The sequence below is a fragment of the Fulvivirga marina genome, from assembly GCF_016775155.1.
Taxonomy (GTDB): domain Bacteria; phylum Bacteroidota; class Bacteroidia; order Cytophagales; family Cyclobacteriaceae; genus Fulvivirga; species Fulvivirga marina.
Genome location: NZ_JAEUGD010000067.1, coordinates 1 through 115,343, shown reverse-complemented (window position 1 = coordinate 115,343; position 115,343 = coordinate 1). Strand labels below are relative to the sequence as shown.

Sequence of the window (115,343 nt, the reverse complement as noted above, 5' to 3'; positions counted from 1 at the left end):
ATATTATCTACCAGACCTTTGGGATCTTTGGAGTCTTTGATATTTACGACGCCGGCAGGCTGATCATCTCCTGACCGGAAGGACCCATAGCCCTTTAGTTTAACACCGTGTTCGTCTTCAATTTGCACCCCTGCAGGGTAGCCACCCTCGCCAAGACCTCTCAGGTATAAGTGAAAATCACTTCCTTTTTTTGGAGGATCGTTAGGGAATAGTCCAAAGTGGAGGCCTTCTCCCGGTTGAATAAACTCTACTTTATCCGGCACACCGTCAAACAGGCAGAGCAGTGTGTTGGATGAAAGGGTATCCATACGGAGAATAGGTAGGGTTTTACCTTCTTGCGTGGGGTTGATCTCAATCCCGGGAAAGTCCGCTACAACCTGCGAGCGGAAAATAAAACCTGTGATGGGGCCACCTGTTTCACCGGAGTTGGCAGGGGGTACATCCCGCAAGCTTGATCTTAATTTTAATTGTGCCTCATCAACCTGATCGTATATCTGTTTAAAGAAGGAAAGGTTGAAAACGGCTTCGGCGGAAGACAGTACTCCTACGCTCATAGCCCCATCTACCAATCGATCCAGCCAGTTTCTATCCAGGTAAAAGAAACGGATGGACTCGGTGGGTAACAGCCTGATGTCAGGGACCATATACTCCACGGGTACGCCATAAAGGAGGGTGAGTTGAGCCAGCCAGTTCTTTAAGTTGTCGGGGAGTTCAGGAGGAGGATATTCCCCGGACTGCGCTTGGGCTAATTGTGTTACTATATCCGAATGCAGGTCTTCACGGTTTGTTAATGATGCCATGGTTCTATTGCTTAATTTTTTGGTGTAATGTCAGTAATGGATCTTCATCATTTTCTTCGATGGTTTTCTTTTCCTCATCGGTAAATATTCCGGGGAATCGATCAATCAGCATTTTTTGTTTTCGGGTTTTTAGTTTGTCCCAGTCTACTTTTTTAAATGCGTCTGTAAAGAAAGACCGTGTGGCAGAATGCAGGTTCAATGGGCTGGGGCCAATATCTGCGACCTGAATAGAAGCCGCCGCGGCCAGAGTTTTTTTCTGTTTGGCCTGGTTGACAATGGATTTCAGGTAGTCAGCCCGCCAGTTGAAGATCCCTTGGGCGAAGGAGGCATCTGAGAGTGCTAGCAGTCGCCCTATTTGCCAGGCGGCACTGTAGGCATGGTTGAAAATACCTGTTTCGGGATCATAATGCATGGCATGATCTGAGTAAATATAGGGACCGTAGTTGCCGTTGCTTTGAGGTTGTGATGATTCACGCTTTGTTGGTGAAGGTACCAATGGCCCCCGATACCATGAGGTGGCATTTTCTCCAACTCGCATTTGGTTTTGAAGAGCCACATAGCCAATTTTCAAAGCTTCTTTGGCTGTTGCATTCTGTTCAGTGGCCTGGTTTATTGACATTTGAATCAACGATGACCCTCCATTGCCTGGTAGGCATAGGGCTTCCATCATATTGAGGAATTCCTTATCAAAAACAGTTGCGGTAAATTCCCAGCTTCCCAGATGTACCAATCGAATCTTTGTATAGTTTCCTGTGATGGTAGCACCATTGAGGTGATCCTGATGACCTTCGAAGGATACCAGCAAAGCCATGTTTTTTTGTCCTGCCCCAGGTACCCGGTTTCCAATACATAAAGAGAAGCAGCCATCCGCGTCCATGTTCAGGATCACTTTTCCATCTGTGTTTACTGCACGAGCATGAGACAGGTACCTCAACTCTTCCAGTTTTGGGGCAATGGCCTGAAAGTATTTTAAGTCTATATCTACGACCGTGACTTTATCGTCTTCGTTACCTGTAAAACCTGCACCCAGGTTGGGAGGGAGTATACCCTCACCAGGGTTGACCAACTCACTGGTGGATACTGTCTGGGGTGTACTGATTTTACGGGTGCTGCTTGTTTCCTTATACTCCGCTTCATATAAAGTGAGCAGTCCCATCCAGGGCGTATCTTCATTTTCAGTCGTTTGGTCAGGGTCAATGGCACGTGACCAGGGTAAACTAAAATCGCTAAAGACAATGTTGGGAAGAAAGTTTGCATAGTTGCCTTCCTGATTGGCAGGAGGGAACAACGAGTGAATGCTACTTGGCTTCAAAACAAACCTGGGGCCATCTATGGTCAGTTTTTTTATAGCCTCATACTTTGGGTCGTCACCTGAGTCTACTACATTTTCAATGGTTTGTTTTGCCTTAAGCGTATAATCATCCGTTTTTAAAGGTGGTTGTATGGAGTCAAAGAATTGAATATCTCCAGCACCTACTGTTCCCGGATTTGTAATGATACTATTGCTCATCAGTTTGTTGTTTTTGAATTAACTTAACACTGGTCTTTTGGTGAGATGAATCGCTAAAATCAATTCCCCCCTGTACAAGTGAGAGTTGATTTGACAATTTATTTTTTTCTGTTTTGTTATTACCCAAGGCATACATGCCAAGGATTTCTACCTCCTTATCGATCAAAGAAACTATAACCCCGTAGTAAGCTTCAGCTTTGGTAGGGGCATTAAATAGTAAAAGCGTATTTTCTTTGTAAGTCTGGGCCGAAGAGACTTTAATTTTCCCGGCTTTAGTGGGTACTTCATCGGCTGCAATGGAAACTTTGATTGATTCGATGTTTACTTTTCCTTTTAGCATCACGCCAAATACTTGGCTTTGCCTTGGGAAAACCGATTGTATCCATCCTTTTTGGATTACATTCGAAGCACCTTTTATATGGTTGTTGTCAATCAGGTCAGAGGCTTTTACATGACCAATTTTACCAGTACGGGCTTTTATTTGTCTGCTATTCTGAGCACGAACGAGGCATCCGTCTGCAAGGAACCATCCACCGTTAACCTTGGAAAGGTTGGTGTTTATTTGCCAGCCCAGCGCTTCTTCAGGATTGGTTTCAAAACCCTGGATTACGACCTGACCTGTTTCGGGAGGAAGATCAAAAGTTTCGGACCCGCTGAAATGGTTAAAGCTTAGCAGACTGCCATATTCATCAAAACTGGCGATTAGACTAGGCAGGTTTCCCTGAAGCTCCAGGTCAAGCGCTAGTTTAGGATCAGTTTTCCATACCAATGTAGTGCCGTCATATAATGTCTTGCTTTTAGTACTAACAAAGTCGACAAGTGAAGCCAGGTAACTCTTGTTTGTAATTTTGTTGACTGTTTTCCATTGTCCTTTTGCTTTTCGGGCCAATTTGGGCAAGTGAGTTGTTTCCGGGGCATCCTTACTGGTGGTCTTGTAAGACTGTAATTGTGCCACCAGTTGTGGTTCGTGAATAAGAGTCGGTTTCGCGGCCAAAGACTGTGGAGAACTTTGTAGCTTCATAGTCTGGCCTGGCTCTACTATACCATTATTCTGATAGATCCCTATTCTGGCAAGTACAGGGAAGTCTTGTAGGATAAGGTTGACCGATGATGCCATTACCGTAAGGTTAGGACTTAGCGGAGCATTGATGGCTGAAGCCTGAAGCGCGCTATAAATATCATTTCTGATAGCAATAACCGTCTCATCCATGATTGACTGTTTGATCATGGTAAAGGCTTTTTGCTGGTCGGTAGCCGGATAAAGTTCCGAAGCCGGATATTTGGGCGTATAATCAAACGAAAGTCGTTTGGTATCACCTATAACATAAGCCAGGTTCTCTATCGGAAATTCGGGAACAACTCCTGAGTACACATACTGACTGGCATCGAGTACTAACCCGAACAGCACATTAGAAATGAGCATGGTATCAGGGTCGGGGGCAACTTCCCTGTCCAGTTCTGATCGTGACCATAAGGCGGATGGAGCACCGTTATTGTTAGCCGAAAGGCTTATGTTACGTTCTTTGAGGTTTATTTCTGTTCCGGAAGTATCAGTAAGTTTAATGGTCATAGGGGATTTCAGCTTATCTTCTTTCCCCATTGGCCTTACGCCAATCTGGTCACTACCCTGTAAGGAAGTGTCCGAGCTGGATACTGTAACCATGCTACTCGGGATGGCTGATTCTACAGTGAGCATCCAGGGCACTGGATTTAATACCCATTCATCCTTATTTGTACCCTCATCCCCATCGTTACTGTCTTGTTCCAATCCTTTTTGTGCCGTCCATTTTACCACCTGCTGATTCTTCTGCTGTCCGTTTCCATCTGCGAGCATGATTATGTTGGTGCTTGCTTTGGCGGTGCCTCCTGAGGAGGTACTTGCGGGTAGGAAGGAAGCTTCAAACCCTGACCAATCCAGACTTGCTGTGCTGGGGTGGTTTTCCTGATTGCCAATAGGAATGGAGAAACTGATCACGAACCAGTCTACTTCCACTCTGCCGAATACCGGAGGACCCTGCAGCTCGAGTGTACATCCGAGTTTAGCTACGAGCCTGATAGAAACCCCGGCAATGGTGGCCTGGAAGCCTGCGTATACGGTTACTCCGATGCCTACATTGAAATAGAACGGTTCCCATTCGATCAGGAAGTTTGCATAAGCATCCAGACCTGCAATGAGCGGGCCTGCATCGAAAGCTATTTTCAAATAGCCTCCTGACATGATTGCGGTAGGGCAGATAGCAAAATATGCACCGCCGGTTATAGACACTTTTCCTACTGAGAAATTTAATTTCCAGCTGATGCCCAGGCGGGGAACGTCTGGGTAGTAACCGGGCTTCTGGAATGCAGGGTGATAACCTCCCAAGGTGACTACAAAATCTCCGGCGGGTATCATTCCGCCATCCTTAAGAGGGATGTCTTTAAACCATAAATAGAAGGCAAATCCTCCGGTTAATTTAACGTCCTTGGCCAGAACAAATGAATTTGGCGTCAATTGAGCTTCTGCTGAAACGTACCCTGCTGCCGGACTGACAGTGACTTTAATGGCTAGCTCCATGTAGGCCAGGGCCAGATCAGGACCGACCTTGGGAGGAAGCGTTGCCGTGGAGACTCCCAATAGGTTGAATTCGAAATCTTTACCAAAGCTGAGGAAAAGCAGGGCTGTGGTCTCCAATAGCTGGAACGAGGAGAATTTAAGGCCTGCGGCAAACCAGTATTGCCCTACTTTTGGACGAATGACATCATTCAGCTTGATCAGAGCACCCATTGGATCTTCTCCTTCGGTAAAGGAACCGTCTGCTACCCCTTTGACCAGTGGGAAGCTGGCTACATTTTCGATGCCTGGAATATCCAGGCTCCGGTTGTAGGCAAACCCGGCGGCAATGCCTTCGATGAAAAATGCAGGAATACCTCCCAGTGGCGCATTAAGCACTCCGAAAATAAACATGGAGGTTGCAGTACTTTTATCTTTTAGCGTTATCTGGGCGTAAGACCCTAAGGCTCCAAGTGAGAATTTTTTGGCCGAGAGGATGGCAACACCAGTATACTCTACAATATCATTGGTTTCACTTTTCAGGAAGCCGGCGTTGATAGTGATACCACCGGTGTAATCTATAGCAAAACCATCCAGATCGATGGTGTATTTACTCCAATCGGTAGGTGCGGTAACCGGCATGCCTACGCGCAAGCCCTGCAGTGCCGCCTTGAAGCCAGCCAGTTCGAAACTTCCTGAACTTATGAAGTCAAGTAATGGCGGTGTTTTGTCACCTTCCCATCCAAGGCCAATGTTTTCAATGTACAAGGGGCCAAAGCTTCTTTGTACAGGAATGATCACCTCATGGCCGTTTCCGGTATTGCTGCGGAGATTTACCCAGAGTTTGTCAACGTAGCCAACATCTACAGAGAATCGAGGGTCCGTTGTTTTATTGTCATCATTCGATTCTCCTGATCCTAGGACATTTTTGGCTATCGGGTTGTTACCGCCTCCTTCAGAGATAGTTTTGGGGGATAAGGATAGTCCCATGTCATCCAGTGTAAGACCTGCTCCAAAACTAATTTGTATAGGGTCATTGCCTTTAAACTGAAGGTCAAATAAAGCACGGGGATCTACCGCTCCAAGTTTAAACCGGCTCAAATCCACAATGGGTTGTCCGTTTTTGCCTATTATATCAAACCCGACATTGTTTAGTACCAGGTTGAAATGGGTAAAGTCTACAGTGTATGTATCACTTTCTGTTTTTGCAATCGGAACATAGAACCCGATTCCCGGGCCTCCAAATTTTGCGGTTCCGTCCGAACTATTGGTGATCCAATCGGTGTTTTTTGCTCCCAGTTGAAAAACCAGGTTTGGAATAGCCGAAATCGATAGGTTGGGAGCCTGTACCAGTAAACCATAGAAGCCTTCTACATTGGTTTTGGGACCTATAATAATTTTGCCTTCTTTACTAAAGGTGAGTAAAGTCCATTGATTTTCGAGTAGGGTAAACAGGAAGTTTCCTAAAAACTCTTTGGGTGTTAGCTTCGCCAGCTCATCAAATGAGTTGAGGACATAAACATCCTGATTCTTGTTATATTCGACTACCTGAGTAGCTTCAAGCAGTACTGCCGGGCTAATGGTAGAGGATTTGATCAGTGGAGCCTGTAACCATGCTTTTACCTGGTCCTGATTAAGCACCAGCAGGGAAACATAGCGAGGCAATACATCCTTGATAACATTGAGTGTCCATGTGGAAACTTTGTCACCCACATCACCGCCTCCAAAAAAGCTTGGAAGTAATTCCACATTCAGATAAGACGGAGTGCCCAGTTGGTTAGGGTCTGCCAATGGGTCGAAGCTGAGATTGAACTGGCCATTGTTAAAGCTGATGCTCAGGCCGGGACCATTGAGGTTTTCAATAGGCACTACCATGTCGAGCCCGAAGGAGATATCGAAATTGCTGTTATCCAAATTGTAGGCTACACCTGTCGGGGCAATCTCCATTTTAAGCAGCTTCATGTCCGGCAGCTCTACGCCGGCCCATAAACCAATCGAATTGGTAGAATCTAATCCAGCAAGCAGTTTGAATGGCAAATTGTCGCTTGGAATGTACTGGATCTGTCCTCCGATGACAGACAGAGAATCTTCGGGTAACGCCAGTTTCAAGAGGTCTACAATAGCCGTGGCCGTGTCGTTGGCATTTGCTGTCGAGAAACGTTGTTTCACCCAGGTAAAAGCGACACTTTCTAATTGCTGAAGGAGCTCGTCTCCACTTTTTCCCTCGCTGAGTGCCTGAGAAAAGGCATTGATAATGTTGGTGACGAGGTCTTTTACATCTGTTTTGGTGGCAAATCCATCCATGGCTGCCAGGAACTTGCCAACATCGGTTGTGTCTGCCGGGTACTTGGTCAGCAGGTAGTTCATTAATTTCGGAACCACATCGTTGATCACTACCGCAGATCCGGTAGCCAGGGCTTGCCCGGCCAGCGTACCCCACCCCTGGAAGGGCAGCAGTTGTACTCCCAGACCTGTTGGTTGAGCAGGTGTACCTTGCGAAATGCTGAGCTGGAACTGTTTGTCATAAGCCACATGAACGAAAAATCCATCCTGAAGTGATGATATGGTAGCCTCAACATCCATTCCACCTGAAAAAGCGGGTTGATAGTCCTGATTGAGGCTTACCCCAAATTTCAGGTTTTTAATGGCTGCCTCATTGCTGACAATAGAGATGGTGTCTACGCCAAAGTCGAAGGTAGCCAGGTTGTTTTCTCCGTTCATGCCTACTTTGAACCCATAAGGCAGGCCGGTTAATTCCATTCCCTTGCCAGGGATAGGTGAGACTTGTATATTGTTGTACTTAACCTCAGGAAGATTACCCAGCAGGGCGATCAGCTTAGCTACACTGAACTTTCCGTCGGTAGTACCCAGTACTTCTTCTGAAAGTATCCAGCCCAATGGGTCTGACAAAATACCCATTAGGGATGGCATACGCCAGATACCATCTTCATCTTTACCTATGCCCAGGCCTTCGAAGATCTTCTGTACGAATTCATATTTTCCAAGAAGCTCTTCTTCGAATATGGCATTGAGCAGGATGTTTAAGGTATATGCGGGGGCCAGTTCCGACACCTGATCTACGAAGGCAGAGGCTTCGAAAGGATAAATGTCTAGCGGGCTGGCAGCAGGTTTTAGTCCATCTCCCCAAATAAGCTGTACGGCAAAGTCGGGAGTTTGTAAAGTGCCATCCGTCATTCGCAGTCCGAGTGATGATGCCAGTGTCAAGCCTACTTTCGGTATATAAATATCTCCAGTGAATGTAAGGGTTTCATCACTGATGTTCAGCTGAACATTGCCATACAGGTTTACAAATCCTCCCAGATTGATCACATTTTTTGGTAAGATACCTAAGGAAATTACTCCATTGGCTGTGGTGCTGAAAGTGAGTGGGCCATAATCCTCTGGAGGTAAATTGGAAGCTATTTGAGCCGCCAGAGTTTTTACGGCCTCTTTGTCAGTAAAGAAAGCCTCAAATCTGGACGTAAGTCCTTGTACCGGATTGGTGAATACTTCAAGCACGGCCCCGGGCAATAACGGATACCCCTGACTTGCAGGTCCGCAGATATTGATTGCGGAGAGGAATTGCAGAGCAGGTTCGGGCAGGCCTGGAATAGTAATGCCGGTAACTTGCTGCAAGAAGTTAAATAGTTCACTTCTGTGGTAGGGGTCCAAAAGCAGGGATTCGAACTGGTTTTCCAAGTAAGTGTCCGGGTTAGCCAGCATCGCATTCCAGCCATTGGTATTGATGCCATACGGTGCCTGGTCATTGGCCCGGGCCATGGTGAGCCCAATTAATTGTAGCAGGCTATATGTAGTTTGGAATCCACTATTGCTGGTTACCGCTTCCACGTCTGTGGCTACCTGTAGCGCACCATTGAGTAACGCTAAAAATGCAGACTGAAGGTTAGATGCAAAGCTATCACTCAGGAATTGCTCCAGTGTTACCAGGTCAGACTGAAAGTCCGTACTAAGTTGAGCATTGACCAAAGTTATTACTGGCTGAACCTTGACCTGACCGTTGTATAATGACAGGGTTAGTCCCAGCATAATTTTATCTATGCTACCGATACTTCCAAGATCAACGAGTTTGGCATTAGGCTTGAAAAGTGTGCCGATGAAACTCAATGAAGGAACATCATCGATAAATTCTATTTTTTGATCCTGAGTAGAATACTCGACCAGGTTTAGCCTCTGCTCCAGGTTAAATGCTATTTGTGCGGTGCCAGTGCTGGGGTAATTGAATACGTCCTGGCGGCCAAAACCCAGTCCGAGGTTTTGTTTATCTGTGTTGTACCATACCGGTAAGTTAAAACCAAACGGAATGGGGGTGATCCAGGGATCAGAGAATGTGCCGCTACCCGTAATGGCCGGCGCGTCTTCAGTCCCTGACATGGTATAGGCCAGCAAACCAAGTACGCTTTTACCCTTTACATCAGTATTAAATAGTTGGTTTATCTGTTTGTTAAAATCCGCCCAGGGATCATCGAAACTTGTGAATGGGTAAAGCTCAAACCCTGACCAGGAAAGGCCGCTTTTCGGGAATGCCGGAGCGGTGGACAGGTCTTTGACCAGTCCCATGGCACCCGCCACAAAGAGACCCGCTTTAGACTGAGTACGGACAAGCATGGTACCTAATGCTGATACCAGGAAGGGACCGAAAGTTGAAGCACTTTGTTTTACCAGATCCTGAAGTGTAGATTGATCGTCAAAATTCAGGTCAGTACCCAAGGCTGTGGGTGTACCATCTACCACCAGAGTAGGCCCCTTGACCAGCATAGACCACGACCAGCCATCGGTCTGGTCCCAGGTAGCAGATAGTTGAGAGGTGTCAACCTTTACCTGCATACCGCCTATGGCCGGTGTTTCAAAACCGTTTGGCAGGGTGAGGCGTGCCGCTACTCCGGAGAGCCAATTGGCTGTGGTGTTACTCAGGTTTCCATCTTTGGGCAGCTGAATGGTGGCAGCATCCAGGGAAAGAGAGGCTACGATGTCCGTGCCTTTTATCGTAAGTTCAGGAGCAAGTTCAAGCCCCAGATTCAGATTGATGTAATCTGTAGTATTCTCCTGATAACAGACGAGATAGGCCGGTAAAGTCTGATCTTTTATAGATATTCCTGCTTTCCAGGGGTCTTGCTGAGTTCCTGATCCTGAGATGCTAATGGGTAACGATTCCGTGGAGGCTTGCAACAGTTGAGCAAATGATTCTACTACGTAATAGAAAGCCTCTTTTCCTGAGATCTGTTGTTGGTAGGAGAGTATGTTGGTATAGTAACTGGCCCAGGAACCAATCGGGTTGGTGATCGAGGTAACCATTCCCGTGGGAGAGAACGGCGGTACCAGATCGCCAGGCCAGTTTGTTCCTGCTGATGAAGGAGCCTGTAGCCCGATAATCGCCCCAATACTCTCCGAAAGGTTTTTGTTGTCGGTGCCGAAGTCCAGGAGGCTTTGCAAGCCTTCGCTTAGGGCAGCAGCACCTGCATTGGCCAATTGCCCTGGTGAGAGCAGGTTCAATGTGTCGTAGTGCGTACTTCCTATGGTCACTGCATTAAGACCAAACCAGGGCATCATGCTCGCATCTGTTCCCAGTGACATACCTCCTTCGAGGGAGCCAATGGAATACTCCTTACTATCAAGATTAAATTCAGCCAGAGGTTGAGACGCTGTCTTGTTTTGAAGACTGAATTTTGAGGCAAAGTTGATGGTAGGAGAGAGGCCAATGGAGTCTCCGGTGATCTGAAACCTTGCCAGTTCGCTTTCGGCCTGCATAGTGAAAACGATCCCGGAGGTGCCAAATTCAATAGGTGATCCTGAAAATGCCATACCCGGATATAGCACCCGGGTGCTTTTCCCAACCACCTCGGTTCCCATGGAGAGGCTTAAGGTGCCAATGTTGCTAACATCCAAAAGAGAAATCAGGAATGGGGAAGTACGTGAGCCACTTCCCGAGATACTCACTTCTTTTTTAAGGAAGCCTGAAAGGCATGAAAGCCAGGTCTTCAGGGTGTTGTTGTCAGCGGCAATAGCATTGAACCAGTTAAGGAAAATCGTTTCCGCGTTATTGTCTTTGGCTGCATTGAATAACTCATACCACTCCAATATGGGCAGTTTGGCATTCGGCGTACCAGCTGCCTTGGGTACCTGTGAGCTTAAGCCAAAAAGAGGAGGGAAGTACTGAATGTTATCGCTAAGTTCAGGGAATACTTTGCTTAGTCCACCCACAAAAAGGCTGGAGGCGGTATTCATGATCTTTTCTACCGTTATAGCCTTCAGGTCGGATAGCGACCGATTGGAAGGCTTGTCTTCACCAGCTAACTGTAAGCCAATGATTTCTATGCCTAACTCGAATGGAGGTTTTCTTGCTATTTCTTTTGCGAGGTCAATATTGGCATTGACTTTAACACCATTAAACTGAATACCATTGATATCAACTATAGGAGAGGATGGGTCAGGGCCATTTACTGCTGCACCGAAAACGATCGGAAAACCTTCTGTTACAAAGGTCATTTTAATAGGGTTATTAGTGTCTTCGGCATCAATAGCTACGAAAGGTACCAAACCCCAGACGGCTGATTGTAAGCTTGGTGGGGTACCAAATTCCCAGGCGTGATAAACACCGACACCCATCACCGTACTGCTTCCTGTCTGATAAGTTACAGCGTATACACCTGTATTGACATCTTTGCCGTCTTTTTGGTATTTGATAGGGAACCAATTACCTAAAAGAGCAGGGTTCTGGACGGGTATACCAAAGGCATTTCCTCCGATTTTCCCAAGTAGTTCTTCAAACAGGGTGTTAAACTCAGCCGGATTCTTAACGATCCCTGCTTTTGTATTAACATATGGGTTGGTGAACCATTCTGGGATCAACGAGTAAGAATCATCTTCATTTTTTTTAAGAAGTCCCACTAATACTCCTAAACTACCAAGTATTGGGTCTAGCCCGGAAAAGTTTGAGTCGGTAGATTGGAGTACAGTTACATCTTCTTCAAGGGTAGGGATGGTTAGAGTTTCCACGTGGCGTTGGTTTAGTTGGTAGAAGTGGCGTGTTGAGATGATGAGATGACCCTGCTGGGGTCAAGTAAACTTAGATATGCACTAAGGGCATGACTGGTGTCATCGGGAACGTCTAATGAGCCAAGTAAAGCGACAATATTATTTACGGGATTCCAGAAAGGTAGCGTCTTTAATGCAGTGGCAATTTGGTCATCTGGGCGAAGGATCTGATAGCTGATGTTGCCAAGGCTTTCGTTGAACCGATTAGCCATGTTGATACCGGCAAAATAGCTGGCACCAAACGTATAAATGGCATCAAAGGGGATGGCTGGTTTAGTATTGAAGGTGAAGTCAGCCGCCATTATGTTGGCAAGTGCACCACCAAAGCCATGACCAATCACATATAGCTTTTTGTCTCCTATAAGTTCCTGTACCACCTGTTTTATTTGTTCGCCGATTGCCTGACTATTGGCATAATAAACTTCATTAGCTCCGGAAGTAATGATTTCATTATAAGGTGTTCGGGATGTGGCGCTGTTGGTATCCATCATTAGAAATTCTTCATAAGTGATGCTGCCCCTAAATGCTACTGTCAAACTATTAGATGTACTGAAGATAGCCGCTATTACCTTGCTATCTCCATAATCAATGATTTTCTTCATTTCCTGTGGCGTCGGGTTGCCTGGTTCTTGCGCCTGTATATAGGTTAAAGCTAGAAATTTGCCCAGGTTAAAAGCCAGGGATTGACTAAAGCCTTGAGGTGGGTTTGGTATGATAGTAGGGGATGGAGGGTAAGTGGGGGATTTCCCGCTTATTGCTTTCAGGTAAAAACTGGAGTCTCGCACCTCCCAAGGTGTGTAATATGGTTTAGGGATCGATGCAGGCAAGAAGGTTTCATTGCCAAGTGGTGCAAACCCTGCACCTGTAGAGGGTTGATCAGGAAATTGATCGACATGCAATGCTTGAGAACCGGCTCTCAGGTTATAAGCATTCTGAACTTTACCGTTGTAGTATTGCTGGAAAGCAGTGCTTGCGAAGTTTCCAGTGCTGAAGACATATGACGGTGGCTGAGTTAACTGTGGAGGGTCTTGTTGGTCGGGACCTTTATTCCCGGGCCTGAGATCCAGTGCTGCAATCTGTGCCAAAGGTCCTCCCAAGCCGATACCTGTAATGTAAAGCGGTTTACCTTGTACGCCCGGGTTATTTAAAAAGGAAAGGGCTTCCCATAGGGGAGACCTCAATAAAGGGTAAGCAGCAACATAAATGCTTAGGATAGTGGCGTCAGTAGGAGCTTTTCCTGCTACATCTTCCGGTAGCGATTGTTTGTTGTCCGGTAAAAAACCAGAGGTGTAGTTTCCTATGAAATCGGACCAGGGTACTCCTATAGACAGACAGGCAATTACCTCATCCCCTACGTTTCCATAGGCTAGTACAAATTGGATGTTGCCTGTGGGAAGCGCGAAAACAGACTTTGTAGTAAGTAACTTCCATGTAGAGGGTAAAGTAGGATCATCTAAATCTGTACTGGCTGAGGAAGCTGCCAACTGCACCAATACTGCCTGGAGTGTTTTCTCATTGATACTACTGGATTGCTCTAATTGATTGGTTAGTTCGGTTTTCATAGGGATGAGAGTTGATTGTATTTTTGTTTAATTCCTTACGGCTTTAATTACAGGAGGTGCGCCCGGATCACCATTGTCTCCTGGTTCACCATCTTTACCATCTTCAAACCCTGTACCCCTTTGGCCACGACTGCCGCCTTTGGCTCCATTTGTATGACCAAACATTGGGCTCACTGTACCTGTGCCGCCGTAGGTGAAGTAGACCTGAGATCCATCGCCACCGTTTCCTCCTTTACCGCCGTCTCCGCCATCTCCGCCATTTCCTTGAGATCCGGATTGGGCATTAGTGCATGGACCGGGGTTGTCACCTGGAGGTCCTCCGGGGCCACCATTTCCACCATTTCCGCCATCTCCTCCCTTTTGGCCTTCCTGAGCTCCGGCATATATGACGATGTTTCCTTCGGCATTGTTAATCGTACAATAAAGTATAGGGCCATGGGCTCCGTGTAAACCATCATGTCCATTACCCCCATTTCCGCCACCAGCACCCTGCGATCCATTTGTTGGATTGGATTTGCAATGACTTGAACACTTTACTCCATTTTTGCCTTTTTCGCCTGGGGTAGTGGGCGTATTTCCAGGATCACCATTTTCAGCCTGCGCAGGATCGATTGCTGGTAATTCACACCTTATAGTATAAGTACCAGGGGTTACCTGACCTTGCTGTATCAGGGTTTGGCAGTTGAGGTAGGCTGTTCCATCGCTTTCGATCTGTCCGCCTGCTTCGACAGTTAAGGTTCCAAAATTATTAACTGTTCCATCAGTCAGGGTCAGTACCTTTCCACTTTCAACCGTATAATTGTCGGCCGTAAATGCCGCCAGGGTTAATGGAAATGCTGTTTTATTGATAAATTCCTTGTCATCGCTTCCTACTTTGTCTGAATCACCAATTACATAGGAAAGTGTCATCCTTTTAAGTTGCTGTCGTTGGCTTTTGGACAAGTCACTTTTTGATTTTACTGCCGTTAAGTTAAGTGGCGGTAAATAGTCTACCTGGCCGTTGCTTCCTGCGGATGGAGCTTTGATCAGAGCTTTGAGTTCATCGATATTGTTCACTGTTATCAACTTCGGGGGTACCGAAGATTTTGCTGGGTCTTTGGAAAGGATTAATCTTCCATTCTTAACTTCTGAAGGGAAGGAAGACGGCACCTCAGATTCAAAGCCAAGCCTCTTATTGAAGGTGTTAAAATTTTGTTGTTGTTCTACTGATAGCGACATGGTTTTAAAAGATTATGAGATAGTTGAAGTATTTTAATTGTTTATTATCAATAATTTATTATTAAATAATTAATTATAAGGTGTTTATAATTACATTTAATTATAATTTATTGTATGATATTAATGTAATAATAATTCTAAAGCAAATGTTTGGTGATATAATTTTTTACAATTGATTGTTGGACATATTTCTTATCAATTCACTGCTGATATTGTTTAATGGTGGTTTATAACAATCAATTGAGTTTTATCAAGGTAGGTTATACATAATGGTTAATCAATACCCAGCCTTCGTTATTTTTAACATATGAAAAGCATTTTGGTTAACGTTTTCTATCTGTTTTAGTCGGCATTTAGCTATAATTTGAATAGAATAAAAACTTATTCATTTGTAAGTACCTGATTGTCAGTTAATAAATTGTTTTGTGGATATTGAAAAGATTTGTTAAAGGAAATATTCATCAAACCGTAGGTAATCTGCTCCATTTTTGAACTGTTCACAAAAGCTCATGAGTGTTTTGAAGTAAGAGAAGCATTTGATAAGAGCCAGGCAATGATGTTAGATTTTTTCTTAAGTATTAAACTTTAACCAACTATTAAACTTTAATATATACTAGCCCCAACTTTCTAGGAAGAGTATCTGCGCTCACAGACTGATCACCTTATCCAGGGATAAGTGAAAATACCCAAGATTGGGTATTGACTTCCATAACCCCTACAACTATTTTTAAGTGTGATTTGTAATTAATCAGGTTCGTGGTATGGATGTCAAAAATAAATGGTCACTAATTTTAACCTCATTATTCCTGTTATAATATCCAAAATTAGATGGCAAAAAAGCTAAAAACAATTCTTAAAAATACAGCGATAAAAGTAGCTAAAGAAGCGGAACATAGAAGTATCAATACCAATTTGCATGAAAAAGATACAGTTCAATACAGCCAGTTTCCCTGGTGGGTTGCCCCTAACAATTCTTTTTTTCAAAAGTTAATTGGGGTATCCTTTAATTGGCTCGGCTTGTTGATGCCAGTTCTGAATATCTATTTTTTTAATAATCTTTTTAACCTTCTGTTTAGAACTGTAAAAATAAATACTCTTCAGAATAGTAAGAGAGAAGTTAGAACACGACCAGATAGAAGGTATAAAACTGGAAGAAGAATTGTAGGTGAAAGAACTGTTACTTATTACTTTAAAAATCCGGTAACGCCTTATATACCTTTAGATGGAAAAGAGATTATACATAATAGAATATGGGCTGCTGTTTTATTGATCTTACTAGGGGGTGCAATATATCAAAGCTTTAATGATCCTGCTATGATCGATCTGATAAGTTCCGTTATTATTGGAGCGTTTATTGGGTTACTTTGGTCAATGATAAGAAGTCATTTAATTAATAAAAAAGTATGTCGAATCAGGAGTTGAACATTTATTGAGGGCTTCACTTCTCAGGAGAGTATTGTGGAGGGTTCTGCGTCTTTTAATAAAAAATTAAAACAAAATATATCTACGCAAGAAGACTGCGTACTTAGGCTCTAAACTTGTATCAGGTTTTAAAAAGTCTAACTCATGGATAAGCTGAAAGAACTATACCAAAGTTTGCAATTAAGAAAGCGACCAGAAGATATTGCAGAAGCTGTAATTGAAATTTTAAAGGACGACCTAAGCACATTGGAGAGAAGCATACTCGACAAAGCTGCTAGGGGGTCTTTGAAAAGACAGGTCTTTGGCTATAGCTCCATGGCTCAGGAATTTGCAAGGGCAGTAGGAGCTGAGAGACAGATAAAGAAAGCCGTAGAGATTTTCAAACTGGAAAATATAGCAGGTGTTAACTACGATTATATTCCCGACATAAAAGGTTTTATTGGTAAGGTATCACCACTAATTCAGAAAGAGGTAGGCGACAATAACTTTCTTTCCGGTCGCTTAGATAGAGCTCAAAGAAAAGCTGCAGGCTTGGACCTGTCGAAAAGAGCCTATAATAAAAGATGGAGACTTCTTAAAAGGCTTGAAAACAAGCTGCTGAAATATGAACGAGAGGTAAAGAAGGTCGAGTTCCAGAAGATCGCCAAGCATGGTATTGTACATCACCTGGAGTACGAGAGCTTTATAAAGGATAAAAATACAGCCTGCTTTATTGCTTACTTTAATGCACGATGCAATCTCAGAAGTGTGTTTACGAACCAGAGCCAGGCCAGAGCATATGACGAAGTCAGCGACATGTTATATAAAAGGTGTAAAGGAGAGTACGTCGTTGGAAAGAGCCTCTTTGGTAGAGAAAAAGTTGGAACTAGAGAAAGCAATACAGAATGGTTGGCTATGGCTCATATATATACAGGTCAGGAGGTATTGTCTCATTTGACAGACGAGCAGAAGGGGAGGCTGTTGGGTAAATGGACTAATATTCTGCAGGAGATAGCCACATTGCTGGACGAAGTATGGACAAGGAGTTCTATTAATCTTCAAACTATGATCGTGCGGAGAGGAAATGACTCTACTACCTGGAACAATACCGCAGGGGCATGGAATAAAGCCAGAGATCAGTGGATGAATGTCATCTATTCGATGGGGATGGAGTTTGTCCTGGATGAGGTCTGTTTTGGAAAAGTAATGAGACTCATGGCCGCAGATGTGGCGGCCTGGCATCGAGCTTCAGGAGGAAAGCTGGATCCAAATACAGAAGTTTGGAATAAACTGCCACTGCCATGGGAAGTATTTAAGGGAATCAGGGGTTGTAATAAAGACCTTGTTGTTAAATACTGTCATGAGGCAGGAATTGATGCCGTGAAATCGGGATGGATTGCTCCAAGGCAGCATGGTGTAGAGGAGTTCAGGCCTACACCGGAACTGGTTCATGGAGTTGAGGTGGCAAGTCCCTTTCTGGCTAGCGTATTGAAAAGGCATAGATACTTTTCCGGTAAAAATGCAAAACCATTTGATCCGGTTAATAATTGAATGGGTTAATTCAGCGGTAGAATACCCGGCTCTTCACCCGGGCAGACGTAGGTTCGAGCCCTACACCCGTTTTGGCATCTGATATAGCTCAGTGGTAGAGCGCCCGGCTCTGGGACCGGGTGGACGCAGGTTCGAGCCCTGCTATCAGATCAAATAAGATTCGCGAGTCTCCGGTTTAGAGTTTTCGCAGTACTAAAAACAAGTATGTCTTTCCAGCAGAGCCTCTTGCAGGTTCATACAAAGAACGGTCAGGAGAATCTATGTTTTATAACTGAACTTTCAATATTGCTCCTTCGAAGGTTCAGTTAGTAGTTCGGGAAAATCGATGGTTCAACAATAAATGTTAACAATGCCTTAATGGTGATTTAATCAAAAGTTCATAATGAACCTTCGATGACTTTTGAGGTTCAAATTTGTTGAATATTATCTCGATTGATGATATCGTTACCGCAACGGTTTGAAATACTCTTTTCAAAGTGTCAAAGTGAACGTTTGAACTTAAGTCACCCCCACTTTATACTGACTACTTAAAGGCTGGGGTGTAGTTGCATGTTTAACCATATTTTTTTGAGGTTTATGAGTGATCCTTCTGCTTCACTTTGGAAGTTGCTTTGGGATCTGTGATGGCGTTTGGGGCCTCAGGAAATAGTATTTTTCATATTTTGAAAGATTATTTTGAATTAATCTAAACAAAAATAAAAATTTTTTTAAAGTGAAAAACCGTCTAAATATGCGTTATTTCTAGTCTTCTTCATAGGTGCTTATCTTTCGGAATCTCAGACGAATAACCTCCAAAACAGCTATTTTAGGCCAAGCTATATGCGTCTCAAGCAAGCAAAATAGACTCAAAAAACTTAGATAATATTTCCTCTAGGAATTTGGAAAAAAAGGAAATTAGCTACATCTTGGATGCTCATTGCTTAAAAATGATTTGTGGAAACTGACCCAATTCCATCAAATTCATTATCAATAATTTCTGATTTTAGTCAAATGCATGCTTGCTAATTGACCAAGCGAAGCTGTATCAACTAGTCAACTAAATGTTATGCCCCAAACCCCTAAGCAACCATTTCGGATGGATGACAATGGTGATCCAACTGGACTTGACAGGAAAGTGAATTGGTACATTTTTTACACGGCTCCCAGAGCTGAAAAAGTAGTTCAGAAAGAATTACTTATTAAGGGTTATGATGTGTTTTTACCCATAACCAAAACACTCAGGGTCTGGAATAACCGTCAGAAAAAAATTATCGATCAAGTGCTTTTCCCTAGCTATATTTTTGTAAATACGCTTGAAAGCAACCTTTACAAAATATGCCAGACACGTAAGATTACAACCTATATACATTGTGGGGGTAAACCTTCTATAGTAAGTAATAAGTGTATTGAAGGAATTAAGCGGATGGTTAATCTTAATCAGGAGCTAATCGTGGAGCCTAATTTTAATAGGGGAGAAGTTGTAGAAATTGTAAGCGGACCTCTTGCAGGTTATGAGGGGATCTTGGTGGAGCAGCAGTCAAAAACCAAATTTGGTATGCACTTGCAGGCTATTAATCAAACCGTATTTATTGATATCTGCAAAAACAGGATCAAGAAAAAGCATAAACATGTAAATGCTTATTGAATGAAGGCCTTTAGCGCCTGCAATATAAATCTTAATATCTACTTCCGGATAAGATCGCTCGTTCGGTGTAGTGCAAATTAATCTCATTTTAATGATAATAGAGCTCAGCTAGGAAAATGACAGACAAGGAAATATTATTAGAGTCAACAGATAGTTATCTTAAAAACCTTATATCAGAGGTTGCTCAAATATCAATTGGAGATCACGATACATCCACTCCATTTCAGGAGCTGGGAATTGATTCGTTTCGTGTACTGCAAGTCATCAAAAAACTGGAGGAGGAGTTTGGTACTTTACCCAAAACCTTGCTTTTTGAAAATTTCAATATAGATGATTTAAGCAATTACTTTGTTGATAAACATGCGGAAACGCTTACTAAAAAATTTGCCAATGGTACACCTGTATCTACCCCTGTTGAGGTAGAGCAAAAACCTGCAGCAAAGGATGAAGTGACACCTGAGAGGCTTACTGATGATCGGATAAAAGAATCAAATAAAAATCCTATTACTGTACTTGAGAAAGAAGCCTATAAATATCCGGAACTAGGCAAACTGGTGAAGGACCTTTTTGATGAATACAAAAACGAGGGCTCATCATCCAGGGGCACAAGAAACATTGCTCCCAACCTTTTCATAGGTAGTGACCAACGAGGCTATTTCAACTATAGCCGGAGCAAAAACATTATACTGGTCTATACTTATACCGGGCCGGAAGACTACTTCTCTACACTTGCGGAGGAAATGTATCAGTATTGCAGTGAGCATAATTTTGAGCTTAACCTCTTTACCTCTAAAGAAATTGACGCTATAGGAGGTACTCCATTTTCCTCAACTCCTTTTGGGGTTATATCCAGGGTAAATTTCGAAAAATTCACCCTTAAAGGTAGTAAGATGCGTCGTTTGCGTTATCAGGTGTCTAAGTTCGAAGGTGAAGGTAAATGCAGAACTGAAGAATATAAAAATGGTACCAATAAACAAACAGATCAGAGTATAGCGGATATTATTGATCAGTGGTGTGCCCCAAGGACCATGGTCAATCCTCTGATCCACATGGTTAAGGATGAGATCCTGAATGGAAATTTAAACTCAGAACATCGCCTTTTCCTTACTTATCTTGATGATGTATTACAAAACGTCATTCTTATTTCCAAGTTGTCATCCAATGAAAATGGTTACCTGATGGACCTTGAGTTCTACCCTCAGGAAATGCCTTTAGGAGGTTTGGAATATGCTATTGTTAATATAGTAGAAATACTAGCTGCTGAGGGATGTAGTATGTTAAGCCTTGGAGGCACCTATGGTTGTAAGCTCGAGGCCTCCTCTAACCCTGACCCGGCGCTCGAAAAAACACTTGACTACCTTCGCGAGCAAAACATCTTTAACGATGAAGGGAACCTGCAATTTAAGAATAAATTTAGACCAGAGCATAACACTGTTTTCCTTTGTAGAGCCTTGGGAAGTAGCGCAGATAATGTGACTGATATCATCATGATGATTGCGGATCCTATGAAGATGCAAACATCAGATGAAGAAAATCATACCTATGGCCCATCACAGAGACCTGCGGCTATACAGGAGGTAAAAACAGAACCTACACCAAAAGTTGCCGAACCGTCAGCCACTACAAAAGCAACACAATCTGAAGCAAAGCCAGGAATGATGATCGCAGGAGTGGAGCGTTCCGCTAAACTTGCTGATTATGGGTTTAACCCTTTGAATATTCCTGACAAACAGGTTGAATTCGATCTTAAGACCGATTCATGGGCGCAACTGGAGCTTCCTGCTATCCAAAATCAGCTAAGCTATCTTTACACACAACTTCAGCAGCCCATAAGTATTGAAGAGACTCTGAAGAGTGTATTCCCTTTTTCTCATTTTGCATTGACCACGGCAGGCCGTACGGCAGAACATGCCTTCTGTAAGGCTTGGGAGAAAAAAGGTGTAGTACTACAAAATATACTTTTCCCAACTACTATCTTTCATCAGATTGAAAATGGCTTTACACCTAAAGAGCTACCACACTCGGAAGTTTTTAATCTTAATTCAGAAGCACTTTATAAAGGGAATCTCAACTGGGATGCGCTTAAAAAACAGGTGGAGGAAGACCCGAAGTCAATAGCTTTCGTACTCATTGAGACTGATGACAATGCAGCGGGCGGAGCACCAGTGTCCATTGATCATATAAAGCAAGTCAAGGCATTATTGTCAGAGCATGCTATTCCGCTTGTATTTGATAGTACCAGAATCGTGGAGAATGCACTGTTCATTATAGAGCATGAAAAAGAATATGCAGGTAAAAATGTATGGGATGTAGTTCGTGAAATGGCCTCGTATGCCGATGCCATGATTACTAGTTTAGCAAAGGATTTCTGTGTGAACAAAGGAGGTCTGATTGCCACTAATGATACTGATCTCTTTAACAGGGTTCAGGCGCTCATACAGGATGAAGGCATTGGGCTTGATGTCATTGATAAAAAAGTTGTGGCACTTTCTTTCCGCAATAAAAATAAGATTGAAACCCGCGTTCAAAACAGGGTTCAGATGGTGAGGTCAATTTGGGGTGCCTTAAAGCAAAATGGCATTCCGGTAGTACAGCCGGCAGTAGGCCACTGCATATTGATTGACATTAAACAAATCCCTCAATTCAAATCATTTGAGCATCCTGTATCATCATTTATTTCATGGTTATACCTTAATACAGGTATTCGTGGAGGTGCCCATAACGTAGGCATGCAGAAAGGTACCACAATCAATAATCTTGTACGTCTGGCTATTCCTGTTGGTTTAAAGCAGAAAGAAGCAGATGAAATAAAAGACAGATTGATACAGGCATTTAGTAATATGGTTAACATTCCTGAAGTGCTACCAATAGGAGATCAGGCTGATAACTTTGGAAACATCCATGTCAATTTTAAACTCAAACTATATCACAATACCTCAGGTGAGGTAATCACAAAAACATCTGAAACAGCTTCAGTTTCTCCAGCTCAGGCAAATACTGAAAAACAAGTTGAAGCTACGGGTCAGCATACCAAGGTTATGGAAACAGGATCGAATCAAGACTCACAAGGCAACAGGCCTCGCACAACAGGGGACATTGCCATTGTAGGAATTGCCGGCCGCTACCCTAAGGCCAAAAACATGGACGAATTCTGGGAAAATCTGATTCAGGGAAAAGACTGTATCGAAGATATTCCGGATGCTCGTTTCGAACAGCGTCTGCGCAATAAATTCTCAGAGAAGTATCGTGGTGGCTTTATTGATGGCATAGATAAATTTGATTCACTGTTCTTCAACATTTCGCCACGCGAAGCTGAATACCTTGATCCTCAGGAAAGACTCTTCCTTGAAGTGGCTTGGGAAGCGCTTGAAGATGCGGGGTACTACCCTGAAACATTAACAGAAGACAATGCTCCCAGAAACATTGGTGTTTACGTAGGAGCAGTATGGACCCTCTATCAGGTATTAGGTACGGAAGAGAAACTTAAGGGTAACTTTGCAAGCCCCAGCTCACATTTATGGGGTATTGCTAATAGGGTATCATATGCTTTTAACCTTTCAGGCCCCAGTTTACCTATAGATACGGCCTGTTCATCAAGCCTAAGTGCATTATACCTCGCTTGTGAGGCAATCTATAAAGGAGAATGTTCCAGCGCTATCGTAGGTGGTGTTAACCTTGATGTACACCAAAGTAAAATAGATATCAACAAAAGTGGTGGGGCTCTCTCGGCCGATGGTGTATGTCGTACATTTGGAAAAGGCGCTAATGGCTATGTGGCCGGAGAAGGTGTGGGAGCTGTTCTTATTAAGCCATTGGATCAGGCAGAAAAAGACGGAGACCATATTTATGGAGTCATCAAAGGTATTGCCATCAATCATGGCGGAAAGACCAGTGGCTTTATGGTGCCTAGCCCTAAATCTCAGGCACAGGTAGTTAGTACGGCCCTTGAAAATGGAAAAGTTGATGCCCGGACCATTGGTTATATAGAAGCTCACGGAACGGGAACTGAACTAGGTGACCCGATCGAAATATCAGGTCTTACCACTGCTTTTCAAGATTATAATGTCGACAAACAGGGCTGTTCTATTGGTTCGGTAAAAACCAATATAGGACACCTTGAGGCAGCAGCAGGTATTGTGGGACTCCATAAGGTGCTCTTACAGATGAAGCACCGAAAACTGGTTCCATCGCTACATTCAGTAGAGTTAAATCCTTTTATCGATTTTGATAACTCACCGTTTTATGTAGAGCAAGGTGTGGAAGAATGGAAGCCTAAGGTAATTGATGGTATTGAATACCCACTTCGAGCAGGTATCAGTTCCTTTGGTGCAGGTGGGGCCAATGCACATGTTATTATAGAAGAGTATAAAGCCCCTGTTTCACAACCCAAAGATTCTCCTGCCAGACCGAAAGATCAGATTATACCGCTTTCCGCAAGAAATGAAGGTCAGCTTAAGCAGGTGGCACTTCGCCTGCGTGAATTCCTGGAGAAGGACATCGCTAGTGAAGCACCACTTAACCTTGGAGATATTGCTCATACACTTCGTGTAGGTAGAAAATCCTTCGACCATCGTCTGGTTATTATAGCTAAAACTAAGGAAGAGCTGATCCAAAAACTCACCCTGTTCATTGATGGCAGGAAGGATGATAGCATGATAACTGGTGAGGCGAAAAATAGCGAAGGGATCACACGTTTATTGAGCAGAAAAGAGAAAGAAGAGTTTATTAAAATGCTTTCACAGAGTGGCGACATGCGCAAACTGGCGCAACTCTGGAATGACGGCCTGCTGGCAGACTGGCAAGGGATACAAGCTCTGGAATCAGGAATAAAGGTTTCATTACCAACCTATCCGTTTGCAGATAAGCGTCATTGGATCTCAGACACCTCAGAGTCACCAAACCTTGCCCTACAGTCAACAGCAGCACTTCATCCGTTGATCGATTCCAACGTATCAACTTTTGAAAGACAGATCTTTAAGAAAACTTTCCACGACGAAGATTTCTTTATCTACGATCACCTCGTATCAGAGATTCCAACTTTGCCAGGTGTTGCATATCTTGATTTTGCCAGAAAGGCAGGAGAGCTTGCAGCAGGCAGGAAAGTACAAAAAATTAAAAACATCCTCTGGCTGAGCCCGCTTACCGTGGTCAACTCAGTCCCTAAAGATGTATTTATTGAGCTTAAACCAAGTGGCGAATCCATTCAGTTTGAAGTATTCAGTGAAGAAGCTAACGGGAAGCAGGTCTACTCACAGGGGAAACTTATATATGCTACAAACAAGGAGATAGAGGCCGAGCCGGAATACATTGAGGGATTTGATGAAATCAAGGCTAGGTTCGAAAAAGTTACTGACGGAAAAGAGGCCTATCCACTATTTAAGTCACTGGGACTTGATCTGGGGCCTAGCTTTCAGGTACTTCAGGATATTTTCAAAGATAATGACGAAATACTTGGCGAACTGCAAATACCCGAATCCCGAAACAGTGACTTTAATGATTACCTGCTGCACCCATCATTAGTTGATGGTTCATTCCAGGCAGGTATGGCAGCACAGCTGGGAGCACAAACCGGAGAGATGTTCGTGCCATACTCTATAAATGAAGTAGAAGTATTACAACCGCTCAAGCCTAAATGTTACAGCTATGTAAGAAAAGTTAACGAGCCCAACTCTAAAGTATCCAAAGTCAATGTGTTCATTGTGGATGAAGATGGAATGATTCTTACCAGGATCAAAGAATCTATAGGGGTGCCGTTGGTTAGTGTTCATGAGAAGCCTGATCAAAAAGGTGACGACGAAGAATATGCAAAACTCTACTATGGACACGAGTGGGAGGAAACCCCACTCGAGCTGGAGGAAGTACAGGCCGATAAACTCGGAGCAGTATTACTTTTTGGAGCTGATGACAAGCTTCGCAAGGCGTATAAAAAACGCTTTAAAGACACAGGAGAAATTATACTGGTACAGCCCGGAGATGCATATGCAGACTCTGGAGACCAGGTCTATACAGTCAACCCGCAAAATCCAGATGATTTCAGGCAGCTTTTTGAATCGCTCAATAAAGAATCTATTGGAAAAATATGCTTTGCATGGCCGGTTGATACATCCGTTAAGGAAACCGAATACAGCATAGACTTTTTGGGTAGCGCGTTGGATAAGGGTGTTTATGCATTCCTTACACTTTGCCAAACCCTGATAGCGCAAAAAATGGATAAGGTCCAGTTGCAATATGTGTACCTTGGTCACCCGGATACCACACAGCCACATCATGAGGCTATCAACGGGTTTGCTAAAACCTTGCAACTTGAGCAGTCTAAAATGCAGTGTAAGATCCTGGAGATCCAACAATCCAAAGTATCCTATGACAAGATACTGGATGTGATTTTAGCTGAGTTCGATCCTTCTGCCAAGAAAGCTATGACCGTTCGCTACGAAGAGGGCAAACGCTATGTGAGAAAAGTAAAAGAATTTGCTTTGCATGAAGCTGAAAGTTCAGCGCCTGCTCATGGTCTGGGATTAAAGGAAAAAGGAGTATATATCATTACCGGTGGAGCCGGCGGCTTAGGTCTTATTTTTGCCCGCTATCTGGCTGATGAATGTAAAGCCCGCTTGGTGCTTACCGGTCGATCCAAGTTGTCTGATGAGCGTAAGGCTGAACTGGATGAGCTTACCAAGGCTGGTGCAGAAGTAGTTTATATGTCTGCTGATGTTTCCAGTTATAAAGATGTTGAACGTCTTATTAAAGAAACCAAGGCTAAATTCGGAGCCGTTAATGGTATCATACATAGTGCAGGTGTGCTTAGAGACTCATACGTGAGGAACAAGACACGTGAAGAAATGGAGGCTGTTTTTGCTCCAAAAGTGTTTGGTACACGTCACTTGGATGAAGCTACTAAAGGCGAAGACATTGACTTCTTCGTTACGTTTTCATCTTTGGCTGCAGTGGGTGGTAATGCCGGTCAGTGCGACTACTCATTTGCTAACCACTTTATGGATTCCTTTGCTGCAAAACGAGAGTTTCTCTTTGAGCAGGGAGAACGTTCAGGGGTGACCTTCAGTTTGAACTGGTCTTTATGGGCCGACGGAGGAATGCAGCTAGATGAACAAACAGAAATATTCTTTAAGAAGAACCTGGGAATCAAACCACTAAGTATTGAGACTGGTTTGGAAGCCTTTGAAAAAGGGCTTCATGCTGGCAAGAACCAGTTTGTGGTGCTGGAAGGTGTACAGGAGAAGATAGAGAGAACCTGGGGTATCAAAGAAGTGGAAGAGCCGGAGCCGGTACAGGCCGATGATACTGCAGATACTGCTGGAGAAGCTTCCGGGGATCAACAGTCAGACAAAGAAGTGTTCAACTTGGTTCAGGATGCCCTGTCAGAACTTGTTATGGAGCTTTTGAAAGTGGATGCTGAAGATATTGAACTTGATAAAATATTACTGGACCTTGGATTTGATTCAATAGGCCTTACCACTTATGCCAACAGGATTAACGAAAAATATAAGCTGGATGTAACACCAGTACTCTTTTTCGAATACCCTTCAATTAAAGAAATTGCCGGATTTATTTCCAGAGAGCACAAAGCTGAAGTGTTGAGTGTTCACAATGTTGCAGGAGCTTCTGCCTCTTCAAATGCCGGGGCAGCGGCACCTCAAACCACACCTGCGAACAATCAGTCTTCAGATGATGACAGAGTTTCATTTAGCATTAACAAAGGGTTTGATGCCCGTGCTTTTGATGATCAAGGTGTAGCCCAACCTGCAGGTAAGGGATTGTCTACTGAGAGCAGGTTTATAGATCAGCCGATCGCCATCGTAGGTATGAGTGGCGTTATGCCTGAATCCAAGGATCTTGAAGAGTTCTGGGATAACCTCGAGAACGAAAGGAACCTGATCACCGTAATTCCACGAGATCGTTGGAATTGGGAGGATTATGACGGAGACCCTTTTAAAGAGAAAAACAAGACCAACTCCAAGTGGGGAGGTTTCATGAAAGACGTGGATAAGTTTGACCCGCTATTCTTCGGAATTTCTCCGAGAGAGGCTGAAATGATGGATCCACAGCAAAGGATATTCCTGGAAACCGTATGGAAAGCCATAGAAGATTCAGGCCACAAAGTTTCTGATCTCTCAGGTACTAAAACAGGATTATTTGTTGGAGTAGCCACTCGCGATTATGCCGATTCATTGGTCGATAAACATATTCCTCTTGATGGATACACTGCTTCAGGAAACTCACATTCTGTATTGGTTAACAGGGTTTCGTTCTTGCTCAACCTCAGAGGACCAAGTGCACCGCTGGATACTGCATGTTCCAGTTCCCTGATAGCTGTACATCGAGCAATAGAATCGATCCATACCGGTAGTAGCGATATGGCCATTGTGGGTGGAGTACAGTTGATGCTTACACCTGCGGCTTACATATCCTTTGGTATGGCAGGTATGCTAAGTGGCGACGGTAAATGTAAGTCGTTTGATAAGAGTGCCAACGGGTATGTAAGAGGAGAGGGGTCAGGAGCTATCTTCCTGAAGCCACTAGACAAAGCAGAAGCTGATAATGACCATATCTACGCCGTGATTAAGGCGACTACAGAAAACCATGGAGGTCGCGTAACTATGCTTACAGCACCTAACCCTGTAGCTCAAACAGACTTGTTGGTGGAGGCCTATACAAAAGGACAGGTTGATCCTTCAACGATAGGATTTATCGAATGTCACGGTACAGGTACTAGTCTTGGAGACCCTATAGAGATTCAGGCCTTGAATAAAACATTCTCCGAACTCTACAAAAGGAGCAATAAAGTTCCCGGAGATAAACCACATTGTGGACTCACTACGGTGAAAACCAATATTGGTCACCTGGAGACAGCAGCAGGGGTTGCCGGTATGCTTAAGGTATTGCTATCCCTAAAGCATAAAAAGATACCTGCATCCTTACACTTTAAAGAGCTTAACCCATATATTAACCTGAAGGATAGCCCGCTTTACATTGTAGACAAAACCAAAGATTGGGAGCCGTTTATTGATGATCAGGGTAACGCTATTCCGAGAAGGGCCGGGGTCAGCTCCTTTGGTTTCGGTGGTGCTAATGCGCACGTAGTTCTGGAAGAATATATCCCTAAGGAAGAGCAACCTCGCGCAACATATGAAGGACCTTATGTAGTTGTTCTTTCAGCGAAAAATGAAGATCGGCTTAAAGCATATGCTGAATTGCTATTAGAACATGTTGAAAAGTACGATGATAACCTGACAGACCTGGCATTTACCCTTCAGGTGGGTAGAGATGAGATGGTAGAGCGTTTAGGCCTGGTGGTGAACTCTCGTGATGAGTTGAAAGAAAAACTGAGTAGCTACCTCAATGAGGAGGAAAAGATAGAAGATGTTTACTTCGGGCGTATTACTCAAAGAAGCGGCTCTGAGTTTGTTGAAGCAGATGCAAACCATGACTCGGCAGAGGCACTTGTAAGTCAATGCTTCACAGATAAAGATTATTCAAAACTGGCTGAAGCATGGGTAAAGGGTATTGAAGTCGACTGGTATCAACTGTATAAGGATGGAAAGCCAAGACGTATGAGCTTGCCTACTTATCCTTTTGCTCGTGAGAGATACTGGTTTAACATAGAGAATAGCGAAAAGCCTACGTTGGGAGAATTTGAGAAGCTTCACCCGATGTTGCACTATAACTCATCAGTTTTGAGTCAGCAGAGTTACACGTCAAACTTCAGTGATAAAGAGTTTTTCGTTTCTGATTATAAACTTCAGGATCAAAATGTAATGCCACTTACTGCCTATCTGGAAATGGCACGTGTTGCGGTAGAAAAGGCATTGCCAGATACAGACAATACAGGTCTGGAACTGTACAGTACTTCATGGGGGCAACTGCTCGAAATTCCTGAGAGTAAGAAAGTCAATATTGCTCTTTTCGAAAATGATAATGAGGAAATTGACTATGAGATTTACAGCATGGAAGGAGAAGAAGAGATTATCCACTGTCGTGGACGAGTTGCTTATAGCAATGGGCCGGCTCCAGTTCAACTTGACATTGAGCATCTTAAAACTCACTTTGATGCGGAACCAAAAGATCATGAAATGCTCTACCAAAGCTTAGAGCAAATGGGCATGAACTATGGCCCTACGCTTAAAAGTATCAGTGAGCTTTATCAGGGAGATGGTCAGATACTCGCTCGCTTGATTCTACCTGAGGCTGTTGAAAGCAACCATGAAGATTTTGGGCTTCACCCAAGTATGATGGAGAGTGCTCTGCAATTAGCCACCAGTTTATTGACTGGTATTAGCCCGCAGTCTGACCAGCCTGTTTTGCCATTTGAGGTCGGGGCACTGAGGTTAATTGACCCTTGCCAGAAAGAAATGTACGCATGGGTGAGATACTCCAAAGGAAGTAAACCAGGAGACAGGATACTGAAAGTTGATATTGACCTGACCGATGAAACGGGCAAGGTATGTATAAAAATAAAGTCCCTGGCATTTGATAATGCCCTAAACCGTGCTGTAATAGACACATCAAAAGATTTTGAAATGCTGCTTAACGTAATGCATGATCAGGATCCCAACGGAAAAGAATATGCTGAATCAGAAGACTCCGAGATCAGTTTCGATAAATTATTAAAAGATCTATACTAAAGCCATGACAGCAATTGATGACATACTAGAAAAAATTGTTTCAAAGAAGATTGAGAAGAAGGAAGCTTTAAAACTCTTTGAAGAATTACCTGAAAATGAGAAGAATTACATGGTTTCCAAACTGAAAATGCACTTGTCAAATGGCGCAGAAAAAGTTGGAAACGGTTCCTCAGATAAAAAGGGTAATACATTCAAGGCAATGACCGAGTTGCAGCTGGAGGAAAGCCACAAGGAATTCATTAATAAACTAGCTCAGGAACTTGCCAAAATTGCCCCGAAATCCAAAGAGAGTGCTTCAAAACATCAGTCTCATCTTGTAGACCAGAGAAAGACTGGTGGATTGAAAAAAGCTTTAAAGCCACTACAATTTCACCTTACTTATGATAAAGGTGATGGTGCATACCTTTATGATATTGATGGAAATAAATACGTTGACATAGCCAGCGACAATGGGGTTAATCTTTTTGGACACCAGCCTGCATTCATTAAAGAAGCCATAGTGAGCCGTCTGGAAAGAGGGTATCCGTTGGTAGGTTATACAGAGGAGTTACCTCAGGTGACCAAGCTCTTTAGTGAGCTCACTGGTCACGAGCGTGTGCTGCTTACCCAGTCAGGCACTGAAGCTGTTATGTGGGCTGTAAGAATTGCCCGTGCAGCTACTCAAAAGAAGAAAATAGTAATTTTTGAGGGAGCCTTTCATGGCTTATCAGATGCTGTACTTGCAGCCAAAGACCAGTTTGGCAACAGCATCGCTATGGGACTTGGTATGCTGCAGGAGTTTGCTGATGAACTCATTGTACTTGATTATGGAAACATGGACCATCTCAATGTTATTGAAGAGAGGGCAGACGAAATTGCTGGTGTTTTGGTAGAGCCGGTCCAATCAAGAAACCCGGCTAACCAACCTATAGAATTTTTGAAAGAGGTACGCAAACTGACCCTGGAAAATAATATCCTTCTGATCATGGATGAAATGATCACCGGCTTCAGGGCTTGCTGTAATGGTGTGCAAGGCCTATGGAAAATCAAGGGAGACCTCGCCACCTATGGTAAAATACCAGCAGGAGGAATGCCATCAGGTATGATCGCAGGACCAGGAAAATATATGAATTTTGTAGATGGAGGTGTATTTGGCTATGACGATAACTCCATGCCGAGTGTTAAAAAAGCATTGATGGCTGGTACACATACCAGAAACCCAATCAAGCTGGCTGCTACACTTGCCATACTTACAGAGATCAAAAACAGATGCTCCGCGGAAGGGAATGAAACATGTGAGCCGGATGCATGCTTTTTACAAGCTCTGAATGAAAAAACCAGGCTCATGTGCGAGGAACTCAACTCGTTCTTCAAAGTAAAAAGAGTACCTATAGTTATTGAGTATTTCAGTTCATTATTCAGGTTCAAGTTCCTTGATGATCCTAATGGTGTAGTGAAAGAACTACTAATGGTTTTAATGAGGATGAATGGTGTAGAGACCAGCCCTTCAGGTAACTGCTTTTTGACTACGGCACATAGTGATAAAGACATCAAGACCATAGTGAAGGCAGTGAAGAAAAGTGTGGAGACTTTACTGAAAGAAAGCTTCTTCTACGAGTCGGACGAAGAAGAGGCTGAAGAAGAAGTACAAGCTGAAATACCAGCTCGTGCAGAAATCAAAAATAAACCTGTACAAGAACCTAAGAAAGATGATCAAATGGAAAAACTAAGAAATTTGATTGTCTCTGATTTGAAAAACTTCCAGGAGAAAGGAATCACGATATGACGGTAGCAACAACACAAAGTGTCTTACAAGAGATAACAAACATTTTCGAAACTACACTGAGGCTTCCTGCAGGGAAACTTGATGTTAACGCTAATTTCGAAGATTTCGGTATTGACTCCATTATTTCGATGGAGCTGATCAACAAGATATCCAAGAAATACAACATTACTTTAGCTCCTTCGAAATTCGTAAATGTGAGCAATATTCAAGAGCTGGCAGATTTGCTTGAAGAAGAAATATATGGAGAGGATGCTGATAGTGCAGCCAGCGTCAATGAGGCGAACGAACCTGCAGCACCTGTTGAGCCAGAGCCAGAACCAGAACCACAGGTTGTAAAGCATGTGGATAGTAGTTCTACATCAGGGCGACAAATTACTTCAAGCCGCACTTCCAGAGGTGGAAGAAGGCTGGTGAGAGAGTCTTACCAGGAGCTGTTAAGTTACATCCGTCAGAAGTATAACATAGATCTCTCATACCGCTCTTTCGGGTCAGTAGATGAAATTGTTGATACTTTATTGACACACCATACTGATGACCTGATCTTCTATTATGACACCATTCACCCGCATAACGGAAATGGAACCAATGGAGCAGAAAAACACGCATCAGTAACAAAGAGTACGGCCGGGCCTCAGCGTCAAACGGGTGATGTAGCCATTGTGGGTATCAGTTGTAATTTTCCTGATGCACCGGATACTGAGACATTTTGGGATAACCTGATTAATAAGAAGAACAGCATCAGAGAAATTTCAAAGTCAAGGTGGAACTGGGAAGAGTACTACGAAGAAGCAGCTGCACCTGGCAAGACGGTTTCTAAATGGGCGGCCATGATCAACGATATAGATCGATTTGACCCTGACTTTTTTAAAGTTGATCCTGAAGAGGCTTTATTGATAGACCCTCAGGAAAGGCTGTTGCTGCAGGAGGTTTACAAAGCATTTCAGGATGCAGGCATTGCACCTCAAAACCTTGCCGGGTCAGATACCGGTGTATACGTAGCCTATGAATACTCAGAGTATGAGAATTACCTGAGAAAGAATATTGATAAAATACCTGTTGGCAAATATGGGCCTGTCTTTACTTCATCAAGCCCAACATATTATCTGGCTAATAGACTTTCATTTTTGTTTGATTTTTATGGCCCTAGCGAGTCTGTCAATGTTAACTGCGCAGGCTCGGCTGTAGCCATCAATCGGGCATATTACTCACTGGCCAATCAGGAAAGTAACGTAGCCGTAGTAGGAGGTGTTTCCTTAAACCTGTTTGCCGATGATTACATCTCATTATCTCAGTATGGTATGTTGTCACCCACCGGTACATGCGGGGTTTTCGATGACAACGCCGATGGTTACACCAGAGGAGAAGGTGTCGCAGCTGTAGTATTGAAAAGATTGGAAGATGCCGAAAGAGACAATGATAGAATTTATGGCGTTATCAAAGCTAGTCATCAAAGCAACAGAGGAAACGCCCGTTTCTTATCGGAGGTTAAACATGAGGCTATTACCAGTGCCATTACCAACTGTTATAAAAAAGCTTTGATAAATCCTCAGTCCATTAACTACATTGAAGTAGATGGTTATGCTACAAAATGGGGTGATTCATTTGAGTACGAAGGCGTTAAAAATGTATTCAAAGGTATTAAAGCAAAAGAGAAAAATTGTGCATTGGGAAGTGTGAAAGGAAATATAGGAAACCTGGAAGCCGTTAGTGGACTGGCTAGCTTTATTAAACTGGCACTTTCGCTGCACCATAGAAAGTTTCCAATGACTATCTCAGGAGAGAAAATCAATACCTTTATGGATATTGATAGCCCGTCTCACCCGTTATATATTGCTAACAAAGAGTTGGCTTTTGATGAACTACGCAGAGAAAATGGTGCCCCGATCAGGGCAGGGCTTAACTCTTTTGCCGATAGCGGTGTTAATCTGCATATCGTTTTGGAAGAGTACCGTAATCAGAATGATGCTTCAAATGATGAAACTGTAGCATCTCCACAGTTATTTGTGCTTTCTGCAAAGGATGGCCAACGCTTGGATGATTATATAGATGCATATATTGAGTACCTGTCAGCTAGTGGTGCTGAAGTGCCATTTGCCAACATGATCTATACCTTACAGGTTGGACGCGATGCCATGGATGAGAGGCTCGCTATTGTAGCTTCATCACAGTCAGAGTTGCTCGAAAAGCTGAAAATGGTTAAAGATTCCGGAAAAGAAACATCACTTGAAAAGAAAGGTGTCTTCTCTGGAAATATCAATCTAACCAAAGAAAACCGTATCGTAAATATCTTGACAAAAGATATGATCAATACGATGGTTGGCCAAAGCCTTCAGGCAGCACAATGGCAGCAACTAGCCCAGCTATGGATCAGTGGACTTCCCGTCGACTGGAAGGTAATCTGGGAAAACAGAAAAGCACAACCCGTGTCATTGCCTTCTTACCCTTTTGCCAAAGACAAGTACTGGATCGAAATTGATGGTGGCGCAGCAAAACCTGTGATGGCTAAGCAGCCAGTAGCAGAAACCAAAAAAGAGACAGCCAAAGCCAATGGCACACCCGTAATAGAGGCGGAGTGGTTTTTCTATACTACTGATGAAGATACAAAGGAAAACACTTCTATGAAGCCTGCTGAAAAAGTAGAGCTGTTTCTGAAACATGAAATAGCCCTGCAGCTGCAAAAACCAATGACTGAAATTGCTGATGATATCAACTTCCTGGATCTGGGTATGAACTCCATCGGGCTGATCACTATGATAGCACAAATCAACGACCTGTTGGAGATTAATATTTCACCTGCCATTTTATTCAATTATTCAGAGGTGAAAACACTCTCAGAATATTTGGGTGAGAACTATTCCGATAAGATTAAAAAGGTAAGTGTAACCAAAGATAAGGCACAGGCAGGCCAGTCTAATGGTAGAGCAAAGAAGGGGAACACCGAAGAAGGTGAAGAGGCACTAAGCAAAAGAATACTGGTCCCTATGCAGGCGAAAGGTAAGAAAAGGGCTGTTTTTGCCGTACCGGGTGCAGATGGCAATGTGATAACACTTCAACACCTCATCTCAGCTTTGGGTACAAGTCAGCCATTCTATGGATTGGAGACTGTAGGTATTATAGGTAAAGTAGCTTCACTGGATAGCGTTGAAGCCATAGCAAAAGCTAATATCGAAGCCATTAAGGAGGTTCAGCCTAAAGGACCTTACCGTTTGTTGGGCTTCTCCAATGGAGGTACAATAGCCTATGAAATGGCTAGGATATTACTTGAACAGAAAGAAAAAGTAGAGTCATTGATCCTTGTTGACTGTATGTCGCCTTTATTGCCCAGTGGCCATATGATCGATGATCTGGTAGAAGGTATTAAATCCATATTTATAAACTCCTCAGGTCATAATGTTCATCTTGATGCAGAGCAATTGAAGCAGGTTCCCGAAGATCAGATTGTTGACTATATCTACGACAATATCAAAGACCTCGGGTTTAATTTCCCTAAAGAACAATTGGCGGCAAGTATTTATACAACCATCGCCAATGATAAATTCTGTAGAGACTACAAACCTGCAAAATTATCCGGAGAAGTAGATGTTCTGCTCTTCAAGGCCAGCGAGGGATATATTGATGCCTATAAAAGTGCATCGGAAGATTACGGCTGGAACGAGCTATTGAGCAAGCCAGTCAATATCTTCCCGATTGAGGCAAACCATTTTTCAGTGATAGATAAAGACAACAGCAAGAAAATTGCTGAAAAAGTCAACACTTTCTTCGATAAAAGCAGACCGAAGAAAGCCTCTACAAAGAAAAAACGTGCTTCAAAAGCGTAAGCAGATAATAACTATATTTAATAGCAGGTGACAGGTATTTTAACTTGTTGCCTGTATGCATTTAAAATCCATTGGATCATAGTAAAAAAAAGAATCCGTAATAAGTGTAATTATGAGTAAGAACCCCAAACCGCATTTCTTGGAAAATGTTACCGACATGGTTCGGAAAAGAAGACTGATTGTCTGGTTAGTTTTTGTAGCTATTACAGTATTTACATTCTTGGGAATACCCAAAACCAAGTTTGACATGACAATTGAGGGGTGGTTCAAGGAAGAAGACCCGGTTTTAGTTGCCATGGATGAGTTTAAAGCTCAGTTTGGGAGTAATGAAGGTGTTTACATTGTTTACAAGCCGCAGGATGGAGACGTATTTTCACCTAAATCGCTGGAAACAATAAAGGGAATTTATAAAGACATCATTGCTGAAAAATATGCAAGTGATTCCACTCAGTTGAAGCATATCGTAAAGGTCAATACTATCCTTAATGCTCAGTTATTAATGGCTGATGGGGATGTGTTGGTTTCAAGGCAACTGATAGGAGATAACATTCCCGAGACTCAGGCAGAGATAGAGGAGCTGCGCAAGCTAGCCCAGACTCAGAGATCATTCCCACTGCTTTTCTTCTCAAAAGACATGAAATATGGTGGAATGCTCATCGAAACAGACTTTGGTACCGAACTTCTGGAGGATGAGGAGTCATCTGGTGACTCGGAAGGAGAGTCATTTGAAGAACCTGAAGAGCTGGCAATGGATGAGCTGGAAACACTAGATGAGTTGGAAGCACTGGACGAACTAGTTGTTGAAGACTTTAGTGATGCTGAAGTAAAGAAATCAGAAGAGAGGGTACGTTTTAAACATGCAGATTTGAGTGAGCTTGTTCCTTTAATGGAGGAGATCAACGCCATTTTATACAAACCCGAATATAAAGAACACTTTGACTATTATGCCGTAGGAAATGCACCTTTGGCTTACGAGCAGCAGACCATTGCGAGCAGCGAAGCAGGTCCCATATATTTGGGGCTATTACTGATCATTTCGATATTACTTTGGTTCTTTGTTCGGTCATTCAGTGCCGTGGTCTGGTCACTTTTAATAGTGATTATGAGTGCCGTTTGGACCATAGGTCTGGCAGGTTGGATGGAAGTAGAGGTTACCGTATTCTTAATGCTGACCGTCATGCTGATCCTGACTATTGGAGTATGTGATGCATCACATATATTTTCAGGATTCTTGTTTTTCCGCAACCAGGGCTACGATCGTCGCACATCAGTGTTGAAGGTATTTCAGTCAACCAATAAAGCCATCATGCTTACAGCACTAACCAGTATCATTGGTATGCTGGCATGTCTTATCATACCTATTCCTCGTATTCAGGTTTTTGGTATCATGTCTGCTGCGGGTGTTGCTTTTGCATGTATCCTGACTATTTTCCTATTGCCATTAATGCTTGATGCATGGGCGCCAGGCAAAGATGATCGCTCAAAGAAAAAGAAGCTCAATTTTTCATCTGGTAAGTACGTGCCTAATTTCTCAGTATTCCTTCAAAAGAGATTAAACAATGTATTGCTCATCGTTGAAAAAAATCCTGTAGGTATCATCTTTTTCTTTTTGATGGTATTGGGAATTACAATCTATGGAGCAACTATGCTGAAAGTAGATACCAACATTGCTAACCAGTTTGTAGAAGGCAACCCTTACAGAGAGTCAGCGAGAATTATTGACGAAAAAATGATGGGAAGCCTTAACATGGAGATCTATCTGGATCTCGATAAGGCCAATGCATTCGAGAACCCAATGGTATTGAAGAAAATAGATGAATTACAGCGTACTCTTGAGAAAAACTATGGGGAAGTAGTGGTTAGTACTTCATCATTAGTGGAAGTGGTGAAAAAAGCCAATCAAACATTGAACGAAGGAAGAAAGGAAATGTATGTTATCCCTGATGACCCGAATGTGCTGGCCCAAACCCTCTTCATGTTTAACATGGCCAATCCTGAAGATCGTAGAAAACAGGTTTCTGATAACTACAGCAAATCACACATCTCTGTGCAGCTGTACAATGTAGGCTCTCATAAATACATGAAAGTTTACGAACGCATGCATAAAGATATTGATGCAACCATATCAGAACTTAAACAACAATACCCGGATACAAGAGTCTCTATCACCGGGGCACTTCCTATGAATATGAAGTTTGTTCAGATCATTGCAGGTAATGGATTGCAGAATATTGTAGTAGTACTGATCACGATTACCGTGGTGTTGATTTTCGTTTTCGGATCACCACAGGGAGGGTTAATAGCCATTATCCCCAACCTTATTCCTTCATTGTTAACGCTGGGACTTTTGGGGCTAACAGGTAACTCTGTAGATATTGATATTCTGTTGCTGCTTCCTGTGGTCGTGGGTATTTCAGTAGATGACACCGTACATTTTATCAGTCGTTATAAAGATAAACTCAAGCTTGAAGGCGGTGATATTAAAGCGGCATTACATCATACCATTAAAGAAGTAGGACAGGCTGCCACCTTTACTAGTTTAGTACTTGGGTTAGGCTTTGGAGTATTGTCCTTCTCAGAAATGGAAGGAACAGCCAACGTTGGAAAATTCGGCTCCATCGCTATATTTTCCGCTTTAATGTGTGACCTGTTTTTATTACCTGCCCTGATCATGGTGTTCAAACCTAAATTTCAGAAAAAAGGAGAGATGAAAATCGAAAAGAAAATGGTGGTCCAAGATTAAACTTCGCCACTTTCTGGCATAGTTTTTTCTGGTCATTAAAAAGGAAGCTAAACATTAGGAGCCAATAGATACAGAAGGTATTCAGAATTAGAGTTGAAACACGAGGTGAACTTCTGAACTGAATTTGTAACTGTACAAATATTGATTTAATAGTAGGATAATGAAAAACAATTTCGAGCAGTTATCTAACCGTATAACTACCAGAGCAGCAGGCATTTTGTATCTGGTGATTGTTGTGTGCTCCATGTTTAGCATCCTTTATGTACCCTCAACACTTTTTGTAGAAGACAGCGCATCCACCACAGTTAGTAATATTATGGATAACAGCATGATGTTCCGCTTTGGCTTGCTTTGTGATATCATTGTGTTTTTGAGTGAGATTGTGTTGTCTATACTTCTATATCAATTGCTCAAGCATGTAAGTAACAGGCTTTCCATGATAGCTGCAGTGTATCGCTTGGCCATGACATTTATCATGGGGATCAATGTGTTGAATTACTTCGTGATCCTGATCCTGTTAAGTGGAGCATCTTATCTGGCAGCGTTTGATACGGAGCAGTTGGAAGCGCTTGTGATGTTGTTCATTCAAGTGCATAAATATGGAGAATACATATGGAGCATATTCTTTGGTCTTCATCTATTGGTATTGGGTTATTTGGTATTTAAATCGCGGTTTTTTCCGCAAATTCCTGGAGTGTTGATGATGGTTGGCTGTTTCGGCCATTTGCTGGAGAGTTTGAAAAACTTCCTGCTACCGGATAATACAACGCTTTCTATGGTTACATCAATCTTCCTGTTATTTTCATTTATTGGGGAGATGTCTTTTGGCCTTTGGTTATTGTTCAAAGGAGTGAAATATCAGAGACCAGTTATGATGGAGCCAGTTTGATAATTGTTAAAGAGTACCTTATTAAGGTCAGGCAAAAATTGTCTGACCACAAGAATAGTATTAAACATTCTTTCAATCTAAAAGAGCAAATAATGAAAAAGAATCAGATTGTAGTATTGGTTGTTCTGGCTGTTTTGATATCGTCATTTTCAATCAGGTCGCTGTCAACGCAGTCGGCTAAAGATATTATGAAGAAGGTGCAAAAGGTTGCCAAGGGATCTTTTACCTCATCAGTCCAAAAAATAAAGCTTTCTACCTGCAAATACACCATATCCAATAGAAGGATAGTTTGCACTGATGAGCCGAGAAATAAAGTATTGGAAAGCATTGCCAAAAACTATGGTGATGAGAACGAGGACAGTCGCTCAGTATCTATCATCTTAGAGCCCAAAAAAGAGCAAGGTGTGGGTATGCTGACTTATGAATATGGAGAGCAAGGTAAGGATAATGATAGCTGGATATACTTGCCAGCTCTAAGTAAAGTTAAGCGTCTGGCAACAAGCAGCGATAGCAATGATGATAGCGGAAGCTTCTTCGGTTCGGAGTTCTCTCTGGAAGATATGGAAGACCTGAAGATTAATGAATATAACTTTGAGATCAAGGGTGAAGAGACCTATAAAGGTAGAGAAGTATGGGTTATAGAGTATACACCTACTGAAGAAAGATCGAAAAAATCGAAATACAGTAAAACTACTTCCTGGATAGATAAAGAGAGGTTTATCAGCTTAAAGAAAAACCTATATGTACAGGGAGAACTCCACAAGCAGCTGACTGTGTCAAATGTTGAGAAAGTTGATGGAGTATGGGTAGCAAGAAAATTAACCATGAATAATGTTGCAACAAGAAGGATCAGTATGATGAGCATGGTATCTGTAGCATTTGATCAAGAAGTTGCTGACGAATTTTTAACTACCAGGACTTTGGAAGATTTTGCTTTCAGGGAGCAGAACCTGTCCAAGTTTCGCGATAACCTGAAATAGGATCGTTGTGAGGGATGAGTTAAATAGTGTCCGGTAGCCGTGGCACCACAACCAGTGGTGCCACGGTTAAGCTCAAACTCACATTCAGCAGATCTCAATACTAACCACATATAAATGAAATATTCCAACAAAGAAAATTACTTTGATGCTATCATCGTGGGTTCAGGAACCTGCGGCGCTACCATTGCAAAGGAATTGAGCAAGAAGCATAAGAATGTGCTAATTCTGGAGCGTGGAGGTAACGAACCATTGAAAGAATCCCTAATGGGGTATGCAAAGATTTCTAATGAAGTGCGTGTTACCGACAAATTAAAGGATATGCGTGCTTTTACAACAGGAGGAACCACTGCCATGTATCTAGCCGTAGCGGATCTGCCACCCATTAAAACATTTAAAAATCTGGGCATAGACCTCACCGAAGATCTAGAGCAAGCTCGTAAAGAGATTCCGATAGGTGAAATATCAGATGATTTGATAGGTGATCAGGCTAAGAAACTGGGAGAGAGTGCCAAAGATCTGGGGTATGACTGGAAGAAGAAATTGATGTTAGTAGATCAGTCAAAGTTCAACAGTAAAAATTTTTATGAGGTTAAGTGGAAGGCCAGAACCTTTATAGAAAGTGCATTGAGAGATGGAGCTACACTTATCAATCAAGCCATCGTTTCAAAGGTACTACATGATAATAAGAAGGCCATTGGTGTTGAGTATACCGTCGGGAAAAAGAAGGAAGTACTCAAGGCTTATGGCGAAAAAATAATACTCGCCGCTGGTTCTTTAGCTACACCTATTATTCTTAAAGACAGTGGTATTAAGAACGTAGTAAGTCATGGTTTCTATATCAATCCAAGCATTGGCTTGATAGGCTCTATCCCGGGGCTGGCTTCAGCAGAGAACTTTTGCGGATGTATGGGAGCAAAACTGGACGATGAAATAGAATTGATGGATGCCAATTTCCACAGATTCTTGTTTAATGTGGGTATGCTTGTTTCAGCCAAACCTTTGAGAATAGCCTCATACCCTAAACACGTGGGAATAACCGTTAAGGTTAAAGAGCCGGTTGGTGGAGAACTGACAAAAGAAGGAAAGTATAGCAAGAAGCTGACTGAGGAAGACCATAGGAAACTACTGAAAGGAATAGATGCTGCTAATGAGGTTTTGAAAAATGCCGGAGCCAGAAAGATCTTTAAGACGGGCCTCATATCGGGAGGAGCATTGGGTACTATCAAGATCAAGGAGCATATAGATGAAAAACTACAGACCGAATATGAAGGCCTGTACGTTTGCGATGGCTCCATATTACCAGAGTCTGACAGAGTAACACCAACTCTTACGCTTGTGTGCCTGGCCAAATATTTGGCAAGACACCTGGCAGCCTCGCTTTAATGAACATTAATTTTAACCAAACCAGATAAAACCAATTTGAAATCAACTGTTTGATTTTGCCACAACAAAAATTTATTAAAAAAAATGGAACATTCAGGAAAAAATAAAACCAACGGTTTTTTGTTAATGCTGACACTGCTAAGTGTTATTGCGGTAGTTGCAGCGCCTTTTGTATGGGACAGGTTCATGGAAGGACAAACCGGAATGATTGCGCTGATTGTAGTTGAAGTATTGCTCGTTATCTTCATCATTGCATCAAGTCATTCCCTTTGGAAAAACTCAGGTTCAGGGGAGTGGAAATTGAAGTCAGATAAAAAAGGAATGAGGGTCTATACATTGAAAAACCCTGGAGAAACATGGCTGAAGATTAAAATCATAGGCCGACTTAAGGCCAGATTAGCCAGTATCCTTACACTCATGAGAAACCCCGATGCGGCTGACGATGTTGGGATGTTTGATTCATATTACATAGACGGATGGGATCCGGACAAAGACGGTGTAGATCCTAAGTTGGTATATTACACTTTTAAGCAAAAACTCTTTCCTCCGTTCAAACATAGAGAGTTTGTTGTAAAGTCAGAGTTCTCTCAAGACCCTGTTACTAAAGAAATGAAATTTAATTTCGTAGCAGCACCTGATAAACTTCCTTTCAATAAGCGCTACCACAGAGTAACAGAGATGCACAACAGATGGAAATATACACCTTTAGAAAATGGTGAGGTTGAATACGAGTTTATCTACGATGCAGTAGATCCCGGAGGTAATTTCCCATATGCTTTGGCCAACTGGCTGATCCCTGCCATGTTACCTTTTGCATTTGCCAAAATGCCAAAAATACTAGACAAGGAGAAATATAGAAATGCGAAGATGGACTACGTCCAGGAAGTAGGGGAGCCAGCAGAAGCAATGGCATAATACTTATATAAAATACTGATTCTCAATTTACCAGGTGAGGTACATCCTTTCTGGTGAATTGAGTTTTAACAAAAAATTGAATATTCTTTTTAATTCTTTCCGGATAATTAGATGCTAAAATTATTGAAGTTTTGCTGCCATGGATACGTGGCTATGCCTGTTATTGAGGCTTGCCATAAACATGGACTGTTTACATTACTTGATGGAAATAAATTTCACACACGCAAAGGGCTGATAAAAGAACTTAAGGCTAATGAAAGTTACTTTTCCGTGGCACTTCAGGCACTGGAGTCGCTAGGCTGGCTTGAAAAAAATGATAAGGATGCCTATCGTCTTACGGGCCGAGTGGATAAGGGTCTCCTTGACCTTAACCTGACCTCGCTATATGCTATAGAGCCGGAGAGTCTTACACAAAAGGTGACCTATGCCAAACGACTTGGCAAGCAAATTGAAAAGGTACTTTTGACCAGCCCGGATAGTAACAACCTGGGAAGTGACCTGGTTAAGGGCGCAATTATAGCCCCACTTATCACAAGCCTCAAGTCTCTTAATACCTTAGTTTTAGAAACAGATAAAGACAACTTTAAAGAGGTACTTGGTCAGTTGAACAAAGACTTGGCAGAGCCCGTTGAGCAGCTATTTGTTCGTTACAAATGGTTAACTAATGATGGTCTGCTGACAGAAGAAGGTAGGCATATATTGCAGGCCGATGTTTGGGCTGATGTAATAGCTTACAGACCGATGCTACAAGGCATAGATCAGCTGCTCTTTGGAGACCCTAAACGTGTTTTTGGAAAGGGAAAGAATAAGGAAGCTACTCATGTGGATAAAGCATTCGAAGCCAAAGCAGAAAAAGCACTACATGACCGCTACTATAAGGATATTCAACAAGAGATCATCGATATCTTTAACCAGGTTCCTGTCGAAGAGCAGCCACAGGTAATTGTAGATGCCGCTTGCAGTGATGGTACCTTACTCAAGGATATTTATGCCACTGTGAGTGAGCATACACGGCGAGGACAACATCTGGAACAGTACCCTTTACAGCTGGTTGGTGTTGGCACAGATGCACAGGCATTGAAAAAAGCTTCTGAAGCCTTAAAATCAGCAGGAATACCTCATCAGACAATGGCAGGAGATATCAATAATCCGGATGATATCAGGAAGAAATTGAAAGATCTAGGGGTAAAAACGGAAAAGGATGTCCTTCATATACATTCCTTTTCGGATCATACCCTGGCTATTGATGCGAAACAACCCATTAATGATTCACTCTCTCCGCTTGTGGCCGGCCAGTTGGAGCATTATGTTGACCAGAACGGACAAATACTGGATGCCTTAACTGTTTTAAGCCATTGGCAAAGACATTTACGGGCCTGGGCAGAAAGTATAGAACAGTCTCGATTGCTGCTACTTGAAGCTCACACACTGCCGGCCCATAAGGCTTTTGAATACCTTGATCGCTCTGAAAATTTTTATTTCGATACCATTCACGGTCTGGCGCATCACTATTTAATTGGAGCAGAAGCCTTTTTAATCCTGGCGGCAAACACAGGTTTATTCAACAAATACCAGGTAAAGCATTACCCCGAACTATCAAGCTTCAGCCGGGTAAGCTTACACCAACTGACCAAACGGGACTATATCATTCGCTTCGCTATTGAAGACGATATTGAAAGCCTGTTGCAACTTGAAGACCTGTGTTGGAAGGAATCATTAAGAACACCGAAAGAGCAAATCCTTGCGCGGATAAAGCAATACCCACAAGGGCAATTTGTGCTCGAAAAAGAAGGCAAGGTGCAGGGGGTGATTTACAGCCAGCGCATTATCAATGATGCAGAGATTGAAAAACATGATTCAGGGAACGTTCATGAATTACATAACCCTGAAGGTTCAATAATACAGTTGATCGCGGTAAATATCCATCCAGATACTCAAAACCTGAGTTATGGAGATCAACTTTTGGAATTTATGCTTCAGCGGTGTAGCCTTATTCCGGGCATTACAAGGGTGGTTGCGGTAAGCCTTTGTAAAAACTACAACACCAATGAGGCGGTACCGATGGAAAGATATATTCAGCTAAAAGGTAGCAAGCAAGATCCTATCCTTGCATTTCATGATGCACATGGGGCACGGATAGTAAAGCCTGTTGCCAACTATCGCCCGCTGGATACTGCCAACCTCGGGTATGGTGTATTGATAGAGTATGATATACTTAGCAGACTTGCACAAAATAATAGGAACAGGACCATAGCTAACGAGCAGCCGGTTAAGTCTCAAGCTAAAGCTACCCTGAACACTGCCGAAATCAGACAGTTTCTACAAGATGCCGTGGCAGGCTTGCTAGATACAGATGGCACAACAGATTTTGATCGTCCTGTTATGGAGACAGGATTGAGTTCAGTAGATCTTATGGCTTTGCAAAAGCAGATCGAAGAGAAATTTAGCCAGGCCCTACAAACTGGATTTTTCTTTGAATACAACAACCTGAATAAAGTTGTTGACTACCTTTCAACTCTGGAGGTTAACGCCACTATACCAGAGGGTACAACTAAGCAGAATAATGGATCAGCGGTTGACAAACAGCAGATCAGTAAGTATTTGCTAAATAAAGTAAATGCACTGCTGGATATTCAAATAACTACGGCAGACTTCGACCGCCCGATCATGGAGATAGGATTGAACTCTGCCGACCTGTTGCTGCTTCAAAAGCAGATCGAAGAAAAATTCAACATGGAGCTTCAGGCCGGATTCTTCTTTGAGCATAATAGCCTTAATAAAGTAATTAATTACCTGGCATCTCATACAGAAGCCGTTACTGGCCCACTTCATATAGAAGTAAGCGGACAGGAAAAACAACAAAACATAACTAGTGGTAAAGAAGCATTGGATACCGACATAGCTATAGTAGGTATCTCTTGTAAACTTCCCGGAGGAATAGAATCAGCAGACGATCTATGGGAGGCTCTTTCTTCAGCCAAAAGCATGATCAGTCCGTTCCCTAAAGAAAGGGGAGAATGGCCTGCCGGGGCAGAAAGATCAGGAATAGATCATGGAGGGTTTCTTCATCAGGGAGATACTTTTGATGCGTCATTCTTCCGCATGTCGCCTAAAGAAGCAACCGCTACAGATCCACAACAGCGTATTCTCTTAGAACTTGCCTGGTCATGTTTGGAAGATGCTTCCATTGTACCAGCCACATTAAAAGGTTCCGATACTGGTGTATTCATCGGTGCCAGCAATTGTGATTATTATCGCCTCATGCAATCTGCCAACCTGGAAACCCAGGCGCACCATGCCATAGGTAGTTCACTGGCCGTATTGGCCAACCGTATTTCTTATTTCTATGATTTTAATGGTCCCAGTCTAATCATCGACACAGCATGTTCTGCCTCTTTGGTAGCATTGCATACAGCCATTAAATCTTTACGATCGGGCGAGTGCTCTTCAGCGCTGGTAGGAGGGGTTAATTTTATTTGTTACCCTGACTTGTCTATAGCTTATCAAAGTGCGGGCATGCTTTCTCCTGATTCACGTTGTAAAGTATTTGATGCGAGTGCCAATGGCTATGTTCGTTCAGAGGGCGCCGTGATGCTAATGCTTAAGCCTTTACACAAAGCCATAGAAGACAAAGATCAGATACGAGCTATTATCAAAGGTAGTGCAATCAACCATGGCGGACTAGGAGGTGGACTGACCGTACCTAACCCGCAAAAGCAAAGCGAGCTGTATACTGCAGCCTGGAAAAACGCAGGCATATCGCCACAAGAACTCAGCTATATTGAAGCTCATGGTACAGGTACCTCATTGGGAGACCCGATTGAAATTCAAGGAATTAAAACAGCTTATACCAAACTGGTGTCAGCAGAAGAGGCCAGGGATTGTGGTATCGGTTCGGTTAAAAGTAACTTGGGCCACCTCGAATCAGCAGCAGGGATTACTGGTTTGTTGAAAGTGATCCTGGCGATGCAGCACCGTCAGTTACCTCCATCCATTAACTATAAAGACCTTAACCCTAAAATACAGCTTGAGGGAACCTCTTTCCGAATTCAAAACAGACTTCAGGACTGGGAAGTAGAGACGCCACGTCTGGCAGGAGTGAGTAGTTTCGGATCGGGAGGAGCCAATGCACACGTAGTAGTGCAGGAGTATGAAACTGAAGCTAAAGAAAGTATTGCTGTAGATCACAACTTGTTCGTATTGTCGGCAGCCAATAATGACAGACTCAGAGAGTATGCAGAAAAAGTTGTTAGATGGTCAGAAAAAGTAGCCGGTACCACGCATTTTACAGATGCCATATATAACTGGCAGGTGGGTCGTATGCCAATGAAGCATCGACTGGCCATCAAAGTAACTGGCTGGGAAGACCTGCGTAAAAAACTTCAGCAATGGCTGTCAGGTGAGCATGAAATTGAAGGAATTTGGACAGGCCAGGTAGGTCAACCATCAGAGGGTGAGCAGCCACTGGAAGCATTGAAGCTTTCTGAAAGGGACTTGGAAAAAATCGCAGAAAAGTGGATTGCAGGAGCAGATATTGAGTGGAATAAACTTTATACCAAAGATATTTTCGGTGATAATTTACCTAAACGTATTACCCTGCCAACCTATCCGTTTGCCAAAAACCGCTACTGGATTGAACAGACTGAGAAAGTACAGCAACTGCCTGTAACTACAGCGGCAGAAGTGCTTCACCCTTTGCTTCACCGCAATACGTCCGATCTTGGTCAGCAGAGCTATAGCTCTACATTTACCGGAGAAGAACTCTTTCTTTCAAAGGGTAGCACAGGTAACGTGCTTCCTGCAGCAGCCTACCTGGAAATGGCCAGAGTTGCCATAGAGCAGGCTTTACCCACACAGGTTGGAACACACGGGCTTGAACTTCATAACATAGTTTGGTCAGGCCCGACAGACATCAAACCAGGTAATAAAGTAAGCGTAGCTCTTTTTGCTCAAAGTAATGAAGAAATTGATTTTGAAATATATAGCCAGGACAATGGAGAAGTAAAAGTCCATTGCCAGGGGCAGGCAGCCATTAAAGCACAATTGTCCCCGACTGTTATAGATGTCGAACAGCTGAGAAAACAGCTGGTGGATGGTCCTTTAGAACAAACCGTTCTGTACTCCGCCTTTAGTAGCATGGGGCTGTCCTATGGACCATCATATCAAGCCATAACTTCTATTTACCAGGATAGTCAGCAACTGTTAGCACACCTGCGTTTACCGAAAGCCCTGGAGTCAAGCCATGAAGCATTTGCTTTGCATCCGAGTGTAGCAGATGGTGCATTCCAGGCAGGTATGGCATTACTAGTCAGTACAGAAGAAACTGATCAACCATTGTTGGCTTATGGTATCGATTCATTGAATATCATAAAAGAGGGTACCAGGGAGATGTATGCTTGGGTGCGTTATTCGGTAAATAGTAAAGACAAAGTTGATATTGACCTATGCGATTCACGAGGTAATGTATGTGTACAACTGCGGGGAGTAAGCTATCAGACAGAGGCCTTATCTTTTGAAATTCAGCCTGTTGAAGTACAGGAGGAATATGAACCTCAAGAAGAGCCAAAGTCAATGGCTGTAGCGCCAAAACAAATACATATAGCACCGCCTATAGGTAAAAATGCAGCATCTGATATGTTTGAAGTACAGAAGTTTGCAACCGTTTCCCTAAAGAAACCTACCAATGTATCCTTAGTAGCGCCAGAAAAAGCAAAATTAGAAAGTACAGATCGCGAATCAACACAAAAAGTATCCATTAGCCTATCCAGTACCTCAACGGGTATGGCCAAGGCAGCTTCATCAACCAGCGAAGCTTCTTATATAAGTCTGTTTGATAACGGTAATGGAATCTACGCGATAAAGATAGATGCTAAAAGCAACAACCTTTCCAAGGAAGTAGCAGCACAACTAGTGCATACTCTCGAATATTTAAAACAATCCGAATCAGTAAAAGCACTGACGCTGAGCGGAAGTAATTCGGTATTCCTTCAGGGAGGCAGAGAAGAATTTAACATAGCCATAGAAGAAAACCTGTATCAAACCCTGGCATCATTTCCCCACCCTGTGATAGCAGTCATGCAGGGTGATGCCACGGGGGCAGGTTTTATGGTAGGAGCGTTGTGCGACTTCATGGTATGTAGCGAAGCAAGCACATATGCCTACACTGTTGAAGGTTTACTACCTACAGTAAGCGAAGAGAAGGTATTAATAGAACGCTTTGGAGAAGCTTTTGCAAAAGATCTGTTATACCAATCAGCAGCGAGAAGTGGCAGGGAGTTGAAGGCCAATGGCTGGAGTTTCCCTATTGTACCATCAGATGAAGTGGAGGTCTATGCTAAACAATTAGCAGAAGACCTTGCCAGTAAATCAGCATTATCACTGAGCTTGCTCAAGCAGCATTTAGGCCGCCATATATTGGCAGAGACCGAAATGTTAAAGGCAGTAAAAAGCTTAAAAACAGAAAGCAAAGTCGCAGCTAGTCATCAAATCACCAGCAGTTCCAAACTACTGAAAGTAGAGGCAGAAGCGGAGCAGGTGTTGACTTTGAAAATCGCAAAAAGCAAGAAGAAAGATAAGTTAAAAGATATATCCTCAGGCCTGACTGAAATCTTCAGTCAGATTGAAAAAGGTAAACACTATAAGGCGGTCATATTGACCAGTGATAATCCTGAATTTGTATCAGGTAAGTCAGACGAAGTTCTCTCTCTTTTGGAGACGCTGAATGCATCACCGGTTCCAGTCATTGCAGCAACGGAAGGAGCGACTGATGCCGGTTGGTTAATCAGCCAGTCATGTGATGCCTGCATCTACCGGGAAACAGGCACCTACTCGGCAGCCAGCCTTCTACAAGATACAAAACTGGCAAGGGTAGCCACCATGATTTTAGGCGACCGATTGAGTCACCATGTTTGCAAAGAGATATTGCTGACCGAAAAAGTCTATACCGGAGCCGACCTACAGCAAACCGGAGCTACTTCAGTATCAAGTGATGTACTGTCAGCAGCACAGCAACAGGCGCAGCAATGGACGAAACTGCCATGGGTGGCAGTAACCTCCTGGAAAAAGGATAGGGCAGCGATAGTAAGTGCGGAGCAGATGCAATTGCCGGAATGGGTAGAGACAGAAGAGAAAACTTCAGGTACCTTACCTAAAGCACCAACGGCCATCAACCTGAAATCACCAGTAGTCAAAGCTACGGTTCATCCCGAAGGCATTGTGGAAGTGAGGATGGAAGACCGTGAGGCGAAGAACATGTTCTCTCCTGCATTTATGGAAGGTGTAGTAGAGGTATTTGAGCACATTGCTCAAACGCCAACCTATAAAGCAGTTATTCTCACTGGCTACGATAACTATTTCATCTCCGGAGGTACCAAGGAAATGCTATTGGATATCCAGGAAGGAAAAATCAAGTTTACAGATACCAAGATCTACCACCTGGCCATGGAGTGCAAAGTTCCGGTTATCGCAGCCATGCAGGGACATGGAATCGGAGCAGGATGGTCAATGGGTATGTTTGCTGACTTTACCCTGTTCAGTGACGAAAGCCACTACGTGAGTCCGTATATGACCTATGGTTTTACACCTGGGGCAGGTTCTACCATGATATTTCCAGATAGAACAGGATATGACCTGGCACGTGAAACCTTGCTCACAGCAGTGGAATACTCCGGTAGAGACTTGAAAAATAAAGGATTGTTACTTCCTGTGATACCAAGAAAGGAAGTAATAAAAACAGCGTTTGATCTGGCCAGACAAATCGTTAGGCACTCCCGTTCCAGTCTGGTTGCCCTTAAGCACCAGTTGACAGCACACCTTCAGGCTCGCCTGGAAGAAAACTATTTGCAGGAACTGGACATGCATGAGAAGACATTTGTTGGACGTACTGATACATTGCAGCAGATCCAAAGCAACTTCCATCAGGAAGGAGAAGATCAACCTACACAAACTACTTCTGCTCCTGTACAAAATACAACAGCCAATGCGGATGTACAGCATGAGATCTTAGCCACACTCAAAATGATGTTGGCTCAAGAGTTACACATGGAAGAAAGTGATATAGATGAAGACAGTCAGTTTGTAGACTTAGGTCTGGATTCTATCATTGGTGTAACGTGGATACGCAAGATCAATGAAAAGTATAAGATCTCGATCAACGCTACCAAAGTTTACAGCTATCCGAATCTGAAACAGTTCAGTGGCTATGTCAAAGATGAGGCAGAAAAAGCGGGTACTATCTCAAAGGCTCCTGTCTCAGTACAAAGTACACCGGTGGCAACACCTGTATCCGCACCAAAAGATGCACAACCAGCTATCTTAGCCAGTCTTAAGTCCATGTTAGCTCAGGAGTTGCACATGGAAGAAAGTGATATCGATGAAGACAGCCAGTTTGTAGACTTAGGTCTGGATTCCATCATTGGTGTGACATGGATACGCAAGATCAATGAAAAATATAAGATCTCGATCAACGCTACCAAAGTTTACAGCTATCCAAACCTAAAACAGTTTAGCAGCTATGTAAAAGACGAAGCTGAGAAGAGCGGAACATTACCTGTTGAAGTTGAGCCTGTACTGGAAAAACAACCAGTAGCTGGATTACAAAGTAAAGTTGCTTTGACACCTACATTGAGAAAACTTACCTCACGACGCAGCCTGTCAGTTACCTCCACTACAGCTCCTGTCAAAGAGCAGCAGTCTCAGGCTATCGCAATAATAGGTATGGCGGGACAATTCCCGGAAGCCAAAAACGTAGAAGAGTTCTGGCAAAATATAGCTGAAGGCAAAAATTGCATTAGAGAAATACCCAAAAAGCGTTGGGATATCGATCAATACTATCAGGAAGGTGAAGTAACGTCAGGAAAAACCTATAGCAGGTGGATGGGAGTGTTAGAAGAATACGATCTTTTTGATCCATTGTTTTTTAACATCTCACCTTCAGAAGCGGAAAGCATGGATCCACAGCAAAGGTTGTTTTTACAGGCTTGCTGGCATGCGATAGAAAATGCAGGCTACAGTGCCAAATCGTTGGGTAACAGCAAATGTGGTGTTTATGTAGGTTGCGGACAGGGAGATTATCACCTGTTATCAAGAGACTTGCAGATAAGTGCTTATGGTTTCACCGGAGGAGATAACTCCATTTTGGCAGCACGCATATCTTACTTCCTGAATTTGCAAGGACCTTGCTTAACTATTGATACAGCATGTTCGTCATCACTGGTAGCTATTGCCAATGCTTGTGACTCGTTAGTACTCGGAAAAAGTGATACGGTACTTGCCGGAGGGGTCTATATCGGAGCCGGACCGGATATGCACTTGAAAACATCGCAAATGGGTATGCTTTCACCAGATGGTAAATGTTATTCCTTTGATCAGCGCGCCAACGGATTTGTGCCTGGTGAAGGTGTTGGTGTAGTTATGCTGAAAAGACTTGAGGATGCAGAAAGAGACAACGACAATATTCTTGGTGTTATTCAGGGATGGGGTGTAAATCAGGATGGAAAAACCAATGGCATTACGGCCCCGAATACAGAAGCACAATCCAGATTGCAGCAGGAAGTTTACGATAAATATAAGATCGATCCGGCCTCTATCCAGTTGGTGGAAGCACATGGAACAGGTACGAAACTAGGCGATCCGATTGAGGTTGAAGCTCTCGTAGAGTCCTTTAAAAAATATACTCAGGAAAAAGAATACTGTGCCCTGGGCTCAGTGAAAAGCAATATTGGCCATTGCCTGATGGCGGCAGGAGTTGCAGGTATGATCAAGTTGATCATGTCAATGAAGCACAAGCAGCTGCCACCAACAATTAACTTTGAGAAGTTAAACGAACACATCAGCCTGGACAATAGCCCGTTCTACGTTAATACCCAGCTCAAAGACTGGGAAGTAGAGGATTCAGAACTGCGAAAGGCAGCAATCAGCTCCTTTGGTTTCAGCGGAACCAATGCCCACATCGTTGTGGAAGAATACCCGTCACCAGTAGGAGCGGGAGCTTCAGCGGCAGGCTTTCAAAACGTAGACTGCATCATTCCGATGTCAGCTCGAACCGAGGAGCAGCTAAAACAAAAAGCGAGTGACCTGTTAGATTATGTCCGCATGGAAGGGCAGTCGCTCAGCTTGGCTGATATAGCCTATACCCTGCAAATAGGCCGGGTAGATATGGATCAACGCTTGGGACTTGTGGCAAGCAGTATAGATCAGCTGGCAGAAAAACTAAAGGCCTTTGTTGAAGGGAAGAGCGTTAACAACGTGTTCGCAGGCAAAGCTAAGCGCAATGAAGACACCATTTCTCTGTTTGCTGAAGACATGGACCTGCAAGACACCATAGATAAATGGGTACAGCAGAGAAAGCTTTCAAATCTCATCAACCTATGGGTGAAAGGATATGAGCTGGATTGGAACAAATTATATGACAACGTCAAACCCAACCGTATCAACTTACCAGTATATCCTTTTGCAAAAGAGCGTTACTGGATTGATGCGGATGAAGCCGTACAGCTAACATCGCCGGCAGCATCAGCGATACATCCTTTGCTGCATAGAAACACTTCAGTCCTTAGCCAGCAACGTTTTGGTTCGAGCTTTAGTGGAAATGAATCCTATTTGGAGCTCGAAAATGGCGTGAAAGTATTACCAGGCCTGGCAGCGCTTGAAATGGCACGCGCTGCTGTAGAGCACTCGTTGTTATCACAGCCAGAAGTTATAGAGTTACGCAACATAGTTTGGGCAGCACCGATGGTAGCTGCCGCACAAACAGAGTTTAACATTTACCTGTATGAAAAAGGCAATAGTCAGATTGATTATGAGATTAGTAGCCAGTCAGGTGATGAAGAAATAATATATAGCCAGGGAGAAGCCCGTCTGAGCCATACGGAAACGGCTGGCCCAGTGGTGAATATAGAGCAGCTCAAAGGGAACATGAAACCGGGTGGGATTAACATCACGGATCAGGAACTTACAAACTTCTATCAAGGAGAAACTCAATTTCTCGCCCAATTGAGTTTACCAAATCACACGGCGAATGATCAAAGTGGATTTGGGCTCTACCCTGCTATGATGAAGCATACGCTGAAAGCAGTAGATGTTTTCAGAAATGATTACCAGTCATCAGCACCTATTGATTTAAGATCAATACGCATAATTTCACCTTGTACTGATGATATGTACGTATGGGGGCGTTTCTCCCAACGCTATCAGCCAGGTGATGAAATCGTCAGTGTAGATATAGATCTGTGCGATAACCTGGGTAATGTATGTGTTGAAATGAGAGGATTATCGTTAAGTATCAATGATCAGGGAAGTATGCAGGAGTGGGCAGCAGCTAATGAAAATGTGGCTGAATTGTTACAAGACGATGAAGCAACACAGACGCTGTTTTTCAGTGAAGATTGGGAGGCTAGACCTTATACAGGTTCCACGTCAGTACCAGCTGGTCAGCAAACCATCATTTTCACCACCAAGGAGTTCCGTGAAAAGCTAATCGCCGAAACAGCTAACCCATTATCTAAAGCGACTATCGTTGAACAGGCTGACAGTCCGGCAAGCCAGGATGAGATCAGCAAGATTCTAGATCATATTACGGAGGCAGGTAAGCCGGTCCGCATTATTTACATGTGGGCAAAAGATCAGGGAGAGACAGGTATTCACATGTTATTCGATCTGTTCAAGGCCATTAAGTCATCAGCATCCATAGTAACACACGTGGCGTTGGTTGGTCAATACGATCCTACAAATGTTAATACCTGCTGGGATTATTCATGGATCGGGTTCGAAAGATCAATGAAACTGATCCTGCCCAATATTCAATTATCATTGCTTTATACTGATACTGCTTCATGCACACCTCAGCAACTATTGGATGCGGCGGGGCACAATGGGGTATTGTGGTATAAGCAAAACCAAAGATTTTTATTGTCGCTCCAAACGTGTAAGCCCGGTAAAACAACCGAAGAATCTGTATTGAAACAAAGCGGAAATTATTTGATTACAGGTGGTTGTGGTAATCTGGGCTTGCAGTTTGCACGTTACCTGGCGGAAAATTACCATGCCAATCTGGTATTGGTAGGCAGACGTCAGATGACCTCAGACATTAAATCGCAATTAAGCATATTGAAAGAGGCCGGAGCTGGAGAGGTAAGCTATCACTCAGTTGATGTAAGCAACAGAGAGGCTATCCAGGCATTGCAGGCAGAGTTACCTTTTGATATCTCAGGTATAATCCATGCCGCAGGAGTCGAGTCTTCAGAGCCTTTTTACAATAGATCAACATCAGATATTAACGCAGTACTTCATCCTAAATCCATCGGCTCCTTGCTGTTGGATGAGGCTTTTGATCAGCCTTCACTGGATTTCATTTGTTACTTCTCTTCCGTATCAGCTTTCTTGGGAGACTTTGGTTCGTGCGACTATGCCGTAGCCAGCCGCTTCCAGATGGCCTATAGCCATTATCGAGAGCAAAAAGGACAGCACAATGGTAAAACATTAGTTATTAACTGGCCATTGTGGCAGGAAGGAGGCATGGGTACCAGTGATTCGGCTCAAACTTCGTTTTACTTGAAAAGCAGTGGCCAGGAGCCACTACAAACATCGCAGGGAGTGGACATCTGGCACGACCTCTTGAGATCCGAAAGGCTACAAACACTGGTTATGTTGGGCAAACCTTCACGTGTGGAGCAAGTATTGAGCAGGTTGTACACTTCAGGCCAGTCTGAGGTTGGAGAAAATGCACAAAACATGGCAAATGTCATGGCAGGAAAAGGATGGAAACCACAGTATCAGGGACTTTCGCTGAAAGAGTGCATTACCTCTGATTTGAAGCAAGTGGTTTCAGCACTGACTAAGATCAATCAAAATCAGCTCAACATCACTGAAAACCTGACCGATTATGGTTTTGACTCCATCAGTCTGAGTGAATTTGCCAAAAGGCTGACCACCCACTTTGGAGTAGAAGTAACACCGGCCGTATTTTTCAGTGCCACCACTATTGATAAACTGAGTGCGTATTTCCTTGATGAACATGCTGAGCATGTGGAGGGTTTTTACAGACAGGATAGTGCGGTGATCAGCAGCGATAATGCGAAAGTTGTTGCAACCAGGTTGAAGAGCCTGAAACCAGCAATTCGCCGTCGTGTAGCTTCAGGATTTGGTCCGCAAGTGACAGGCACATTGAATCAAGAGCCGATAGCCATTGTAGGGATGTCAGGGCGTTTCCCTCAGGCCCGTACCGTAGACCAACTATGGACCATACTGGCAGAGGGTAAAGATGCCATCACGGAAATACCTGCCTCAAGGTGGGATTGGCGTAAGTACTTCACTGTTCCTGGTGATGAAAACAATAAAATAACAATTAATAAAGGAGGCTTTATTCATGGTGTTGACGAGTTTGATCCATTATTCTTTGAGATCTCACCTCGTGAAGCCGAGCAGATGGACCCTGCTGAAAGGCTACTCCTTATAGAAACATATAAAGCGATAGAGGATGCAAGGATTTCTCCGAGTGACCTCAGAGGTGAAAAGGTAGGCATGTTTGTTGGAATGGAAGAGGGGCAGTATGACCATATCACCGGAAAGCAAGGTATTTCCACTACGGGTAATGCCATGATAAGCTCACGACTGTCATACTTCCTGGACTTGCATGGCCCGGCCATTGCTACTAACACTGCATGTTCATCCGGCTTGGTTGCATTGCATCAGGCTGTGTCAAGCTTGCGCCAGGGAGAATGCAAGTCAGCCATCGTTGCTGGTATTTCGCTTCTGATTTCACCTGACAGCTATGTGATGATGAGCGAGGCGGGTATGCTTTCACAAGATGGACATTGCCATACTTTCTCCAAAAATGCCAATGGTATAGGAGTGGGCGAGTCTGTTGTGGTGTTCATGCTGAAACCATTGTCGGCAGCTGTTGCTGATGGAGACTCCATCTACGGAACCATTAAGGCCAGCGGTATCAACTTCGACGGAAAAACCAATGGAGTAACCGCCCCTAATGGAGACAGACAGGCAGAGTTGATCGAAAAGGTTTATGCCGATCATCAGATTGATACCAATGACCTGTCATACATTGTAACCCATGGTACAGGTACCAAACTGGGAGATCCAGTTGAGATCAATGCTTTGGTTAAAGCCTTCAGAAACCTGAATGGAGACAGACCGACACAAGGGAAACAGGGACATTGCGCTCTGACCAGTTGTAAGAGCAACGTTGGCCATACACTGGCAGCGTCAGGGTTAGTGAGTGTGGTCAATTTACTGAAGGCCATACAACACCGTCAGATACCGGCCAGCTTAAATTGTGAAGAAGAAAACGATTATATCACCTGGAACAATAGTCCGTTCTTTATCAATAAAGAGACCCGAGAGTGGAACAAAGAGCAAGGCAGACCGTATTTGGGAGCGGTAAGTTCATTTGGCCGAAGTGGTACCAATGCCCATGTGGTTATTGAAGAGTATCAGACCATGGCCGAAGAAGTGCGGTCCGCACCTGTAACCTATACCGGAGATAAAGAGGCTATCCTGCTTTCTGCAAGAACGGAAGAACAACTGCAGCAAAAAGCCCGTGATCTGTTTGATTTCATCACGGATTCAACAAAGGGCAGCATTGAATTGCCAGCGCTCGCTTATAGCCTTCAGGTATGTAGAGAAGAGTTCGAAGTTCGCCTGGGCTTCCTCGTAAGTTCGGTGGATCAACTGGTTGAAAAATTACAGGCTTACCTTGACGGTGCAGAAGACCTCGAAGATACCTATCAGGGCAAGGTTAAGCGCAATCAGGAAGACATGAGCATCATCAATGACGATGAAGACATGAAAGAGGCGATTGATAAATGGATCAACCGCAGGAAACTTTCTAAATTGCTGGAGTTGTGGGTTAAAGGGCTGACCTTGGATTGGAAGAAATTCTACGGTGAAAACAAACCAAAACGTATAGCATTGCCAACTTATCCTTTTGCACAAGATCGCTACTGGATAGATGCAGCATCAAAAGGTCAGTTTGAACTATCGGGAATTCATTCAAATGCACAACTGCACCCGTTAGTACATCGTAACACTTCAGACCTTTTACAGCAAAGCTATAGCTCAACTTTCAGAGGTAGTGACCTCTTCGTAGGAGATTATCACTACAAGGAAAATACAATATTGCCCGCAGCCGCTTACCTTGAGATGGCAAGAGCAGCAGTCGAAATGGCTATGCCTGCCATGGAAGAACCAGCAGCGATTGCCCTCCATCAATTAGAGTGGGCAGAGCCGTGCATCGTGGATCAGGATCACAGTGTCAGGATCACCCTGGCAGCTCAGGATGATGAACTGATCAGTTATGAGATCTTTAGTACTGAGGCAGATGAGGAGGTAATTCACTTTAGCGGGTATGCAGCCTTTACTGCTCAACCCGAAGCTATGACCCTGGATGTTCATGAGTTGATGAGGTACATGAGTGATACTATGGAAGTATCCGGCTTGTACCATGCTCTGGAAAGTGCAGGTATTAACTATGGTCAGTCTCTTCAGGCAATCAGCGCTATACATCTTGGAAGCCAGCAAGTGCTGGTGAAATTAAAAACACCGGTTGCTACAGAAGGTAATTATATACTGCACCCGGCCATTATGGATAGCGTACTACAGGCGAGTATGGCATTGATCGCCGATGCGGAGCCACTGGTGCCTGTAGCCTTGGAATCAGTAACTACCGTGTCAGCATGCGTAGAAGAAATGTACGCCTGGATACGCTTCTCACCGGGAGTCAAAGCTGGTGACGAACATATTAAACTGGACATTGACCTTTGCGATCTGCAAGGTAATGTAGCAGTACTCATAGAAGGGCTTGAACTATCCCACTTAAGCGCAGCGCCATTGGCAATGAAAGGTACTGATGCAGGTACAACCCTATCATGGGATAAGGTGAGCTACCTTACACAGTGGGAAGAACAGGCTGTTTCGCAGAAAAATGTGGAGGCTGCTCATAAAAATGTATTGATTGTTTGTGGAGAAACCACTGGTTTTGAAAAGGATATCCTTGCACACTATGAGCAAAATGCAGAAGCAAAAATCCTTCTCATTCGCATAGCCAATAAAACAAAACAGATATCAGATCAAGAGTGGCAATGTGGAACAGATGATCATGACGGTTTCAAAAACTGCCTGAAGGAAATTGAAGAAATAGATACCCTTTATTTCATTTCCATGGCAGAGCCAAAAGCAGGATCTATCCAATTAAAGAATATGATAGATGGTCAGGAAAGCAATGAGATTCAACTTTTACGTCTGATTAAATTCCTGAAACAAAGTAATAAGATCAATGATAAAGTAGAATCTTATATCCTTACACAGGATACCTACTCGATCTATGAAGAACCTAATAATTTCAATGGAGCAGGTATAACTGGTTTGGCCTATTCACTGGCTCAGAGCAGCTACCAGTTCAGGGTAAGGAATCTGGACTTGTCTTCGGAAGATTTGAAAACGCCGGAGAGTCGTAGGAATACGTTGGGTATGATACTCCATGAGCCACCGGCTGACAGAGGTGAAGTATTCAAACTTCGCTCAGGCAAGCGCTATAGACAGCTCTTGTATAAGCTCAACTGGGATACCAACAGTCACTCGGCTATCCGTCATCATGGAGTTTACCTCATAGTAGGTGGAACAGGAACTGTTGGTAAGATTATGACACGGAACCTGATAGAACAATATGGAGCCACAGTAGTATGGTTGGGAAGAAGTGAAGAGACTTCTGAACGTGTACAGGCCGCTATGCAGCAGTTTGAAAAATCTGCAGAAAACCTGCTTTATATACAGGCAGATGCTACCGACCCTAACTCCATGAAACAGGCAATAGTATCTATAAAACAAAAACACCCGGCTATTCACGGTGCCATGTTTGCTGGAATGGTCTTTCGTTTTGAAAACTCATTAGACCAAACCACAGAGTCGGAATTCAGATCAATTTTTGACCTTAAGGCGCAGGGAAGCTGGGTGTTCTATGATGCCCTGAAAGATGAGTCTCTCGATTTTATGTGCTATTTTTCATCGGGACAGGCTTATTCCTTTTCAGGGGCATCGAAACTTTCAGCTTATGCTTGTGGTATTACTTATGCCGATAGTTTTGTTCATGCCATTCGCAAGCAGGCAGATTTTCCTGTTGGTATTATCAACTGGGGATTCTGGAAGTCTACGACTGAAACCATAACTGCGAATAAAGACGGAGTAACTACAGGCAATTTTGATGCTCTTGAAGACCTCGAAGGTTTTAAATGTTTTGAGCAGTTTGTCGGAGAGCTTCATCAAGGCAGAGTTCATCAAGTACTGTGTATGAAAGCATCGCAGCACATTGAAACCCTTATGAACTGTAACCCTGAAGATATGATCTCTCTGACCGGGACATCAGCTTTACCTTCGACATCTCTCGATGAAAGTGAGATTGAGATCCCTTATGAAAAAATCAAAAAACTAAAGCTCGCTGAAGAGAAGAGTGATCTGGAAGACTGGCTCGTACAGTTGTTGTTCTGCCAGATGGATCAACTCGTAAAATCTGCAGGTTTGGAAAAACCAAATACCATGTCAGACCTTCGTGAGCAATGCGGAGTTTTAGATAAATACATCCCTTGGTGGGAAGCTTGCCTCAACAGGCTTAATCAAAACAAATACATTCAATGGAAAGGGGATACCATTACCAAGTGGAAGAAGGTAGATGCAGAAGCCACCTGGAAGAAGTGGCAGGTAGAAAAAGAGAAGTACCTGCAAAACCCGGATCGTAAAGCGTGGGTAGGTTTGGTCAATGATTGTCTGGAGCGACTGCCTGAAATACTACAGGGAAAAACTCTGGCAACAGATGTGATATTCCCTAATTCATCTATGGAGAAAGTTGAAGGGGTTTACAAAAACAACCTGATGTCTGATACTTTCAATGAGATTGTTGCCAACGCTGTTGTGGCTTATGTTCAACAGAAGTTGCAGGCAGATCCAAATGCCCGATTGAGGATGTTGGAGATAGGTGCAGGTACAGGAGGCACATCTGCTGTTATTTTTGACAGATTGCAACCTTATAAAGAATCTATTGAAAAGTACTGCTACACCGACCTGTCAAAAGCGTTCTTCTTCCATGCGGAGAAAAACTACCTGCCTGATAACCCTTACATAGAGTGTCAGCGACTGGATATTGAGCAGCCCATTGATGATCAGGGTATTGAAGTAGGAACCTATGACCTTGTAATTGCTACTAATGTATTACATGCTACCAAGGATATACGACGTACTTTAAGGAATGCTAAGGCCGTTCTCCATCAGGAGGGTTACATACTGATTAATGAATTAAGTACCCCGGCACTGTTTAATCACCTGACGTTTGGCTTATTGGATGGCTGGTGGCTATTCACCGATGCAGAACTTCGAATGCCAGGTAGTCCGGGACTATATCCGGCCGGTTGGCAACACGTTTTGGAGGAAGAAGGATTCCCTGCCGTGCTATTCCCTGCGAAGGAGGCACATATGCTAGGGCAACAAATTATATTGGCACAAAGTAATGGGGCCATCAGACGTAAAATTTCAGTGAAAAAGGATGAGAAAATTGCACCAAAAACTCCGGCAACAGTTAAAAGCAAGCCGGTACAGATACCCGTGCAGAAGCAGAAGGTGGTTCAAATGAAAAAGCCGCAGCCTGCAGCAAAACCTTCACTAAACATACAGGATTACATCAGTACCAAAATATTAAACTGCCTGTCAGAAACTTTAAAGATTTCTAGTAATGAAATCGATTCGGATATGGCATTTTCAGATTACGGTATCGACTCTATTCTGGGGGTAAGTTTTATTAACCAGATCAATGAGGTACTTTCGATCTCGCTCAATACTGCTATTATTTTTGAACATTCTACAGTAAATCGTTTGAGCAAACACGTGATGAACTCCTATCAGTCGCAGATTGAGCCTGACATAGAAGTTCAGGCTGAAGCGACTGTGATGGAGGAAGAGGAAGTAGTCACTCAGGTATATGAAGAAAGGACTGCCAGCAGGGCGAGTATTTTGCCTCAAAGCAGGTTTACCTTCAGAAATAAACCATCTTCCAGATTAGTCTCAGCTAAAACAGAGGTTAATACATCAGAGATTGCTGTGGTCGGAATATCGGGAATGTTTCCGAAAGCCGAAAACATTGAAGAGTTCTGGCATAACCTTGTAGAGGGAATAGATGGAGTCGATGAACTTCCGGAGCGCTATTTAGATCAGAAAAATTTCTTCAGCTCTAAAAAGCAAGCTGGAAAGACCCGTTGCAAATGGGCTGGAATTGTAGAGGACAGGGATTGCTTCGATCCATTGTTCTTTAACATTTCACCAAAAGAGGCAGAGTCTATGAATCCACACCAGCGTCTGGTATTACAGGAAAGCTGGAATGCACTCGAAAATGCCGGGTATAACCCCAGGGCGCTTTCAGGTTCTCAGACAGGTATTTACATTGGAGCAGAGCCCACAGGATATAGCGGTGATACCTTCACCGGTTATTCTGATGCTATCATAGCCTCTCGCTTGTCATACATCCTGAATTTAAACGGACCATCATTCGTAGTGAACACAGGCTGTTCTTCTTCAGCGGTAGCCTTGCACCTGGCTTGTGAAAGCCTCAGAAACAGAGAAACAGATATGGCACTAGCCGGAGGGGTTAACGCCTGTCTGGAGCAGAACATGCTGATCCGTCTGGATGAAATAGAAATGCTCTCACCAAGTGGCCGTTGCTTTACCTTTGATCAGTCCGCTGATGGCACCATCATGTCGGAAGGTGTAGGTATCGTAGTGCTGAAACGCCTTGACGACGCCATAGAAGCAGGAGATAAGATCTACGGATTGATTTCCGGCTCAGGCATCAATCAGGATGGAGCCAGTAATGGAATAACAGCCCCTAATGGAGAGGCGCAGGAAAAACTGATCGTTGATGTTTATAATAAATTCAACATTGACCCCGAAAAGATCAGCTACGTAGAAGCGCACGGAACGGGCACGAAACTGGGTGATCCAGTAGAAACCAACGCCTTAGTAAGAGCCTTCCGAAACTTTACGGAAAGCAAAGAGTATTGTGCTGTAGGTAGTGCCAAATCATATATTGGCCATGCCGCAGCGGCAGCAGGGGTTATAGGACTGATCAAAGTGTTGCTATCCATGCAACATAATAAGATACCGAAGTTGTTAAACTTCAAGACCATGAACCCTTTGATTGAATTTGACGGATCTCCTTTTTACATCAATACAGAAGTACAGGAGTGGGAGCCATTAAAGGATGCGCCGCGTATGGCAGCCATTAACTCCTTCGGGCATAGTGGTACTAATGCACATCTGGTAGTGAAAGAGTTTATTCAGCCAGAGAGCAAGCCAACTTCAAAGACTGGCGAGCCTGTAATTGTGCCACTTTCAGCCAAAACACCAGAGCAACTACAGCAAAGAGCTAATGAACTATTGAATTTTGTGAAGGTGAGTCAGGGAGGTATGGCAGAAGCCATTGACATGGTAGACATGGCCTATACTTTACAGACCGGTAGAGAAGCTATGGAAGAGCGTCTGGCATTTATAGTGAGTTCGGTTGAAGAGCTTGCTGATAAATTGCAGGCCTTTGTAAACGGAGAACGCAATATTGAAAACACTTGGGTAGGGCAGGCCAAACGCAATAAAGACATTCAGTCTCTGTTTAGCGGAGACCTTGACCTACAGGAAATTATCGATAAATGGATAGCCAGAAACAAACTGTCGAGTCTCACGGACCTTTGGGTTAAAGGACTTGATCTGGATTGGCTCAAGCTCTATGAAGGGGTTAAACCTCATAAAGTCCATTTGCCATCATATCCGTTTGCCAAGGAGCGTTATTGGTACCATGCTACCAAAGGCAGTGTACAGGCGAAGCCTGCAGGACTTGTCGGTGCAGTGATCCATCCGCTATTGCATCAGAATACCTCTGATCTTAACCAGCAAAGCTATACTACCACCTTCAGTGGAGAAGAGTTCTTCCTGACGGATCATAGAGTGAACGAAAACAAAGTGCTTCCGGCTGTGGCTTATCTGGAAATGGCTCAGGTTGCCGCAAATATGGCTCTACCAGTTCACGACGAACCATTTATTCTGGAACTTCAAAACACCGTTTGGCTGAAACCAGTGGTTGTTGGAGAGCAAAAGCAGGTAACCATAGCTCTGTTTGAGAATGATGAGGATGGTACTTTTGAAAAAGTAGATTTCGAAATATATAGCTTGGGCAATGATACGGACGACCTGGATGGAGAAACGATACATTGTCAGGGACAAGCCATATTCGGAAGGTATGAAGTACCCGCAAGGCTGGATATCGACCAGCTAAGGGCGCAAATGCAAGAAGGTACCATAGAGCCCGATACAGTTTATGATTCTTTCAGGAAAATAGGAATGAACTACGGCCCGGCCCACCAGTGTGTGACTGCCGTGTATATGGGAGAAGACCAACTGCTGGCACACCTTAACATGGCCGAGCAGGATAATCAGCATGACTTTGTTCTGCATCCTGCTATGATGGATTGTGCACTTCAGGCATGTATCGGTTTAATGGTTGATCTGGATGATCTGCCGTCTCGACCGTTGCTTCCTTTTGCTTTGGAATCTGTAAGGGTAATTGCAGCCTGCACCGAAGACATGTATGTATGGGCACGCTACGCTCAGGGAAGCCAGCCAGGAGATAAACTCATCAAGCTGGATATAGACCTTTGCGATCATGAAGGAAATGTGTGTGTACAAATGCATGGCTTTTCATCGCGGGCACTAGATGGGAAAATTGAGCAGGCAGCACAAAAAGCAATTAGTGATCAGTCTTACGACGACGGTTTTTATAACAATATAATTGAGAAAGTTTTGAATAATGAGATCTCAGTAGAGGAAGCCGCGGAGCTTGATTAAAATAAGCAACCGGCAAAAGCAGTAGACAAGTTCATCTCAAATCTCACTACCAAATAACATGGAATTACTAAAAATATATCAGGACCTCTCTAGTGGAAAACTTACGCAAAAAGAAGCACTGGAGAAGATCAAGGCTATAAAACAGCAGAAGCAGGGCAAAGGTACTGGCAGGCTATTGGCCAGGCCGAGCTGGGAGCAAGCTTCCGTAAGCAGGCAGTCTGAAGGCCAGCCTGAGTATACTCAACATCACCTGGTTTTGTGCGAACTGCCTCACCTTAAAGACGAGCAGCTAAAAAAGGCACTTCCACATCTCCAGGTTCTTGCTTTGCCTGCAGCCAAGCACAAAAACATAGCCGAGCGATTCAACAGCTATGCACTGTCGTGCTTTGAACTGGTCCGTAAAATATTGAGCAATAAGCCAGCCGGGCCAGTGTTGATCCAGTTGGTTGTGGCAAATCATGGCGAACAAGCTATTTTTGCAGGACTTCTGGGACTGTTGAAAACTGCCAGCCTTGAAAACCCACAGTTGGTCCATCAGGTTATCATTACGGAGCCAGAAGTTAATGGAGAAGAACTTGTTTCTCAATTGCAGGCCAATCAGGCAGAGAAACAAAATACCTTAATAAAATATGAGCATGGCACCAGGTATGTCATGCAGCTCAAAGAAATAAAAGCAGGTCAGGTGCAACCCAAAATTGCTTTTAAAGATCAGGGAGCATACCTCATCACAGGTGGCCTGGGAGGCTTGGGAGTAGTATTTACTAAAGAACTTCTGAGGCAAACTTCCCGGGCCAGGATCATCTTAACAGGCCGTTCTAAATTAACAGCAGAAAAGAAAGCCATTTTAGATGCACTGCCTGTCGGAAATCATACGGTTGAGTATATGCAAATGGATATGGATGATGCAGCACAGGTTAAAAATACCATTGCATCTATCATCAAAGAGCATAAACAACTCAATGGAATCATTCATAGTGCAGGTGTAGCTTTCGATAACTTTATTCTTAGAAAGTCAAACGAAGAGTTTGAGAAAGTACTGGCACCTAAAGTATCTGGTACATTTAACCTGGATGAAGCTACCAAAGATATTGATCTCGACTTTCTGGTACTGTTTTCGTCCATTACCTCTATGATGGGCAATGTGGGACAGTCCGATTATGCTGTGGCGAATGGGTTTATGGATCATTTTGCTACCTATCGCAATCAACTGGTAGAGTCAGGGCAGCGGCGTGGACATACCCTGTCTATCAACTGGCCACTATGGCAGGACGGAGGTATGCAAATGGTTGGAGAAAATCAGGAAGCACTACGCAAAACTTTTGGAATGCACCCTATGCCTGCCAGCAGCGGAGTATTTACATTCCATTATGGTCTGGAACTGGGATACAGTCAGACCATGGTGATGGAAGGAGATGTAGTCCAAATGCGCAAAGCCCTTCTTGAAAACCAGAAAACAAAGGAAAAAACAGCTTCTGCACCATCACGCATGGAGCAGCCCGTTTCTAAAGTGAACACTGAAAGTCTTACCGAACAAACTCAGGAATATTTATGTAAGCAGTTTGCCGTTGTGCTAGGTATTGCGGCTGATAAGCTAGATCCGCAGGCACCCCTGGAGAAATATGGTATTGACTCCATATTGGCGATGAGCCTGACAGCTCAACTGGAAAAGACTTTTGATGCTTTACCTAAAACCCTCTTTTTCGAGTATCAAACCATTCAGGAACTTACCGAATACTTTATTAAGTATCATGCCGATAGGTTATCCGAGCTTTTTGCTACTGGTGAAAAAGAACAGGAGCCCCTGGTAGAAGTACAACGGGAGACACCGGTTAGAAACATTAGCAAAAGACGTTTAAGCCGCAGACGAAAAACTGTAGCTTCAAAAAATACAAACAGACAGATTCATGACGATGATCCTATTGTAATCGTAGGTCTGAGCGGTCGTTACCCCGAAGCTGCCAATATTGAAGCTTACTGGCGCAACTTGCGAGAGGGTAAAGACTGTATCACAGAGGTGCCAAAAGACAGGTGGGATTGGCACGAATACTACAGTGATGACCGCACACAAACCGGGCATCACTTCAGCAAATGGGGCGGGTTTATTGAAGGTGTAGATGAGTTTGACCCTCGTTTTTTCAATATCTCACCCAGAGAAGCAGCTTCCATCGATCCTCAGGAACGTTTGTTTTTACAGCATGCCTGGATGGCCGTAGAGGATGCAGGATACACCCGGGCCAGCCTACAGATATCTCATGATGATGACATGGCCGGTCAGGTAGGCGTTTATGTAGGTGTCATGTACAGCGAATATCAGTTGTTTGGTGCTGAAGAAAGCATGCGAGGTAATCGTATGGGTATTTCCGGTAGTTATGCCAGTGTGGCTAACAGGGTATCCTATTTCCTAAACCTCCATGGGCCAAGCATGACCATTGACACCATGTGCTCTTCATCACTGACAGCAATTCACATTGCCTGTCAGGACCTGAAAGAAGGACGTACCAATCTGGCGATTGCCGGAGGGGTCAATGTAAGTATTCATCCCAATAAATATCTGATGCTCAGTGCAGGGCAGTTTATTTCCAACGATGGACACTGCCAGAGTTTTGGTGAAGGTGGTGACGGATATATCCCGGGAGAAGGGGTAGGAGCAGTGGTGCTGAAACGACTGTCGGAAGCCAAAAGAGATGGAAACCACATCTATGGAATTATCAAAGGCAGCTCACTGAACCACGGAGGTAAAACCAATGGTTATAGCGTACCTAACCCAAAGGCCCAGGCAAGTGCGATTAGTCGTGCATTAAAAGATGCAGATACCGATCCTCGTCATATCAGCTATATAGAGGCCCATGGTACAGGCACTAAACTTGGAGACCCTATCGAGATAGCGGCCTTGACCAGAGCCTTTCATCAAAACAACGAAGATACGGGCTATTGCCTCATAGGCTCAGCCAAGTCCAACATAGGGCACTGCGAATCAGCAGCCGGTATTGCCGGACTTACAAAAATATTGCTACAGATACAGCATAGGAAGATCGTTCCTTCGCTGCATTCTAAGCGTTTAAATCCGCATATTGATTTTGAGAAAACTCCATTTATAGTTAATCAGACCTTAACAGATTGGGAAAAACCTCAGGTCAATGGAAAGGTATTGCCACGAATAGCAGGCATATCCTCTTTTGGTGCCGGAGGCTCAAATGCCCACATCGTTATAGAAGAGTACCCTGTTACCCAAAAGGTAAATACCCTGAATGGGACCAAAGTAATTATTCCATTATCTGCGAGAACAGCCGAGCAGTTGAAGCAAAAGGCTCAGGACCTGTTGGAGTTTATTCACCTGTCAGAGCAGGAAAGCAGGCCTATAGACCTAGCGGATATGGCATATACTTTACAAGCAGGTCGTGAGGCTATGGAAGAGCGTTTGGGCTTTGTGGTAAACTCACTGGACCAACTGGCGGAGAAACTTCAGGCTTACCTGAGTGGTAAGGAAAGTATTGAAGACTTTTACCAGGGACGTGTAAAACGCAACCAGGACTCAGTTCAGATGTTTGCTACTGAGGCAGACATGCAAAAAACCGTAGCGAACTGGGTAGCAGATAAGAAGTTAACCAAACTACTCGATCTTTGGATTAAAGGGGTGGAACTGGATTGGCAAAAACTTTATGGAGCGACCAGACCTAAAACGATCAGTCTGCCAACGTATCCATTTGCCAGAGAGCGTTATTGGGTGGATATTTCAGAAACACCGATGGTATCCGGAGCTACATCCACGGCAGTTTTACACCCTTTGCTACATGCCAATTCATCCGACTTTACACAGCAGAGCTACAGCTCTACTTTTAGAGGAGATGAATTCTTTTCATCTGATTATCAGGTAAATATAGGTGGTCTGCAAAAAGTATTTCCTGCAGCGGCCAGCCTGGAAATGGCCCGGGCTGCCATTGAACGCTCATTGCCTGCGCAGACAGAGCCTTACATATTAGAACTACGCAATGCAGTTTGGGCTGATCCTGCAGTGGTAAGTGAAAACTGGCAGGTGAATATTGCATTGTTTGCACAAACCAATGATACAGTAGATTTTGAAATATATAGCATTGAGCAAGAAGGAGAGGTTGTACATTGTCAGGCACAGGCAATAGTTACCCGGCAACCTTCTCCGTTTGCTCTTAATATAGCACAGCTCAGAGGGCAGATGAATAGTCAGATGACCTCATCAAGCCTTTATTCCGCCTTTAATGGCATGGGTTTATCCTATGGGGCATCATATCAGGCCATTAGCTCCATTGAGCAGGGTAACGGGCAACTGCTGGCACACCTGAATCTACCGGAAGCTGTTGAGCAAAACCGGGAAGCGTACCAATTGCACCCAGCCATGGTAGAGGGCGCTTTACAAGCAGGAATAGCCTTGTTGGTTGATATGGGTCAACCGTTACCTCAGCCCTTGCAAACAGGGAGTATAGATGCTGTTAGCCTGCTTAATAGCTGCACGGAAGAAATGTACGCTTGGGTGTGCTACTCGGCTGACAGTCAGGATAAAATTGATATTGATCTATGCGATGCGCAAGGTAACGTATGTGTGCAGATGCGTGGAGTAAGCTATTACGAAGAAGCTGTAAGTGCAACTGAGCAGCCAACGCAAAAACAATCAGCCCCGGTACAACAACCCGTGCAGGTACCACAGTCTACACCGAAGCTGGTAAAAGCAAAACCAAAACAACTACATATAACACCTCCGGCAGAGGAGAATACGGCTTCACATGGTTTACCCGTAGCTCAAAAATTTGAAAGGGTATCCCTGAAAAAACCGACCAATGTATCATTGGTTACACCAGAGGCACTAAAATTAGATCGTGTATTAACACAAAAGGCAGTCATTAGCCTGTCCAGTACCTCTGCGGCTATGGCTAAGACAGTACCATCCACTAACGGAGCTTCTTATGTGACTCTGTTTGATAATGGTAATGGTATCTACGCGATAAAGATAAATGCCAAAGATAATATCCTCTCTAAGGAAGTGGCAGCACAACTGGTACATGCGCTCAACTATGTAAAGCAATTAGAATCAGTAAAAGTACTGACACTTAGTGGAAGCAGTTCTACGTTCTTGAAAGGGGGCAGAGAAGAATTTAACGTAGCCATAGAAGAAAACCTGTATCAAACCCTGGCATCATTTCCCCACCCTGTAATAGCAATCATGCAGGGTGATGCCACGGGTACAGGTTTTTTGGTAGGAGCATTGAGTGACTTTATGGTTGGTAGCGAAGAGAGTGTTTACACTTACAAAGCGGAAGGTTTGCTACCCACAGTAAGTGAAGAAAGGGTGCTGACAGAGCGCTTTGGAGAAGCTTTCGCAAAAGATATGCTGTACCAATCAGCAACGCGAATAGGTAAGGAGTTGAAGGCCAATGGCTGGAGTTTTCCTATCGTACCATCAACGGAAGTGGAGGCTTATGCTGAGCGATTAGCAGAAGACCTTGCCAGCAAATCAGCATTATCATTGAGTTTACTCAAGCAGCATTTAGGCCGACACATACTAGCAGAAGCGGAAAAACTTAAAGCGGAGGAAGGCCTGAAAGCAGAAAGCAAACCTGCAGCAAGTCATCAAATCACCAGCGACTCCAAACTGCTGAAAGTAGAAACAGGAGCAGAGCAGGTGTTGACTTTGAGAATAGCGAAAAGTAAGAAGAAAGATAAGTTAAAAGATATAGTCTCAGGTCTGTCCGGTGTCTTTGGTCAGGTCGAAAAAGGTAAACATTACAAAGCAGTAATACTGACCAGCGATGATGCTGAATTCATTTCAGGATCAGGTGACTCAGAAGGAGTACTTGAACTTCAGGACATATTGAATGTATCGCCAGTACCTGTAATCGCTGCAACAGCAGGAGCAACCGATGCAGGCTGGCTGATCAGCCAGTCATGCGATGCCTGTATCTACCAGGAGGCAGGCACTTACTCGGCAGCTAACCTATTGCAGGATACTAAACTGGCAAGGGTAGCCACCATGATATTGGGAGAGCGCTTAAGCCACCATGTATGCAAAGAAATATTGCTGACCGGTAAATCATTTACCGGAGCAGACTTACAGCAGGCAGGAGGTATTGTCGTATCTAAAGATGTACAGTCAGAAGCACAGCAACAGGCTCAGCAATGGACACAATTGCCATGGGAAGCTGTAAACTCCTGGAAAAAGGAGAGAGCAGCAGCCATAAGTGCAGCACAAAAGCAATTGCCGGAGTGGGTAGAAGTGGAAGAGAAAACCTCAGGCACTTTACCTAAAAAAGCAACGGCTATCAAGCTTAAGTCATCAGTGATTAAAGCTACGATTCATCCCGAAGGTATTGTAGAAGTGAGGATGGAAGATCGTGAGGCGAAGAATATGTTCTCCCCTGCATTTATCGAAGGCATGGTTGAGGTGTTCGATCACATTGCACAGGCTCCAGAGTATAAAGTGGTAGTGTTCTCAGGATATGACAGTTACTTTGCATCGGGAGGTACCAAAGAAAGCTTACTCGCCATTCAGGAAGGTAAAGCTAAATTTACAGATACCAAGATATTCCAGTTAGCCCTGAACTGTAAACTTCCTGTCATTGCGGCCATGCAAGGCCACGGAATTGGTGCAGGATGGTCCATGGGTATGTTTGCAGACTTTACCTTGTTCAGTGAAGAGAGCCACTATGTAAGTCCTTACATGAATTACGGTTTCACTCCGGGAGCAGGAGCTACCATGATATTCCCTGACAAAACAGGGTATGATCTGGCCCGTGAGACCTTAATGACTGCAGTAGAGTACTCGGGTAGTGAGTTAAAAGGGAAAGGCTTGTCGTTACCGGTGCTGTCCAGAAAGCAAATACTCTCGACTGCATTTGATTTGGCAAAAGAAATTGCGAAAAACACACGCAGCAGTCTGATAGCCTTTAAAAACCAGCTGACCAAACATCTTTACGATCTGCTCGATGAAACACTGAGCAGCGAGTTGGACATGCATGAGAAGACATTTGTAGGTCAGACGGATACATTAAATCAGATAGAAAGCAACTTTTATAGTGCTTCTGGGGAAGTACAACCTCAGGTGTTGCCGGTAGAGCAAACACCAGTCCCTACTCCTCAAAGTACTTCTTACAGTGCTGATGCATTGCCCGAAATCATTAACAGTCTCAAAAAACTGCTGGCCAAAGAATTACACATGCAGGTGGATGAGATTGATGAAGACAGCCAGTTTGTAGACCTGGGGCTGGATTCTATCATCGGAGTAACGTTCATCCGTAAAATCAGTGATAAATATAATATTCCACTACAGGCCACAATCGTATATAGTTATTCCACGATTGCCAAACTGGCGGGTCATGTTAAGGAAGAAGCCGAAAAACTAGGTACGCTGGTAAGCGAGCCGGTTGCTCCGGCGGTTGTTGAAGCTCCTGCCGAAACGCCGGTAAGCACAAGCACTAATACTGCGGCTGATGCAGATGTGCTTCCCGACATCATCTCGGGTCTCAAAAAGCTACTGGCTAAAGAGCTGCATATGCAGGAAGATGAGATTGATGAAGACAGCCAGTTTGTAGATCTGGGTCTAGATTCTATCATTGGCGTAACATTCATCCGTAGGATCAGTGATAAATACAATATTCCTTTACAGGCTACTATTGTTTACAGCTACTCCACCATCGCAAAGCTTAGCGAGCATGTGAAGGAAGAAGGAGAAAGACTGGGAACGATTGTCAGTAAGCCTGTGACACCTGCTCCTGCTCCGGTAGAAACACCTGCCGTACAGGTTGCTCGAAAGGTGATCACTAAATTGGCAGGGAAGAAACTAGAGTCATGGCGTAACGGCGTAGCGTTAAGGACTACCTCAACAGCAAAAAGGTCTAATCAGTCACAGACCATCGCAGTAGTAGGTATGGCCGGTCAGTTCCCCGAAGCCAAAAACGTGGAAGAGTTCTGGCAAAATATAGCCGAGGGAAAAAACTGTATCAGTGAAATACCTCAAGAGCGTTGGGATGTAAACAAATACTATCAGAAAGGTGATCCTGTGCCAGGAAAAACCAGCAGCAAATGGATGGGACAATTAGCAGAATATGATCTTTTTGATCCACTATTCTTTACTATTTCACCCATTGAAGCAGAGAGCATGGACCCGCAGCAACGTTTGTTTATGCAGGCCTGCTGGCATGCCATAGAAAGTGCGGGGTATAATCCACATGCATTATCAGGCAGCAAATGTGGGGTCTATGTAGGATGTGCCTATGGTGACTACCAGAATTTGTCGAGAGAGCAGCAGCTAAGTGCGCAAGGCTTTACAGGTGGCTCTACTTCCATATTGGCGGCTCGTATATCATACTTCCTGAATTTACAAGGACCATGCGTATCTATGGATACCGCATGTTCATCATCACTGGTGGCTATTGCTAATGCCTGCGACAGCCTCGTAGCAGGTAGTATTGATTCAGCTCTGGCAGGTGGCGTCTATGTGATGGGAGGGCCTGATATGCATATCAAAACATCCCAGTCAGGTATGCTGTCTCCAGATGGTAGATGCTATACCTTCGATCAGCGCGCTAATGGATTTGTACCTGGTGAAGGTGTAGGGGTAGTCATGCTGAAGAGGCTGGAAGATGCAGAAAGAGATAATGACAATATCCTGGGCACAATCAAAGGGTGGGGCTTAAATCAGGATGGTAAAACCAATGGTATTACAGCTCCTAATACAGAATCACAAATATTTTTGGAGCAGCAGGTCTACGATCAGTTCCAGATCGACCCTAATGATATTCAACTCATCGAAGCTCATGGTACAGGCACCAAGTTGGGAGACCCCATTGAGGTGGACGGGTTGAGAAGATCCTTTAAGAAATATACTGAGGAAAAGGAGTATTGCGCATTAGGTTCCGTAAAGAGTAATATAGGCCACTGTCTGACAGCAGCAGGCGTAGCAGGGTTCATCAAAGTACTGCAAGCCATGAAGCACCAACAGTTGCCACCAACTATAAATTTTGAAAAGTTAAACGAACATATTAATCTTGATGGCAGCCCGTTCTATGTTAACACCCAGTTGAAAGATTGGAAAGTAAAGGAAACCAAACAGCGTCTGGCAGCCATTAGCTCTTTTGGTTTTAGTGGTACCAATGCCCACCTGGTATTGGGTGAATATATCCCTCAGCCATCAGCTATGAAAAAGCCGGTTCAGGTCATCACCCAGAATGATGAGCATATGATCCCGCTTTCAGCCAAGTCAGAAGAGCAGTTGAAACAAAGAGCTTCAGACCTGTTGAAGCTCATAGAAAGAGAACGTGAGTCTATCGATCTTATAGAGCTGGCCTACACCTTGCAGGTGGGAAGGGAAGCTATGGAAGATCGACTGGGCTTCATGGTCAATAGTGTTGATCAGCTCGCAAAAAAACTTCAGGCTTATATCGATGGAGATGAAGACATTGCAGGAGTATATCAGGGACAGGTGAATAGAAATAAGGAAGGTTTACGCATTATCAGCAATGATGCGGATATGCGCGAAGCCATTATTAAAAACTGGATCTCTCAAAAGAAACTGTCCAAACTTCTGGATCTTTGGGTTAAAGGACTTAACTTGGATTGGAGTAAGCTTTATGGCGAAAACAAACCGAAACGAATGAGTCTGCCGGTATATCCGTTTGCCAAAGAGCGGTACTGGATTGAAGTGAGTGATGAAGCCAATATGATTGCCAATGGCAAGGCAACGTCGGTGCTGCATCCATTGTTGCATGTCAACACTTCCGACTTTAGCAGACAGAGCTATAGCGCTACTTTTAATGGAGAAGAGTTCTTCTTAAGAGACCATCAGGTGTTCAAACAAAAAGTACTCCCTGGAGTGGCATACCTGGAAATGATCCGTGAGGCCATTGGCAGGTCAATGCCTGATCCAACGGAATCAGCCGTACTTGAACTGCACAATATTGCCTGGATACAGCCTTTTATGGTAAACCAGAGAAAGCAAATTAATGCAGCCCTGTATTTGGACGACTCAGACCCTGAAGAAGGTGAACTGATACACTATGAAATATCTAGTGATCATGATGGCGAAGAAGCCACTCATTTTCAGGGACAGGCCATATTCAGTAGTAGGTCAGAAGCTGAAAAGCTGGATATTGCACAACTCAGAGCACAGATGAAGGCGGGTAAACTGGAGCGCAGCAATATTTACGCAGCGTTTACCCAAATGGAGCTATACTATGGTCCGGCACACCAGGGCATAGAGGCGATATACAGAGGTGAAGGACAAGTGTTGGCAGACTTGGTTCTGCCGGCAGTAGTTGAAAATGAGCATGAGGACTACGTACTGCATCCGAGTTTGATGGACAGTGCATTGCAAGCATCTATTGGGCTATTTCAGGGATTGGATCAAGTTCCGTCGCAGCCCATGTTGCCATTTGCGCTAGAGTCGTTGAGCATTATTTCCGCTTGCACCAAAAAGATGGTTGCCTGGGTGAGGTACTCGCCTGACAGTGACCCGGATGGCAGAGTGACCAAACTGGATATCGATCTTTGCGATGAAGCAGGGACGGTATGTGTACAGATTAAAGGTTTTGCCTTCCGCGTAATGGAGAGCAGTAGTAAACCGATACATACAACTAAAAATGGTTCAGTGAACCAAAACAATGATAGTACAGCAGAGTTTGATGATGCTTACTATCAAAAGCTTATTCAAAGTGTGATGAATAAGGAACTTTCTGATGAAGAAGCCATGGAGTTGATTTAAACTCCCGGTTTCTTCATTCCTAGTTTGAAAATGATTTTAAACAAGTATTTCCAGGTCTTAAAAGGGGAAGATCAAAAAAACTTTCTTCTGATGAAGAAGCAGCAGAATTAGTTTAGAAACTGAATTCTCGAGAAAATTTAAAGGAAAAGATGAAAGAGAACCTAAAAAAGATATTTCAAGATATTTCCAGAGGAAAGCTTACTCAAATAGAAGCATTAGAGAAGATCAAGGCTATAAAACAACAGGAACAGGGCAAAACTGAAGGTACATTACTTTCAAGTCCGGTTTGGGAAGCCGGTGCGGTATCGTCTGCCAATCAGGTAGAGTATGCCCAAAAGCACGTTATCCTGTGTGAACTGCCAGAAGTTAATGGTAAAACGCTTGAAACCTCACTTCCTGGTAGTCAGGTTTTGACTTTACAGGCAGCGGCGCAGGCCAATATAGCTGATAAATATGAAAATTATGCTTTGGCTTGTTTTGAGTATATTAAACAGATACTTTCCAACAAACCTCAGGGAAAAATACTGATCCAGGTAGCCATTGGAGGTGAAGCTGAGCAGGTCATTTTTGCAGGACTTTCAGGGTTATTGAAAACAGCAGGCCTGGAAAACCCCAAAGTGATCGGGCAGGTGATCATCACCCAACCTCAGGTGAAAGCGGATCAACTGATAGCACAGCTGAAAGAAAATCAACCCAACCCTCAGGATCATATCTTAAAATATGAGCAGGGTACACGGTATGTTTTGAAAAGAGAAGAGGTGGAGGCCAGTCAAGTTAGCCCTAAAGTTGTTTTTAAAGACCAGGGAGTATACCTCATCACCGGAGGTATGGGGGGCTTGGGTATTTTGTTTGCCAAAGAGATCCTTAAGCAAACTACCCAATCCCGGATTATCCTTACCGGGCGTACTGCATTAACTGCGGAAAGGAAAAAAGTACTAGATGCTTTGCCAGCCCTTAACAATAAAGTGGAATACCACCAGCTCGACCTTAACAGTGCAGATCAAGTTAACAAGCTCGTAGGCAAAATCAATAGAGAGGGTAAAACACTCAACGGAATCATTCACTGTGCAGGGATGACTGCCGACAATTTTATTATTAAAAAGTCTGGTGATGAATTCAGCAAAGTACTTGCCCCTAAAGTGGCAGGTACCTTCAACCTGGACGAGGCCAGTAAAGATCTTGATCTTGATTTTGTAGTACTATTCTCTTCAATTGCCTCATTGCTAGGCAATGTGGGGCAGGCAGACTATGCTGCTGCCAATGGCTTCATGGATCAGTTTGCAGTATATCGCAATCAGCTGGTGAATGCCGGTCAGCGACAAGGGCAAACCCTTTCCATTAACTGGCCTTTGTGGCAGGAGGGAGGTATGCAGATAGATCAGGCAAACCAGGAAATACTTAAACAAACCATGGATGTGCAGCCCTTGGAAACAATCACAGGCATGCACGCATTTTATTGTAGCCTTGAATTAGGTCAGGATCAGGTTCTGGTTGCTAGAGGAAAGATGCCACAACAACTCAACGGTGCTGAAGAAGCCACTGCAAAAGTTGAAAAGCAGCCGGCAACAACTCAGGTTGCCACGAATACAGACAACCTTTTTGAGGAGACTGAGCAATATTTGTGTCAGGAATTCTCTTCATTGCTTAAGATGGCATCTCATAAAATAGATCCTCAGGCACCACTAGAGAACTACGGTATTGACTCTATACTGGCAATGAAATTTACAGGTCAGTTGGAAAAGACCTTTGGTTCACTGTCTAAAACATTATTCTTTGAGTATCAAACCATTAGAGAACTTACTGAGTATTTTGTTAAATCACATGCTGCGCAATTAGCTGCTATATTCAATACCGTAACGGATAGTACGGAAAAATCAGTTGAGGTTAAGTCGCAACCAGAAAGGCGGGCACCACAAAAGTTGACATCAGGGAAACGTTTCACACGCCCACGTCCCTTTGAAGGACAGCCAAAGTCAGTGCGTCCTGTCAATGACGATCCTATTGCCATAGTAGGGCTGAGCGGTCGCTACCCTGAGGCATCCAACATCGAAGCATTCTGGGACAACCTGCGTGATGGAAAAGATTGTATAATAGAAGTACCTAAAGAGCGCTGGGACTGGCGTGAATACTATAGTGAAGATCGTACCAAAAGCGGGCATCACTACAGCAAATGGGGTGGTTTCATTGAAGGAGTAGACGAATTTGATCCGCGGTTCTTCAACATTGCACCCCGTGAAGCAGCATCCATAGACCCTCAGGAACGCCTGTTTTTACAGCATGCCTATATGGCTGTTGAAGATGCCGGGTATACCCGTTCCAGTTTGCAAATACCTCACAAGAAAGGGCTTGCTGGTCAGGTAGGTGTTTATGCAGGTGTGATGTATGGAGAATACAACCTGTCGGGCAGCCTTGCAAGTATTGCCAACAGAGTGTCCTATGTCTTGAACCTTCATGGTCCGAGCATCACACTGGATACTATGTGTTCATCATCTTTAACAGCTATTCATCTTGCTTGCCAGGATTTAAAGGCAGGCCTTACTGATTTGGCGATTGCCGGAGGGGTTAATGTTAGTGTACATCCCAACAAATACCTGATGCTTAGCACAGGTCAGTTTATCTCCAGCGACGGTCACTGCCAGAGCTTTGGAGAGGGAGGGGACGGCTACATACCTGGTGAAGGTGTAGGTGCAGTAGTATTGAAAAGATTATCGGAAGCTAAAAAAGATGGAAACCATATTTACGGGATCATCAGAGGTAGCTCACTCAACCATGGAGGAAAAACCAATGGATACAGTGTCCCTAATCCTAAGGCTCAGGCAAATGTTATCAGCCATGCACTTTCTGAAGCAGGTGTAGAACCACGCCATATCAGCTATATAGAAGCACACGGAACCGGTACCAAACTAGGTGATCCGATTGAAATATCAGCACTCACCAAGGCCTTCCATCAGGATAACCAGGATACTGCCTATTGCCAACTGGGCTCTGCCAAGTCTAATATAGGACATTGCGAATCGGCAGCAGGTATAGCCGGGGTTACAAAGATATTATTGCAGATGAAGCATCGTAAAATCGTGCCTTCATTGCATTCAAAACGGTTGAACCCGCACATTGATTTTGAGAAAACACCATTCACGGTTAACCAGACCTTAAGAGATTGGGATCAGCCGGTAGTGGAAGGAAAAGTTTTGCCTCGTATAGCAGGCATCTCGTCTTTTGGAGCAGGAGGGTCAAATGCCCATATTATTATCCAGGAATATACCGAAGCCGAAAGACCGGTATCCCTGAATGGAGCTACTAAAGATATTATTGTTCCGATGTCGGCCAGAACGGCCGGACAATTGAAACAAAAGGCACAAGACCTGCTGGAGTTTATTCGTACCTCAACACAACAAAATAAGCCCATTGACCTGTCTTCAATGGCTTATACACTCCAAGTTGGCCGAGAAGCCATGGACGAGCGTCTGGGTTTCATTGTGACTTCGATCAGTCAGCTCGAAGAGAAACTACAGGCCTATACGGAGGATAAACCTGTAGATGGCCTATATCAGGGAAAAGTGAAGCGTGATGCAGCTTACGACGCAAACATGCAGCAAACTGTTGATGAGTGGATTACCAGCAAGCAGCTATTCCAACTATTGGATGCCTGGGTTAAAGGCACCGAGCTTGACTGGAATAAACTTTACAGCAATGCGAAGCCGAAATTGATCAGCTTGCCAGTATATCCGTTTGCTAGGGAACGTTACTGGATAGACGTAACTGCTACATCGCAAGCTCCTAACCGATTGGCTGCAGTAGCACTTCACCCGTTACTGCATAGAAATATTTCTAACCTGAGTGAGCAGGGCTTTAGCTCAACATTCAGCGGCGATGAATTTTTTGTAACAAACTCTGGTAAAAAGGGACTTCCTGAGGTAACCTACCTGGAAATGGCTAGAGTAGCCATCAGTCAGGCAATGCCGGTACAAGAGGAACCATACATCCTGGAGTTGCACAATACAGTATGGGCTGGTCCCGCTAATATTGAGGAAAGCAAACCAGTAAATATTGCTCTACTGGCTCAAACTCAAGAGGCTGTTAACTTTGAAATATATAGCCCGGAAACTGAAGAAGACACGGTTTATTGTCAGGGACAGGCTGTTATCAGCAGAGAAGCAACTCCTTCAGCACTGGATATTGCGCAATTGAGAAGACAATTGAATGGAACGCAGTGGGCATCAACTGATGTCTATTCAGCATTCGGAAGAATGGGGCTGGCGTATGCTTCAACATATCAGAGTCTAGCCGCTATCCAGCAGGGTAATGGGCAATTGCTGGCAAGCCTAAGTTTGCCAGATGCTCTTGAAGAAACTCAAAACGATTTTCAGCTACATCCGACGCTGGTTGATGGTGCATTACAAGCCGGTATGGCTTTAATGGCGGATTTTAATCAGCCTTCAGCTAAAGCTTTGCTGCCAGGAAGTATAGATACATTGCGTATTATAGGTAATTGTGCAGGAGAAATGTTTGCCTGGGTACGTTATTCAGCGGATAGAGCAAAAGCAGATATCGATCTGTGCGATGCTCATGGAAATGTTGCGATCCAAATGCTCGGAGTGCATTATCAAGAAGAAGCCGTCACCTCGGTTACCTCAGAGCAGTCACAACCAAAAGAAAGACCAGTGGCCACAGAAGCAGCAACGCCCGCATCAGCACCTGTACAAACAGCACCGAAGCAGATTCAATTAATGCCACAGGTGAGCAAAACTTCAACCGGCGAACCGGTATTTCAACAGATTGCACACGTGATACTGGAGAAACCAACCAACGTTTCCCTCGTTATACCTCAGGCCCTTAAGGCTAAAGATATGAGTCAGCCCGTACAGGGTAAAGGAGTAGTTAGCCTTGCAGATACATCGTCTGTATCCCAACCGGAGCAGAAGAGCAAGGCAACTGTAGCTACCTTTGTGAAACTGTTTGACCATGGCAATGGCCTGTATTCCATAGATATTGATGCACTGGCCAATTACAATACACTTTCTCGTGACTTGGTAGAGCAACTATTAAGAGCACTGGATTTCGTGAAAGAAGCGTCATCAGCCAAAGTGTTGATGTTAAGAGGAACAGGCTCTGTTTTCTTACATGGAGGTAGAGAGGAGTATAACGAAGCCATAAAGCAAAAACTGTATCCGTCCATAGCCTCATTCCCTTATCCCATAATAGCGGTTATGCAGGGTGGAGCTACCGGCGCTGGATTTTTGGTGGGGGCATTGTGTGACTTTATGATATGCAGCCTGGAGAGTAAATACTCTTACACTGACCATGAAGAAGGCTTGTTCCCTTCAAGCAATGAAGAGCTTCTCTTTAAGGAAAGATTTGGTGAAGCCCTTGCCGGCGACTTCCTTTATCAGTCTACCGTATCTACTGGAAAGGAAATGAAAGCAAAAGGATGGAGCTGTCCTATCCTGTCTACTGATGAGGTGGAGGCCTATGCTATGGAGTTGGCATCAGACCTTTCTGCTAAATCGCAAATCTCCCTGAGCTTGTTAAAGCAACATCTGGGACGTCACATACAGGCTTTGGTGGAAAAGCTGACAGTAATAAAGATTGCTGATAGTGAAAGTAAGGCCACTAAAAAGAATGGGATCACTTCTTCATCTAAATTGATGAAGCTGGAAGATAGTGCCGAGCATGTGCTGACCATCAGCATCAAGAAAAGCAGGAAAAAAGATAAACTAAAAGATATAGCATCAGGCCTGGATGAAATTTTCGATCAGGTTAGAAAGGGTGCATATTATAAGGTTATTGTACTTGCCAGTGAAGATACCGGATTTATAACTACGACAGGAAAGGCAGAAGAGGTAGACGAAGTTTTGGCTCTTCAAAAACTAGTTCTTGAGGCGCCCGTACCGGTAATTGCAGCTATCGGAGCAGAGGCTAAAGGTTCGGCCTGGCTGATCGCTCAGTCTTGTGATTCTTGCATTTACAACGAAGAAGGGGCTTATTCACTTGAAAATATTTTACAAATACCTAAGTTGGCTAAGCAAGCTGCATTGATCTTTGCAAACCGTTTAGGAAACTATGCCTGCAAGGAGCTATTGTTTGCTATCAAGACCTATTCAGGAGCAGAGTTAATGCAGCTATCAGGCGCAGTAGCCATAGCCGAAAAAGAGGAAGTATTGACCAGAGCCGTGGCATTAGCCGGATCCTGGGCCAGACTTTCATGGGCTGCGGTGACCTCATGGAAAAAAGAGAGAGCCACAGTACTGGCTAATGAAATCAACCAGCTTCCCGAGTGGCTTAAAGTCGAAGAAAAATCTTCAAAAGCACTGCCTGAGTCACCTGCTGCAATTGAGCTTAAATCTGAAGTTATTAAAGCTACCATTCATCCGGAAGGTGTTGTTGAGGTGAAAATGGAAGACAGAGATGCTAAAAATATGTTCTCCGAAGCATTTATCGGAGGCATGAAGGAAATCTTTGCACACATTGATCAGTCGGATGCCTACAAAGCTGTTGTATTTACCGGTTATGACAGCTATTTCGCTTCTGGAGGTACCAAAGAAAGCTTACTGGCCATTCAGGAGGGCAAAGCTAAGTTTACCGATACCAAGATATTCCAGCTGGCCATGGAATGTAAAGTTCCTGTAATTGCAGCCATGCAGGGTCATGCTATTGGTGCAGGGTGGTCAATGGGTATGTTTGCTGATTTCATGTTGTTCAGTGAAGAAAGTCATTATGTAAGCCCTTATATGAACTATGGGTTTACACCAGGAGCAGCTGCTACCCTGATATTCCCTGACAAAACAGGATATGATCTCTCCAGAGAAACTTTATTGACTGCTAATGAGTATGCAGGTCGCGATTTAAAGCGCAAAGGGCTGCTGCTGCCGGTTTTATCAAGAAAAGATGTCAATGAAGCCGCACTGACTTTGGCTAAACAAATAGCACAAAATCCACGAAGCGGTTTGGTTGCTGCAAAACAGCAACTTACAAGACACCTCAAGGATCTGTTAGAAGAAACCTACAGCCGTGAACTGGCTATGCATGAAAAAACATTTGTAGGTCAGGCAGATACATTGAAACAAATAGAGAGTAACTTCTATAGTGAAGAAGGAACTGCACAGGTACAAGCCGTACCTGTAACGGAAAATGCTACAACCCCTGAGCCGCAAAAAACATCGCAAAATCAGGATGCTTTACCAGGTATTATATCCAGTCTTAAAAAGCTGTTAGCGAAAGAACTGCACCTCGAAATAGATGAGATAGATGAGAACAGCCAGTTTGTTGATCTCGGACTAGATTCTATCGTTGGGGTTACATTCATTCGTAAAATTAACGATAAGTATGGTACCTCACTTCAAGCTACTATTGTTTACAGTTATTCTACACTGGCAAAGCTTGCCGATCATGTAAAAGAGGAAGCAGAAAAACTGGGTACAATAGTGAGTCAGCCTGAAGTTCCGGCTACTTCGGAAGTGCAGATAGAGACTCCGGTCCAAACTCAGATAGACACCCAGCCAGTTGTTGATACCCAACCGGTTACTGATGCACTACCTGGAATTATATCCAGTCTTAAAAAGTTGTTGGCTAAGGAGCTACACCTTGAAGAGAGTGAAATTGATGAAAATAGTCAGTTTGTTGATCTTGGTTTAGACTCCATTGTTGGGGTTACATTCATCCGTAAGATCAATGACAAGTATAATACATCGCTTCAGGCGACTATTGTTTACAGTCATTCAACGATTGCCAAACTCAGTGAGCATGTTAAAGAAGAGGCAGAAAAACAGGGAACACTTATAGCAGCGCCTGTGGCTCCTGTAGCACCAGCTCCGGTTAACACACCGTCTGAAGCTCCGAAGAAAGTGACTTCGGTACCAGTAGTTAGAAAGAAACTCATTTCATGGCGTAATAAGTCAGCTCTGAGAACAAATCAGGCTACAAAGTCGACATACCAGTCGCAACCTATTGCTGTTATTGGTATGGCCGGTCAGTTCCCTGAAGCCAAAAATATAGAAGCGTTCTGGCAAAATATTGCAGAGGGTAAAAACTGTATCAGTGAAATCTCTCAAAAGCGCTGGAGCATGGACGGCTTCTTCCAGGAAGGAGAAGCAGCTCCGGGAAAATCCTACAGCAAGTGGATGGGAGCCCTGGAAGAGTATGATCTTTTTGATCCTCTATTTTTCAACATTTCGCCATCCGAAGCAGAAAGTATGGATCCGCAGCAGAGACTGTTCTTGCAGGCATGCTGGCATACCATAGAGAACGCAGGTTATGATCCTCAAATGCTGTCAGGCAGCAAATGCGGTGTGTTCGTGGGGTGTGCGGCAGGAGATTACCTGCAACAGTCTAAGAAACATCAGCTCAGTGCTCAGGGATTTACAGGTGCAGCCAGTTCCATTTTAGCGGCGCGCATTTCATACTTCCTGAATCTCCAGGGACCTTGTATCTCTATTGACACAGCCTGTTCGTCATCATTGGTAGCTATAGCCAATGCTTGCGACAGCCTGATCTCAGGCAGCAGCAATGTAGCTCTGGCTGGTGGAGTTTACGTTATGACTACACCCTCCATGCACATTATGAGTTCTCAGTCAGGCATGCTATCACCTGATGGCAGATGTTACACCTTCGATCAGCGGGCGAATGGCTTTGTGCCAGGCGAAGGGGTAGGAGCCGTTATGCTGAAGAGGCTCGAAGATGCTGAAAGAGATGATGATAACATCCTTGGCGTGATCCATGGATGGGGCATAAATCAGGATGGTAAAACGAATGGTATCACTGCCCCTAATACCGAGTCACAAACGCTATTGGAACAACAGGTTTATGATCAGTTCAATATCGATCCTACCGGTATTCAGATGATTGAGGCTCACGGTACAGGTACCAAATTGGGAGACCCTATTGAAGTGGAAGGATTGCGAAGATCCTTCAAAAAATATACTCAGGAGGAAGAATACTGTGCACTGGGTTCTGTGAAAAGTAACATAGGTCACTGTCTGACTGCTGCTGGTGTGGCAGGTACCATAAAAGTATTGATGGCGATGAAGCACAGACAGTTGCCTCCGACCATCAACTTTGAGCAGCTAAATGAACACATTAGCTTGAAAGACAGTCCTTTCTATGTTAACACTCAGTTGAAAGACTGGAGCGTTAAAAGTACCGAACGTCGTCAGGCCGCAATCAGTGCCTTTGGCTTTAGCGGTACAAATGCTCACGTGGTGATGGGAGAATATATCCCACAAACATCAGTGAAAAGGCCTGTACAGGTGATAACTCAAAATTCTGAGTTGATGATCCCACTTTCGGCCAAGTCAGAGGAGCAATTGAAACAGAAAGCTACTGATTTACTGGAATTTATTGGCAAAACGCCAGAGGAGGTAGATTTGACAGCGTTGGCTTATACCTTACAGGTGGGTAGAGAAGCTATGGATCACCGTTTAGGATTGATGGCTGCTAATACCAATCAACTGGCTGAAAAACTTCAGGCATGGCTGAGTGAAGAAGATGATATAGAAAGTGTATATCAGGGCCATGTCAAGCGAAGCAAAGAAGGGATCAGCATCATCAGTAACGATGCTGACATGAAAGAGACCATCATTGGAAAATATATTGGTCAGAAGAAATTGTCCAAGTTGCTTGAGCTATGGGTCAAAGGACTGGATCTGGATTGGCTCAAGCTTTATGGAGAGATTAAGCCTAAACGCATAAGCCTGCCGCTATATCCATTTGCGAAAGAGCGTTACTGGATTGAAAAGACGGCAGATCAGGAGGTGAAGGCTATAGGAAAAACAACGGAAGTACTTCACCCTATGCTGCATAGAAATACATCAGACCTGCACCAGCAGAGCTATAGCACTGTCTTTAGTCAGGAAGATGACTTCGTGCGCGACTATGCCATTGGTGACAATCAGGTAATACCTGGAATGACTTGCTTGGAAATGGCGCGTGCAGCTATGGTGCTGGCTGATGCACCTCAGGATAATCATGCAACGGTTGAATTAAACCACATATCATGGATACAGCCGATCGTTATGGAAGAAAGCAGGGAAGTTTCAATAGCCCTGTTTGCCAACGATACGGAAGAGATTGATTTCGAAATATTCAGTACTGAAGCCGGACAGGAAATGGCACATTTCCAGGGACAGGCAAGATATGGCACTCCGCTGAATCGCAAGCTTAATATAGCACAACTTAAAACAGAGATGAATGCTGCGTCCGGATCGGATGGTTTATATGCCAGTTTAAACCGTATGGGCTTTAAATATGGAGCAGCACATAAAGGAATCAAAGCTGTTTATCGGGGAGCAAATCAGTTACTGGCAGAATTAAACCTGCCAGCCATAAATGAGCAAAATAGTATGATACTTCATCCATCAGTCATGGAAGGAGTACTTCAGGCATGTACTAGCTTGGTGGCAGACAAGAATGCTGTGGAACAATCACTATTCCCGGCTGCGCTGGATACTCTGCGTATTGGATCTGCCTGCACCAACGACATGGCTGTTTGGGTACGCTCCGAGGTACAGGGAGCTAACATTAAGCTCGATATCGATCTAATCGATCAGCAGGGGAATGTTTGCGTGGAAATGCGCGGATTTGCTTTGCAGAATTTTGCAGTGGGTGAAGCTTTAGCAAATACAATAGAGACCTACGATACTGTTCCAAGTCATACAGAGGAAGCCTCACAGCCATTGTTCTTTACAGAGTATTGGGAGGATAAGCCACTGACCTCTAACGGGGTACAGCCGGACAGCAAACAAGCCATCGTTTTTGCAGACGAGGCACTTCAAAAGCAATTGACAACAGGTGATAGTGCGTCCATATGGACAAGTGCTGTTTTTGTACAGCAAGGTAAGAAGTTCAGCGAGAAGGCTGATAACACTTATGCATGCCGATTCAATCATGCCAGCGATATTCAGAAAGTTTTGAATGCTGTAAATGAGAAATTTGGTGAGCCTATTTCCCTGGTTTATACTTGGGCCAAAGGGCAGAAGGAAGCAGGCATTCACGCCTTGTTCAGCCTGTTCAAAGCCATTAAGACATTCAACCGACCGATTGATATTACATTAATCGGTCATTATGACCCTTCGATAGCCGATAGCTGCTGGGATTACTCCTGGATTGGTTTCGAACGGTCGTTGAAGCTGGTACTTCCTAATGTAAAAGTATCTTTGCTTTACACCGATACATCAACAGTTACTGCTCAGCAGCTTCTGGAGGCTATGCATCATCCGGGTATAACTTGGCATCAAGGCCAGCGCAGGTTTGCATTATCAGTAAAATCTGCTGAGCGTATTGTTAAGGATCAGCAGCCGGTATTGAAAAAGCATGGTAGCTATCTGATCACCGGCGGTATTGGTAAACTTGGGTTTAGCTTTGCTCAATACCTGGCCAAAGAGTATCAGGCAAACCTTATCTTGATGGGTAGAAGTCCACTTACTTCTAGTATAGAAGAAAAAATTGAGGAACTTAAAAAGGCTGGAGCTAAAGAAGTGCGCTATGACGCCGTTGATATCAGCGATGAAAAAGCACTTATAGCTTGGGAGAAGAATCTTTCTTTTGACCTGTCGGGAGTTATTCATGCGGCAGGCGTGGAGGGCACTCAGCTGTTCTATGAAAAAACGACAAAAAGTATCAACGAGGTGCTGCAACCTAAATCCATGGGTACTGTTTTATTAAGCGATGTACTTTCGCAGCACCCGTTGAACTTTGTCTGCTATTTTTCTTCATCAGCGGCTTTGTTGGGTGATTTTGGATCTTGTGATTATTCCATAGCCAACCGTTTCCAAATGGCATATGCTCAATACCGTCAACAAAACGAACAGGCCAAGGGTAGATCAATTGTGATTAACTGGCCATTCTGGAAAGATGGAGGAATGGGCAAAGGTGATGCAGAGCAGGCAGCCTTCTATTTAAAAAGCAGCGGACAAGATGTGTTGGAAACAGCTGAAGGACTTGAAATATGGCATGACCTAATCAGGTTTGGGGAGACCCAAACGCTGGTACTCAAAGGCAAGCCTAACCGTCTGGAGCAATTCCTACACCGCATATATGAAGCTGATCAGCAAAAATCATCCGCTACATCTACTGTAAAGGCAGAGAACCTGCCATCGCACATGGGCAAAGGCTGGAAGGTCCAATATCAGGACCTTTCAATCAAAGAATGTGCTTATACAGACCTGACCAGGTTGGTTTCTGTCAGTCTGAAAATACCAACTACAAAACTGGATGGTGTTACCAACTTGGCAGATTACGGCTTCGATTCTATCAGCTTAACCACATTTGCCAAGCAGTTAAAAGAGCATTTTGCTCTTGAGGTAACTCCGGCCTTATTTTACAACTACTCGACTATAGAGAAACTGAGCGGTTACTTTGCGGAAGAATATCAGGCACACATGGAGGAGTTTTATAGCAAACCTCAGCGTGAAGTGAATGATGCAGAAAAACAAATACCTGTGACCAAACCAGTGATGAATCGGGGATCATTGAGAAAACGCTTCTTGCAAAATTCATCCAATGGACGGTCATATGCTGCGAGACAGGAGCAAGAGCCAATCGCAATTATCGGTATGTCAGGTCGTTTTCCTAAAGCAGATACAGTGGATGAGTTGTGGTCATTACTGGAAAAAGGAGAGAGCGGTATCAGTGAAGTCCCATTGTCACGTTGGGACTGGCGTGATTACTTCACCGCACCAGGCCACTCTGGCAATAAGATCAGCACCAATAAAGGTGGCTTTATCAATAATATAGATGAGTTCGATCCGCTGTTTTTTGAAATTACACCAAGAGAAGCGGAAGCAACTGACCCAGGTCAAAGAATGCTTCTGATGGAAGCTTACAAGGCCATTGAAGATGCTCAAATAAACCCTTCATCACTACGAGGAACTCCAGTTGGTGTTTTTATGGGCATGGAGGAAAGCCAGTACGATGCACTCATTGCCGATGAGCAGGGCGTAGGCAACAGTGGTAATGCTATGATATCGTCCAGGTTGTCTTACTTCCTGGATCTGCACGGCCCCACTATTGCAACCAACACGGCATGTTCTTCCGGGTTGGTGGCCCTGCATCAGGCGATCACAAGCTTGCGCAATGGAGAATGCGAGTCAGCACTGGTTGCGGGTATTTCTTCATTGATACTGTCTCCGAAATTCTACGAAAAGATGAGTCAGGCAGGCATGCTATCTCAGGATGGTCAGTGCTTTAGCTTTGCCAAAAAGGCCAATGGAATAGGAGCCAGTGAGGCGGTGGTGGTGCTGATGCTTAAACCGTTATCTGCTGCTATTGAGGCAGGTAATCCTATTTACGGTACCATCAAAGCAAGTGGTATCAATTTTGACGGAAAGACTAATGGCGTAACTGCACCTAATGGAAAAAGTCAGGAAGAATTAATCAAGCGGATCTATACAAACAACAATATCAACCCGCAGGATATCTCTCATATTGTTGCCCATGGTACGGGTACAAAATTGGGAGACCCTATTGAGATTAATGCACTGAATGATGCTTTCAAAAAGCTCAGCAACGGACAGACCCTATCAGGGAAATGTGCGGTAACCAGCTGTAAGAGTAACCTGGGGCATACTATGGCAGCTTCCGGTTTGGTAAGTGTGGTGAGTATGCTTAAAGGCTTACAACACAATAAAATACCGGCCACCATTAACTGTGAAGATGAGAACGACTACATCTCCTGGAAAGACAGTCCGTTCTACATCAATAAGACAACCAGGAAATGGGATAGGGAAGATGATAAGCCTCGTATGGGAGGAGTAAGTTCGTTTGGTCGTAGTGGTACCAATGCTCATGTGGTAGTAGAAGAATACCTGCCGCCGGTACCTTCTCAGCCAGTTACAATTGCCCATCCGGATGATGGCAGTCAGGTTATTATAGCGCTTTCTGCTAAGACTGATGAGCAATTGGACCAAAAAGTAGGTGACTTGCTGAACTTTATCCATAAGGCTGATGAAGACATAGATCTGTTGGCATTGGCTTATTCTCTGCAGACATCCAGAGAGGCAATGGAAGTTCGACTTGGAATTATTGTTAGTTCCATAGAAGAACTGGTCGATAAACTACAGGCTTATCGCAAAGCAGAAAAGGGCATAGAAGGTGTATATCAGGGCGAAGTGAAGCATCACGATACTTCAGTATCTATATTCAATGTTGATGCTGACTTGCAAGAAACTATTGATAAATGGATAAATAACAAAAAACTTTCGAAATTGCTGGAATTATGGGTCAAAGGCCTTGAACTGGATTGGAACAAGCTCTATGGTGAGGCTAAACCTCAGCGTATAGGTCTTCCAAAGTATCCTTTTGCCAAAGAGCGTTACTGGATCAGGAAAAACACTACAAAACAGGTTAAAGAGACTCATATGGAGGAAGTGGGTAAAAATTACGAGGTGATGGAAGACCTGATCAACCAGATCGAAAGCGAATCCATTGAGACAGATGAGGCTGTCAGCTTATTAAAGAATATAGCATATACCAAATAAAATACTTTAAGATAAACCAACTATGCGAAGTATAAAAGAAACCATTATACCGTTGTTGGATGAGGAATCATCCATGATCATAAAAGGAGAAAACGGAATAACCACTATTACATTTTACAAAGGAGACAGAGGTCCGGCCACGGATTTCATACGTGCAAGGTTGAGGGAAATAGTGAAGGTTAACCCTTGGTTAGCCGGACGGTTGATCAAAAATAAAAAGCATAAAAATTTACAGCTGGCATATCCATCAGATACACTATCTGAGGAACAGATCAATAAGATACTTCACCCAAACCCTGCCACTGTAAAGGTTGGCTCAGAAATGGGGTATGAAGAATTGTTTAAAGAGGCCAAAACAGCTATAGTAGAAAAGGGAAACCAGCTTATCAATAAGCCTGGTATCGTTTCTCGTCTTACCATAGTGCCGGATATACATGCTGAAAATGGCTTTGCACTTATTTTTTCCATCTCACATGTAGCGGCTGATGGATTTACTTATTATAAGATATTTAACCAGTTATTCTCCAATGGACCCGTAGAGCAACTGGAAGTGAGGCGTAAGCAGGATGCCGCCAATAAAGTGACCGATATCGTTGGCAAAAAGCCTTTCAAATTTTTCCATTCTGCCCCTTTTGTTATGAACTTGTTAAAGGGTGCTCTGTTTGGCAAAAAGACGAAATGCTATGGGTTTTATATAGAACCTGATAGGATCACTTCGGCCAAAAACCAGGTTAATGGACATTCAGGTGTTGATTATATTTCAACTAATGACATTATCAGTTCAAGTTTTGCCAAGGTGACTGACGCCCGCATATGCATAATGGCGGTAAACCTGAGAAGCTGGGTCAAAGATATTAGTAGCACCGATGCTGGTAACTATGCAGGAGGACTTTTGTTTGACAATGATACAAGTCACTCACCTGTGGGTATCAGAAAGGCATTTATGGCGGGTCTGCCTGTACCAACTACAGCAAGACCTCTTCCTAAATTTGGAGAAGCCCTGAGCTGTAAAGTTAGCTTGATCAGTAGCTGGAGCGACTTTCAGGAAAGCCATGATCTGGAAGGATGTGAGCAGGTGCTTCATCTTCCGTTGTATGATGCCAAGCAGGCCTTTCCTCTAGATTCGGCGGTGGTATTTAAAGCCAAACAGGATAAACTGGCAGTCATGTATTTTACAAAAACAGTAGAACGGGATGATCTTTTATCAACCTGTGAAGTAGGCGAAACGCTTTCGTCGAAGACCTTCCAGTAACAGTAAATCGATACCCGTATTTCAGCATTAACTAACCAACAACAACCTCAATAGATAGTACTGTAATGATTGATTTCATAGAATATGTAGTTTTAGAACTGAAGAGTAAGAGACTATCAAAAGCAAATGCTCTGGATCTGATAAGGCAATTTAGCCATCGTTCAGGAACCAGTGGCAAGCCGGCAGTAATACATCCTTTATTACATACCAATACATCTGATTTAAGCCAGCAAAGCTTTAGTTCTACTTTTAGTGGTGATGAATTTTTTCTGAAAGACCATGAAGTCAAAGGTCAGAAGGTATTGCCAGGAGTGGCTTACCTTGAAATGGCCAGGACTGCTTTCAAGAATGCCATGCCTGCACAGCAGGGTTCGGTCATAGAGCTACGTAATGTTATTTGGGCCCAACCTATCATAGTTAAAGATGCAAAGGAAGTTACTATCGCTTTGTTTGCAGATGAGAAAGAAATAGATAACGGCCAGATACAATATGAAGTTTACAGTACTGAGGTTGTTGAAGATGGGGACATCAGTGAAACGATCCATTGCCAGGGGCAGGCAGTTTTAGTTAACAAACCAGCAGCTGTAAAGCTTGACGTTGATAAGCTCAAGGCACAAATGCAGTCGGGAAAACTGGAGTCAGGGCCTGTTTATACAGCATACTCCAAGTTAGGGCTAAATTATGGCCCCACCCATCAGGCTATAAAAACGATCTATCAGGGAAGTGGACAATTGCTCGTACAATTGAATCTACCGGGCCTGAACAGTTCAGGTACTGAAGATTTTGTTTTGCATCCAGGCATGATGGACAGTGCCTTACAGGCTGCTATTGGCTTGTTTGGAGCTCTGGATCAAATACCTGATCAGCCATCTCTACCTTTTGCCCTGGAGTCTTTGAAGATCTTTGAGGCTTGCAAGTCAGAAATGTTTGCCTGGGTGAGGTATGCAGAAGGCAATAAGTCCAATGATAAAGTGATAAAACTGGATATAGACCTTTGTCATAAAGACGGTACTGTAGCGGTTCAAATGAGAGGGTTTTCATCCCGCATACTTCATACAGACATAGCTGTAGCCGGAGAACCCAGAAAAGGAAAAGGCTCTATCTTGGCTGCCCCTGCCTGGCATACCACCGAGGTTGATGCATCCCAAGCTGCTAGTGTAAATTACTCGCAGCGATATGTACTCATGTGTGAGGTGCCTGAGGTAACAGAAAAACAACTTGAGGGTATACTTACTCAAAGCCGTGTTATTCACCTGGAGACAAAGCAGACAAAAAATATAGCTGAGCGGTTCAACGAATATGCGCGAGCCTGTTTTGAACAGGTAAAGGCAATATTGGCGGATAAACCCAGTGAGAAAGTACTTATTCAGGTAGTCACCACCAGCGATCAGGAAAAAGCCGTTTTTACTGCTTTATCCGGTATATTGAAGACAGCAACGTTGGAAAACCCCCTATTGACCGGTCAGGTTATTCTTACAGATCCTAAGGTGAAGGCAGAAGAGTTGGCGGCACAATTGAAGGAAAGCTATGACAGACCGCAGGATGCTATCGTAAAATATGAGCAGCAGATCCGTAAGGTACTTGGCTGGGAGGAAATAGCCCACAATTCATCCAGAATTGCCTTTAAGGATAATGGCGTGTACCTGATTACCGCAGGCTTAGGCGGTTTGGGTAAAGTATTTGCCAGAGAGATCCTGCAACAAACAAAAAATGCCAGAATTATATTAACAGGCAGATCCGAACTAACCGCGGAAAGGCAAGCGCAAATTAACGAATTGGGAGCGGAAGAAGGTCAGCTTACCTATCAGCAGTTGGACGTTACCAACCTAAAGGAGGTAAAGCAGACTATTACTGCTATAAAGAAAGCACATAAACAGCTTCATGGTATCATACATAGTGCTGGGATGCTTGCCGATAACTTTATTCTGAAGAAAACTGCTGAAGAGTTCAATGAGGTACTTGCTCCCAAAGTTACAGGTACCTATAATCTGGATGAGGCTACTAAAGACGTGGATCTTGACTTCCTGGTTTTATTCTCTTCTATTTCATCCATGACTGGCAATAGCGGTCAGGCTGATTATGCTACCGCCAATGGCTTTATGGATCAGTTTGCTGTTTACCGTAATCAACTGGTAGATGCCGGAGAGCGATTAGGCAGAACAGTATCTATCAACTGGCCTTTATGGCAAGATGGAGGAATGAAGATCGATGCTTCAAAAGAGGAAATTCTTCGTCAGAGCACGGGCATGAGTCCTATGCGTACAGAGACAGGCCTGAGCACATTCTATAGAAGCCTGGAACTCTCTCAAGGACAATTGCTCGTGATGGAGGGTGATCTGCAGCAGTTGCACCAGGCACTTTTTGCCGAAAAGATCATAGAATCATCGCCTGCCAGCCATGCGGATACCGAAGAGCAGGAGCCTGTTGTTGAAATGGATGCAGGAAGTCTGGAAGAGAAAACCCAGGATTACATCAAAAAGCAGCTTTCGGAGTTGTTTAAGCTCCCTGCACATAAAATTGATCCACATGCTCCTTTGGAGAAATATGGGATCGACTCTATTTTGGCCATGAACCTGACCAATCAACTGGAAAAAACTTTTGGTTCACTGCCCAAAACACTCTTTTTTGAATATCAGACTATACGTGAACTTACAGATTACTTTATAAGATCACATTCGGCCAAGCTGGCTTCACTTTTTATTTCAACGAAAAGTAGTGAAGCAAAAGTGGTTGAGAAACCCAAAGAAAGTCCTGTTAAAACTCAGGCTAAACCATTACAGTCCAGATCGATTAGACGCCAGCGCCATATTGAGGTAGGTGCGGATACTGCACGAAAAGTGGATACCGATCCGATTGCCATTATCGGTTTGAGCGGTCGTTATCCAGAATCTGCCAACATTGAGGCATACTGGAATAACTTGCGCGATGGAAAGGACTGTATCATAGAAGTACCTAAGGACCGGTGGGACTGGCGCGAATATTACAGCGAGGACCGAAGCAAAGGAGGCCATCACTATAGCAAATGGGGTGGTTTTATCGAGGGCGTTGACGAGTTTGATCCTTTGTTTTTCAACATATCACCTCTTGAAGCAGAAATACTTGATCCTCAGGAAAGGCTGTTTTTGCAACATGCCTGGATGGCTATGGAAGATGCGGGGTATACCAAAGCCAGTCTTCAGATACCCCACAATCTTGGAATGGCAGGACAGGTTGGCGTTTATGCTGGCGTCATGTATAGCGAATACCAGCTCTTCGGTATTGAAGCGAGTAAGAGTGGAAAAAGAATGGGTGTTCCAGGTAGCTATGCCAGTATCGCCAACAGAGTATCTTATGTATTGAATCTACACGGCCCAAGTATGACGGTTGACTCTATGTGCTCCTCGTCATTAACTGCTATCCACCTGGCTTGTCAGGATTTGAAAGAGGGAAGAACCAGCCTGGGTATTGCCGGTGGTGTTAACGTAAGTATACACCCTAATAAATACCTGGTGATCAGTGCGGGACAGTACATTTCCAGCGATGGTCATTGCCAGAGCTTTGGAGAAGGAGGTGAAGGCTATATCCCTGGTGAAGGTGTGGGTATAGTGGTCTTGAAAAGACTGTCAGAAGCTGTTCGTGATGGAGATCACATCTATGGTGTGATTAAAGGCAGTGCCTTAAACCATGGGGGTAAGACCAATGGATATAGTGTACCTAACCCACAGGCGCAGGCTAACCTCATCAGTCATGTACTGGAAACTACCAATACAGACCCTCGTCATATCAGCTATATTGAAGCTCACGGTACAGGTACCAAACTGGGAGACCCTATTGAGATCGCAGCATTAAGCCAGGCGTTCCAGCGCAAAACATCGGATGTAGGATTTTGTCAGTTAGGCTCGGCCAAATCCAATATAGGGCATTGCGAATCTGCTGCAGGCATTGCTGGCCTGACTAAGGTATTGCTACAGCTTAAGCATAAGCGCATAGTTCCTTCTTTGCATTCAAAGAAATTAAATCCTAATATAGATTTTGATAAGACACCGTTTATTGTCAATCAAACACTGAAACCTTGGGAGCAACCTGTAATTGATGGTGTTAGTGTACCTCGTTTAGCAGGCCTGTCATCTTTTGGTGCTGGTGGTGCCAATGCTCATATTATTATTGAGGAATATGTTGCTCCGGCTGAAGAAAATCAGGCTGTTGCACTTACCAGCCCGGATTTAAAAGTGATCATTCCTTTATCAGCGAGAACACCTGAACAGCTTAGACAAAAAGCGCTCGATCTTTATGATTTCCTTCAGAATGCCAGAACCAAAGAGCAGGAAGAGGAAGTAGGAGCGATTGACCTTGCTTCAATGGCCTATACGCTACAGGTGGGAAGAGAAGCCATGGATGTTCGTCTAGGCTTTATGGTGAGTACTGTTGATGAACTAATCGAAAAACTTCAGGCTTATCTTGACGGTGAAGAGGATATAGAAGATGCTTATCAGGGACGAACGGATCAGGATAGTGATACCCTGTCTTTGTTCAACGCAGACAGTGATTTTGAGCAAACTGTAGACAAGTGGATTTCACGAAGGAAGCTATCCAAACTTCTGGATCTGTGGGCTAAAGGTCTGAACCTGGACTGGGCCAAGTTCTATGGAGAAAATAAACCTAAACGTATCAGTCTTCCGGCATATCCTTTTGCCAAAGACAGGTATTGGATTGATACAAAAATCAACGGGCAGGGTGCCATCAACGGAAAGACTACTTCAGCACTTCACCCTTTGCTACATAGCAACACGTCAGATTTTAGCAGACAGAGCTATAGCTCTACTTTCAGTGGTACAGAATTCTTCCTGTCAGACCATCAGGTAAAAATCAGCGATGAACATTCGGCCAAGGTTTTGCCTGCAGTGGCCTACCTTGAAATGGCTCGTGTAGCAGTGGAAAGAGCTGCCGGTGTAGAGCCGGGTTATGGAATGTTGGAACTGCACAATACAGCCTGGGCTCAGCCATTGGTGGTAGAACAGCATAAGCAGGTGGATATAGCCCTTTTCGTAAAAGGGGGCGACCAGATTAACTATGAAATTTCCAGCTGGGACAGCGATCAGGATGTTGTCCATTGCCAGGGAGTAGCCAGTTTTACCAGTCATAAAACCGTACAAAAACTGGATACAGTAGAGCTCAAAGGGCAAATGGGTAGAGGCAAAATAGATGCCGAGAGCCTGTATCCATTATTTAATTCTATGGGTCTAATCTATGGACCTGCATACCAAGGGATCAAAGCGCTCTATCAGGGAGAAAGACAGTTGCTGGCAGAGTTAAAGTTGCCCAAAGCTGTGGCGTCAGATCAACATGATTACATGCTGCATCCAAGCCTGATGGATAGTGCGTTGCAATCGGCTTTTGGCTTGTTAGAAGACCTTAAAGATCTTCCTTCACAGCCCTCTGTCCCTTTTGCTTTAGATACCATTCGCATCATTTCCCCGGCAACCGAAAATATGTTTGCATGGGTTCGTTACGCTAAAGGAAGCGAGCCTACAGATGCCATAACAAGACTGGATATTGATCTGTGTGATCAGGAAGGTAATGTATGTGTTCAAATGAGAGGACTGTCTTCCAGACAGCTTAGCGTTGATGTCCAGAGCAAAGGTATAGGTACACTAATGGCTAAGCCTACATGGGCACCATTTGAAAGGGTAGCGGAAACGGTAGAACCCAAATTTGAGCAAAAACATATCATACTTTGTGAGCTATCAGGTGTAAAAGCAACAGAGCTTAAATCCAGGATGGATAACAGCAATTGTTTGCAGCTCGTTGCCCCTAAAGGAAATATAGCAGAACGCTACAACGAGTATGTCGTGGCTTGCTTCGAGTATATACAAAAGATTATTAAGGATAAACCTGAAGGAAGAGTACTGGTTCAGGTTGTTGTGCCTAACCATAAGGAACAGGCACTTTTTGCCGGACTGTCAGGATTGCTCAAAACTGCCACTCAGGAAAATCCTAAACTCATAGGTCAGGTCATACTTACTGAGTCTGGTATCCATGAAGAAGCTCTAGCGGGCCAGTTGCAAAAAGCGCAACAAAGGCCGGAAGAGTCTTTCATTAAATATGAAGCAGAGGCTGCTCATGTTTTACAATGGGATGAAATATTGGGAAGCGAAACAGACCCTAAAACAGTACTTAAAGACAACGGTGTATATTTAATCACCGGAGGTTTGGGGGCTCTGGGAATTTTGTTTGCCGGAGAGATTTTGCAGCACACCCAGGGAGCTAAGGTAATACTCACCGGGCGTTCTGAGTTAACTAAAGAAAAACAGGCCGTATTAACTGAATTGTCTGCAAATGCCAGTCAGGTGATATATAAGCAACTTGATATCAATAACCTGGATCAAGTGAAGGCACTTATAGCTGAAATCAAAAAGAAAAACAAGCAGCTCAATGGAATCATCCATAGTGCAGGAATGATTTCAGATAGCTTTATCCTGAAGAAAACCAAAGAGGAGGTTAACAAGGTACTGGCGCCTAAAGTGACTGGTACGTTTAACCTTGACGAGGCCAGCAAAGACATTGAGCTTGATTTTATGGTGCTTTTCTCCTCATTATCCGGCGCTATGGGTAATGTGGGGCAGGCAGACTATGCTGCGGCTAACGCATTTATGGATCAGTTTGCTTTTTACCGTAACCAGCTGGCAGATCAAAAAGCAAGACATGGGCAAACACTTTCTATCAACTGGCCGTTGTGGAAAGACGGTCATTTGAGTATTGACCAGAAAAATATAGAAATGCTGGAACAGGCTACTGGCATTCAGCCTTTGCAGGCTTCGTCAGGTATAAGGGCATTTTATGGTAGCCTGGCATCGTCGTGTGGCCAAATGTTGGTGATGGAAGGTGATCTGAAGAAGATGCGTAACATCCTCCATCCTGATCAAGCCAGTCATGTAGAGGCCACACCAGAACCAAGTGCCATCAGTGCCGAGTCTGCACCGGTTGCCCAGGCAGATGCAAACAGTCTACTGGACAAAACAGTAGCTTATTTGCGCAAGGAATTTGCCGGAGTTCTTAAACTTCCGGCCAACGAACTTGATCCTAAAGCACCTTTGGAGAATTACGGTATTGATTCCATACTGGCCATGAAATTGACCAGTATGCTTGAAGAAACCTTCGGTTCTCTTTCTAAAACACTATTTTTCGAATATCAGACTATAAAAAGCCTGGCCGGTTTCCTTGCCAAATCCTATCCGCAGATCATTTTGGAGAAGGTCGGAGGTAACACACCAGCACCTGCTCCGGAGACAACACCTCAGGCTACAGCTAAGAAGCAACCGGTGATATCCACCCTCCGTTCAGGTAACCGTTTCTATAGCAATGAAACCCAAGCTCAGAGAAGGGAAGTTGCCATTGTTGGTTTGAGTGGTAAGTACCCTCTGTCGGAAAACATAGAAGAGTTTTGGGAAAATCTTAAAAAAGGAAAAGACTGTATTACTGAAATTCCAGAGGATCGTTGGGATACCAAACGCTTTTTTGATCCTAAGCGTAACCAGGCAGGAAAAAGCTATAGCAAATGGGGAGGATTTATTTCCGATGTAGATAAATTCGATCCTTTGTTTTTTAACATATCTCCTAAAGAGGCAGAGTTGATAGATCCGCAGGAACGTCTTTTTATAGAGGCAGCCTGGCAGACTATTGAAGATGCCGGATACAGTAAAGAAGGCATTTCGGCTATGGGCCGAGTTGGAGTTTACGTTGGCGTGATGTATGGTCAATACCAGCTTTACGGAGCAGAGGCCATGTTGGCAGGTAATGCTGTTGTGCCGGGTTCGTCCTATGCTTCAATAGCGAATAGGGTGTCCTATTTCTTAGACTTACATGGACCCAGCATTGCCATGGATACCATGTGTTCTTCGTCTCTTACAGCCATACACCAGGCCTGCGAAGAAATAAGGAAAGGTGATATAGAGGCTGCTATTGCCGGTGGGGTCAATGTGTCGATACACCCTCACAAGTATCTGATCCTTAGTCAAGGCAATTTTGCTGCCAGCGATGGACGATGCAGAAGTTTTGGTGATGGTGGCGATGGGTATGTAGCCGGTGAAGGTGTAGGTGCCGTACTACTTAAATCTCTGGACAAAGCCATAGAAGATGGTGATCATATCTACGGAGTTATTAAGTCTAGCGTGATCAATCATGGCGGAAAAACCAACGGTTACTCTGTACCTAACCCTAACGCGCAGGGTGATTTGATCATCGAGTCGCTGAAAAAGGCTAAAATTGATCCTTCTACCTTAAGCTACATTGAGACTCACGGTACAGGTACGGCTTTGGGTGACCCTATTGAAATTACAGGGTTGAACAAAGCTTTCGGAGATACTAACGAGAAAAAACAATTTTGCCCGATAGGTTCCGTGAAGTCAAATATTGGACACTTGGAATCAGCTGCAGGAATTGCAGCAGTGACCAAAGTGTTGCTCCAGTTAAAACATCAACAACTAGTACCCTCATTGCATGCAGAAACATTGAATCCGAACATCAATTTCAGTGATTCGCCATTCTACGTGCAGCGGGAGTTGACTGATTGGACCAGCAATGATGGCTATCCTAGAAGAGCCGGAATCAGCTCTTTTGGAGCAGGAGGTTCTAATACTCACCTCATTATAGAAGAGTACAATGACTTAAGTCTACAGGATAGAGAGACGCCCCAAAGCTTACCTCAGGCCTTTGTTCTTTCATCGAAGGATCAAAATGGACTTTTGAAATATGCTGAAAAAATGCTGACCTTCCTGGGTAATAATAAAGGCACGTCGCTGACCGATATTGTTTATACCTCCCAAGTAGGAAGAACTCCAATGAATGAACGTCTGGTAATAGTAGCCAGCAGTACTCAGGAGCTTGAAGAAAAACTAGGACGATGGCTAGCCGGACAGCAGGAGAAAGATTCCAAAAAATCAGCAAGTGAGCTGGAAGGAATTTATCATGGCAATATTAAAAAAGCGTCATCTGATGCGAGCGCTTTGTTGGAAGGAGAAGAAGGCAGGGCCTACCTAAAAGTGATTATGGAGGCCAGAAACCTAGAAAAACTGGCTAAGCTTTGGATTTCAGGTGGAGAAATAGATTGGTCTTTGCTTTATCAGCATACTCAGCCCAAGCGGGTTTCACTTCCTACGTATCCGTTTGCCAAAGAGCGATATTGGATCAAGACCCCGCCATTTTCCCTGTCTACTGACCAATTCATCGTACAGGAGATCAACACGGATGACCAGCCTGAAGAAGAGAAAAAGAGGAAGCTCCACTATCAACCTCAATGGGTGGAGCTTAATCTGAGTCCGACAGAAGAAGAAACTCCCGAGAGTGGCTCTGTTTTGGTATTGGATACTACGGATGAGCTATACCAAGCCATGAAAAATGGACAGAAACAGTCTAGCCCTCTGATTTTAGTAAAGCCAGGAAACAACTATCAGGAAATAGAGTCAACGGTATTTACCCTTGATCCGCAGAATGAAGCACACTTTGGCCAATTGGTAGAAACTCTTGCTTCGAGAAGCCAACTTCCTTACCGAATTGTTCACCAAGCTTTGGCGCTTGAGAATTCTGATAAAGCAGATGACATAACAAAACAGCTCAATTCTGGCGTTTTTGCCTTATTTAATTTGTGTAAGGCACTGATGGCACAAAAGCATCAGGTACCTCTTAAGATTTTATCTGTCTTCAATAATGCAGGCATCTCTGCGGCTCTGAATGCTGCACTGGGAGGCTTTTTCAAAACGTTAGCTTTGGAGAACCCTCACTACCATGGTAAAATTGTGGAGGTTCAGCAAGGTGATGAAGGCAGGGTGACAACAGAAGAAAAAGTTCGAATCGTTTCTGATGAATTTAACGATGGAAACTGGAAGAAAAATGAAATTCGCTACAAATACAGAGACGAAAAACAAGCCTATACCAGATTCGTCAGAGAATTGACGCAGTTTGTTCGTGTGGAACGCAGCCAGGACAGGTTGCCGCTTAAGCAGAATGGCGTTTATATTGTATCCGGTGGGTTAGGAGGATTAGGTCTCGTTTTCAGCGAGTATCTGGTTAAAAATTACCAGTGTAATCTGGTTGTTTTCGGACGCTCTGAGCTTAAAGCAGCGCAAGAGAAAAAACTTGATCGACTCAAGGCGTATGGTACAGAAATACTTTATCTACAGGCAGATGCTTCCAGTCTTGAAGATATGGAGTCTGTAGTGAAATCTGCAAAAGCGCGCTTTTCACAAGTTAATGGAGTGATCCATAGTGCAGGGGTTAATATAGATTCATTTATTCTCAGGAAATCAAGAGAAGAGATGGATAAAGTGTTGGCACCTAAAATTTACGGAACCATTAACCTTGATCTTGCTACAAGAGATGAAGATCTGGACATATTTGTCCTATTCTCTTCAATTGCTGGAGTAATGGGTAATGTTGGACAGTGCGATTATGCCTATGGTAACCACTTCCTGGATTCATTTGCAGAAAACAGAGAAACCCTGGTAAGGGAGCAAAAGCGCAAAGGTAAAACCTTATCCATCAACTGGACTTACTGGGAAGAAGGTGGAATGCACATCTCTGACGAGGAGGTTGCTATGATTGAAAAACAGGCAGGTCTTAGTCCTTTACCTGTCAATCAGGGTGTCCAATACTTCGAAGAGTTCTTGATCTCTGATCTGTCGCAGGGTGTTCCGCTTTATGGTTTATCCTCGAGGATCAAGCCATATATGGGACAGGGAACCGTAGAGGTTGAGAAGAGTAAGCCTGCCCAGGCCAGAACCATAGATCCACAAATGCTTCTCGAGCTGACAGAAGGTTATCTGAAGGCTCTGATTGGTGAAGAAATCAAGCTTGATCCTGAGCGCATTGATCCAGTGGAGCGTTTTGAAACTTTCGGTATCGATTCTATTGTTATCAGCAAACTCAATGCTAACCTGGAGAGAGATCTTGGGGCTCTGCCTAAAACTTTGTTCTACGAATATTCAACGATAGAAGAACTGGCAGCCTATATGGTGGCGGAGGAAAGAGAGGCCCTGATCAGCTTCCTGAATTTAGAGCAAGAGGTAGATGAAGAGGATGTTCAGGAGACCATCAGATACGAAGAAAAAGTACAGGTAGTAGAGCATCGTCAGGTAGAGATCAGAGAGACTGTATCATCTACAGATAAATATGAAGATACTGAACCGATTGCCATTATTGGAGTGCATGGAAGCTATCCGCAATCGGAAGACCTAAATAAATACTGGGAAAACCTTAAGAATGGTAAAGACCTGACTGAGGTGGTGCCTGCTACCAGGTGGGACAGTGAAGCTTATTATCATGAAGATCCTGAAAAGGCTAAGGAGGGTAAAATTTACTGTAAATGGGGAGGTTTTATTAATGATGTAGATAAATTCGATCCTGAGTTTTTTAATATTACTCCGGATGAAGCCAAAATAATAGATCCTCAGGAAAGGCTATTCCTACAATCAGTCTGGTCATCCATAGAAGATGCCGGGTATACCAAAGACAGCCTTAAAAAGCGACACCCTAAAGCCAAAAGCGCCAATGTGGGGGTTTTTGTGGGGGTTACTACCAATACTTATAACCTATTAGCATCAGAAGAATGGAGCAAGGGAAATACTACGCCAAGTGCGCACCCTTGGTCTATTGCGAACCGCGTATCCTATTTGTTTGACTTCAATGGACCAAGCATGCCCGTAGATACTGCATGTTCATCATCTTCTGTGGCCATACATCTGGCATGCGAGAGTCTAAGGAAACAAGAGTGTCAGGTGGCCGTAGCAGGAGGTGTGAATTTATACTTGCACCCATCAAAGTATCACTCATTCTGTAAAAATCGTATGATCTCCCGTACTGGAAAGTGCTTTAGCTATGGTGCAGGTGATGATGGTTTTGTGCCAGGCGAAGGAGTTGGATCGGTGTTGCTGAAGCCACTTAGCAAAGCCATTGCAGACAATGATCAGATCTACGCAGTAGTAACGGGAAGTGCCTATGACCATAGTGGAAGGTCTAATGGATATTCTGCTCCTAATCCGAATGCTCAGGCTAATTTGATCGAGCACACGCTTCGCAAAGCTAATGTTAATCCTGAAACCATTAGTTATATAGAAGGGCATGGCACTGGAACTCAGCTGGGTGACAGCCTTGAGATCGTAGCCATGACCAACGCATTCCAAAAGCAGACGAAGAAAAAACAATTTGCTCCTGTCGGATCTGTTAAGGCCAATATAGGCCATCCTGAGTCAGCTGCTGGCATAGCAGGTGTAGCCAAAGTGCTCTTGCAAATGAAGCATCAACAGCTAGTACCGACCATTAATTCCGATGAGGTGAATCCGAATATCGAGTTCAAAGAGTCGCCTTTCTACCTACAGCATCAACTTACTCCGTGGAATCCTGCTCCCGGCTATCCGCGAAGAGCGCTCATCAATTCGTTTGGTGCTGGAGGGGTGAATGCATGTCTGATATTGGAGGAATATAAAAAACCGAAATCCATGGAGAAACATCAAGATAAAGGACCTCACCTGTTTGCATTATCTGCAAAGAATGAAGAAAGACTCAATGAATATGTTGACAGACTTCTCACCTTTGCAGGAAATGAAAAACATGTAAGCTTGGCCGATCTGTCGTTTACCTTGCAAATTGGTCGTGAGGCAATGCCTGAGCGACTGGCTATTGTAGCATCAGACAGAACAGAGCTCCTTGATCGATTAAAAGACTGGAAGCAGCGGAAGGACTCAGAGTATATCTATCAGGGAAAAACGGATCCTCGTCAGGGAAGGAGAAGAGCTCCTGACAGAACTGAAGAGCTTCAAAACCTTTTCAAAACAGGAGAGCTGGGGCAACTGGCTCAATTGTGGGTAACTGGCGTTGAAGTAGACTGGGAAGCGTTGTATGCTCTGGATAAGCCAGGCAAAATTTCGGTGCCAACCTATCCGTTTGCTAAAGAAAGATACTGGGTGACGGATCAAATGGAGAAGAAAGCAGCTCCAGAGCCTGCGAATGCTCAGTTGCATCCTTTGGTTTCATATAACTCATCTACTTTGAGGGAAATTAGCTTTAGCTCCATGCTGTTGGATAGCGCCTTCTATGCTGTAGACCACCAGGTTAATGGAGAAAAACTCTTCCCCGGTTCAGGGTTTATAGAGATTGCAAACATATGCGGTAACCTGGCAGGAGAGCAAAAAGTAAGCAAGATCAGGGATATCGTTTGGGCGCATCCGTTAAGTTTCAAAACAGGCTCTCAGTTTGTTCAAACATCGTTAAAGCCTAATGGAAGTGGTATTGAATATAGAATTACTTCTCTTGATGATGAGAATGAAAAAATAATGCATTCGGAAGGTCAGTTGTTCTTCCAAAATAGTATGAGTCCTTCGTTACATACTGAGAATATTTCGGTGCAGGCGCTGAAGGCTCAATGTCCAGCCCCTCAGAATGGCTCTGATTATTATGATATATTTAAGCAGGTAGGCTTTGATTATGGCCTGGCATTCAGGACTATGCATGAGTTTTATGTCAATGAATCTTTTGCATTGTCTAAACTAAAATTGGCAGATCATTTGAAAGCTGATTTTGATCGTTTTATATTACACCCTTGTATTGTTGATGGAGCCTTACAAACTGTAGCAGGATTGATCGGTCAGATGGAGTCAGCAGTTCCACATGTGCCGTTCGCAATTGACGAAATAGAAATATTCCGTCCGTTGTCACATACCTGTTATGCTTATGTAGAAAAGGTGGAGGCTGAGGGTAGATCTCAGGCTGATATTAAAAAGTTCAATATCAAAATCATCAATGAAGGAGGAGACGTTTTAGCGAGTATTAAAAACTTCTATGTAAGGGCATTTGGCAAGGTTAGCGCTGTGCAGGGTGACCAGTATATGGAGGCTGATGTTATATAAACGGAGAATATGATAAAATACTTAAAAATGATAACATAAATTAAAATTTATGGCAGTGTAGGCATGGCCCATAATAGTGCCCGCACTGTCGTATGATATATTCTTTCAAAAACACGATTCAGTCCTTTCGCGAAGTAGAAGTGGGGGTCGTGGGTCTATACTTAATTAAATACACACTAAAAATTTCAACTATGAAAGCTTATAAAGATGGTCTCAAAGTATTATCCAGAGGAACTTGCGGTACGGCGTTCTGTTCGTTACTGAACGAAGAGTATGGTGTGCCTAATGAAGTGGCTGAGGTAGCTGCATCACCTTTTGCAGGAGGTCTGTTGAACAGAGGATATCAATGCGGGCTTATTGGAGGTGCTGTACTGGCTGCCGGGGCAGAATCATACCGTAGAAATGAAGATACGGGCACTGCTGTAGCCATGGCCATAACTGCCACCCAACATTTGATGCAGTCCTTTACCAAAAGGACCAATACCATAAGTTGTCGTGATATTACTGATATGGATCTGTCTGGTAAGCTGGCTCCACTCAAAGTATTGTTTACAGGCAAAGCCTTTACTTGTATGAAACTTGCCGGGAAATGGGCGCCTGAAGCTATCAAGTCGGCAGATGAAGGGTTGTCTGATGATACGGTTAAGTTCTGCCCAGGATCAGTGAGCTGTGCATCTGAAGTAGTTAGAAAAATGGGGGGGACCGAAGAAGAGATGCTTATGGTGGCCGGATATGCAGGGGGACTTGGACTCAGTGGAAAGGAATGTGGAGCGCTAAGTGCTGCCATCTGGTATAAAATGGTTGACTGGCTCAAGAAAAATCCTGGTAAATCTGCTTCGTCATTTGACGCTCAGGAGCAAAAGAAAATGCTGAGGGCGTTTTATGTTCAGACCGACTCCGAAGTAATGTGCAGCAAGATCACTGGCAAAGAATTTAAAGATATAGATGATCACTCCGATTATATTAAGAATGGTGGTTGCAAGAAGATCATCGATGCACTTGCCGCACTATAATTCATATTAGTTTTTTATTAAAGTATGATTGCTATGATAAAACAGTTATTGAGTAAACGAAATGTTTATTTCGATCACAACGCAACAACCCATATTGCAGCTCCTGTAAGATCTGTAATGAATCGGGTGTTGAAATCTTATTGGGGCAACCCTTCATCGGGGTATGCCAAGGGGAAAATGTCGGCACAGATCATTGAAAAAGCCCGTGAGCAGGTAGCGGCGGCTATTGGAGCCCATTCGCACGAGGTTTATTTTGCCAGCTGTGCTACCGAATCTAATAATGCTATACTGAAAACAGTGAGTAATCATTTCTCCCCGGAGAAAAACAAGGTTATTTCCACACCTATTGAGCATCCCTCAGTAATGAATACCCTGGAGTATATGAAAACTCAGGGTATTGATGTTCAATATTGCCCGGTAGACAAATCAGGCCGTGTAGTGCTTGAAGAAATGGAGGCTATGATCGATGATAAGACCTCTCTGGTTTGTTGCATGCTTGCTAATAACGAAATAGGCACGATCCAGGATGTGAAAAAGATAGCTGCGATGGCTAGAGCCAAAGGAGCATTGGTCTTTTCTGACTGTGTTCAGGCATTGGGTAAAATCCCCATCGATGTAAAAGATCTGGATGTTGACTACGCAACATTTTCAGCGCATAAACTTTACGGCCCTAAAGGTATTGGTGCCTGGTATGCCAGAATTAGTTGTCCCTTAGAGCCTTACATTCATGGTGGACACCAGGAAGAAGGAATGAGGGCAGGCACTGAGTCTATTCATAATATAGCGGGTTTTGGAGAAGCTTGTAAACATGTAAATAAGCTTGTAACATTTTCCAGGCAAAATGAGTCTCTTAAGCACACGTTTATTAAAGAGTTGAAAGGAATAAAAAACGATATCATCATTAACTCCCCCGAGGAGCACTGTCTGACAAACACCATTAATCTTACTTTTCCAGGTATAGGTAGTGGAGAAATGATGAAAATGCTTGATTACCATGGTATTGCAGTTTCTGCTGGTTCAGCGTGTAGCACATCATCAAACAAACCCTCGCATGTACTAAAAGCTATAGGGCTGACAGATGAAGCTGCACAGGAATCTATCAGGATAAGCTTTGGATCAACTACGAAATCAAAGCACATTAAGTACACACTAAAGGTGATTAAACAGTATATTGAGGAAGAAAAAAATAAAAATTAATTAAATTAAGCTCAGGTCGCGATCATGAAAAACCAACCCTATACATCAAAAGAGACAATGGACAAATCGGAAAAATTTTGGGACAAGAGTGCAAACGGGTATGACAAGGAGGAAATGAAGGACAAAGCGGGCCGCATGAAGATCCTTGACAGCACAAAAAAGTATCTCCAAAAAAAGGATGATGTATTAGATTTTGGTTGTGCTACTGGAATACTAGCCAATGAAATCGCTCGCGATGTGCATACCGTTCATGGTATGGATATATCTTCTGAAATGGTTAGAATTGCCCAAAACAAGGCCAATGAGCTTAACTTGAAAAATGTAAAATATACCCACGGAACGCTGTTTGATGACTGTTATAAGCCTGGTACATTCGATACCATACTGGCAGTTTATATGCTACATTTGATGGAAGATATGCCTAAGGTGTTGAACAGAATACATTCATTGTTGAAGCCTGGAGGGCTGTTCATTTCCGTTACGCCTTGTCTGGGAAGGAAAACATTTGTAGGTATAGCATTATCACTTGTCAGTAAAATCGGGTTGATTCCCAACCTTAAAACATATAATGTAAATGAAGTTGAAGACGCAATAGTAAATGCCGGCTTCAGCCTTGTAGAAAGTGAATGTTTGAATAAGGCAGGGAAGCAGTATTTCATTGTTGGTAAAAAAGATTGAAAAGCCTCCGGGGCCGGAGGTTGAATTAAGTATAGAACAGACCAAAATCAACTAATAATTAAAACGAAAGAGATTCATATGAAAACAACTAAGCAAACAGAGTATGCATCGTCTGATGTCGCCCAGACTCAGGATACAGAAAATGGCATACAGAAAAATAATGGAGCGGAAAGAGCATTTACAGAGCTTGAACGTAGTGTGTATGCAGCTTTGGAGACTTATGCTAACGTGCATAGAGGAAGTGGACACAACTCTTTGGTTTCTTCGCAATTATATGAGCACGCGAGAGGCGTGGTATTGGAATACATGGGGCTAAACAAAGACAAGTATATCGTTATTTTTAGCTCACCTAAAAGAACCAGCGAGCTGATCTCTCTGCTCAAGCCGGGAAGTTATCAAAGTATTACCAGTCGTGAAGTAGGCCTGCCATTAGGTATCACTGCCATTGCAGTGGAGAAAAAGGCATTGCCTAAAGGTTCTCCGACAGAGTGTGGAGGAGGTACTGCGAGACTGGTCGCCGCTGGCTGGATCATCTGGAACACTGGTCCTGATAAATTTGAGGCAGGTACTCCTCCTATTGTTAATGTGATCGCATTCGGTAAGGCATTGCTGTTGTTAAAGCGATATGGAAAAGATATCTTTAAGAAACTTCCAAACAATGATTTGGGTATCACTGAGTTGCTTTACAAAGATGATATGGAACAGTACTCCGGCGTTGAGCTAATGGAGCATCTGAGGAAAACCCTGATAGGTCGCGGTTTTATAGTACCAACACTGGAGGGTGAAAAACCATTTGTTAACCTGGATAATAGCGCTAGTACGCCTACTTTCCAGCCTATATGGAATACTTTCCGCCAGTCGCTAAGGCTACCTGAGCGAAGAAAGCAAGACGTGGTCAATGAAGTGAAGGCAGTTTGTAGTGAATTACTAGGAGCTCCCCTTGAAAAATATGATATCATATTTACCAAAAATACAACTGAGTCAATTAACCTCGTATCTGAGAGTCTGGGGCGTTCAACTGACAAGGATACGGAGCCGGCAGTACTTATCTCATTGCTTGAGCACTCATCTAATGACCTTCCATGGCGTATGGCTTCTAAGAAGTCACTCGTAAGGCTTCCTGTTGATTCCGAAGGTTTTGTAAACCTTGTTGAGCTGGAAAATAGCTTGAGAGAATACAACCAGGACCATAAACATGGAAAGAAGCGAATAAAGATAGTTGCTTTAAGTGGTGCTTCCAACGTTTTGGGAACTTGTAACGACATCGAGAAAATAAGCCCTATAGTACATAAATATGGAGCAAAGCTTCTTGTCGATGGAGCCCAGGTAGTAGCACACAAAAAGGTGGAAATGGAGAAAGATGAGATCGACTTTTTGGCTTTCTCAGCACATAAGGTATACGCGCCCTTCGGTACAGGAGTACTGATCGCAAGAAAAGGGTTGCTTAACCATAAGGCTGATGAGTTAAAGCAGATCCAGTCTTCAGGTGAAGAAAATATTGGTGGTGTAGCAGCACTAGGCAAGGCACTTGTGCTTTTACGTCGTATTGGTATGGATGTGGTACATGAAGAAGAGCAGGCACTGACCAGACTTGCGCTGGAAGGCTTGTCTAAAGTACCCCACCTCAAAATATTTGGTATAAAAGATCCAAATTCAAGCCAATTTGATAAAAAAATTGGTGTTATTGTATTCGAAACTAAGGACATCTTGCACAACAAGCTGGCTGAAGAAATGTTCCAGAAGGGAGGCATAGGAGTTCGGTATGGTTGCCACTGCTCTCACTTGCTGATCAAGCACTTGCTTGACATCAACCCGGTATTGGAGCAAGTTCAGCGTGTTGTGCTTACGGTGTCTCCAAAAACTCAGCTTCCTGGCGTTGTGCGAGTGAGCTTAGGTGTAGAGAATACTAAAGAGGATATCGATGTTTTGGTCGATGTACTCAACAGACTGACCAGTCAGGCTAAGGTAAAACCTAACGGTGATGAGAAAAAAGCAATAGCCGAAGCCGAGACTGAATTCCAGAAAGAACTGGAAGAGTTTTCGCAGACAGCAGTCCACCGAGTCTACGCTTACGCCGAGTAGTCGAGGTGTAATTGCTCTGTAGGTAAATGTTCATGACTCACAGCTTTTAGGTCCACTCAGGTGGACCTGACTTAAACTGTGGTTGCATGAACTTTGCCGTTTTATCGCCGGCCGGATTTTTTAGAGGTCTGACCGGTATACTTTAAAGGTTAGTAACCACTAAGTAGAATTCATCTTTAACCATTTAACTATTTAAAAAATAATGCGTGTAGCAGGAATTGAAGCAATGAATGTTTTTGCAGGCACTACCTATTTGAATGTAGAGAAGCTTGCCGAACATCGTAACCTGGATACTTCCAGGTTTAAAAACCTCCTGATGAAGGAGAAAACAGTAGCCTTACCTTATGAGGATCCGGTTACTTTTGGTGTGAATGCAGCCAAACCACTTATTGATGCCCTTAGCCCGGAAGAGAAGGATCGTATAGAGTTGGTAATTTCATGTACCGAATCGTCTTTTGATTTTGGTAAATCAATGAGTACTTACTTTCACGAAATATTAGGGTTGAACCGTAACTGTCGTTTATTTGAGCTGAAAAATGCTTGTTATTCCGGAGTTGCCGGTTTTCAAATGGCAATCAATTTTATTCTTTCTCAAACTTCTCCGGGAGCAAAAGCCCTGGTAATAGCCACGGACGTATCACGCTTCATGATTGAAGAGGGTGGAGATGCCCTTACCATGGAGTGGTCATTTGCTGAGCCTAGTGGAGGTGCCGGAGCTGTAGCTATGTTGGTTAGTGAAACACCACATATATTCCAGGTAGATATTGGAGCCAATGGCTATTATGGCTATCAGGTTATGGATACTTGTAGACCTACTTCTGATGGAGAGGCAGGAGACTCTGATCTTTCATTGCTGTCATACCTTGATTGTTGTGAAAATGCATTTTATGAATATCAGAAAAGGGTGCCTGAGGCAGATTATGCCAAAACATTTAGCTATCTGGCCTTTCATACTCCTTTTGGAGGTATGGTGAAAGGAGCACACCGTAACCTGATGCGAAAAGCCGCTAAGGCTAAACCAAAAGATATTGAAGCAGACTTTGAGAATCGTGTAGTTCCAGGCCTGGTTTACTGCCAGCGTATTGGTAACATTATGGGAGCTACTGCCATGATGTCACTAGCCAGTACTATCGAGAATGGTAATTTCACGGCACCACAAAGAATCGGATGTTTTTCTTATGGATCAGGATGTTGTTCAGAGTTTTTTAGTGGAGTAGTGAGCGAAGAGAGCCAGAAAGCTATGAAAAAGTTCAAGATCAAAGAGCAGTTTGATAAAAGATATGAACTGACTATGGAAGAATACGAGAACCTGCTTGTAGGCAGTAATGCTGTGAAATTTGGTACTCGAAATGTTACTCTGGATAGTAGTTTTATTCCTCAGTCCAGAAAAGCTATGGGCAAAGAGACACTGTTTTTAAAGGGGATCAAGGAATTCAAAAGAGAATACGAATGGGTGTCTTAAGCAATACGGCAACATACGAAACTATCAAAGTCAGGTTTGAGGATGATATCTGCTTTATTCAGATAGACCGTCCAGATGCCAATAATGCAATTAATGACAGCTTGGTTGAGGAGTTTTCGAACGTACTTAATCAGTGCGAAGACACCGCCAAGATAGTGGTGGTAGAAGGCTCTCCCGAAGTATTTTGCTTTGGGGCAGACTTCAAAGGTATTCAGGAAAGCCTCGAAAATGGGGGGCAGCATCAGGAACAGAATCCTGAGCCGATGTACGACTTGTGGATGAAGCTGGCCTCAGGTCCGTACGTTTCGATTGCCCACGTCAGAGGGAAGGCCAACGCCGGAGGTATCGGTTTTGTGGCAGCCTGCGATATTGTGCTTTGTGAAGAAAGGGCGGTATTTAGCCTGTCGGAGTTGCTTTTCGGCCTGATGCCAGCTTGCGTATTACCATTTTTGATTCGAAAGATGGGGTTTTCAAAAGCACATTACATGACTCTGATGACCCAGCCTATATCAGCAAAGCAGGCATACGACTGGGGCTTGGTAGATGCATACGAAGATAAAAGTGAAAACCTGTTGAGAAAGCATTTATTGCGATTAAGGTTACTATCTAAAGATGGTGTGGCCCGCTATAAAAGTTATATGAACAGGCTCAATGATTTTCCTGAGACTTCCAAAGCCCATGCACTTGCAGCTAATATTGAAGTGTTCTCAGACCAAAACAATTTGGACAAGATTGCAAGGTTTGTGAAAACCGGGCAATTCCCTTGGGAAGGAGGATGATAGATATATCCGAATGTCGGATAAAGTTGGCTATAAATTACCCTTTGGGACCGGGTTTGGCCGATGCTGTTAAAGCTGTCAAAAGCCAAACCCAAATAGCCTGTTTCAATTAGTAGATTGAAAAGACAAACAGGCTCTGTAGAGGGTAATAAACACACATACAAATCATAGTTTAATTTTATTTATAGAGGAAAGCATGAAGAGCTCCTTCAGTATTGTCAATACACTATTTGGTATCATTACCTTACTTATTATTGCTTCGCCTGTTTATGGACAGATGCCGGTCGAAAGTGATACTTTAGATTATGAAGATTTTGATACGTCAGAACTTGAGTTTTCCGTAAGTGAAGATCCGATTTTTGGTGGTTCTCCCGATGAGTTGGTTGTCGAGGAAAAAGAATCATTTTTTAATTCATACATATTTGACCCCATGCGTTTTGGGCTGAAATATGAAATGGCTTACAAGGTCACAAAACCTGACAGGGTAATGAACAACAGGCTTTCGTACAGACTGGAGTATTCAAGGTCATTTTTCGATCATTTCTCGCTACAGGTTGATACCAAAATATTCACGTTCCTGAAGGACGACCACAGGGCCAGGGATATAGAATACTGGATCAATGATGATGCAAATGAAGCAGAGTTTTCCTTTGGAGGAAGAACAAGAGAAGCTTTTGTTCAGGCTAGTTTTGGTAAAACCAGTATTAGGGCGGGTATCCAGACCTTAGTTTGGGGAGAGTCCGACTTTGCCATAGTTACCAATGAAGTGAGTCGTCTGGATTATCGGGAACCCCTGAGTTTGAGTATCGACGAACTAAGGATAGGTCAGCCTATTGTCACTGTTGATCATTACTCACAATCGGGAGACTGGAGTGCATTCTTTACTCCGGATCCGAAATTTAATGAACATCCCAAAGAGGGTACAGGGTATTATTATGAGCCTTTTAATGGTACCGTTACATATCAAGCAGAGCCAGACGATGAAAGCCATTTTGAATATGGTCTAAGGTGGAAGAAAACTTTTGGAAAAAGTGATGTTAGCATTATGGCAGCCAGTCTGATTAACAATGAATATGCCTTGCGTATGGCTAACCCCGAACTTATAACTAGAAAGAAGCACCGTTTCCATATGGCCGGAGTTACATTCAACCGTGCTATAAGCAATGTACTCCTGAAAGGAGAAGTTGCCGTTAAGGCGCCGAAAGCATATAATGATGCCTCTTTTCAGATCGTAGAGAAAAATGCACTTGACGCATCCCTCGGAGTTGATTATTATATGAACAATAGTTTTACAGTGAGCGTGGAAGCTGTAAACTACCATATCATGGACTGGAGCGAAAGAATACAGGGACAACCCAGAAATAACTACATGTTACTGGTGGCATTGAGCAAAGAATTAATGAAAGAGGATCTTTCTATAAATTTAGCATCCATGTACAATGGACCTTATACTACTTTTTTTAATATATTGTCGACGTCTTACAACTGGAATGATCGCACTACATTGTATTTTGATATGTTAATGCCTTTTACCGATGACCCTAGCAGTGGGCTGTATATTTATCGTACTCAAAAACAGGCAGTACTTAAGATCCAATATCAGTTTTAATGTACCTGTGAGTGGCGTTGCATGATTTTTTTTAGTATTATGCCAAATGAAAGTTATTTACACTATTAACACATTTTAGGTAGTTAGCAACTTTGAATTTATTTAGAGTTATTAAGGAAGGAGTTAACATCATTTGACGACAGTTAGACTTTCTTTTTGTGGAAGAATCTATGAATATAGCATACTTTCCAGTAGAATTTCTTGTGGAGGACTCCGTGTCTTTCTAAGGTCGGAAATGAATGGCGGCCGGAAAATATAAAAGCTCGCAGAAGATTATAGCTTTCCGCGGCAAATTTAAGAATCAGCATTAGATGAAGAAGAAGATCATATTTATGTATTCGGGACAAGGGTCCCAGTACTACCAAATGGGAAAAGAGCTTTATGAAAATCATCAACAATTCAAGTTTTGGATGGATAAGTGTGATGAAATTGTTCAGCCGATCATTAATGCATCTTTAATTGAAATACTATATCGGGGAAAAGGTAAGGGCGAACCTTTCGATAATGTGCTTCATACCAAACCAGCATTGTTATGTATTCAATATAGCCTGACCAAAGTTCTGAAAGATATGGGCATTCAGCCTGATTTTCTGATGGGCTACAGTGTAGGGGAGTTGGTGGCAGCAGTAGTTTCAGAAGCCATATCATTAGAAGATGGCATTCGTCTGGCCGTTGATATTGCCAGGCTTACCGATGAAAAGACGCAACCTGCAGCTATGCTGGCGGTGATGGGGTCCAAGTCGCTGATGACTGACTTTCCAGACCTTTTTCACGACAGTTGGCTGACAGCCGAAAATTTTGATGAAAACTTTGTGGTTAGCGGATTGCCGCAAGCTATACAGCACCTTCACGAAGGCTTGAATAAAAAGACTATAATGTCTCAAATATTGCCAGTAAAATATGGTTTTCACACGGAACTCATTGATCCTATTGAAGAGGAATGCAAGCAACTTGTAAGGGATACCCCGGTATCAACAACTAAAACACCCATGATTTCTTCATTAAATGAAGGGATTGTTCAGAAGTTGGATGGGGACTATCTATGGAAAGCCATCAGGTATCCTGTCAATTTTCAGCAAACTATAAGGAGGATACTAGATACTGGAGATTACATTTTTATAGATGTAGGACCAAGCGGTACACTAGCTACTTTTGTGAAGTACATTCTGATTCCGGGTTCAGACTCTGCTACTTTACAAGTGCTCAACCAATTTGGAAGAGACCTTATCAATATTGACAGGTTAAAGGCCAATTTGCAGAGCAACGTTTGATAAATCGTATATATTCCGGCGGCTCCGACCGGATAACCATTAATATTACCAATACCCAATTAAAAATAATAAAGAAATGAAGAAAACGTATGTATTTCCCGGTCAAGGGTCACAAAGAAAAGGCATGGGAGGAGACCTTTTCGATGAGTTTCCCGAGATCACCAAGAAAGCAGATAAGATACTGGGTTACTCAATCAAAGAACTATGTTTGAATGACCCCGACCAGCAATTAAACCAAACCCAATACACCCAACCCGCATTATATGTGGTTAATGCCCTGTCATATGAGAAGAAGCTCAAAGACGGGGAGAAGAAACCCGATTTTTTGGCCGGCCATAGCTTGGGCGAATATAACGCACTGCTAGCAGCAGGCGTATTTAGCTTCGAAAATGGACTTAAGCTGGTAAAGAAGCGAGGCGAGCTGATGAGCCAGGCCAAAAATGGTGGTATGGCGGCAATTTTAAATTCTTCTGAGGAACAGATTCAAGAGATATTAAAAGAAGCCAAACTGACGGGCATTGATATAGCGAATCTAAATGCTCCGACCCAGATTGTGGTATCTGGTTTGCGGGATGATATTAACCAGGCACAGCCATATTTTGAGAAAGCCAATGTCATGTTCATTCCGCTGAATACGAGTGGAGCTTTTCACTCACGCTATATGAAAGAGGCTG

Annotated in this window: 30 protein-coding genes and 2 tRNA genes (1 of these 32 running past the window's edge); 27 read left to right on the top strand and 5 right to left on the bottom strand. The window is 43.6% G+C overall.

Translation table 11 applies throughout. The annotated features are described in order from the left end of the window. The 5 genes in view from JMN32_RS24920 to JMN32_RS24900 are tightly spaced (at most 27 nt apart) and all read right to left on the bottom strand, a layout consistent with a single transcriptional unit that may run on beyond the window. Positions 1-800: the 5' portion of a hypothetical protein gene (locus tag JMN32_RS24920; protein WP_202859129.1), read on the bottom strand. The gene continues 157 nt to the left of window position 1, outside the view; the window shows 800 of its 957 coding nt (coding positions 1-800); its start codon is at positions 798-800; its stop codon lies beyond the left edge, outside the window. A gap of 4 nt (positions 801-804) precedes the next feature. Continuing rightward, positions 805-2,310: a hypothetical protein gene (locus JMN32_RS24915; protein WP_202859128.1), complete on the bottom strand. Its 1,506-nt coding sequence runs from the start codon at positions 2,308-2,310 to the stop codon at positions 805-807. Beyond that, entirely contained in the window at positions 2,300-11,854 is a 9,555-nt protein-coding gene (locus JMN32_RS24910; RefSeq protein ID WP_202859127.1) for a DUF6603 domain-containing protein, read from the bottom strand. The genes JMN32_RS24915 and JMN32_RS24910 overlap by 11 nt, the downstream gene beginning before the upstream one ends. An 11-nt stretch (positions 11,855-11,865) precedes the next feature. After that, the gene (locus JMN32_RS24905) at positions 11,866-13,455 is read right to left on the bottom strand and encodes a lipase family protein (RefSeq protein ID WP_202859126.1); all 1,590 of its coding nucleotides are present in this window, start codon (positions 13,453-13,455) and stop codon (positions 11,866-11,868) included. 27 nt (positions 13,456-13,482) lie between these two features. Then, a complete protein-coding gene (locus JMN32_RS24900; RefSeq protein ID WP_202859125.1) occupies positions 13,483-14,673 on the bottom strand; it encodes a hypothetical protein in 1,191 nt (396 codons plus the stop codon). A gap of 828 nt (positions 14,674-15,501) precedes the next feature. Here JMN32_RS24900 and JMN32_RS24895 point away from each other — a divergent pair. The 27 genes from JMN32_RS24895 to fabD all read left to right on the top strand — a co-directional run. Beyond that, the gene (locus tag JMN32_RS24895) at positions 15,502-16,095 is read left to right on the top strand and encodes a hypothetical protein (protein WP_202859124.1); all 594 of its coding nucleotides are present in this window, start codon (positions 15,502-15,504) and stop codon (positions 16,093-16,095) included. 144 nt (positions 16,096-16,239) lie between these two features. Next, a complete protein-coding gene (locus tag JMN32_RS24890) occupies positions 16,240-17,625 on the top strand; it encodes a hypothetical protein (RefSeq protein ID WP_202859123.1) in 1,386 nt (461 codons plus the stop codon). Beyond that, positions 17,625-17,697: transfer RNA gene (locus JMN32_RS24885), tRNA-Lys, on the top strand. Before JMN32_RS24890 ends, JMN32_RS24885 begins: the two co-directional genes overlap by 1 nt. 5 nt (positions 17,698-17,702) lie before the next feature. Next, a tRNA-Gln gene (locus tag JMN32_RS24880) sits at positions 17,703-17,775 on the top strand. 895 nt (positions 17,776-18,670) lie between these two features. Then, a complete protein-coding gene (locus JMN32_RS24875; protein WP_202859122.1) occupies positions 18,671-19,249 on the top strand; it encodes a UpxY family transcription antiterminator in 579 nt (192 codons plus the stop codon). Between the two features lie 116 nt (positions 19,250-19,365). Then, on the top strand, positions 19,366-29,886 hold the full coding sequence (locus JMN32_RS24870) for an SDR family NAD(P)-dependent oxidoreductase (RefSeq protein WP_202859121.1): 10,521 nt from the start codon (positions 19,366-19,368) through the stop codon (positions 29,884-29,886). 4 nt (positions 29,887-29,890) lie between these two features. Further along, positions 29,891-31,651 carry an aminotransferase class III-fold pyridoxal phosphate-dependent enzyme gene (locus JMN32_RS24865; RefSeq protein WP_202859120.1) on the top strand — a complete coding sequence of 587 codons (1,761 nt, stop codon included), beginning with the start codon at positions 29,891-29,893 and terminating at the stop codon, positions 31,649-31,651. After that, positions 31,648-35,469 carry a beta-ketoacyl synthase N-terminal-like domain-containing protein gene (locus JMN32_RS24860; protein ID WP_202859119.1) on the top strand — a complete coding sequence of 1,274 codons (3,822 nt, stop codon included), beginning with the start codon at positions 31,648-31,650 and terminating at the stop codon, positions 35,467-35,469. The genes JMN32_RS24865 and JMN32_RS24860 overlap by 4 nt, the downstream gene beginning before the upstream one ends. A gap of 112 nt (positions 35,470-35,581) precedes the next feature. Continuing rightward, entirely contained in the window at positions 35,582-38,212 is a 2,631-nt protein-coding gene (locus JMN32_RS24855) for an efflux RND transporter permease subunit (RefSeq protein WP_202859118.1), read from the top strand. A gap of 160 nt (positions 38,213-38,372) precedes the next feature. Then, complete coding sequence (locus JMN32_RS24850; protein ID WP_202859117.1) at positions 38,373-39,101, top strand: DUF4386 domain-containing protein; 729 nt, start codon at positions 38,373-38,375, stop codon at positions 39,099-39,101. A gap of 92 nt (positions 39,102-39,193) precedes the next feature. Then, entirely contained in the window at positions 39,194-40,081 is an 888-nt protein-coding gene (locus tag JMN32_RS24845; protein WP_202859116.1) for an outer membrane lipoprotein-sorting protein, read from the top strand. Positions 40,082-40,195: 114 nt separating this feature from the next. After that, entirely contained in the window at positions 40,196-41,464 is a 1,269-nt protein-coding gene (locus JMN32_RS24840; protein WP_202859115.1) for a GMC family oxidoreductase N-terminal domain-containing protein, read from the top strand. An 84-nt stretch (positions 41,465-41,548) separates the two neighbouring features. Continuing rightward, positions 41,549-42,379, top strand: a complete 831-nt coding sequence (locus JMN32_RS24835; RefSeq protein ID WP_202859114.1) for an SRPBCC family protein — start codon at positions 41,549-41,551, stop codon at positions 42,377-42,379. A 111-nt stretch (positions 42,380-42,490) separates the two neighbouring features. Further along, on the top strand, positions 42,491-64,261 hold the full coding sequence (locus JMN32_RS24830; protein ID WP_202859113.1) for an SDR family NAD(P)-dependent oxidoreductase: 21,771 nt from the start codon (positions 42,491-42,493) through the stop codon (positions 64,259-64,261). A gap of 58 nt (positions 64,262-64,319) precedes the next feature. After that, positions 64,320-74,984 (top strand): SDR family NAD(P)-dependent oxidoreductase, encoded by a 10,665-nt coding sequence (locus JMN32_RS24825; protein ID WP_202859112.1) that lies wholly within the window; start codon positions 64,320-64,322, stop codon positions 74,982-74,984. Between the two features lie 149 nt (positions 74,985-75,133). Continuing rightward, positions 75,134-89,452: an SDR family NAD(P)-dependent oxidoreductase gene (locus JMN32_RS24820; protein ID WP_202859111.1), complete on the top strand. Its 14,319-nt coding sequence runs from the start codon at positions 75,134-75,136 to the stop codon at positions 89,450-89,452. A gap of 22 nt (positions 89,453-89,474) precedes the next feature. Next, the gene (locus tag JMN32_RS24815; RefSeq protein ID WP_202859110.1) at positions 89,475-90,704 is read left to right on the top strand and encodes a hypothetical protein; all 1,230 of its coding nucleotides are present in this window, start codon (positions 89,475-89,477) and stop codon (positions 90,702-90,704) included. Positions 90,705-90,769: 65 nt separating this feature from the next. Beyond that, the gene (locus JMN32_RS24810) at positions 90,770-104,578 is read left to right on the top strand and encodes an SDR family NAD(P)-dependent oxidoreductase (RefSeq protein WP_202859109.1); all 13,809 of its coding nucleotides are present in this window, start codon (positions 90,770-90,772) and stop codon (positions 104,576-104,578) included. A 191-nt stretch (positions 104,579-104,769) separates the two neighbouring features. Further along, positions 104,770-105,591: a C-GCAxxG-C-C family protein gene (locus tag JMN32_RS24805; RefSeq protein ID WP_202859108.1), complete on the top strand. Its 822-nt coding sequence runs from the start codon at positions 104,770-104,772 to the stop codon at positions 105,589-105,591. Between the two features lie 33 nt (positions 105,592-105,624). After that, positions 105,625-106,788 (top strand): cysteine desulfurase family protein, encoded by a 1,164-nt coding sequence (locus JMN32_RS24800; RefSeq protein WP_202859107.1) that lies wholly within the window; start codon positions 105,625-105,627, stop codon positions 106,786-106,788. Between the two features lie 24 nt (positions 106,789-106,812). Then, entirely contained in the window at positions 106,813-107,466 is a 654-nt protein-coding gene (locus JMN32_RS24795) for a class I SAM-dependent methyltransferase (protein ID WP_202859106.1), read from the top strand. 78 nt (positions 107,467-107,544) lie between these two features. Next, on the top strand, positions 107,545-109,548 hold the full coding sequence (locus JMN32_RS24790) for an aminotransferase class V-fold PLP-dependent enzyme (RefSeq protein ID WP_202859105.1): 2,004 nt from the start codon (positions 107,545-107,547) through the stop codon (positions 109,546-109,548). A 202-nt stretch (positions 109,549-109,750) separates the two neighbouring features. Then, on the top strand, positions 109,751-111,010 hold the full coding sequence (locus tag JMN32_RS24785; protein ID WP_202859104.1) for a hydroxymethylglutaryl-CoA synthase family protein: 1,260 nt from the start codon (positions 109,751-109,753) through the stop codon (positions 111,008-111,010). Beyond that, positions 110,998-111,789 carry an enoyl-CoA hydratase/isomerase gene (locus JMN32_RS24780; protein WP_202859103.1) on the top strand — a complete coding sequence of 264 codons (792 nt, stop codon included), beginning with the start codon at positions 110,998-111,000 and terminating at the stop codon, positions 111,787-111,789. The genes JMN32_RS24785 and JMN32_RS24780 overlap by 13 nt, the downstream gene beginning before the upstream one ends. A 196-nt stretch (positions 111,790-111,985) precedes the next feature. Then, the gene (locus JMN32_RS24775) at positions 111,986-113,398 is read left to right on the top strand and encodes a DUF1302 family protein (protein WP_202859102.1); all 1,413 of its coding nucleotides are present in this window, start codon (positions 111,986-111,988) and stop codon (positions 113,396-113,398) included. Between the two features lie 311 nt (positions 113,399-113,709). Then, positions 113,710-114,669, top strand: coding sequence for an acyltransferase domain-containing protein (locus JMN32_RS24770; protein ID WP_202859101.1), 960 nt, complete (start codon positions 113,710-113,712; stop codon positions 114,667-114,669). 76 nt (positions 114,670-114,745) lie between these two features. Further along, a partial coding sequence (gene fabD / locus JMN32_RS24765; protein ID WP_202857442.1) for an ACP S-malonyltransferase occupies positions 114,746-115,343 on the top strand: 598 nt, incomplete at its 3' end.

Bases quoted from the DNA above. Each gene is read 5' to 3' on its own strand.
- JMN32_RS24820 (WP_202859111.1), top strand. From the start codon at position 75,134: ATGAAAGAGAACCTAAAAAAGATATTTCAAGATATTTCCAGAGGAAAG.
- JMN32_RS24900 (WP_202859125.1), bottom strand. From the start codon at position 14,673: ATGTCGCTATCAGTAGAACAACAACAAAATTTTAACACCTTCAATAAG.
- JMN32_RS24840 (WP_202859115.1), top strand. From the start codon at position 40,196: ATGAAATATTCCAACAAAGAAAATTACTTTGATGCTATCATCGTGGGT.
- JMN32_RS24875 (WP_202859122.1), top strand. From the start codon at position 18,671: ATGCCCCAAACCCCTAAGCAACCATTTCGGATGGATGACAATGGTGAT.
- JMN32_RS24865 (WP_202859120.1), top strand. From the start codon at position 29,891: ATGACAGCAATTGATGACATACTAGAAAAAATTGTTTCAAAGAAGATT.
- JMN32_RS24800 (WP_202859107.1), top strand. From the start codon at position 105,625: ATGATAAAACAGTTATTGAGTAAACGAAATGTTTATTTCGATCACAAC.
- JMN32_RS24825 (WP_202859112.1), top strand. From the start codon at position 64,320: ATGGAATTACTAAAAATATATCAGGACCTCTCTAGTGGAAAACTTACG.
- JMN32_RS24915 (WP_202859128.1), bottom strand. From the start codon at position 2,310: ATGAGCAATAGTATCATTACAAATCCGGGAACAGTAGGTGCTGGAGAT.
- JMN32_RS24775 (WP_202859102.1), top strand. From the start codon at position 111,986: ATGAAGAGCTCCTTCAGTATTGTCAATACACTATTTGGTATCATTACC.
- JMN32_RS24795 (WP_202859106.1), top strand. From the start codon at position 106,813: ATGAAAAACCAACCCTATACATCAAAAGAGACAATGGACAAATCGGAA.
- JMN32_RS24905 (WP_202859126.1), bottom strand. From the start codon at position 13,455: ATGAAAACCGAACTAACCAATCAATTAGAGCAATCCAGTAGTATCAAT.
- JMN32_RS24845 (WP_202859116.1), top strand. From the start codon at position 39,194: ATGAAAAAGAATCAGATTGTAGTATTGGTTGTTCTGGCTGTTTTGATA.
- JMN32_RS24830 (WP_202859113.1), top strand. From the start codon at position 42,491: ATGCTAAAATTATTGAAGTTTTGCTGCCATGGATACGTGGCTATGCCT.
- JMN32_RS24815 (WP_202859110.1), top strand. From the start codon at position 89,475: ATGCGAAGTATAAAAGAAACCATTATACCGTTGTTGGATGAGGAATCA.
- JMN32_RS24780 (WP_202859103.1), top strand. From the start codon at position 110,998: ATGGGTGTCTTAAGCAATACGGCAACATACGAAACTATCAAAGTCAGG.
- JMN32_RS24895 (WP_202859124.1), top strand. From the start codon at position 15,502: ATGGCAAAAAAGCTAAAAACAATTCTTAAAAATACAGCGATAAAAGTA.
- JMN32_RS24770 (WP_202859101.1), top strand. From the start codon at position 113,710: ATGAAGAAGAAGATCATATTTATGTATTCGGGACAAGGGTCCCAGTAC.
- JMN32_RS24835 (WP_202859114.1), top strand. From the start codon at position 41,549: ATGGAACATTCAGGAAAAAATAAAACCAACGGTTTTTTGTTAATGCTG.
- JMN32_RS24790 (WP_202859105.1), top strand. From the start codon at position 107,545: ATGAAAACAACTAAGCAAACAGAGTATGCATCGTCTGATGTCGCCCAG.
- JMN32_RS24890 (WP_202859123.1), top strand. From the start codon at position 16,240: ATGGATAAGCTGAAAGAACTATACCAAAGTTTGCAATTAAGAAAGCGA.
- JMN32_RS24850 (WP_202859117.1), top strand. From the start codon at position 38,373: ATGAAAAACAATTTCGAGCAGTTATCTAACCGTATAACTACCAGAGCA.
- JMN32_RS24805 (WP_202859108.1), top strand. From the start codon at position 104,770: ATGAAAGCTTATAAAGATGGTCTCAAAGTATTATCCAGAGGAACTTGC.
- JMN32_RS24860 (WP_202859119.1), top strand. From the start codon at position 31,648: ATGACGGTAGCAACAACACAAAGTGTCTTACAAGAGATAACAAACATT.
- JMN32_RS24810 (WP_202859109.1), top strand. From the start codon at position 90,770: ATGATTGATTTCATAGAATATGTAGTTTTAGAACTGAAGAGTAAGAGA.
- JMN32_RS24785 (WP_202859104.1), top strand. From the start codon at position 109,751: ATGCGTGTAGCAGGAATTGAAGCAATGAATGTTTTTGCAGGCACTACC.
- JMN32_RS24870 (WP_202859121.1), top strand. From the start codon at position 19,366: ATGACAGACAAGGAAATATTATTAGAGTCAACAGATAGTTATCTTAAA.
- JMN32_RS24855 (WP_202859118.1), top strand. From the start codon at position 35,582: ATGAGTAAGAACCCCAAACCGCATTTCTTGGAAAATGTTACCGACATG.